The sequence below is a fragment of the Parabacteroides leei genome, assembly GCF_023369805.1.
GTDB lineage: Bacteria > Bacteroidota > Bacteroidia > Bacteroidales > Tannerellaceae > Parabacteroides > Parabacteroides leei.
The window spans coordinates 1-115,343 of sequence record NZ_JAMBQG010000017.1 but is presented as its reverse complement, the minus strand read 5'-3'; the positions used below and the strand labels follow the sequence as shown (position 1 = coordinate 115,343).

General features: G+C 44.0%; 88 protein-coding genes, 1 tRNA gene and 1 riboswitch. Of the genes, 36 read left to right on the top strand and 53 right to left on the bottom strand.

Going from position 1 to position 115,343, the window contains the following annotated elements; all coding sequences use genetic code 11:
- Nucleotides 1–354: 354 nt before the first annotated feature.
- Nucleotides 355–567 (bottom strand): hypothetical protein, encoded by a 213-nt coding sequence (locus M1P97_RS20475; protein ID WP_195373208.1) that lies wholly within the window; start codon nucleotides 565–567, stop codon nucleotides 355–357.
- A gap of 57 nt (nucleotides 568–624) precedes the next feature.
- Complete coding sequence (locus M1P97_RS20470; RefSeq protein ID WP_249390054.1) at nucleotides 625–2,391, bottom strand: T9SS type A sorting domain-containing protein; 1,767 nt, start codon at nucleotides 2,389–2,391, stop codon at nucleotides 625–627.
- A 70-nt stretch (nucleotides 2,392–2,461) separates the two neighbouring features.
- Between M1P97_RS20470 and hflX the strand changes: the two genes are divergently transcribed.
- Both hflX and M1P97_RS20460 read left to right on the top strand, forming a co-directional pair.
- On the top strand, nucleotides 2,462–3,676 hold the full coding sequence (hflX, locus tag M1P97_RS20465) for a GTPase HflX (RefSeq protein WP_195373206.1): 1,215 nt from the start codon (nucleotides 2,462–2,464) through the stop codon (nucleotides 3,674–3,676).
- 37 nt (nucleotides 3,677–3,713) lie between these two features.
- Nucleotides 3,714–5,714, top strand: a complete 2,001-nt coding sequence (locus M1P97_RS20460; RefSeq protein WP_195373205.1) for a DUF4954 family protein — start codon at nucleotides 3,714–3,716, stop codon at nucleotides 5,712–5,714.
- Between the two features lie 12 nt (nucleotides 5,715–5,726).
- Here M1P97_RS20460 and xerD read toward each other — a convergent pair whose 3' ends face one another.
- Nucleotides 5,727–6,632 (bottom strand): site-specific tyrosine recombinase XerD, encoded by a 906-nt coding sequence (xerD, locus tag M1P97_RS20455; RefSeq protein ID WP_195373204.1) that lies wholly within the window; start codon nucleotides 6,630–6,632, stop codon nucleotides 5,727–5,729.
- 100 nt (nucleotides 6,633–6,732) lie between these two features.
- On the opposite strand from xerD, the gene aroQ reads away from it, so the two are divergent.
- The 5 genes from aroQ (at nucleotide 6,733) to M1P97_RS20430 (ending at nucleotide 11,074) form a co-directional block, all read left to right on the top strand.
- A complete protein-coding gene (gene aroQ, locus M1P97_RS20450) occupies nucleotides 6,733–7,167 on the top strand; it encodes a type II 3-dehydroquinate dehydratase (protein WP_075559106.1) in 435 nt (144 codons plus the stop codon).
- A 161-nt stretch (nucleotides 7,168–7,328) separates the two neighbouring features.
- A complete protein-coding gene (pyk, locus tag M1P97_RS20445; RefSeq protein WP_195373203.1) occupies nucleotides 7,329–8,780 on the top strand; it encodes a pyruvate kinase in 1,452 nt (483 codons plus the stop codon).
- Nucleotides 8,781–8,863: 83 nt separating this feature from the next.
- Nucleotides 8,864–9,490: an O-methyltransferase gene (locus M1P97_RS20440; RefSeq protein ID WP_129731679.1), complete on the top strand. Its 627-nt coding sequence runs from the start codon at nucleotides 8,864–8,866 to the stop codon at nucleotides 9,488–9,490.
- 12 nt (nucleotides 9,491–9,502) lie between these two features.
- Nucleotides 9,503–9,838 carry a 30S ribosome-binding factor RbfA gene (gene rbfA / locus M1P97_RS20435; RefSeq protein ID WP_028726410.1) on the top strand — a complete coding sequence of 112 codons (336 nt, stop codon included), beginning with the start codon at nucleotides 9,503–9,505 and terminating at the stop codon, nucleotides 9,836–9,838.
- A 12-nt stretch (nucleotides 9,839–9,850) separates the two neighbouring features.
- The gene (locus M1P97_RS20430) at nucleotides 9,851–11,074 is read left to right on the top strand and encodes an FtsX-like permease family protein (protein ID WP_195373202.1); all 1,224 of its coding nucleotides are present in this window, start codon (nucleotides 9,851–9,853) and stop codon (nucleotides 11,072–11,074) included.
- Here M1P97_RS20430 and M1P97_RS20425 read toward each other — a convergent pair.
- Complete coding sequence (locus M1P97_RS20425) at nucleotides 11,067–12,149, bottom strand: mannose-1-phosphate guanylyltransferase (RefSeq protein WP_249390053.1); 1,083 nt, start codon at nucleotides 12,147–12,149, stop codon at nucleotides 11,067–11,069. The genes M1P97_RS20430 and M1P97_RS20425 overlap by 8 nt on opposite strands.
- Nucleotides 12,150–12,324: 175 nt before the next feature.
- Between M1P97_RS20425 and M1P97_RS20420 the strand changes: the two genes are divergently transcribed.
- Nucleotides 12,325–12,408, top strand: a tRNA-Leu gene (locus M1P97_RS20420).
- A 71-nt stretch (nucleotides 12,409–12,479) separates the two neighbouring features.
- Here the strand turns inward: M1P97_RS20420 and M1P97_RS20415 are convergent.
- On the bottom strand, nucleotides 12,480–14,831 hold the full coding sequence (locus M1P97_RS20415; protein ID WP_195373200.1) for an ABC transporter permease: 2,352 nt from the start codon (nucleotides 14,829–14,831) through the stop codon (nucleotides 12,480–12,482).
- Between the two features lie 201 nt (nucleotides 14,832–15,032).
- On the opposite strand from M1P97_RS20415, the gene M1P97_RS20410 reads away from it, so the two are divergent.
- Nucleotides 15,033–16,022 carry a sensor histidine kinase gene (locus M1P97_RS20410; RefSeq protein WP_249390052.1) on the top strand — a complete coding sequence of 330 codons (990 nt, stop codon included), beginning with the start codon at nucleotides 15,033–15,035 and terminating at the stop codon, nucleotides 16,020–16,022.
- Here M1P97_RS20410 and M1P97_RS20405 read toward each other — a convergent pair.
- The 5 genes from M1P97_RS20405 to M1P97_RS20385 form a co-directional block, all read right to left on the bottom strand.
- Nucleotides 16,017–16,799, bottom strand: coding sequence for a class I SAM-dependent methyltransferase (locus tag M1P97_RS20405; RefSeq protein ID WP_249390051.1), 783 nt, complete (start codon nucleotides 16,797–16,799; stop codon nucleotides 16,017–16,019). The two genes, M1P97_RS20410 and M1P97_RS20405, sit on opposite strands and share 6 nt — an antisense overlap.
- Before the next feature lie 84 nt (nucleotides 16,800–16,883).
- A complete protein-coding gene (locus M1P97_RS20400) occupies nucleotides 16,884–18,533 on the bottom strand; it encodes a sigma-70 family RNA polymerase sigma factor (RefSeq protein WP_249390050.1) in 1,650 nt (549 codons plus the stop codon).
- Between the two features lie 780 nt (nucleotides 18,534–19,313).
- Nucleotides 19,314–20,123 (bottom strand): MBL fold metallo-hydrolase, encoded by an 810-nt coding sequence (locus tag M1P97_RS20395; protein ID WP_249390049.1) that lies wholly within the window; start codon nucleotides 20,121–20,123, stop codon nucleotides 19,314–19,316.
- 43 nt (nucleotides 20,124–20,166) lie between these two features.
- Nucleotides 20,167–21,216 carry a winged helix DNA-binding domain-containing protein gene (locus tag M1P97_RS20390; protein ID WP_249390048.1) on the bottom strand — a complete coding sequence of 350 codons (1,050 nt, stop codon included), beginning with the start codon at nucleotides 21,214–21,216 and terminating at the stop codon, nucleotides 20,167–20,169.
- A 2-nt stretch (nucleotides 21,217–21,218) separates the two neighbouring features.
- Complete coding sequence (locus M1P97_RS20385; RefSeq protein ID WP_195373196.1) at nucleotides 21,219–21,407, bottom strand: hypothetical protein; 189 nt, start codon at nucleotides 21,405–21,407, stop codon at nucleotides 21,219–21,221.
- Between the two features lie 96 nt (nucleotides 21,408–21,503).
- Nucleotides 21,504–21,634: riboswitch (FMN riboswitch) on the top strand.
- Between the two features lie 120 nt (nucleotides 21,635–21,754).
- Between M1P97_RS20385 and ribB the strand changes: the two genes are divergently transcribed.
- The 3 genes from ribB to M1P97_RS20370 all read left to right on the top strand — a co-directional run bounded on the left by ribB (nucleotide 21,755) and on the right by M1P97_RS20370 (nucleotide 25,057).
- Entirely contained in the window at nucleotides 21,755–22,384 is a 630-nt protein-coding gene (ribB, locus tag M1P97_RS20380) for a 3,4-dihydroxy-2-butanone-4-phosphate synthase (protein WP_195373195.1), read from the top strand.
- A 143-nt stretch (nucleotides 22,385–22,527) separates the two neighbouring features.
- A complete protein-coding gene (locus M1P97_RS20375; RefSeq protein ID WP_195373194.1) occupies nucleotides 22,528–23,595 on the top strand; it encodes an asparaginase in 1,068 nt (355 codons plus the stop codon).
- 28 nt (nucleotides 23,596–23,623) lie between these two features.
- Nucleotides 23,624–25,057, top strand: a complete 1,434-nt coding sequence (locus tag M1P97_RS20370; RefSeq protein ID WP_195373193.1) for an aspartate ammonia-lyase — start codon at nucleotides 23,624–23,626, stop codon at nucleotides 25,055–25,057.
- Nucleotides 25,058–25,096: 39 nt separating this feature from the next.
- Here the strand turns inward: M1P97_RS20370 and M1P97_RS20365 are convergent, their stop codons facing one another.
- Together M1P97_RS20365 and M1P97_RS20360 are read right to left on the bottom strand one after the other, a co-directional pair.
- On the bottom strand, nucleotides 25,097–25,888 hold the full coding sequence (locus tag M1P97_RS20365) for a DUF5131 family protein (protein WP_195373192.1): 792 nt from the start codon (nucleotides 25,886–25,888) through the stop codon (nucleotides 25,097–25,099).
- A gap of 92 nt (nucleotides 25,889–25,980) precedes the next feature.
- Entirely contained in the window at nucleotides 25,981–26,214 is a 234-nt protein-coding gene (locus M1P97_RS20360) for a YecH family metal-binding protein (protein ID WP_195373191.1), read from the bottom strand.
- Between the two features lie 162 nt (nucleotides 26,215–26,376).
- Between M1P97_RS20360 and M1P97_RS20355 the strand changes: the two genes are divergently transcribed.
- The gene (locus M1P97_RS20355) at nucleotides 26,377–27,417 is read left to right on the top strand and encodes a linear amide C-N hydrolase (protein WP_229058532.1); all 1,041 of its coding nucleotides are present in this window, start codon (nucleotides 26,377–26,379) and stop codon (nucleotides 27,415–27,417) included.
- A 29-nt stretch (nucleotides 27,418–27,446) separates the two neighbouring features.
- Here M1P97_RS20355 and M1P97_RS20350 read toward each other — a convergent pair whose 3' ends face one another.
- The 10 genes from M1P97_RS20350 to M1P97_RS20305 form a co-directional block, all read right to left on the bottom strand.
- Nucleotides 27,447–27,950 carry an SRPBCC family protein gene (locus M1P97_RS20350; RefSeq protein WP_195373189.1) on the bottom strand — a complete coding sequence of 168 codons (504 nt, stop codon included), beginning with the start codon at nucleotides 27,948–27,950 and terminating at the stop codon, nucleotides 27,447–27,449.
- Between the two features lie 532 nt (nucleotides 27,951–28,482).
- Nucleotides 28,483–28,866, bottom strand: a complete 384-nt coding sequence (locus M1P97_RS20345) for a DUF3037 domain-containing protein (protein WP_195373188.1) — start codon at nucleotides 28,864–28,866, stop codon at nucleotides 28,483–28,485.
- Nucleotides 28,844–29,626: a HipA family kinase gene (locus tag M1P97_RS20340; RefSeq protein WP_249390047.1), complete on the bottom strand. Its 783-nt coding sequence runs from the start codon at nucleotides 29,624–29,626 to the stop codon at nucleotides 28,844–28,846. The genes M1P97_RS20345 and M1P97_RS20340 overlap by 23 nt, the downstream gene beginning before the upstream one ends.
- A gap of 79 nt (nucleotides 29,627–29,705) precedes the next feature.
- Nucleotides 29,706–30,818 (bottom strand): DNA-processing protein DprA, encoded by a 1,113-nt coding sequence (gene dprA, locus M1P97_RS20335; protein ID WP_249390046.1) that lies wholly within the window; start codon nucleotides 30,816–30,818, stop codon nucleotides 29,706–29,708.
- 8 nt (nucleotides 30,819–30,826) lie between these two features.
- On the bottom strand, nucleotides 30,827–31,237 hold the full coding sequence (locus M1P97_RS20330) for an acyl-CoA thioesterase (protein WP_249390045.1): 411 nt from the start codon (nucleotides 31,235–31,237) through the stop codon (nucleotides 30,827–30,829).
- Nucleotides 31,238–32,500: a peptidase U32 family protein gene (locus tag M1P97_RS20325; protein ID WP_075559179.1), complete on the bottom strand. Its 1,263-nt coding sequence runs from the start codon at nucleotides 32,498–32,500 to the stop codon at nucleotides 31,238–31,240.
- A 107-nt stretch (nucleotides 32,501–32,607) separates the two neighbouring features.
- On the bottom strand, nucleotides 32,608–33,804 hold the full coding sequence (locus M1P97_RS20320) for a 6-bladed beta-propeller (RefSeq protein WP_249390044.1): 1,197 nt from the start codon (nucleotides 33,802–33,804) through the stop codon (nucleotides 32,608–32,610).
- A gap of 65 nt (nucleotides 33,805–33,869) precedes the next feature.
- Nucleotides 33,870–35,102: a hypothetical protein gene (locus M1P97_RS20315; protein WP_249390043.1), complete on the bottom strand. Its 1,233-nt coding sequence runs from the start codon at nucleotides 35,100–35,102 to the stop codon at nucleotides 33,870–33,872.
- Nucleotides 35,103–35,431: 329 nt separating this feature from the next.
- Nucleotides 35,432–37,303, bottom strand: coding sequence for a M56 family metallopeptidase (locus M1P97_RS20310; protein ID WP_249390042.1), 1,872 nt, complete (start codon nucleotides 37,301–37,303; stop codon nucleotides 35,432–35,434).
- An 11-nt stretch (nucleotides 37,304–37,314) separates the two neighbouring features.
- Nucleotides 37,315–37,671, bottom strand: a complete 357-nt coding sequence (locus M1P97_RS20305; protein WP_075559183.1) for a BlaI/MecI/CopY family transcriptional regulator — start codon at nucleotides 37,669–37,671, stop codon at nucleotides 37,315–37,317.
- 168 nt (nucleotides 37,672–37,839) lie between these two features.
- Between M1P97_RS20305 and dusB the strand changes: the two genes are divergently transcribed.
- The 5 genes from dusB to M1P97_RS20280 all read left to right on the top strand — a co-directional run bounded on the left by dusB (nucleotide 37,840) and on the right by M1P97_RS20280 (nucleotide 42,638).
- On the top strand, nucleotides 37,840–38,829 hold the full coding sequence (gene dusB / locus M1P97_RS20300; RefSeq protein WP_249390041.1) for a tRNA dihydrouridine synthase DusB: 990 nt from the start codon (nucleotides 37,840–37,842) through the stop codon (nucleotides 38,827–38,829).
- Between the two features lie 315 nt (nucleotides 38,830–39,144).
- The gene (locus tag M1P97_RS20295; RefSeq protein ID WP_249390040.1) at nucleotides 39,145–39,957 is read left to right on the top strand and encodes a head GIN domain-containing protein; all 813 of its coding nucleotides are present in this window, start codon (nucleotides 39,145–39,147) and stop codon (nucleotides 39,955–39,957) included.
- Nucleotides 39,958–39,987: 30 nt separating this feature from the next.
- Nucleotides 39,988–40,812, top strand: a complete 825-nt coding sequence (locus M1P97_RS20290; RefSeq protein WP_249390039.1) for a head GIN domain-containing protein — start codon at nucleotides 39,988–39,990, stop codon at nucleotides 40,810–40,812.
- Between the two features lie 227 nt (nucleotides 40,813–41,039).
- On the top strand, nucleotides 41,040–41,825 hold the full coding sequence (locus tag M1P97_RS20285) for a head GIN domain-containing protein (RefSeq protein WP_249390038.1): 786 nt from the start codon (nucleotides 41,040–41,042) through the stop codon (nucleotides 41,823–41,825).
- Nucleotides 41,826–41,834: 9 nt separating this feature from the next.
- A complete protein-coding gene (locus tag M1P97_RS20280) occupies nucleotides 41,835–42,638 on the top strand; it encodes a GIN domain-containing protein (RefSeq protein WP_195373179.1) in 804 nt (267 codons plus the stop codon).
- A gap of 1 nt (nucleotide 42,639) precedes the next feature.
- Here the strand turns inward: M1P97_RS20280 and M1P97_RS20275 are convergent, their stop codons facing one another.
- From M1P97_RS20275 to M1P97_RS20260, 4 genes are read right to left on the bottom strand one after another with little or no spacing between them, the layout of a single operon-like run.
- A complete protein-coding gene (locus tag M1P97_RS20275; RefSeq protein ID WP_195373178.1) occupies nucleotides 42,640–43,647 on the bottom strand; it encodes an NAD-dependent epimerase/dehydratase family protein in 1,008 nt (335 codons plus the stop codon).
- Between the two features lie 3 nt (nucleotides 43,648–43,650).
- On the bottom strand, nucleotides 43,651–43,857 hold the full coding sequence (locus M1P97_RS20270) for a hypothetical protein (RefSeq protein WP_249390037.1): 207 nt from the start codon (nucleotides 43,855–43,857) through the stop codon (nucleotides 43,651–43,653).
- A gap of 12 nt (nucleotides 43,858–43,869) precedes the next feature.
- The gene (locus M1P97_RS20265) at nucleotides 43,870–44,628 is read right to left on the bottom strand and encodes a metal ABC transporter ATP-binding protein (RefSeq protein ID WP_195373176.1); all 759 of its coding nucleotides are present in this window, start codon (nucleotides 44,626–44,628) and stop codon (nucleotides 43,870–43,872) included.
- Entirely contained in the window at nucleotides 44,612–45,538 is a 927-nt protein-coding gene (locus M1P97_RS20260; RefSeq protein WP_249390036.1) for a metal ABC transporter solute-binding protein, Zn/Mn family, read from the bottom strand. The genes M1P97_RS20265 and M1P97_RS20260 overlap by 17 nt, the downstream gene beginning before the upstream one ends.
- A gap of 352 nt (nucleotides 45,539–45,890) precedes the next feature.
- Here M1P97_RS20260 and M1P97_RS20255 point away from each other — a divergent pair, with 352 nt between their 5' ends.
- From M1P97_RS20255 to sov, 8 genes are all read left to right on the top strand, one after another.
- On the top strand, nucleotides 45,891–46,235 hold the full coding sequence (locus M1P97_RS20255; RefSeq protein ID WP_195373174.1) for a hypothetical protein: 345 nt from the start codon (nucleotides 45,891–45,893) through the stop codon (nucleotides 46,233–46,235).
- Nucleotides 46,236–46,240: 5 nt separating this feature from the next.
- Complete coding sequence (locus M1P97_RS20250; RefSeq protein ID WP_195373173.1) at nucleotides 46,241–46,405, top strand: hypothetical protein; 165 nt, start codon at nucleotides 46,241–46,243, stop codon at nucleotides 46,403–46,405.
- Between the two features lie 51 nt (nucleotides 46,406–46,456).
- Nucleotides 46,457–48,361, top strand: a complete 1,905-nt coding sequence (gene dxs / locus M1P97_RS20245) for a 1-deoxy-D-xylulose-5-phosphate synthase (protein WP_249390035.1) — start codon at nucleotides 46,457–46,459, stop codon at nucleotides 48,359–48,361.
- Between the two features lie 11 nt (nucleotides 48,362–48,372).
- Nucleotides 48,373–49,710, top strand: coding sequence for a Trk system potassium transporter TrkA (gene trkA, locus M1P97_RS20240; RefSeq protein ID WP_195373171.1), 1,338 nt, complete (start codon nucleotides 48,373–48,375; stop codon nucleotides 49,708–49,710).
- A gap of 1 nt (nucleotide 49,711) precedes the next feature.
- A complete protein-coding gene (locus M1P97_RS20235; RefSeq protein ID WP_195373170.1) occupies nucleotides 49,712–51,169 on the top strand; it encodes a TrkH family potassium uptake protein in 1,458 nt (485 codons plus the stop codon).
- A gap of 11 nt (nucleotides 51,170–51,180) precedes the next feature.
- Nucleotides 51,181–52,068, top strand: coding sequence for an SMP-30/gluconolactonase/LRE family protein (locus tag M1P97_RS20230; protein WP_249390034.1), 888 nt, complete (start codon nucleotides 51,181–51,183; stop codon nucleotides 52,066–52,068).
- 94 nt (nucleotides 52,069–52,162) lie between these two features.
- A complete protein-coding gene (gene ruvA / locus M1P97_RS20225) occupies nucleotides 52,163–52,753 on the top strand; it encodes a Holliday junction branch migration protein RuvA (protein WP_249390033.1) in 591 nt (196 codons plus the stop codon).
- Nucleotides 52,754–52,790: 37 nt separating this feature from the next.
- On the top strand, nucleotides 52,791–60,284 hold the full coding sequence (gene sov, locus M1P97_RS20220) for a T9SS outer membrane translocon Sov/SprA (RefSeq protein WP_249390032.1): 7,494 nt from the start codon (nucleotides 52,791–52,793) through the stop codon (nucleotides 60,282–60,284).
- Nucleotides 60,285–60,457: 173 nt separating this feature from the next.
- Here sov and M1P97_RS20215 read toward each other — a convergent pair whose 3' ends face one another.
- Nucleotides 60,458–61,156, bottom strand: a complete 699-nt coding sequence (locus M1P97_RS20215; protein ID WP_249390031.1) for a M48 family metallopeptidase — start codon at nucleotides 61,154–61,156, stop codon at nucleotides 60,458–60,460.
- 111 nt (nucleotides 61,157–61,267) lie between these two features.
- Between M1P97_RS20215 and gpmI the strand changes: the two genes are divergently transcribed.
- Entirely contained in the window at nucleotides 61,268–62,791 is a 1,524-nt protein-coding gene (gene gpmI / locus M1P97_RS20210; RefSeq protein WP_195373165.1) for a 2,3-bisphosphoglycerate-independent phosphoglycerate mutase, read from the top strand.
- Between the two features lie 123 nt (nucleotides 62,792–62,914).
- Nucleotides 62,915–63,505, top strand: a complete 591-nt coding sequence (locus M1P97_RS20205; protein WP_195373164.1) for a DUF3109 family protein — start codon at nucleotides 62,915–62,917, stop codon at nucleotides 63,503–63,505.
- Between the two features lie 2 nt (nucleotides 63,506–63,507).
- Here the strand turns inward: M1P97_RS20205 and M1P97_RS20200 are convergent, their stop codons facing one another.
- Together M1P97_RS20200 and M1P97_RS20195 are read right to left on the bottom strand one after the other, a co-directional pair.
- The gene (locus M1P97_RS20200) at nucleotides 63,508–64,473 is read right to left on the bottom strand and encodes a GNAT family N-acetyltransferase (RefSeq protein ID WP_195373163.1); all 966 of its coding nucleotides are present in this window, start codon (nucleotides 64,471–64,473) and stop codon (nucleotides 63,508–63,510) included.
- Nucleotides 64,474–64,484: 11 nt separating this feature from the next.
- Entirely contained in the window at nucleotides 64,485–65,312 is an 828-nt protein-coding gene (locus M1P97_RS20195; protein WP_195373162.1) for a 1-acyl-sn-glycerol-3-phosphate acyltransferase, read from the bottom strand.
- A gap of 462 nt (nucleotides 65,313–65,774) precedes the next feature.
- On the opposite strand from M1P97_RS20195, the gene M1P97_RS20190 reads away from it, so the two are divergent.
- Entirely contained in the window at nucleotides 65,775–67,328 is a 1,554-nt protein-coding gene (locus M1P97_RS20190) for a sensor histidine kinase (RefSeq protein ID WP_195373161.1), read from the top strand.
- Nucleotides 67,329–67,330: 2 nt separating this feature from the next.
- Complete coding sequence (gene rprY / locus M1P97_RS20185; RefSeq protein ID WP_005861388.1) at nucleotides 67,331–68,062, top strand: response regulator transcription factor RprY; 732 nt, start codon at nucleotides 67,331–67,333, stop codon at nucleotides 68,060–68,062.
- Between the two features lie 17 nt (nucleotides 68,063–68,079).
- Here rprY and M1P97_RS20180 read toward each other — a convergent pair whose 3' ends face one another.
- The 22 genes from M1P97_RS20180 to M1P97_RS20075 all read right to left on the bottom strand — a co-directional run bounded on the left by M1P97_RS20180 (nucleotide 68,080) and on the right by M1P97_RS20075 (nucleotide 102,474).
- Nucleotides 68,080–69,498 carry a carbon starvation CstA family protein gene (locus tag M1P97_RS20180; RefSeq protein ID WP_249390030.1) on the bottom strand — a complete coding sequence of 473 codons (1,419 nt, stop codon included), beginning with the start codon at nucleotides 69,496–69,498 and terminating at the stop codon, nucleotides 68,080–68,082.
- 149 nt (nucleotides 69,499–69,647) lie between these two features.
- On the bottom strand, nucleotides 69,648–70,100 hold the full coding sequence (locus tag M1P97_RS20175; RefSeq protein WP_195373159.1) for a GatB/YqeY domain-containing protein: 453 nt from the start codon (nucleotides 70,098–70,100) through the stop codon (nucleotides 69,648–69,650).
- Between the two features lie 20 nt (nucleotides 70,101–70,120).
- A complete protein-coding gene (gene ftsZ / locus M1P97_RS20170) occupies nucleotides 70,121–71,485 on the bottom strand; it encodes a cell division protein FtsZ (protein WP_195373158.1) in 1,365 nt (454 codons plus the stop codon).
- 28 nt (nucleotides 71,486–71,513) lie between these two features.
- Nucleotides 71,514–72,857, bottom strand: coding sequence for a cell division protein FtsA (gene ftsA / locus M1P97_RS20165; RefSeq protein ID WP_195373157.1), 1,344 nt, complete (start codon nucleotides 72,855–72,857; stop codon nucleotides 71,514–71,516).
- Nucleotides 72,858–72,862: 5 nt separating this feature from the next.
- Nucleotides 72,863–73,591: a cell division protein FtsQ/DivIB gene (locus M1P97_RS20160; protein ID WP_195373156.1), complete on the bottom strand. Its 729-nt coding sequence runs from the start codon at nucleotides 73,589–73,591 to the stop codon at nucleotides 72,863–72,865.
- Complete coding sequence (gene murC / locus M1P97_RS20155; protein ID WP_195373155.1) at nucleotides 73,588–74,973, bottom strand: UDP-N-acetylmuramate--L-alanine ligase; 1,386 nt, start codon at nucleotides 74,971–74,973, stop codon at nucleotides 73,588–73,590. Before murC ends, M1P97_RS20160 begins: the two co-directional genes overlap by 4 nt.
- Nucleotide 74,974: 1 nt before the next feature.
- On the bottom strand, nucleotides 74,975–76,084 hold the full coding sequence (murG, locus tag M1P97_RS20150; protein WP_249390029.1) for an undecaprenyldiphospho-muramoylpentapeptide beta-N-acetylglucosaminyltransferase: 1,110 nt from the start codon (nucleotides 76,082–76,084) through the stop codon (nucleotides 74,975–74,977).
- 3 nt (nucleotides 76,085–76,087) lie between these two features.
- Nucleotides 76,088–77,383 carry an FtsW/RodA/SpoVE family cell cycle protein gene (locus M1P97_RS20145; protein WP_195373153.1) on the bottom strand — a complete coding sequence of 432 codons (1,296 nt, stop codon included), beginning with the start codon at nucleotides 77,381–77,383 and terminating at the stop codon, nucleotides 76,088–76,090.
- 11 nt (nucleotides 77,384–77,394) lie between these two features.
- Entirely contained in the window at nucleotides 77,395–78,729 is a 1,335-nt protein-coding gene (gene murD / locus M1P97_RS20140) for a UDP-N-acetylmuramoyl-L-alanine--D-glutamate ligase (RefSeq protein ID WP_195373152.1), read from the bottom strand.
- 15 nt (nucleotides 78,730–78,744) lie between these two features.
- Nucleotides 78,745–80,004: a phospho-N-acetylmuramoyl-pentapeptide-transferase gene (mraY, locus tag M1P97_RS20135; protein WP_249390028.1), complete on the bottom strand. Its 1,260-nt coding sequence runs from the start codon at nucleotides 80,002–80,004 to the stop codon at nucleotides 78,745–78,747.
- Nucleotides 80,005–80,010: 6 nt separating this feature from the next.
- Nucleotides 80,011–81,492 carry a UDP-N-acetylmuramoyl-L-alanyl-D-glutamate--2,6-diaminopimelate ligase gene (locus M1P97_RS20130; RefSeq protein ID WP_195373150.1) on the bottom strand — a complete coding sequence of 494 codons (1,482 nt, stop codon included), beginning with the start codon at nucleotides 81,490–81,492 and terminating at the stop codon, nucleotides 80,011–80,013.
- 1 nt (nucleotide 81,493) lies between these two features.
- Nucleotides 81,494–83,662, bottom strand: coding sequence for a penicillin-binding protein (locus M1P97_RS20125; protein WP_195373149.1), 2,169 nt, complete (start codon nucleotides 83,660–83,662; stop codon nucleotides 81,494–81,496).
- Nucleotides 83,663–83,664: 2 nt separating this feature from the next.
- Entirely contained in the window at nucleotides 83,665–84,018 is a 354-nt protein-coding gene (locus M1P97_RS20120) for an FtsL-like putative cell division protein (protein ID WP_028727182.1), read from the bottom strand.
- Nucleotides 84,019–84,113: 95 nt separating this feature from the next.
- On the bottom strand, nucleotides 84,114–85,031 hold the full coding sequence (gene rsmH, locus M1P97_RS20115; protein WP_195373148.1) for a 16S rRNA (cytosine(1402)-N(4))-methyltransferase RsmH: 918 nt from the start codon (nucleotides 85,029–85,031) through the stop codon (nucleotides 84,114–84,116).
- A 436-nt stretch (nucleotides 85,032–85,467) separates the two neighbouring features.
- Nucleotides 85,468–87,468 carry a glucosidase family protein gene (locus M1P97_RS20110; protein ID WP_249390027.1) on the bottom strand — a complete coding sequence of 667 codons (2,001 nt, stop codon included), beginning with the start codon at nucleotides 87,466–87,468 and terminating at the stop codon, nucleotides 85,468–85,470.
- 32 nt (nucleotides 87,469–87,500) lie between these two features.
- Complete coding sequence (locus tag M1P97_RS20105; RefSeq protein WP_249390026.1) at nucleotides 87,501–90,380, bottom strand: sugar-binding domain-containing protein; 2,880 nt, start codon at nucleotides 90,378–90,380, stop codon at nucleotides 87,501–87,503.
- Nucleotides 90,381–90,394: 14 nt separating this feature from the next.
- Complete coding sequence (locus M1P97_RS20100; protein WP_249390025.1) at nucleotides 90,395–91,846, bottom strand: trehalase family glycosidase; 1,452 nt, start codon at nucleotides 91,844–91,846, stop codon at nucleotides 90,395–90,397.
- 108 nt (nucleotides 91,847–91,954) lie between these two features.
- Entirely contained in the window at nucleotides 91,955–93,622 is a 1,668-nt protein-coding gene (locus M1P97_RS20095) for a RagB/SusD family nutrient uptake outer membrane protein (RefSeq protein ID WP_195373145.1), read from the bottom strand.
- Between the two features lie 18 nt (nucleotides 93,623–93,640).
- On the bottom strand, nucleotides 93,641–96,928 hold the full coding sequence (locus M1P97_RS20090) for a TonB-dependent receptor (RefSeq protein ID WP_229058524.1): 3,288 nt from the start codon (nucleotides 96,926–96,928) through the stop codon (nucleotides 93,641–93,643).
- A gap of 313 nt (nucleotides 96,929–97,241) precedes the next feature.
- A complete protein-coding gene (locus tag M1P97_RS20085) occupies nucleotides 97,242–98,276 on the bottom strand; it encodes a FecR domain-containing protein (RefSeq protein WP_249390024.1) in 1,035 nt (344 codons plus the stop codon).
- A gap of 62 nt (nucleotides 98,277–98,338) precedes the next feature.
- Nucleotides 98,339–98,917, bottom strand: coding sequence for an RNA polymerase sigma-70 factor (locus M1P97_RS20080; RefSeq protein WP_195373143.1), 579 nt, complete (start codon nucleotides 98,915–98,917; stop codon nucleotides 98,339–98,341).
- 278 nt (nucleotides 98,918–99,195) lie between these two features.
- Nucleotides 99,196–102,474, bottom strand: coding sequence for a DUF6383 domain-containing protein (locus tag M1P97_RS20075; protein ID WP_249390023.1), 3,279 nt, complete (start codon nucleotides 102,472–102,474; stop codon nucleotides 99,196–99,198).
- Between the two features lie 661 nt (nucleotides 102,475–103,135).
- On the opposite strand from M1P97_RS20075, the gene M1P97_RS20070 reads away from it, so the two are divergent.
- From M1P97_RS20070 to M1P97_RS20045, 6 genes are all read left to right on the top strand, one after another.
- A complete protein-coding gene (locus M1P97_RS20070; protein WP_195373141.1) occupies nucleotides 103,136–103,774 on the top strand; it encodes an HU family DNA-binding protein in 639 nt (212 codons plus the stop codon).
- 1 nt (nucleotide 103,775) lies between these two features.
- Nucleotides 103,776–104,762 (top strand): GSCFA domain-containing protein, encoded by a 987-nt coding sequence (locus M1P97_RS20065; RefSeq protein ID WP_249390022.1) that lies wholly within the window; start codon nucleotides 103,776–103,778, stop codon nucleotides 104,760–104,762.
- Between the two features lie 3 nt (nucleotides 104,763–104,765).
- Nucleotides 104,766–107,231 carry a bifunctional UDP-N-acetylmuramoyl-tripeptide:D-alanyl-D-alanine ligase/alanine racemase gene (locus tag M1P97_RS20060; RefSeq protein WP_195373139.1) on the top strand — a complete coding sequence of 822 codons (2,466 nt, stop codon included), beginning with the start codon at nucleotides 104,766–104,768 and terminating at the stop codon, nucleotides 107,229–107,231.
- A gap of 56 nt (nucleotides 107,232–107,287) precedes the next feature.
- The gene (locus M1P97_RS20055; RefSeq protein WP_028727194.1) at nucleotides 107,288–108,145 is read left to right on the top strand and encodes an enoyl-ACP reductase FabI; all 858 of its coding nucleotides are present in this window, start codon (nucleotides 107,288–107,290) and stop codon (nucleotides 108,143–108,145) included.
- A 114-nt stretch (nucleotides 108,146–108,259) separates the two neighbouring features.
- Entirely contained in the window at nucleotides 108,260–108,865 is a 606-nt protein-coding gene (locus M1P97_RS20050; protein ID WP_249390021.1) for an L-threonylcarbamoyladenylate synthase, read from the top strand.
- Between the two features lie 15 nt (nucleotides 108,866–108,880).
- Nucleotides 108,881–110,137, top strand: a complete 1,257-nt coding sequence (locus M1P97_RS20045; protein ID WP_195373138.1) for a hypothetical protein — start codon at nucleotides 108,881–108,883, stop codon at nucleotides 110,135–110,137.
- Between the two features lie 91 nt (nucleotides 110,138–110,228).
- Here M1P97_RS20045 and M1P97_RS20040 read toward each other — a convergent pair whose 3' ends face one another.
- Together M1P97_RS20040 and M1P97_RS20035 are read right to left on the bottom strand one after the other, a co-directional pair.
- The gene (locus M1P97_RS20040; RefSeq protein WP_249390020.1) at nucleotides 110,229–111,884 is read right to left on the bottom strand and encodes a SusD/RagB family nutrient-binding outer membrane lipoprotein; all 1,656 of its coding nucleotides are present in this window, start codon (nucleotides 111,882–111,884) and stop codon (nucleotides 110,229–110,231) included.
- 12 nt (nucleotides 111,885–111,896) lie between these two features.
- The gene (locus tag M1P97_RS20035; protein WP_195373458.1) at nucleotides 111,897–114,929 is read right to left on the bottom strand and encodes a SusC/RagA family TonB-linked outer membrane protein; all 3,033 of its coding nucleotides are present in this window, start codon (nucleotides 114,927–114,929) and stop codon (nucleotides 111,897–111,899) included.
- Nucleotides 114,930–115,343: the final 414 nt, after the last annotated feature.

Genomic DNA, 115,343 nt, shown 5'->3' with positions numbered 1-115,343 from the left:
TTTTCTTTTTATAACTTACAAAAGTTATTCACCACAAGTTATATCCTTCTGTTCATATTCTACTCATAAAATTGCTAATATATATAATTCCAGCAAATTAACCTGTTGATAACTTTGTTGAAAAGTCTAACAAATACACAGAGACAAAATCAACACAAAAGCCAAACTATTTACATGGGCCTTATGTATTCTACATTTCAACCTTCACTCCCATCGCGTCGTTCTGACAAACTCTGTCTAACTATAGGAGCGCCTATTAAATTTCGATAAGTTTTTTATGGACAAATGTTCCTTCCGGGAGAAAAAATAAATTCTCTCGGAAAAAATCCAAATTACATTCGGAAGAATTTGAAATCACTTTTTCTCATTTTCTTCCCGCCATTTGTCACGCATCTTCATCCGCTTGATCTGCAGAAAACGCAATAGGAGGATAACGAATACAGATACTCCCATCACAGAGAAATACTGTACCCAATCCGGATCAGGCTGCTTTCCGGGCCACCCCCATACACTCATCACAATCAGGTAGACCAGCAAAACACCGGTTGTAATATTAATCTTCTTCATAAGGATATTTCTTCTTTGTTATTTTCAACAGGCAAAGATACAAGATAGTTTTTGCTTTCATTGGGTCAGAACACACTTGTGTTGGGTGCGATAACCACCCGCATCAATAAGCAGGATATATAAACCGGGCCGTAAAGGTAATGATTGAACAGAGGAACCATACGGCACCGGACAAGAATAAACGAGACGTCCGGCAACATCGATCACTTTCAGCTTTCCTGCAGATGGTAGATCGTTCAGATAAAGTGTATTACCCTTCAATATACCTCCTCCAGTCTTCTTATTCACCTGAACCTGTTGAGTTTTAACATCTATCGGCTCCGATAAGTCGGAATACAAAGGAAAACCGGATTTCAGCAATACCGCATTTGTCGCAGACGATTCACTCGTAATAATCAGTTCTGTAGCGGAGGTCGCTTTAACGAAGAAAGCCGCAAGAGGAGGAAGTGCATAATCGCTCCCTATTGCATAAGGTTTATAATTCTTTCCATCATATACATAAATGTTTCCATCGAGAGAAGAGGTAGATTCTATTTGAGAGAGTTTCAACGGAGCAAGTAACGGGTTACCACAAAGATACCAACCGCTATTATCGTTGTTTACATCTGTGGATGAGACTATATTAACAGGAATAGAAGCGATCTTCCCGAAACCGACAGGAAGTTTTTTAGCCTCGACAGAAAAAGTCAATGTGTTATTAGAGGCGGCTACATCCAATGCGACCAGATAGCCTTTCCCTTTTTCAAAAATAAGAAGATTACCCGAAGAAGCAGAAAGAGAGAAGACTTCCCAATTTCCGGTTGGATTTTGAGTGGAGGCTCGTTTGTCACCATTATAAGTTTGTACATATAAGTAGTTGCCGCTACCGACAAAATGCTCATCCTTTAATTGAAAACGGCTATCAATACCTTTCTGGTAAATATCAAAGGGAAAAGAGAGAAAATACCATTTACCTTTTTCAGGAAAAGTATACTGAAGGGTTATATTCTCTTTCACAGACAGTTCGCCTTGTACCGCCAGTGAAAAATCAGAGGTTGTAAGTGGAATATCAATGCTTGTCGGTAAATTGCCAGTACTATGTAGAAAGAGAGTATCTACGATAAAATGGCCGTTTTTTACAATCCTTAGACTACCACCATCACCAAGGGATGCTGTTTGGCATTTTACAACAGAATTAATTGTTGCCATTCCGGAAATCAATGCACTCCGATGGCGTAAAGGCGGAAGATGCGACCAACAAGTCTTGTCATACCAGTCACCTTGACCGGAAAAATAAGAATATTGGGGAATCGTATCCCTAGCAAAAATACTATCAATAAGGAAATAACCATTCTTTGTTTTAGCAGCAGGCGCAGATGTTGAGAAATCCAGGCGATAAGGGTTATTTCCAAACCGAACGGACAATGCCGGTGGCTCTCCATTAGGATAGACCGTCCCTTCCCTTTTTCCACCCTTATTATCAAGTTCCACTAATAGTTTTTCACCGGAAACAATATCCTTAACAGTAAACGTAATAAAAGCAGATACTCTCTGGAAGCTTTCTAATGAATAAGGCTCAAAAGAGACACATCCTTTCAAGGGGATCTTTAACTTATTATTCACCACAGCAGTTCCACTCCCAACCGTATAATTCCAATTATCAATATCCGACCCCGAAAACGTCTGCATACGAAACGTATCGACAACCAACATATTCCCGCTTCCCTTCACAAAATCGGACCACGTAGACGGATTAGACACTTGTGCCCGGACAGGCACTAAAATTGCAAGAATTACAGTTCCGGCAAAGATGCGCCGAAACATACGTAAATGTTTCTCTTTCATAGCTAAACTATTTTGATCGTTATTCTGTTCGCAAATATAAAGAAATAATTGAAATGATTATCTTTGTCGCATGAAAGAATTTATCATATCAGAAGCGCTCACAGAAAAAGCGGTGCTCGTTGGTTTGATTACCCCCGAGCAAAACGAACAGAAGGTAAAAGAATATCTGGACGAATTGGCATTTCTTGCCGATACGGCCGGAGCCGAAGCCGTTAAACAGTTTTATCAGAAACTGGACTATCCGAACCCCGTTACTTTTGTCGGAACCGGAAAACTTCAGGAGATAAAAGAATACGTCATCGAAAACGAAATCGGATTGGTTATTTTCGACGACGAACTGTCTCCCAAACAGCTTCGTAACATAGAAAAGGAACTTCAGGTAAAAATACTCGATCGTACCAGCCTGATCCTCGATATATTTGCCCATCGTGCACAGACCGCCAATGCTAAAACACAGGTGGAACTGGCTCAGTACAAATACATGCTGCCCCGTCTAACACGTTTGTGGACTCACCTCGAACGTCAACGGGGTGGTGTCGGCATGCGCGGACCGGGTGAAACCCAGCTCGAAACCGACAAACGTATCATCCTGGATAAAATATCCAAGCTGAAGCGTGACTTGATAGAGATCGACAAACAGAAAAGTGTTCAACGGAAGAACCGCGGCAAGATGGTCCGCGTGGCATTGGTCGGATATACCAACGTAGGTAAATCCACATTGATGAATCAGTTGAGCAAGAGCGATGTATTTGCTGAAAACAAATTGTTCGCCACACTCGACACAACCGTCAGAAAGGTGATTGTCGAAAACCTTCCGTTCCTGTTGTCAGACACGGTCGGTTTTATCCGCAAACTACCAACCGAACTAGTCGAGTCGTTCAAATCGACCCTCGACGAAGTGCGTGAGGCCGATTTACTCATACATGTAGTGGATATCTCCCACCCGACTTTCGAAGAACAGATCGAAGTGGTAAACAAGACCTTGGCAGAGATCGACAAGACAGAGAAGCCGATGATCATGGTTTTCAACAAAGTAGATGCTTTCACATTTGTACCGAAAGACGAAGACGACCTCACCCCTCGGACACGCGAAAATATTGACCTGGACGAGTTGAAACGTACCTGGATGAACAAATTACAGGACAATTGTATCTTCATCTCCGCCAAGGAACGTACCAATATAGATGCTTTAAAAGCATTGTTATACGAACGGGTTAAACAAATACATATCACCCGTTTTCCGTACAATGACTTCCTCTTCCAACAATACGACGAAGAAGAGTAAAGTCATAAAACGAATAGAATCACAAACCAGTTGACCAATGGATAAAATAAGAAACCTGCGGCCGGAAGAGATTACAATCCTGCAATCTCAAGACTGCCGTGCAGAAAGCTGGGATCAGGTGTTTGTCCCGCTCACTTTTGATACGAAATACCTTTCCAACGTACGGTTTTCGGGAAGTGTCATATTGGGCCTCTTCGAAAAGGAATTTATATTGCCCGGCGGAGTCAGGAAGCATAGTGGGATCAGGAATGCAAGTTTGCATAACTGTTTTTTAGGCGACAATATCCTGATCGAGAATATACATAATTATATTGCCAACTACCGTATCAACGACGATTGCTTTATCGAGAACGTAAATGTAATGGTCGTAGACGGAACAACTTCTTTTGGTAACAATGTTGCCGTATCGGTTCTGAACGAAACCGGAGGCCGGGAAGTCCCGATCTACGACAGCCTTTCCGCTTCAATGGCTTATGTTATTGCCCTCTACCGCCATCGACCGGAACTGATCCGGCACTTACAGGAACTGATAGCCAATTATGCCGAAAGCATTACATCCGATTATGGCACGATCGGCAAACAGGTCAGGATTATCAATACGGGAACCATCCGCAATGTTCGGATCGGAGATCATACAACGATAGAAAACTGCACCCGCCTGGAAAACGGTTCGGTCAACAGCAACAAACAAGCCCCGGTATATATCGGCGACAGCGTGATCGCCCAGGATTTCATCCTCTCGTCAGGAGCGGTTATTGCCGACGCAGCCAAGATCATCCGCTGCTTCATCGGGCAAGCTTGCCATGTGACTCATAACTTCTCGGCTCACGACTCATTATTATTCAGTAACTGTGCTTTCGAAAATGGGGAAGCTTGCGCCATCTTTGCCGGTCCGTTCACTGTCTCCATGCACAAAAGCAGCCTATTGATAGCAGGGATGTATTCGTTCCTGAACGCCGGAAGCGGTTCGAACCAAAGCAATCATATGTATAAACTGGGACCTATCCACCAAGGGATTGTAGAAAGGGGATCGAAGACGACCAGCGACTCGTACATCCTGTGGCCGGCACGTATCGGTGCATTCTCCCTGGTCATGGGCCGCCACCACCATCATAGCGACACATCGGACATGCCTTTCTCCTACCTGATAGAGAAAGACGATGAGACTTATCTGGTTCCCGGTGTCAATCTCAGAAGCGTAGGTACGATCCGCGATGCCCAGAAATGGCCGAAACGTGATAAACGAACCGATCCGGAACGCCTGGATATGATCAACTACAACCTATTGAGTCCTTACACGATCCATAAAATGATAAAGGCGGTCGGTATTCTGAAAAACCTGCAGCAACTGGTGGGTGAAACATCTGAAATATATTATTTCCAAAATACCCGCATTAAAGGTTCGTCTCTACGAAATGCCCTGAATTTATACGGAATGGCAATCAACAAGTTTCTGGGCAACTCCTTGATCAAAAGACTGGAAGGCACAGAATTCCGCTCTATCGAAGAGGTCCGACAACAACTACAACCTACATCGGAGATAGGTTCTGGTGAATGGATCGACTTGTCAGGATTAATCCTTCCCAAAGAGGAACTGGATAACCTGATCGGTGAGATTGAAACGGGACAGACTCATTCATTGTCCACGATAGAAGCTTTTTTCCATTCGATGCACAGCCATTATTACGATATGGAATGGACATGGGCTTACGAAAAAATCGAAGCGTATTACAACATCAACCTAAAAACAATCACCGCTGCAGAGATCATCCGGTTGGTAGAGTTGTGGAAATCATCCGTAATCAGCCTGGACGAATTATTATATAAAGATGCACAAAAAGAATTCTCCCTCACCTCGATGACCGGTTTCGGCGTAGACGGCACCCGGAAAGAGAAAGAAGAAGACTTCGAAATTGTACGTGGCGCATTCGAACAAAACCCATTCGTTACAGCAGTCAAAGAACACATCAGCACAAAACGGACACTGGGCGATGAACTGATCGGTAGAATAAATCGTATTTCAGATTTTGAAAAATAATACTGGAAAGCATTATTCCCGGTGACGGCTCCGGGGATGATGTTCCAATATTTCTTTACGCAGGAATTCCCGGTCGATATGTGTATATATCTCCGTCGTTGTGATCTTTTCATGTCCCAGCATATCCTGTATAGCACGAAGATTGGCTCCTCCTTCCAATAAATGAGTCGCAAAAGAGTGGCGGAAAGTATGAGGGCTCACATTCTTTTGTATACCTGCCATCTCCGCTTGCTGTTTGATCACATGAAACACCATGATACGTGAAAGTCCCGTTCCACGACGGCTCAGGAATAGAATATCTTCATATCCTTTTTTAACAGCAACCAAATTACGATCCAATAAATAATTCTTTATCTCACGAATAGCCGTATCGGAAATCGGGACAAGACGCTGCTTGCTTCCCTTCCCTTCTACTTTGATAAACCCTTCATCAAAATATACATCCGAATAACGCAGGGAAGTAAGTTCGGAAACACGTAGCCCGCAGCTATACAATACCTCCAGCATAGCACGGTTACGCTGGCCTTCTGGCAAAGAAAGGTCGATAGAATCGAGTATATCATTTATCTCATTGACGGTCAGAACCTCCGGCAACTTTAATCCGATCTTGGGAGACTCCAACAATTCAGTCGGATCAACTGTTATATACTCGTCCAGTAACATGAAGCGGTAGAACGACTTAATACCCGAAATGATACGAGCCTGCGAACGGGGATGAATTCCAATATCGTGTAACTGGGCGACAAACTGCTGTAAATCCTGATAGGTAATGTCGGTATACCCTTTTCCTTCCGATTCGATGAAGCGGGTAAGTTTATCAAGGTCGGTCAGGTAAGCCTCTATCGAATTGGCAGATAATGACTTCTCCAGCCGGAGCCAGGTCTTATATTTGCTGATTATATCTTTTCCTTGCTGCATTGTAGACAGGTAATTATGTATGTGTCAAATAAAATCACTACCTTTGCCGGATATTTTCAGCCCGTACAAGGTGGTACAAAGGTAATAAAGTTACAGCAAAATGAAGAAGATTCAGATTATTAACGGTCCTAATCTTAACCTGTTGGGCAAACGAGAGCCGACAGTGTATGGTAGTGCTTCCTTCGAGAGTTACCTGGACGAACTACGCGCCCGATATCCTCAATGCGAAATTGCCTACTATCAAAGTAATGTGGAAGGCGAAATGATAAACAAAATCCACGAAGTGGGTTTCGAATACGATGGTATTATAATGAATGCGGGAGCATATACACATACTTCCATCGCATTGCATGACGCCATAAAAGCAGTAAATACTCCGGTAGTAGAAGTACACATTTCAAACGTACATGCACGCGAATCGTTCCGTCATGTTTCGATGATCTCTGCAGCCTGCAAAGGAGTGATCCTTGGATTCGGCCTGGATTCATACCGGCTGGCACTTGAAGCACTTATTCAGTTGACAGTTGACAAATAACAGTTGACAGTTAACGGAGAACTAAGACGAAACACAAAGAAAAGGTTATTAGAGCCTGACACCCGACGAGAAGCAGTTCAGATAGTTTTTTAACAATCGACTGTCACTTGCCAACTGTCAACTCTTAAAGAAATAATAGGTTATAATATTTATAAGGTTATATGTTAAAGCATACTAAGATTGTTGCTACGATTTCTGATCAACGTTGTGATGTGGAATTTATCCGCTCACTGTACAATGCAGGAATGAATGTTGTGCGCCTAAATACGGCCCACATGATGGAAGAAGGTTTGAACCGTGTTGTTACAAATGTCCGTTCCGTATCCGACCGCATCGGGATTCTGATGGATACGAAAGGCCCTGAGGTACGCACTACTATCTCCCAGGAGCCGATATCTTTCACAACCGGCGACCATGTAAAGATCGTAGGCGACCCGAACGGTGAAACCTCACGTGATTGCATCTATGTATCATACAAAAATTTTGTCGGCGACCTGGAAGTTGGAAGCGATGTCCTGATCGACGATGGCGACCTGGAATTGAAAGTGATCGAGAAACATGACGACTATCTGGTCTGTGAAGTAGAAAACGATGCCGTATTGGGTAGCCGCAAAAGCGTAAACGTACCGGGGGTACGCATCAACTTGCCTTCACTGACAGAGAAAGACCGTAAAAATATCGTTTGGGCTATCGAAAACGATCTCGATTTCATCGCCCACTCTTTTGTAAGAAATAAACAGGATGTACTGGATATCCAACATATCCTTGACGAACATAAAAGCCCGATCAAAATCATTGCCAAGATCGAAAACCAGGAAGGTGTAGACAACATCGACGAAATCCTGGAAGTGGCTTACGGTATCATGATTGCCCGCGGCGACCTGGGTATTGAAGTCCCTGCAGAAAAGATTCCGGGAATCCAACGCGTACTGATCCGCAAGTGTGTAGAAGTGAAGAAACCGGTAATCGTGGCGACCCAGATGCTTCACTCCATGATAAAGAACCCGCGTCCTACCCGCGCGGAGGTAACCGATATTGCCAATGCAATCTACTACCGTACGGACGCATTAATGTTGAGTGGCGAAACGGCATATGGTAAATATCCGCTCGAGGCCGTCCAGACAATGACAAAGGTTGCCCGTGAAGCCGAAAAGACAAAACTTGCAGCAAACGATATCCGCGTACCTATCGAAGGTAATGACCTGGACGTGACTTCATACCTGGCAAAACAGGCCGTAAAGTCATCCAACAAATTGCATGTGAAAGCGATTATCACCGACAGTTATACCGGACGTACCGCCCGTTATCTCGCTGCTTTCCGTGGCACATCTACGGTATTCGCCATCTGCTACAACCAACGTGTAACACGCATGCTTTCCCTGTCGTACGGTGTATGGGCTGTATACCAGCCGTGGGATGACAGCCGTCGTAACTACTTTTACAGTGCACTGAACGAACTGATCAAAAGCGGGCGTATCACACGCAACGACATGGTTGCCTATCTGAGCGGAAGCTTCGGTGAAGGTGGAGGAACAACGTTCCTCGAAATCAACAATGTTGGCAAAGTGTTGGATTCAGGAAACAATTATTCTCTCCCGACCTTTAAAGAATAATTAAAATAAAACCGAAAGTTCGCTTTTGCCTTTGTGTAAGAGCGAACTTTTGTATATTTGACGTATAAACATTCTTTATTTAAATGACATTAGACGAATACATTCTCTCTCACAGTGACGAAGAAGGAGACTTGCTATCCACATTGAACCGGGATGCCAACGTAAACCTACTGCGTCCGCGTATGCTGTCCGGGCATTTGCAGGGACGTATACTGAAAATGTTTTGTCGCATGCTACGTCCAAGGCGTGTACTGGAAATCGGAACTTACACCGGTTATGCCACACTCTGTCTGGCTGAAGGGACTGATGAAGATGCACTTATCCACACCCTTGAGATAAATGATGAAATGGAAGATTTTATCATGAAGTATCTTTCCCGCTCCCCTTATAAAGAGAAAATAAAACTGCATTTCGGAGATGCGATGGAGATCATCCCTCAACTTGACGAAGTATTCGACCTTGTGTTTATCGATGCAGACAAACGATTATACTCAGAATACTTCGATCTGGTATTTCCGAAGGTCCGCCCCGGCGGCTTGATCCTGGCCGATAATACGCTTTGGGATGGTAAAGTATTGGAAAAACCCCACCCGGCAGATAAACAAACCATCGGTATTCTTAGTTTTAATGATAAAATAAAAGCAGACCCACGAGTGGAGAAAGTGATCCTTCCACTTCGCGACGGCCTGACAATGATTTGGAAAAAATAAAATTATAACGATATGGAAAGTACAAGACTGAATAAGATTGGTCGTCTGATCCAGAAAGAATTAGGCGATATTTTCCAGAAACAGACCCAGGGAATGCCGGGTATACTGATTTCTGTAAGTGCAGTGCGCGTTAGCCCCGACCTGGGTGTAGCCAAAGCATACTTAAGTATCTTCCCTTCCGAAAAAGGTGAAGAATTGCTGGAGTCCATCCGTGCCAATACCAAAGCAATCCGTTTCGACCTAGGTAAACGTATCGGCAAACAGGTACGTATCATTCCGGAACTGAGCTTCTTTATCGACGACTCACTGGATTATATCGAGAACATTGATAAATTGCTTCAAAAATAAGGGAACAGAACTTTGAATCTTCCGTTTTATATAGCCCGGCGGTACCTCTTTTCGAAGAAATCCCATAATGCGATCAATATCATATCCATGATATGTGTTTGCGGAGTGGTGGTTGCTACCATTGCATTGGTTTGTGCACTGTCTGTCTATAACGGATTCAATGATCTGGTTGCAGGTATGTTCAGCAGTTTCGATCCGGAGCTAAAGATCACCCCCCGGACCGGAAAGGTATTCGATCCAACAACATCCGAAATACAGAAAGTAAGAGAGTTGAAGGATATAGCCTTTTTCAGTGAGACATTGCAGGACAATGCCCTGATACGCTATCACGACCGCCAGGATGTAGCTATCATTAAAGGAGTAGACGATGCATACCAGCATCTAACTTTAATGGATAGCGTACTGATAGACGGTAAATTCACGTTGAAAGATGAGGTAGCAGATTATGCGGTATTAGGAGTTGGCCTGGCATCGAAACTCGGAGCAAGACCCGGATTTGCTGCACCGTTGGAACTGTATGTTCCCAAACGGGACGAAAAAGTTAATACATCAAATCCGGCATCTTCTTTCAATACTGGATATCCCTATATCAATGGCGTATTCATGATCAATCAGCAAGTCTACGACGAAGGATATATGATCGTTCCTCTCTCTCTTGCCCGCGAACTGTTTCATTATGATAAAGAAGTCAGTGCCATAGAACTGAAATTAGTCGAAAAAGCAGATATCTCTTCCTTAAAAAAACAGATTAAAACCATTTTAGGAGATGACTTTATTGTTCAAGACCGCTTCGAACAGCAGGAAGCGTCTTTCAAGATGATGCAGATTGAGAAATGGATGACTTTCCTGATCCTTTGTTTTATTCTGGCAATCGCCTTATTCAATGTGGTAGGTTCGCTATCGATGCTGATGATCGAAAAGCAGGACGATGTCCGTACACTTCGCAATATGGGAGCAAGCGACAGTCTTATCCGACGCATATTTCTGTTTGAAGGCTGGATGATCTCCGGATTCGGAGCGTTAATAGGGATTGTGATAGGTTTGGTTCTTTGTCTTCTACAGCAATCGTTCGGCCTGATTAAACTGGGACAAACCGCAGGAGCCTTTATTATTGATGCCTACCCCGTACGTGTAATATTTACCGATATCCTGGTAGCGTTTATAACGGTAGCGGCCATTGGATTCATGGCCGCCTGGTATCCCGTACATTATCTGGGGAAGAAATGGTTTAGTTAAATTCCGCCCCGTATTTTATCTGTGCATCGGCAACAAACTGTTTGATGCGTTGTTCATCGTCCTTCTTGCAAATAAGGAGGACATTTCCTGATTCAGCGACAATACAATCATCCAATCCTTGTACGACAGTCAACCTTTTAGGATTTCCTACCGCAATGACATTTCCCGAACTTTCATACAATAAGGCATTGCTGTTCTTTAACACAGCATTGTTATTCTCGTCTTTCGGAGCCAGATCGAATAATGAGCCCCATGTACCCAGGTCGGCCCAACCGAAATCTGCACACAGCATATATACATTATCTGCTTTCTCCATAATACCGTAATCGATAGAGATCTTCAGGCAATAAGGGAAGTTTTCACGTATAAACTCACGCTCATGTTCTGTATTGAATTTATCTTTACCCAAGTCAAAACGCAAGGCGATATCCGGCAGATATTTACTGAACGCATCCAAAATGGCATCCACATTCCAGAGAAACAATCCGGAGTTCCAGAAAAATTCACCACTCTCATAAAAGACCTTTGCCAGTTCCAAATTCGGTTTTTCCGTAAAAGTCTTTACTTTGGTAAATTCTCCCAACATAGAGTCACTGCTTTGAATATAACCGTAACCGGTTTCCGGACGGCTGGGTTTGATGCCTAGCGTCACCAACGCCTTATTCTCTTTCACAAAATCCAATCCACGCTGAACGTCTTTCAGGAATACATCTTCTTTCAGTATCAGATGATCGGAAGGAGCAACAACAATATTGGCATTCGGATTACAGGCTTTGATATGATAAGCTGCGTATGCGATACAAGGGGCTGTATTCCTACGTGCAGGCTCCAGCAGGATCTGGTTTTCTTTTAATTCCGGTAATTGTTCTTTGATCAGATCAGCGTAAGCCTCATTCGTTACAATAAAAATATTCTCTGTTGGAATGATTTTGGAAAAGCGATCAAAAGTCATCTGTAGCAGAGAGCGTCCGGTTCCGAAAAAATCCAGAAATTGTTTTGGATAACTCTCTCTGCTAAAAGGCCAGAAGCGACTACCAATCCCCCCTCCCATGATAACGCAATAATTATCTTTCATGATACACAGGTTGTTTTATATTATACTCATACAAAGTTAACGAAATAATCCGGGATTTAGTCTCCCGATATAGTATTATTAGCCTTTCGTAATATATTATTTGAAAAAAAAGCGCCGAAAGCTTGCGTAAATAAAAAATATGCGTACCTTTGCAACGCATTAGAAAAAAACAAATGCCCAGATGGCGGAATTGGTAGACGCGCTGGTCTCAAACACCAGTGGATTCACTTCCATGCCGGTTCGATCCCGGCTCTGGGTACTGAAACGGAGAAGTTAGAAATAACCTCTCCGTTTTTATTTTTATCCTATTTCATACTCCATAGAAATACCTTATTCGTCCCTCAAAGCCTTTACCGGATTTCCGGATGCAGCTCTGAAACTATGCCAGCTTACGGTAAGTAATGTGATACCTACTACAATAAATAACGATAAAATATAAGTCCAAATACTAAAACCAGCACGATAAACAATGTTTTCCATCCATTTACTGATCATCCACCAAGTAACAGGAACAGCAATGACGAATGCTATTCCGATCCATATAATAAACTGGGTATTAAGCAGCTTCATAATCTGCCATGTGGTCGAACCATTTACTTTTCGGATTCCGATCTCCTTTGTACGCTGCTCAATAGCATACAATGCCATACCAAAAAGTCCAAAACAGGTTAGCAAAATACTGATAACAGAATACATCATTAACAGATCGGACAACTCAAAAAGTTTTTTATTATTACCCAACACTTTATTATACAGACTCTCATGTTCCAGATATTGTCCAGGATTAAGCTTATTCCATTCCCCATAGACTTGTTTAATAGCTGAAGTATTGTCGGGATCGATACGGACATGAAGTTTAACCCCATCTTTAGTGTAACTGATGATCCCCTTATCAATAGGTGTTTCAAGACTATTGGATATATTCAGTTTAAAATAATCTTCAACCACTCCTGCAATCACATAATCGTTACCGAAAGGAGGACGATCTTTCAACCTGGGTTCATATTCTTTTACAAGACCGCCAATAGGAATCTCTCCATTCGGGAACAAGCCTTGGGCCCAGGTTTGGTTCAGATAGACCGGATGCGGATATCGTTTTATAGCCTCTTTCCAGGGTAACCCTTGTAACAGTTTATACCCCATAACCTCCATCATTTCTTCTCCTCCATCTTCAGAAGTATAAGATTCATAGCTTCCATCCGGTCCAAACTCACTGATAGGCCATTCATACGTCTCATTGCTCAATGTCGCAGCCTGTACACCCGGAATAAGGGAAATATTTTCTTTTAACCGTAACAGGGAAGTTTTATTGTCAACCACCGAGAAAGTATAAATATCTTTATAGTTTTCAGCTTTACCATATAAAAGCGATATCTGTTGCCGTACGGAAAAGTTTCCGATTATCAGAATGAACGAGATAGCGAACTGGGCAACGGCCAGCGAAGTGATAATGCGTCGTCTTGCTTTTCCCCGATAAAAGTTGTTATACATAGAAATCGACATTTCCGGTAAACGCCTGCTCATATACAAAGCCGGAATACATGCCAGCAGAAGAATAAAGCCGAACGTAATCGGCAACATCTGGTTACTGTACAGAAAGTTAACCGGGACCTGGATAGACATGATGCGATTCATTAGTCCCAGCAGATCGAACTGTATCAATTGTGCAATCAGAAAACCGAAACCTACGGTCATAAATGTATCGGCAAACAATTGCATACTTAATTGTCCGCTTCCCGCTCCCATCAACTTTTGCACGTGCATAGAATATAATTGTTTAAAGACACGGGAAAAGCTCAGGTTTATATAATTAAAGCAGGCGATAGCTAATATCAGAATAGCTGAAAAAAGGGCGATGAACAGCAAAGTCGTATTAGGTTTCTTCAGAGAGGATGGGATTGAAACCGTATCAAAACAAGCCTGCCGGATAGTGAGGAATTCATTCTTAAAATCTCTGCCATCGTTTCTTTGAAGAATAAGGTTCTCTGTTTTAGCCTGCAGATCAGACACTGAGACATTATTTTTAAGCAGAAAAAAGTTTAATGCCGGAGAAGGGTCATCAAAAAACAAAACATCAAATCCAAAGGCAGACTGGCTATTATCTTTTACAACCGCGGAAACAGTAAAAGTTAATAGGCCTTTTTCATCACCGAAATCACTTGGTCCGAATAGGATCTGAACAGATTCTCCTATCGGATCACTTTCGCCGAATAAACGTTTAGAAGAAGATTCTGTCAGGACTATCCGATCCGGACCAAGCAGGGCATCGTTAAAACTCCCCCTTACTATTTCCTGAGGAAAGAACGAAAGAAAAGTACTGTCAGACTCTATTACTTTGATATCTTTGAAGAAGTTCTCCCCTACCTTACAATAACCAACCATAAAATAAGGATGAACGCGGCATCCCCTATCTAATTCCGGAACATGTTCAAGCAATTGAGAAGTAATATCCCGTGATACCATATTAAAAGCGGTCATTCCTGCCCCCGAAATGGTCTGCTTAACCACTACCATCCTATCCTTATTCGGATTATTCGGTTCTATATTGTACTCATGAATAACGAAAGCTGCCAATAAATTGGTACAAGCAATACCGACCGCCAGACTGAGGACAGAGATAATGGTAAATGTTTTATTACGCCACCAGCTTCGAAAGATGATTTTAAATGAAATGCTCTTCATGATGTTTTATTTTTTTTCAAAGCTAATCTGTCTTCATTTACTTGCCTACAAAAATAATGAACCTTTACAGCAACAAGGTGTAAATCGTCTAAATTTTAGACATTCTCACAAATCGACCATCTACAAATAGCATGTTCAGGCAAAACCTGATTCTTTTATATTTATCGTTCTGATTTATATTGTACCTTTGTAATAAAGGATATGCTGAATCGCAGATTACACCGGATCATCGTTGGCGGGATAACAGGAATTGTGTTATCCTCAGTTATAGGTGCGTGGCTTCTGGTCAGCCAGACTTCCCTTTTCTTTGCCTTTGTTTGCGTTTGCACAATCATAGCGCTGGCTATTATGCTGGTGAGGAAAATGGAGAAAACAAATCGCCAGTTGGAGAGTTTTTTCAGTGCGATCAATAACAACGATTTCAACGCTCATTTCGCGGAAAAGAAGGATGACAAATTCCTGAACGGATTGTTTCGTGAAATGAACCGGATTATAGCACAATTCGAAAATAACCATACCGAACTGGAAGAACGACGGTTTTATTACGAAAGTATTATCCGGGTATTGACACATGAGATCAGAAATTCTATTACCCCCATAGCATCTTTATCAGCCGACCTGATCAAATATAACGATGAATATGGAAAAGAAGGGATGATCGACGGACTACAAACTATTAACCAGCAGGTACAGCAACTGAATACTTTCTTAAATGCATATCACCGGTTAACACATCTGCCCGATCCGGTTAAGACAAAAGTTGAGATACATGCTTTATTCGACAAGCTTGACCGGTTGCTGAATTCGGAACAGGGTAGTGAGAACATCCGTTATATTTCACCGAAAAATGTGGAAATCCTACTTGATCCTAACTTAATCACCCTGGCATTGATCAATCTTATCCGCAACTCCCTGCAGGCTACCGCGCATAATCCGGAACCACTGATCCAGGTAGAAGCGGAAAAAAACGCAACATCTTTATTCATACAAGTAACCGATAACGGTGAAGGCATTCCACCGAACCGGCAGGAAGATATATTTACCCCATTTTACTCAACAAAGAAGGAAGGAAGCGGAATCGGACTTCCACTATCCCGCCGTATTATGCAACTTCATGGTGGGGAACTTAACGTAAACTCGGTTCCAGGCGAGAAAACGGTATTCCGCATGACGTTTCCTGAGCATTTATAGGTCGGCTTTCCGTAACATATAAAAACAACTCGTACTTAAGAAATTCCTCAGATACGGAACGGAAGAAACAACCTTCCCCAATCTCCGAGGCGACAATCCGAACTTGATCTCATAATGAGGATTTATAAAATACAATTGTTGGTCAACAATCTGATATCCCGTTTGCCGTACGAGATTCCGAAACATTTCAATAGTACATTTCGTTTCCTTGATACTCAATAAATCTTTTATTGTATCTTCTTTTTCTCCAAATACTTTTAGTATCCATTTATACAAAGTCCGGGGAAACAAATGTATAAATGGTAAATGTGAAATAAGTTTTCCCCGTGCAATTTGCTGATGCCCCCCAAATGGCATCTGCCAAGCAGGGAATGCAACAAAGACCACTCCATCAGGAGCCAAATAGCTTTTCATCCCGGATAGAAATTGAGACTTATCTCCTATATGTTCAATCACATCATGTATCAAAATAAGAGAAAAATATGTTTCCAAACCCTTTAACTGGAAAATGTCAGATGGAATAAAGACAGCTTCTTGATTTCTTTTAGTAAAGAAAGTCCGGGCCTGCTCAATTCGTAAAGTAGCAATATCCACTCCGACAATTTCACAACCCTGTTCAGCAAAAGGAAGCAGATTACCTCCTTCTCCACACCCTATTTCCAACACTTTATCCGGAAGTTCTCCTATTATCTTCTCTATATATGGAATATAATATTTTTTAGAAGTCCGTGCCTGTTCTTCAAAATAACGCTCACGGTTGATATGTCGTTCTTGCATCTTTCCTGTTTTATTATGTATTAATATGATAATGATTCAGGTGAAAGACTGCACGACTAAAACATTTTTTACTATAATATCCTTCTACCAACTAAAACGTAAGCCGACAGGAACAGTGAATGTCACCGGATGTTCCCTCCGGATAGTACGTAACCCGCTTCCGTCCGGAATATAATAATTAAGAGTCGGTTCTACATAGAAACTGATATGACGAGTAAAATGATATTGTACGCCTGCACTTGCATTGACCGACCATTGCATAGGCACAGCCAACGACTGGCGACTTATGTCGACAGGTACACTATCCGTTACGTGAAAAGTGCGAAGAGTTCCTTTTAACGGGATGTCGACCTGGACACCGGCTGTTGAGTAGAACGAGAACTTTCTGAAATTTCCCCAACGGTAAGAAACACGAAAAGGAAGACCAATGTAATGGAGTTTTTGCGTTTCTTGGATACGATATTCTTCACCTGTGATAAAATCCGATTTCAAGAAAATATATTGTAATCCCGTTTCAAAACTCCAACGATCGTCCAGTTTTTTGTTTACAGAAAGTCCAAGGGTAATAGGAGAATCATGATGCTGATATTCTACAATTTTACCCCGATTACCTCCAGCTATCTGCATCAGCGTAAGTGAATCACCTAAAGTTCCCTCCTGATAACGAGTCTGCAGATAGGTGTAATAATCTTCCCACGTGCTTACTTGCTGAGGAAGATCCGGATTCTCTTCACTGCCGGAATGAGGCGTAGCGATCAGTTTGTATAGATTCTGAGCCAGTTGTGGCCCCAATGATCCGGCCAACATAAACTTCCATTTATTTGATTTCCTGCTCTGCCGCATGGAGGTAAACTCTTTCAACGGATGCGAAATAAAAACAGTATTATTATGGGATAACTCGGAAACGAACAAGGGCTTGGTGACAGGTTGTACGTCCACAGCAATCTCTTTCGGGAGCAGCAGGGATGGCGTTTTTTCCGCATACACCAACGACGGGGCAACAAGCATCTCTGATTGTTGCGGACGCTCTGCCTTGCCTGAGAGAATAACCGGTTCGGTAGAATCGCTCTGTTCATTTTCCTTCTTTTGCACCGTTTCCATCTGTTGCAGCAAGTCTTTGGGTTGTTGCTTTTGCTGTCGTGGCCACCGACACACATATTTATAGAACAGCGGAACAAAGAGTATCAACAGCAGGACAAGAACCAAGCGATATTCCCCGATCATTTTTTTCAACAAAGACTTCGCACGATATAATTGTGAAGACGATGAGTGAGAAGCGATATTTAACAAATTACCGATCTCTTTATGAGGTAATCCCTCCAATACTGCAAGTTTGAACACCTTCGAATACCCCTCGGGCAGACTCTCCACTAACTCCATTATCTGGTCATACGACATGAAATCGGCCTCGAAAAAACTTCCCGTCGGTTCATCTTCTTCGGGTATTTCAGACAAGGGAATCATATTTGCGGCATTGTTCTGGTTAAGATAACGGAGAGAGATATTCTTCATTATGATTCCCATCCAACTTTCCAGTTTCTCAGGATTACGTAATGAATCAATAGAAGTAAAGATTACAATGAAGCCATCATGAAGCAGATCTTGTGCGATTTGTCTGTCGGACACATAATGGAGACATATCCTCATCATTTTCCCCGAGTAAGTTTTATAAAGTAAGTCCAAAGCTTGCTCATCCCCACTTTTACACAAATCCACTAATTCCTTCTTATCCATTTAATCACAACAATATAATAGTAATGATGCACAAGTATCGAAAAGACTGCGTGGCCCATATGTTTTTAACATTATAAATATTATTGCTTTCAGGAATGTGTAAAAACTCAATTTGTTGTTATATCTAGATGATTATCAATCATTAATATGTTCGATCGCGAAGCCTAACTGTCAATTGAGACTTGAAGGCTGGTATTAAGTGTTTTCAAAATAAACTATCATACTATCATTTTTTCAGTACACCATTTGAATATCAATAAACACATCAATGATAGTTACGCGTTTTAACTATCATTTAACCATCATAAACTATCATAAAACGGTCTGTTTGAGGTAATGCATCGCAAAAAAGGGATTAAAAACGATCTGATGCCTGCTGTCTTCCGATAGTACCCTACATCTTTAGCTCCAATATGGCTGTTATTTTCACGAAAACGACTTATTCTTCTCCTTGAGATCCCCTTTTCAGGCCCTTTTACACCCGGATTTGAACGATGCTAAGACCCGGGTCCCAGTACCCTTTACACCCGGGTCTCAGAAAAGAAAAGTCCCTACTTTGCTGAAAATAAACCATATACCCAGTCGGTTTTGTCAGGCTGTTTTATGATAGTATGATGGTTGAAAATGGAACTATCACACGAACTATCATAGCCTACAAACATTGGATTTCAATACTTAAAAAGTCAAAAATGATAGTATGATAGTTCTATTGAACAATAAAGAAGAAAAACGGCAGTTGGCTATGACTTTTTTTAAGTAAGAAAAGATGAAAGGTTGAGTTTATATTTCGATACATAAACCGACACCAACTTCATGTATCGGTATGCTTTTATGTATTTCGGCTTTGGCTGCAAAAGAAACACAATGACAGGGATATAGCTCTTTAATTTGATTCTTTCGGAAATAATCGACCGTTCCTCTTAATTGATCAGAAACTTCAAACAGATGGAAACCTCCGATCACCCCTACTATCCGGTCGTCCCCACATACCTGTTTGGCATATTCAATAATATTACATATTCCACTATGGGAACATCCCGTAATAATGAATAGGCCAGCCTCCTTTTTATAAACCAGAGCGGTATCATCCGCTACAAAGTCTTCACATTCCGTTTCGGTATCTTTCAATACACCAAAAGACTTTCGCTGTTCAAAATCATTCAATGAAGGTATTTCTCCAAGAAAAGTAATATGTTCACTTAGCCGGACAGGTGTTTTCGACAAGGTCAATTCATATTTATCTTTCAAACCGGCCTCCGACAAAGGTGAGCCAATCGATATATCTCCGGCCACCCGTTCTTTAAAAGTATCCGGATGTGCGACGATCCTAATCCTGGCAGAAGAATTCCGGTAGGGAAAATACTGAAGCCCCCTGGTATGATCATTATGACCATGGGAAAATGCAATGGTGGAAACCTGAGAAAGATCGATACCCAATGCGCCCGCATTACGGATATACACATCCGAATAGCCGGCATCCAACAGGATTTTCGTTTCACCGTCTTCTATATAATAGCAAACAGCAGGTTCTCCGAGGTAATATTGATCAATAAATGTGTTATTGTCTACTAAAACTGTCAGCTTCATCATCACCCGATTATTCGTTACTACTTTATTTTCAATCTTTCTATATTCAAAATATAAAACGTTTGTATCTGTCGGCTGCCTTTTCAATCTGCTCATTATCCGGCTTCCGGTATTCTTCGAAGAAAGAAGTTTCAATGAGGATATCTCCCCGCTTTACCATCTTTTTCCAGTTTCCGACAATTCTTCCATTGTGCAAGATGACCGGATAAAATATACCAAAGTTATTAAAAGCTTTAGGATGATGCTCCTTATCCATTGCTGCTGTACGATCCTTATAGCTGATCAGATATTCATCATAAGGCGGTAAGAAATGTAACACGTCACAGCTTCTCATCCTTTTTTTCCACTGTTGATGAACAAAAAAGCTTTGAGAAGCGAATTTATCCTCAACCAATTCCGAGTCGATCAATGCCACAGCCTGGCGGGCTTCAGTGAGCGACAATCCGGACCACCACACAAAATCATCCTGAGTAGCAGGCGAATGGCTCCTGAAATATTTCCTGGCTAATAAAGCCAGCGCTTCCTCCCGCGGTAACTCTTTTGCCATAGGTGCACGTTCTTCCAATAATGCATGGGTAAATTTGCCCTCTTTGTCATTACCACTGCAAATAATCCCTTCCTGCTCGGCCCTCGTTATCAGATAGCCCACCGCGGCAGGATCGGGAATAATACCGGCCTTTACCATTTCATCTCCCAATTCCTGTTTGGTAAGATGGTTATTTCCTTCCAGTATCTTACAGAAATGGTCATTAGCCTTTGTATACAGGCTTTCCGGTATGTCTATTCCGTTACTTCTAGCAAATGAGTTACATGCAGTTATAATCCGTTGCGACGACAGTTTCAACATCCATCGGATATCCTCAGAAGTCACAAAATGCCATGTCGGACGCATCACATGAGTACGAAGGATATCCCCTCGCCGGATAGCCTCGTCTACCACCCGGATCGTAGCAGATTTCAACCTGACACCAAGTGCCCATTTCGCTCGCGGATAATCCTGTGCCTGCATGCCTCCCATCCACGACACAAGATCCCTCGGGTCTTTGAACTCAGGTTTCAACAACTGCTGACTTCGCAAACGGATATCAGTAATCATATTCACCAAAGGTATTTCTTGAAACTATATTTATCACGTAAAAACTGCTGCTCTTCGAGACTTAATGAAGTGAAATAGGCTTTCCAGCCCGGGCAGAAATTAATATGCCAACGCCAGAATTTTCCTATCAGTGACTGGGGAGCCCGGTCATATTTCGCCCGCAAAGGGCATTTTACACATTGGTGTTTCATAAATTTGATTTTACGGATATGTACAAATGTAGTAAAAAACCTTATTTAGCCAGTTCTTTTCCATTTGTTTTACTAATTCTTTCTATTTTTGTACTCAGTATTCTTCGGGGCAGGGTGAGACTCCCTACCGGCGGTGACAGTCCGCGACTCCTCTGGATATATTACAGGGGACTGATCTGGTGAAATTCCGGAACCGACAGTTAAAGTCTGGATGAGAGAAGAAGACAGTATGACTTATATGACATTTCTACCAACATATTATATATATGTAGGAGAAGTGTTACATATACTCCCCTTAGCCCTGTTGTATACTTTACTTTATAAAAAACTAATAACAGGGTTTGAAAATGAAAACAATTAAAGATTTCGGAGTTGACTACAAGGAACGTGTAGAAAAAGCAATCAGTTATTTACAGGCAGGAAAAGGCATTTTACTTGTCGATGATGAGAACAGGGAAAATGAAGGTGATATTATTTACTCCGCAGAAAAGATGACGGTTAAAGATATGGCCCTGATGATTCGTGAATGCAGTGGAATCGTCTGCCTTTGCCTTACCCCCGAGAAATGCCGGTCACTCGGTCTGCCTCAGATGGTAGAAGAAAACTCCAGTAAAAACCAGACAGCCTTCACGATCTCGATAGAAGCCAAAGAAGGTGTCACCACCGGTGTTTCGGCAGTCGACAGAATACAGACAATAAAAACAGCAATCGCCCGGGAAGCAAAACCTGAAGATTTATCCCATCCGGGCCATGTATTCCCCTTACAAGCTAGAGAAAAAGGAGTCTTGGAAAGAAGAGGGCATACAGAAGGAAGTGTAGATCTCGTAAAACTTGCCGGCCTGGGAGATACAGCCGTTCTTTGTGAACTGACAAACGAAGACGGAACAATGGCTCGCCTTCCCGAAATTATCCGTTTCGCCATACAACATGACATGACCGTTGTCTCCGTTGACGATATATGCAAATACAGAGAATGAAATATCATTTTAACACCAATAAAAAGAATATTCCCCACATAAAACAAAAAGATTGACATATTTTAAATACATCAAAACATTTTTTGATTTCAAAATGACATTTCATATCTTTGTTGCGTAAACAAAAGGCGACAGCATCGAACATGAATATACGCAAAGAAGATAAACCGTCCATTCTGCTAATATATACAGGAGGAACCATTGGGATGATCAAAAATCCCGAAACAGGAACGCTGGAAGCTTTCAACTTCCAGCATCTCCTGGAACATATTCCGGAATTACAAGGTGTGAAGTGCTCCATTTCTTCTATCCAGTTTGACCCGCCTATGGACTCTTCTGCGATGGGTCCGGAGTCCTGGCAAAAAATTGTACGGATAATAGCTGAGAATTATTCTACATACGATGGCTTTGTCGTTCTACATGGCACAGATACCATGGCCTTCACAGCCTCCGCCCTAAGTTTCATGCTCGAGAACCTGAACAAACCGGTTATCCTTACCGGTTCCCAGGTTCCAATAGGCATGTTGCGAACCGATGGCAAGGAAAACCTGATCACAGCTATCGAGATAGCAGCTGCCAAAGAAAATGATATACCGGTTGTTCCCGAAGTCTGTATTTTCTTCGAAAACGACTTATTGCGAGGAAACCGCTCCAGCAAGATAAACGCAGACTATTTCAATGCTTTCCAATCCTATAATTATCCGGCACTGGCCCATGCCGGTATCTCCATTAATTACGATATGGCACAAATCTATCGTCCGGTTTCCAGAAAGCCGTTGAAACCCCATTATAAACTCGATTGCCATATCGCCATCCTCAAACTCTTTCCGGGAATATCACCGCAAGTAGTAGAGAGTATTTTAAATATCCCTGATCTGAAAGGAGTGGTTATGGAAACCTTCGGCAGCGGTAACGCTCCCTCCGAAGAATGGTTCCTGAACATGCTAAAGGAAGCCGTAGACCGGGGACTCGTAATCGTAAACGTTACCCAGTGCCATGCCGGAAGTGTAGAGATGCACCGGTACGAAACAGGATATAAACTTTTGGAAGCCGGTGTGGTAAGCGGGTTCGACAGTACGACAGAATGCGCCGTCACCAAACTTATGTTTCTCTTCGGACAAGGACTGACACCCGAAGAAGTAAAGGAACATATACATTGTTCGCTGATCGGCGAAGTAACCGTCCCGGAAAATTTCTATACAGGCAATTAATATAAACATTATAAAACAACGTATTAATATGAATACTGAATTTACAGGAAAAACCCGCACTGAGAGTGATCTGATCGGTGCCCGGGAAATACCGGCCGAAGCATTATACGGCGTACAGACACTCAGAGGGATCGAGAATTTCTGCATCAGCAAATTCCACCTCAACGAATATCCATTATTCATCAACGGACTAGCAATCACTAAATTGGCAGCAGCCGAAGCTAACTACGCTCTGGAACTGCTAACAGACGAACAATACCGCGCCATCACACAGGCTTGCCGCGAAATATTGGACGGACAGCACCACGAACAATTCCCGGTCGACATGATCCAGGGAGGTGCCGGTACGACCACCAACATGAACGCCAACGAAGTCATAGCCAACCGTGCCCTTGAAATCATGGGACATCAGCGGGGAGAATACACCTACTGCTCACCCAACGATCATGTGAACCGTTCGCAATCGACCAACGACGCCTATCCGACAGCCATCCACCTGGGTATGTATGCCACACATCTCCGGTTGCTCCCTTATCTGGAAGCGCTGATCGCTTCTTTCCGCAAAAAAGGAGAAGAATTTGCCCATATCATCAAAATGGGACGTACTCAACTGGAAGATGCTGTCCCAATGACCCTGGGGCAAACATTCAATGGCTTTGCCAGTATCCTGCAGGATGAAATTGCTCATCTGGATCATGCTGCAAATGATTTCCTGACTGTCAATATGGGAGCAACAGCTATCGGTACAGGCATTTGCGCAGAACCGGGATATGCAGAAAAATGTATCGAAGCCCTGCGCGAAATTACCGGATGGGATATCAAACTGTCTGCCGACCTGGTTGGTGCGACTTCCGACACATCCTGCCTGGTAGGTTATGCCGCAGCCATGAAGCGGGTAGCCGTCAAAATAAATAAGATATGCAACGACCTTCGCCTGTTGGCAAGCGGCCCGCGCTGCGGATTAGGCGAGTTCAATCTGCCGGCTATGCAACCGGGCTCTTCCATTATGCCGGGAAAAGTAAATCCGGTTATCCCGGAAGTGATGAACCAGATCGCCTATAAGGTGATCGGCAACGAGCTTTGTGTGACAATGGCCGGCGAAGCTGCACAAATGGAACTGAATGCAATGGAGCCGGTTATGGCACAATGCTGTTTCGAGTCTGCCGAATTGCTTATGAACGGCTTTGAAACACTGCGTACCCTTTGTGTAGAAGGAATAGTTGCCAACGCCGAACATTGCATCGAAGAAGTACATCACAGTATTGGAGTGGTGACTGCCTTAAACCCGGTTATCGGTTATAAAAATTCCACGAAAATAGCCAAAGAGGCACTGGAAACAGGTAAAAGCGTGTATCAACTGGTATTGGATCATGGCATCCTGACAAAGGAACAACTGGATACGATCTTAAGTCCGGAGAATATGATCCATCCAGTGAAGCTGGATATTCATCCTGCCAAATAGACAACCGTATCGATTTACTATAATCTAAAAAGAGGTGTATCAGGATATATCCTGGTACACCTCTTTCAGTTCTTCCTGTATCGGCTTTTCAGGAATATTTATATCAGCTTTACGGGCTTGCGAATGCTGGAACTGCCGCTTAATTGCATACAATACGCCATCTTTGATAAATTTCGCACCGGTCTGTTTGAACCAGAAAGAAACTCCATTCTCCATACAGACATCGTGTAAGGCCATCACCCAATCGAAATCACATGGACGGGCTTCAATGCCGGACTCGCCGCCCACAACCACCTGCTCAACCCATCCGCCGATATGATAGGGACGTAGATCTATCGCTCCCAGTAAAGGCTCACAAATAATGATTTTATGCTTGATCGGAGCCGCTTTATAAATAGGCAGGCGGTAATCGGCACATTCCTGGTTCTCGATCGTACAACAGATCGTGACGTTGGCATATCCGTCTCCCCAATCGTCGGGCATACAGGTAGAAAAACGGTCGATCCGCTTGGTAATCATCATAAATTCGAGATCACTCCGTTCCCGCATCATTTTCCATGCCTCAGCGCGCCAACCGTCGGCATCCTCGACAAAGAAATCGGAGGTAAAACAGGTGTATACATACGTTCCCGAAGGAATCTTGTATTCGCCGTTACGCTTTTTTTGTATGGGTAAATCGAAACTTTTCGTTTGCGTCACCACCGAACTGTCTATGTTTCTTTTGGCATCACCCCGGTAAACATAGCAATGCTTACATCCTTGGCTTAACTTATGGCAGCCGTGCCACAAGTTCCACATCTTCGATTTTTTTATTATAGCATTCGTCGGCATCCGAAAAAGTATTTGTACGCAAAGGTAACACAAAAGGACAGATACCGGCAAAAAGATACCGGACGATTACGCATCCGGCTAATTATCTGTTTTCAATGATTGCAAACTTTCGTTATATCAACCGTAAAACCATCATTCAACGGCATAAACTTCCCTTTTTCCTTCAGAAACTCTATCAGGTCATCGACACTCATATATTCTGCCGAGCAGGCATAAAAACGCCGGGTCTCACCGAACCGGTCAATGATAGCCGCTCTTAAAGAGGCCTCCGAGTAACTGTTGCCTTCCATCATATGAAGGACTTCATGAGCATGTAACTGTTCCATAGTCTGATTATTTAATTATTTGAAGCAAAGATACAGGATATATATATCTTAAAATGTAACATATGTGACAGTCGCGGATTCCGCCTTACTTTTTAAACAATCCGATACACAAATCGCTTATATAATCATAGAAACATATTTATAATTAAGATTATGAGAGAGATGAAAAAATGGGGAATAGCATTGCTGGCAATTACTGCAAGTGCAGGATTCAATCCTTCGGATGCCTGTACGAGAGTAGTTTACCAGGGAAAAGACAATACAGTGCTGACAGGCCGCACGATGGACTGGAAAGAAGACAGCCAGAGCAACCTTTGGATATTTCCGCGGGGTATGAAACGCAACGGGGAAATAGGTAAAAATCCACTTGAATGGACTTCTAAATACGGAAGCGTGGTGACTTCCGCCTATGATATCTGCAGCACGGACGGGATGAACGAAAAAGGATTAGTGGCCAACCTGCTCTGGCTGGCTGAGTCGGAATACCCGAAATGGGACGGCAAAAAACCGGGACTTTCCATTGCCGCCTGGGTGCAGTACATGCTGGATAATTTTGCAACGGTAGACGAAGCTGTCGCTTTTGTTGAAAAAGGGACGTTCGAAGTAGTCTCGGACATGATGCCCGACGGTACGCGTATGGCCACGTTACATCTGTCGATCTCCGATACGGAGGGAGACAATGCCATCTTCGAATACGTAAATGGGAAACTGAATATCCACCACAACAAATCGTACCAGGTAATGACCAATTCGCCGGTGTTCGACCAGCAACTGGCCCTCGATGATTATTGGAAAAATATCGGGGGAACGACTTTCCTGCCGGGAACAAATCGGGCAGCCGATCGTTTCGTAAGGGCATCGTTCTATATCAATGCCATCCCGAAGGTAGACGACACACGCATGGCGGTAGCCAGTGTATTCAGCGTAATCCGCAACACATCCGTCCCACTAGGTATCACGACACCCGATCAACCGAATATATCATCCACGCGATGGAGAACTGTTTCCGATCAGAAAAACAAGGTCTATTACTTTGAGTCGACTACTTATCCGAATATCTTCTGGGTAGATTTCAAAGATGTGGATTTCTCAGCAAACGCACCGGTCAAAAAACTCGACCTGCTGCATGGTAAAACATATGCCGGTAACACGGCCGATCAGTTTGTGGCCACTCAGCCTTTCAAATTCTTAGGAGCTCATTAAGAGCTCCTTTTTTTATACATACTCTGGAGTTATGCCGAGCAAAGCTTTGTACGCAAATCATTTTGATAGGCATCCATAAACTTCTCCAGATCGAAAAAGAGGTAAGAGAGTACTTTCAGGAAGGGATTTTTCATCCGGATGGTTTCGGTCGATGTGAAATGAGTACCGCCTGTACTTGTTTCCTCCAGTTCTCCTTTCCAATGTCCGGTAAATCCATTCGCCTTGATAATATCGAATTCATAAAGTGAGAAAGGTTCTTTGCGGGTAGTTTTGAAACGAATGACGGAGCCATTTTTGGCGACCTCGTCCCAGACTTCTATTCCATCCTGACTTTCAAGGATAATTACTTCTTCCAGATCGCTACGGTAACCATAATCGACATTGTTGATAAGCACGTTATAGACTTTTTCGGGTGACGCATTGTAAAAGCATTGCCGGGAGCCGACTCTTTCGCCCGGCAGCAGAAGACCGGTTATAAGTACTAATACAATAATCCCCACAACAACAATAAGAAAGTAAATCAACATAGCCATCTTTTTATATTTTATTCTTCGCATAAAGTAAAATACACAAATTGTTTCTTTTTCAGGTTCACCGCTTCGATTTCAAGCGGTCTCAAACAAATCATAATCACCTGAATATCTGATTGTTTACAAAAGTAACCAATTTAAATCAATAAAGAAAAATTATATCCTTAAAACAGCCTTCCCATCCGACAGCAAACAAAGAACACGTTGCCGATCATATAAATTTAAAAGGAAGCAGGAACGGTAAAATGAGAAAGAAGTGAGAGGGAATGTATATAAAAAATTAAAGCCTGTCTCACGACAAGCCCTAACCAACTTTGTTAACCTTAAATCTAATACTATTATGAAAAAACCACAGTACAAAGATACTGTTGCAAAGAGGTTTTGTCAAGCTTTTTCAGGCCAATATTTGTTAAGTTTGAAGAGCTGTATCGCCAAAAAGTGTTAGTGAAGATAAAACTTTATACAATACAAGCAAAAACTGCTAATTTTAACAATTAAAGAGCGCTTTTTCCAGCAAAAAAGAATACCCTCCCGACTAAAGTACCAACTCCGAGAACAACTTTTCGAACGTAGCCTCCAGATCTTCCGAAAAACCCGGATGCGGACGTGAAGTTTGTATCGAAGAACTGCGTACGGCTGTCAGCCAACGGAACCGTTCGGGAATATCCATCGCGGCGATCGGACCGCCCTCTTTTGCTCCGGAACAGATATGGTCGAATACTTTCAGGCTGGTGTATAACGATTCCATATCCAACTCGGATGAGAACAGGCGGATCTTCCTTTCGTCCACCTGATAACGTGCTTTTATATACTTAGCCCGTTTAGAGAACAGGATAATGCCCACGTTGATAAACTCCTCACGTTCCACCCGGGGAACAAAGCGGATTACGGCGTATTCATATAAGTGCTTTCCTTGCATGTTGCGCTTCTTTTATAAATGTGTCTGAATGGGCGATCCTTTCGTTTAAAAACTCCATGTATATTTCCTTTATCTCCTGCGGCGTGCCGGGACTGTCGTTCCATTGCAACCAGTCATCGGGAATCAGTTCGACGATCTCCTGTATTTTTTGCGGTGTCAACAAACGTTTAAATTCAGCATCGGCCTCTTCCAGTAGGGAAGCTTCAGGCAATAACGCATGATCTTTAACCTGGACAAACGGGCTTAAGGCATGCTTGTGCCAGTTCGACCATGAATAATGAAAATAGAGCGAGGCACCGTGGTCGATCAGCCATAACTCCTTATGCCACATCAACATATTGGTATTACGCGTGGTACGATCTACGTTAGTCAGCAAGGCATCGAGCCAGACGATTTGCGAGGCTGTTTTCGCTCCGGCTTTATTCACGACGGGATCGTAGGTCAGTGCACCCGACAGGAAATGGAGCCCGAGGTTCAGTCCGCGGCTGGCCTGCAAAAGATCTTGTATCTCCTCATCCCCCTCGGTACGGCCGAAAGCCTCGTCGAGGTTCAAAAAGACCAGTTCGGGCACACGGAAACCCAACGCACGTGCTATTTCGCCACCGACCAATTCGGCAATCAGGGCTTTCGTTCCATGACCGGCTCCCCTGAACTTAACGACATATTTATATCCGTCGTCAGCCTCCGCCAGCGCAGGCAACGAACCGCCTTCGCGTAAAGGCATGATATATCTGACTACATTCGCTGTTCGCAATTCCATATTCAAAATGCTTTTGACAAAGATAGAGATAGTTCCCGTTTACACAAAAAGAAATTGCACTCCCGTATCTAACGACAACTCAAACTATTTTATAGATATTCCCCGGCAGCGTCCTGATCCGTCCGTTCATCTCCAACTCAAACAGAAGGGGAAACAGTTCCCGGACAGGCTGGTTCAGAAGCAAAGCCAGACGGTCGATGTGTATTTCGCCTTTCTCGCGGAGAAGGGCCAGGATCGCTTCAGTCCGGTCGCTTGCTTCAAAAAACAATTCAGCCTGGACAGGGACAGGTGCAGCTTTCTTCTCCACATCCCAGCAAAGGGCAGAGATCAGATCGGTGGCAGAAGTGATTAACCCGGCTTTATTCTGACGGATCAAGGCATTACAACCTTTGGAGTGAAGATCGCTTACCCGGCCGGGAAAGGCATAGACATCGCGGCCATAAGAAAAAGCGATATCAGCCGTAATCAGTGAACCACCTTTCTCGGCAGATTCGATCACGATCGTAGCATCTGCCAGCCCGGCAACAATCCTGTTGCGTTTGACAAAGTTCGGTTTATCGGGTTCCGTACCACTGGGAAAGTCGGACAACAATCCGCCACCCCGTTGTAACATCTCTACAGCTGTAGAACGATGGGCCGGAGGATAAATACGGTCGAGTCCGTGAGCCAATACACCGACAGTCGGCAACCCGTTTCTGAGTGCACTGCGATGAGCACAAACATCGATGCCATAGGCAAGCCCGCTTACAATCAGAAGGTCAGGAAAGGATAACGACAGGGTTTGTACCAGTTCTTCCGTTACAATCCTGCCATATTCGGTTGCGTGGCGCGTCCCGACAATGCTGATAATACGGGCAGCATCAAGGTCGGCCGTTCCTTTATAGTAAAAAAGTATAGGGGCATCGGGGCATTCTTTTAAACGTTTAGGATAGGTTTCATCTGCCAAATAGTAACAGGTGATCTGGTTCTTTTCAATAAAGGCTAACTCTCTTTCTGCCTGCAGAAGAACCTCCGGGCGTTTGATCTCGGCAGCCGTAAGGCTCCCGATGCCCGGTATCTTCTCCAGATTCTGCTTTTTTTCCGTAAAGACTACCTCTGCATCGCCCAAGGCCTGCAGAAGCTGACGGGCCAGGATATCTCCCACCCCGTTGATCATAGTTAAGCCAATTTGGTAAATCTGTTTGTCGGTCATGATCTATATCATAGTTTATCTTGTATTCTTTTAAGCATTTCATCGAAGTATTCGCCCCGGGTCAGTTTTCCATCCTGTACAACGACTGATTCCACTTTTCCTTTCGTTGCCAGTACACCGTCGGAGGCCCGGTAAATATCCTGTTCAAAAACCAGTTTCACCCCTTTCTTATAAACATTCAGGCAGGAAATATAACTGTCGCCACTCTTTAAGGAAGTCTTGAAGTCGATATCCACATGGGAGACAAATCCATCGACACCTTTGTCGTGCATCGCACCGAAGTTTTCTCCCAGCGATTCAAGGAACTCATGACGGGTATGTTCCATATAATGCTGATAGTTGGCATTATTCACCACGCCTTGCAGGTCGCATTCATAGTCGCGCACCTTATCGGTCAGTTTAAAGATATACTCTTTCATTTATTTCAGTTCTTTGTTGTTATTATTTTCGGACACCATTTTATAGAGTCGGTCGGAAGGACGTACCTTCTCCGATACCTTGAAGGAGAAACGTTCGCCTTTGACTGTTTCCTCTACAGCTTGCAGGTCTACACGTATTTCGTCGATCGTCTGCATCACAGCTCCTGTTGTCGGACCGGTGATCAGGATCTCATCGCCTACCTTCAGCGTGCCCGATTCCATTTCGAATTCTGCCACGCCGATGCCGCTGAAATATTTAATACCTTTTGCCACATATACCTTTTTCTTTGTCGAACCGGAACCGTATTTGCTACTCCATTCGCCCAGGCGTTGTCCGAGGTAATAGCCATCCCAGAAACCGCGGTTGAAGACACTCTTCAGACGTTCGTCCCAAGCGGCGATCTTCTCTTCATCGTACGTCCCGCTACAATAAGCCTTAACGGCTTCCTTATAACATTCGGTGACGATGCGCACGTATTCGGGACCGCGGGCACGGCCTTCGATCTTGAATACACGAACGCCTGCATCCATCATCTTATTCATGAAATGGATCGTCTTCAGGTCTTTGGGCGACATGATGTACTGGTTCTCGATATCCAGTTCGATATTGCTGTCCTTATCCTTCACAGTATAACCACGACGGCAGATCTGCATGCAAGCCCCCCGGTTGGCAGAAGCATTCATTTCATGTAAACTTAAATAGCATTTGCCGGATACGGCCATGCACAGAGCACCGTGCGCAAACATTTCGATACGGATCAGTTCACCCCGTGGCCCGACGATCTGCTGTTCGACAATCTGCCGGTAGATTTCGGAAACCTGTGTAAGATTCAGTTCTCGGGCCAATACAACGACATCGGCAAACTGGGCGTAAAACTTCAGTGCCTCTACATTCGATATATTCAACTGGGTGGAAAGATGCACTTCCTGTCCGATCCGGTTCGCATAACTCATAGCAGCCACATCCGCAGCGATGATGGCAGAGACTTCAGCCGCCTTTGCAGCATCGATAATCTCACGCATTAATGCCAGGTCTTCCCCATAAATAACGGTATTGACGGTCAGATAACTTTTGATACCGTGTTCTTTACAAATGGAAACGATCTTACGCAAGTCGTCGGTGGTGAAATTGTTGGAAGAGCGCGAACGCATATTCAGTCCTTCAATACCGAAATAGATGGAGTCGGCTCCTCCCTGGATAGCTGCCATCAACGACTCGTACGAGCCGACCGGAGCCATTATTTCAAATTCTTTTTCGTTCAAAGCTGTTTGGTTTTAAATTAGAAACCACAAAGATACGGCTTTCTTCGCATACTTCTAAGATAAAAGGGATTAACTTTTAACTCGTTGCCGGATACATTTCTACCGGATCAACGCAGATGATAGATCGTAACCAACGGATTTGAATCTTCCGTTACCTCTTGCAACACCGGGTGTTTCTTCAAGTCCGGATATTTCTCTTTCAGATATTCAATCTCCACAGCCGTATTAAACTGTATCATCAGCTTTTTAGCCGGATAAGAGAAATAAGGCCAGACGGGAAGACCGCCATCCGTTTCATTACGGATACCAATACCGGTCAATGCCCTGTTATATTTGAATAGTTCCATGCCGTCGATAGTAGATGCTTCACGGCTCAACGCACCGGTCGCCTTATCCAGACTGTATAAAAAGAATTTAGATTGGTCGGAGCTTTGGAAGCATTTAACAAAATAAGAGCGGGGTGTTTCGAAGATATTGAAGATGCCGTATGTACCGTCGACAGACGCATTTCCGGTTTTAGACGAACGCATCTCTTTTTCCTCCGAAGCAGAATAACCGTTGTCGATAAGGAAAGCCGGCGAGATAGTCTTCGCATTCACGTTCCAAACAGTATCCGTCCCTTCCGAATAGCAAAACCAGCCATCCATACTTCCATTATATATCCATGCTTTCAGGCTCGTTTCTTCCAACGACATTAAATTCATATTTCCGATCGTCGGACGAAGCACGATCGTATCGTCCGTAGCCCAGTTAAAGATTCCCAGACTGAACATCCCCGGAACATTCAACGGGATATACATTCGTCCTAATTCAGCCATCGTGTTCGGACCAACGGAAAGTTGATAAGAATAAGGACGCAGGTTGGTTACTTTCTTGATAAACTCTCCATAAAAAGAGTAGAAAGAGGTGGAAAAGTATTCGCTGACACAGAAAAGGCGGTTCTCCTCGTCGATGGTAAGCGATATGATCTGCCCCGTCTCTCCCAGGCCGTTTCCGGTCTTTGCCACAGTACGAAGGTAATGCCCTTTGCGGTCGAACTGCAAAATACCATCCTGCCGGGTGGAATAGATAAATATGTATTCATCGGAAACACACATATCCAATATATTGGCGATCAAAGACTCGTCGGTCAGTTCCAGGGGAACGTATTCGATCAATTCTATTTCGTCTACTATTTCCACCTGCCCGGAAGCAAAACTTTTTGCCGTCAGATCGATCTGAAGTAATTCGCCGGAAGACTGTTTCGATCCGCATCCGGTAAAAATAAGAGTGGCTATTATAAGCCCGAACAATACCTTTTTCATACGCTTTTTTCAGACAAAAGTAGGAGAATGCCTCTTTTCACGGTTTCACATCAGTTCACATCTACTTAAAAATCACGAATAAAGGCATCGCAAAGCTCCGGTGTCCCCTTTTCTCCCGTCATTTTCTGGTAGAGTCGGACACGGCGCATCGAAATAGCCTGATTCGTACAACAAAGCAACATGGCTATTACTGAAGGGGGAACATCCATTTTGATCAGGCAACACATGCGCCACTCCTGTTCACTCAACTTCGGTATCTTCCTTTTCAGCCGTTCACGAAATTCGGGATAGGCACTGTTCACTGCCTGCAATAACTCTTCCCAATCTTTGGGGGCGGGTTTCCATTCTTCTTTTCTGTGGAAACGCTGATACACTTCGGATGATTGGAATTCGGCTTCAGACAATGCAACGATGGTCTTCCTCTTCCAGTAACGGAAATATCCCCAGATCCCGATACCGCAAAAGATCAACAGGGTGATCCAAAGGTAAATATATCCTTTTTGTGTTTTTTGGGCATTCGATAAACGGTTCTCCCACGTTCTCTGTTCCGAAGTAAAAAGGAGCTGGGCTATCTGGTTCTGCTCCTTTTCCTGTCGCAGGGTGGATAAATAATGGTAATAGTTTTTGCGATAGAAGTCTGCCTGCAAACTATCTCCACGACTTTCGGCAATTCGGGACAGAGAAATATATAAATGTGGATGGGAGGAAGGCACATGACTCAAATTGTTCCCGGCTTCTTCCAATCGGCCAAGAGAAATCTGCAGATCAGCCAGAGCCAGATAGAGTTCTGCTTTCACCTCTTCGGAGACTCCTTGTCCGAGTTCTGCTTTCAATAATATTTCGGCCTCTTCACTATTTCCTCTCTGTTGTAAAATCTTTGCCTGTCCGATCCGGTAACCGCCCATCTGATAGTAATAAAAGGCACTGTCTGCTTCTCCCGACAGCCTATAAACGTCACCCATATCCCGGTAAATCGCCATTCGTAACGAGTCACCGGTTATTTGTCCTGCGTAACACAAAGCTCTTTTCCCGCTTTGCAACGCCTCTTGTTTTAAAGATTGATTCCGGAAAATTCCTCCCATCCCCCGGTAAGCGAAAGAGAGAGCCACACTGTCTTCCTCCCTTTCAGCCAGACTGATTGCCTGCCGATATGTATCCAATGCCGGTAGGAATTGCAATCTGTCTCCATAGAAAGCAGCCTGCCGGAGAAGTTCCCGGGTAGTGACTACTTCTTTCCGTCCGCCGGAAGAGCAGGCTACAAGAAGATAAATGAAAAAGATTATTCCTGTTTTATACATTATCTATTGGTTCAAAATCTTTTTCGCTCAATACTGTTTGATTTTCAGATTAGAAGTAACAAAGATAAAACTTTCTTCTTATTCCCGGCATTCGGTATGATTACTTTTCATCCCTGCCTGTGTCCCCGCAATTTCCTCGGCAGGAAACTCCAGTTTCCCAGGAAGGGAACGCGCGTTTCTTCCACAGGAAATTCCAGTTCCCTGCGGAGGGAACTGTAGTTTCCAAAGCATGGAACTACGAGGAAACTGTAATCAATTGATAATAAAACGCTTAAGATAAAAAGAGGATATCCCTTAAAAGATATCCTCTCATACTATCCTTACTAAAATTACTTTCCAGCCCGATCCAGCACCTCCGGCACGATCATACTATCATAACCTTTTGTTGCCAAATGAGACTTTACGACAGCGAGATAACTCACCGGGACATTTTTTTGAGCCGGCTGAATTACAATATCCCTCACATGTTTTCCTATTTTCCCCAGAGCTTCATCAATCATTCCCAAACCTATGACCACCATATAATTCCTCTTATTCTTTTCAGAAGTATCATAGGACAACAAAGGCTTCCTTTCATTAAAGTAGGAAATCGAAAAAGCATAAGCCGTGTTGCCTTCTTCAGAGGATAACTCATAATAGAAAGGAGGTGAAGGGATGATTTCGCCATCCGTATTTTTATAATAGGTGAATAATTCCACTACTTCGCCTTTTGCATCTGCCAGATCCGCTTTACGCACGGCACCACGGACAGCACGGTTTCTCAACTTTACGTATTCGTCAAAGAATATCTTCTTTCCGTTTACAGTATAATAAGCAACGATCATCGACTGCTCTCTCAAGTCTCTTTTAAAGTTTTTAGGGTCGCCAATGTAGAAAAGGATAGGAACGTTTTCTACCCCCGCCTTTGCCTGTTGCTGCATGAAACCGTCTTTCACCACTTTCAGGATATTAGCCGCTGCTATCGGAGGAGCTCCTGCATCAATGTAAGAATAGAATGCTATCGGCTTATCTTTCGCAGAAGCAAATATATTCGTCAATTTCTCCGGCAGATTATCGACAGTAGCATACTTATTATTCAGAAGTATCTGCCCCAATGAGTTAACAAACAGATCCTGCCTGTCTGTCTTTTCATTCAGGAAACGAGACATGTACTCCTGCGAAGGGTTCTGTACATTCTCTTTTTCACTTATGTACTTATCCAGCTCTGTCCGGAAGAATTCCCTCACATCCTGCTGTTCGTTCGGAGGAGTTTCCTTATCTTTGCTTTGGATAAGCGTTTCCAACTGCCGGTTCACTTCCGGACGGGCAAAAGCATTGAGGACGATAAGTCCCACAGGGACCAGGAGCAATAGCTTCAAGCGGGCCCAATTCTTTGATTTACCTTTTAACATCATAGTAATACGTTTTTTAATTTTACTGTGATTGAAGCTGTTGGCAAGAGTGTAGAGGCTGGAGCCGACAGCTTTTTTCACGAGCAATAGTTGATATTTAGTTGCATCGATGCCTTGATTAAGCACGCCTTTATCGGCCTGATATTCGTGTATTTCCTTCAATTCCCTTTTCAGCAACCAGACAGCCGGATTAAACCAGTGAAGCAAAAGAATGATCTCCATAAAGATCAAGTCGATGGAATGACGATATTGAAGATGCATCTTCTCATGTGTCAGGATTTCATCCGGATACTTCATATAATCTTCTTCAGAAAGAATAATATATCTCCCCCAACTGAACGGGGAAACAGGAGATGAAAGCAAGATCAGTGTGTAGTTTCCACATTTCGTTTTATCTCCCTGACGGGTAATTTCCAGCATCTTACGGAAAGAGACCAGGGTTATCAACAGGCAGACGGCACAACCCAGAAGATAAGAAAGACCGATCAACTGTCCCCAGTCTATTGTATAAACCGGTTCCTCAGTAGAAATAACGCGTTCTTCACCATAGCCTTCAGGGAAAAATGTTTCGACCAGCGGAGCATTTCCGGCGATGATCTTTTCCAATCCGATAATCGGTTGCTGGATAAACAGAGGCTTTGATGTTTCGAGCTTTACAAAAGGCAACAACATACAGACCACTATCCCACCCAACAACACCCACCGGTTGAAACGGAAAAAGGTGTCATTACTGAGCAAAGCCTTGAACCCAAGGTAAAACAAGGTCAGGCAGATAGTAGATTTCAATATGTACAGAAGTAAAGCTCCCATAGTAAACGTTTTTACTTGTTCTTGATCTGTTGTATCAACTCCTGCAATTCATCGAGCGTCAAAGCTTCTTCCTCTATCAATGTAGAGACCACACGAGTATAAGAGTTGTCGAAATATTTATCGACCACCTGCTTCAGTGTCTTTTTCCTGTATTCGTCTTCCGAGACCAAAGCATAATACTGATGGGTATTTCCAAAGGCCTTGTAACCGATATATCCTTTCTCCTCCAAAGTACGGACAATAGTCGAAAGGGTATTGTAATGTGGCTTGGGCTCTTCCTGTAAGTCGAGCAATTCACGGACAAACAAAGGTCCTTTCGCCCAAAAGTAACCTAATATTTCTTCTTCTTTTGCAGTTAACCGTATCATAATCTGTCGTTTTAATAAAGGAATGCCCAAATATAACTATATTTTCCAGTAATACAACTACAATGCATAGTTAATCTACTATAATTCGTAGTAGACAGGAGATTGGACACCATTCTTTCATGAAACTTAATAGAAAAGCTGTACTTTTGTGGTCAATAATAAGAAGGTATGAAGATAGGCTCAATAGATTTAGGTGAACATCCGGTATTCCTGGCACCGATGGAAGATGTGACGGACATCTCTTTCCGTTTGATGTGTAAACGTTTCGGTGCAGACATGGTATATACGGAATTTGTATCGAGCGATGCACTGATCCGCAGCGTGAACAAGACACAGGAGAAACTGACCGTTGCCGAGGACGAACGACCGGTAGCTATACAGATATATGGTAAAGAAGTGGAAGCGATGGTGGAAGCAGCAAAGATATGCGAAGCCGCCCGCCCCGACATTCTCGATATCAACTTCGGCTGCCCGGTAAAGAAAGTGGCAGGCAAAGGAGCCGGAGCAGGTATGTTGCGGAATATTCCACTGATGCTGGAAATAACGCGCGAAGTGGTAAAAGCCGTCAACATCCCCGTAACAGTAAAAACCCGCCTGGGATGGGATGCCGATAATAAAATCATTGTCGACCTGGCCGAACAATTACAGGATTGCGGGATTGCCGCTCTCTCTATCCACGGACGCACCCGCGCACAGATGTACACCGGTGAAGCCGACTGGACACTGATCGGCGAGGTAAAAAACAATCCGCGCATGCATATCCCTATCATCGGGAATGGCGACGTAACTTCTGCCGAGGCCTGCAAACAGCGTTTCGACCAATACGGAGTGGATGGCGTCATGATCGGACGCGGTAGTATCGGCCGCCCCTGGATATTCCGCGAAGTAAAACATTACCTGACGAACGGAACGGCATTGCCCGACGAGAAATTCACCTGGTATCTGGATATCCTGAAACAACAGGTCATGCAAAGTGTGGAACGTCTCGACGAACGTCGTGGTATTTTACATATCCGACGTCATCTGGCAGCCACTCCTCTTTTCAAAGGAATTGCCGACTTTAAGCCGACACGCGTTGCCATGCTTCGCGCTGAAACAGTAGCCGAACTATTCAATATTATGGATTCCATTCCGGAAAAGTTTGGGATTATAGAATAAATCGGTCAAAAAATATAACTTTTGAATCATAAAGTGACAAATTTACAATAAATTGATACAATAGTATATTGCATATAATATATTTCCTCTTATATTTGCATTGAGTTTTTTTCATAGTATTTTAGATCTAAGGTTAACAAGTCTTTGCAAAGGAGGAATCGTGAGATTGCTTCGTTGGGAAGCAAAGAGACCGCATCCGTTGTAAATACGGGTTGCGGTTTTCTTTTTTATTTTTTTCTAAAAAAAGTTCTTCAGATATGCAACCGAAACCGGATTACGTTCGTCTTATAAAGAAAGAACTAAAAATAAAGACAGATGAAAACAAAAGTACTTCTTCTTATCGCCTGCCTCCTGACCACACTGGCGGGATCTGCCGTCACTGAAAAAACAGTAGATGGAAACGGGAATGTAATTACAAAAACGGTTTCAATCGACGATTATAACGAGATATCGACAGTAGGTGTCATGGAGTTTGTCTACGAACAATCGGATGCCGCTCCTTATCTGGAAGTCATGATCGATGAAAATCTCTATGAATTACTGGAGATAAAGGTTGATGGCAAAGAACTAAAAGTCAGTCCCAAAAGAATAAATAAAAACAGCCGCAACGGTAATACTTACAACCTGAATCCGACGACGTTCAAGGTGGTAACCAATTCGCGTGAAATAAAGGAACTGAACGTTGTTTCCTCCGGTAATTTCATTATATCCAGTCCGCTCAATATAAGCAAACTGGAAATCAATATGGCAGGCAGTGGAAACATTCTCCTGAAAAAGAAAGTGACAGGAAACAAAATGGAAATCAACCTGGCCAGTTCAGGCAGCATCGTCGCATCCGACATCAACCTGAATGGAGTTGAATGTAGCCTGGCAGGCAGTGGCTTCATTCAGATAGGAGGAAAGACCGAACAGGCAGAATACAATCTTGCCGCAAGCGGAAACATTAAAGCCTACGATTGCCAGTCAGGCAAAGTAGAGTGTAATATTGCCGGTAGTGGTAATATCCAGGCTTATGCTAAAAAACGACTGGAAGCCAATATCGTAGGCAGCGGAAACGTATATTACAAAGGTGATCCGACCACCAGTAAAAGTATCATCGGATCAGGCAAACTGAAAAAAGCGAACTAAAAGATAAACAAACTTAAAAGTATAAATATTATGAAAGCAATAGCATTAGCACTCATAGGATTAATGACTTTCGGCACCATAGCTTGTCATGCGAAGAAGGTAAAAGGAAACGGAAATATCATCACCAAGGAAATCCAGGTATCCGATTATAACGAGATCAAAGTAGGTCAAGGCATCGAAAGTGGCAACATGTCTTTCACAAAGAAAAACAAATCGCCCCGTTTCAACTACACCCAGCAATCGGGAAGTGCAAGTTTAAATATCACAATAGATGAAAACCTGCTTCCACTACTGAATATCAAGTCCGACGGAAACGTCCTGACTATTGGTACAGGAATGGGGACTCAAATCAATCCGACACAGTTGGAAATTAACAGCCACTCCAAAGAATTAAGAAAACTGGGTATTTCCGGAGGCATGGATTTCTTCCTGCAAAGCAAACTGACGGGAGATAACCTGGAAATAAATGCATCCGGGGCAAGCGACGTATACCTGGAAAACCCGGTTCGCATATCCAACCTGTGCAAGATAAGCCTGAGTGGAGCAAGCGACGTCAAAGCCAGTAACCTTGAATGCGACAAGATAGAATGCCGTTCTTCCGGATCGAGCGATATCAAAATGTCCGGAAAAGCCAACGACGGCGAATATCATTGCAGTGGCAGCAGCGATATCAAATCGTACGATTTCGTTGTGAAACGCCTGAAATGTTCTGCCAGCGGCAGTTCCGATATACTGACGAACGTGACCGAAAAACTGAATGCTTCCGCATCCGGCAGCAGCGACATCAAATACAAAGGCAATCCTGAAGTGAAAAAGAGCTCAAGCGGCTCAAGTGATATCGATCATGTGAACTAATACAATATAGGGAGAGTTGTAGTAGACCCGGAATTTCTTTTCATACAGGTATTTGTAGAAAAGAAATCTTCGGGTCGTTTTTATTGCTATAAAGACTATCTTACCATTTATTTCCTGAGAAAAGTCAATAAATGTAAGAATTATAAATTAAATTACCCCTATTTTTGTAACCGACCTCATTCAGGTCGCGTCTATATTAAGGAAAGGCAATACTAAACAATTAAATTATGAGAACAAAAGGGTTATTATCTATCATCATGTTATTGGGACTGTTATTTACAGTCCAGGCAGCCGATCATGTAAAAGGGAACGGTACTCTTACCACTAAGAAAATAAAGATCGACGATTACAATGCGATCAAAATTGATGGCGTTATCGACTTTAACTACGAACAATCGAATGCAGAGCCTTACATCGAGGTAACAGTCGATGAGAACCTGCATGAATTTGTAAACATAGATATAAAAGACCGGGAACTCTCCGTTGGTTTCAAAGGAGTCAAAGTAGACCATTATACCAAATTCATTATTAAGACCAACTCGAAATGGCTGAAAGAGGTAAAAGCGGCTGGAAATGCAAACTTTATGATCAATAGCACACTTACAGGGGATGAACTGAAAATCAAGGCGAACTCGAACTGCCTGGTTCAGTTGAAGGAGCTGGTTAAAATGGGTAAACTCGAACTGAATGTATCCGGAAGCGCCAATATGGTAGTCAACAACCTGCAAGCCGACAAATTGGAATGCAGCATCAACGGCTCCGGTACTATCAACCTGAAAAAAGGGACAGCCAAAGAAGGCGAATACAGCATCACCAGCAGTGGCGAGATCATGGCCTTTGGTGTAGATGTACCCGAACTGAGCTGTAAAATGACCGGTAACGGAACAATGGAAGTTCACCCGACCAACAATCTGAAAGCCAATATTGTCGGTAAGGGGAATATCCGTTACAAAGGCCCGACTGCCGTCCAGCAGAAAGTAATTGGAAAAGGTAGCGTAGAAGAAGTCAAATAATATAACGATATGAAAACAACACTCTATTTATCTGTACTGTCCGTCATCCTGTTATTCACTTCGGGATGTATCTTCATGCCGTCTGTCAAAGGCAACGGAAACGTAATTACCCAGACAATCGATATCACCGATTACGATGCGATTGAGGTACAAGGCACTTCAATCATATTCAATTATTCACAGCAGGAATCTGCTCCCGCTCTGACGGTAACGGTCGATCAAAATATTTACGATTTGTTTGAGTTCGGAACAAAAGACAACAAACTGGTTATCCGTCCAAAAGACCGTAGCCAAAAGTCGATCAGACTCCGTTCGACAGAGTTTACCATCACCACCAACTCTTCTTCATTGAAAAAAGCGGATATGGCCGGAATCGAAGTGTTTAATCTGAACGGCAAATTTGCGTCAAACGAGAAAGTGAAATTCAGAACGGCAGGCAATACGAAAATAGAGTTAAGAGATACAGTGACAGTCGACCAAATGGAGGTAAGTGTAGCCGGTAAAAGTACGCTAAACGCAGATGCCCTGTATGCAAGAGTGTTTAAAGGGGAGATAGCCGGAAAAGGCACATTCAACCTGAAAGGCGCAGGCGAAAAGGCCGAATTCGAGATTGCCGGCATGGGCAAAGTGCATGCCTTCGATTACGAACTCTCGACTTTATCGTGCGAGATAGCCGGAAAAGGCACGATCGAAACTTTTGCAAAGGACCAGCTCAACGTCGAGATTGCCGGCATGGGCACGGTAAAATATAAAGGGAACCCTTCCATCAGAGAGGATAGGGCAGGGTTAGGTTCCGTAAAGAAAGTAGATTAACCTACAACCACCCTTCTTTCCGGTACCATTCGATACTTTCCTCCAATCCTTTACGTAAAGGATACTCAGGAGTAAAACCAAGTTCATCCTGAAGCGGCGTAACATCACAAATCCAGTTGCGTTGCTTCAGGATGATATATTTATCGGTGTTAAGTGTCATACTCTTGTTCAGCAACTTACCGATCCATTCGGAACAATGGCAGGCCACATTGACCAGTCCCAACGGTATACGGGCATGTAACACCCGTTTCTTTCCGAGTATATCTTGTATCATCCGTGCAAACGATTCGTCGGTATATACATCCCCATCGGCCACAAAGTAATGGCGGTTACGAACGGCTTCATTCTCCAAAGCAAGGAAAGCCACAGTTGCCAGATCTTTAACATAAATAAAGGTGATACGCTGGGGAATAAAGCCTACGGCAAAATCAAAGCCTGACTTTACACTTTTGATCTCCATAAAATAATCTTTCTCACCGGGACCATATACACCGGTCGGACGCAGGATCACATAAGGGAAATGCGACTGGCTGCGCACATAGTTCTCCGCCACCAATTTACTCTTCCCATAAGCCGTATCGGGTTGCTGCGGATCATCCAGACAGATCGGGCGGAAAGTTGTTTCGTCTCCCTGTCCATAGCTACTCAGGCTGCTCATCAAAAGAAACTTTTTCGGCTTACACCCGGCAGCGGCCAGAGCTTCTATGAAGTGATGCGTATTTTCAGCGTTAATATGGAAGAAGTTCTTCTTATCCAACGTCTTGGTCAGGCCGGCATTATGGATCACATAATCCCAGGCACCCTGTTCGCGGACAAAATCCGTCAATTGGGCAGTCAACGCCTCCTGATTATTATATTTCAGGTCGATAAAACGTATCCGTTCATCCTGCAGGTTTTCACGGCTGCTTGTTGCACGTACACCCGCCCAGGTTTCATAGCCTCTGCGCAACGCTTCCTTCACCAGAAAACCTCCGATGAAACCGCTTGCTCCTGTAATCAATATCTTCATATATCAGTCTTTATTCTTCATATAATAAGTATAGTAGTACCACAACAAGCCGATCCAGTTGAGTACGACAATAATCAATATCCAGACAACCTTCTGTCCCCGGCTGATAAAAGGGTTCTGTGAAACCGCCTTACAACCAAACAGAATTACTGCGATGCCAACGATAACGCCGATTTCCGGCAATGAGATTAAACAAAGTGGGTGTAACATGGAAAAAGAAAATTAATGTTCGTGTGTTTTCAATACCCGGTGCGGCAGGTTACCGTGTCCGATCAGTTCAATCGGGCAGGCATATTTCTCACCCAACCACTCTTCGGTGACATCTACGCCGGAATGATAATGCGATGTTTCGTTTACGCAAGCTATATTCTTTACCATTGCCAGAACCGTACCGATATCGTGCGAAACAAGAATGATCGCACTCTCCTTGTTGATCTCCTCCAACAGTTTGTAGAAACGCGACTCAAATCGTTTGTCGACATACGAATTAGGTTCGTCCAAGATTAATAACTGGGGACGGGAAACAATGGAACGCCCCAACAGAACGCGTTGCAGCTGTCCACCGGACAATTCACCGATCGATCGGGTGTAAAGCTCTTCGAGCCCCATTTGCCGGATCACCTCGTCGATACGTAATTTCTGGGCTCCCGTGTACGAACGGAAACGGGGCTTTTCGGCGGCTAGTCCGGAAGCGACCACCTCCCATACCGAGATCGGAAATTTCCGGTCGATATTATTCAACTGGGGAAGATAACCGATACGCAGAGAAGATACAGCTACACCATCCTGATAAAAACGGATAGAACCGGATACCGGCTGAAGCAATCCGAGGATCACCTTCAATAGTGTTGTCTTTCCACCGCCGTTCGGTCCGATAATCCCGAGAAAGTCGTCCTTCCATACGGTCAGGGAGACATCCTTCAAGACGACCTTGCTGCCGTAGGCGGCTGTTATTTTGTCTATTTCAATGAGTTTGTCCATCTGCCAATGCTTTTGCAATATGAATCATTTCTTTCGACCAGTCATAAGCCAACGGATTAATCACAGTCAGTTTACATCCGGTCTCCTTGGCTATCAGTTCCGCATTCTTCTGATCGAATTCCTGCTGGATAAAGACTACACGGGCGTTGTTCTCGCGGGCTGTTTCCACCAACATCTTCAGTTGGGCGGGCGAAGGCTCTTTGCCATCCATTTCGATACACAACTGTATCAGGTTGAATTCGTCGGCAAAATAGGTCAAGGCCGGATGATAGATGATAAAAGTACGGTCGGTCAGCGGATCGAGCAGTTGCTTGATCTCCGTTTCCGTTTTATCTATTTCATCCACTAATTCATTATAATTCTTCCAGAAGTATTCCGTATTATCGGGATCTAATGCGATAAAAGCATTCAGCGTGTTCCAGGCTACGACTTTAGCACCGACGATGGAACTCCAGATATGCGGGTCCACTCCACCATGATGATGGTGGTGATGGGCGTCCTCTGCGGCATGGGCATCGTGGTCGTGACCGGCATGATCATGCGCATGGGCATCTTCTTCCGTATCGGTCAGCAACTTCATTCCTTCGGAAGTATCGAATATCTCCAGCTTCGGATTATTCTCACGGATCTTATCCATCCAGGCCTGTTCGAAACCGATAGGGCCGATACGCAGGTAAGCGATACTTTTCCCGACCTGTATCATTTGCTGGGGAGTGGGATCGTATGTTTCCGGACTTTGCCCGGCAGGAACCACACAGTTTATCTTGAATTTATCCCCGGCAATCTTCTCGGCAAAATAGCGTTGGGGTTCGATCGTTACGGTTACTATATTCCCTTCCGTCGGCTTATTTACACAGGCTGTCAACAGGAGAATAGAGAGAAAAGTGATTATTATACTCGTTTGTTTCATACTGATTATCACTGCAATTATATATCGGAATCGTTTATTTATCCCAAGTTCACAAAGGTAGTAATTTTTTTAACACAGCTACTGGAGTGCAAAAAGATAAACAATCAGAGAAGGAGGATGGTTTACGGGGTATTTGTGGAATTCCCCGGAAGGATAGGGAATATTTCCCCATATCTTCCACCGGGTTTGTTTTTCATCTTGCGGACAGAATGGGATATCAGACGGATAAGCAACAAGTTTACAGCACATTACTTTTCCACGCATCCTCACACTTGCATTTTGGCACGGATATTGCGTAATATAGGGCAATAGGTAAATTTAGGTTTTAGGTTTTTAAGGTAAAAAAGAAAGTATGAAAAAGATTATTTTAATGGCAATGATTGCCGTAAGCGCCGTATGCACATCACAGATCCAGGCTCAGAACACACCGGGTAACGATGCACAAACAGAGAATACAGATAAGTTTTATGAAATCGACATCACAGAAATCCCCCAGATCTTACAGGAGGGAGTGAACAAAGCGTATCAGGATTGCCTGATCAAGTCGGTTTATGTTTCAAACAACAGTACATTCGTAAAATACAAGGTAGTATTGATGACCCGTGAACAGAAAGAAATGAAAGTTTATTTCGACGACAAAGGGAATGTCGTGAAGGAACACGGTTATTTCGAAAGTTCTTCTTCCTTGAACAAATAATGAAAATGACTGCCGCAGTTACTAAAAATGGCTGCGGCAACTACCAGGAAATAGCCGCAACACCCACCGGAAATGACTCGGACAGCCACACCAAACAACTGCAGCACCCACAGATAAAGACACTACAGCCCTCCCGTTTTAACCATTATGCTAAAGAAATGCCCCGTTAAAACTATTTTATGTGCCGTTAATTCTTTACATTTGCCACAAAATTAGCAGATATGACAGAGAGCAAGGATGAACACATATTGAACGTCATTAACTATCCGGAGGATTTACGAGAGTTGCCCCAGGAAAAGTTGGGGGAAGTATGTGCAGAGTTGCGTCAATACATAATAGATATACTTTCTGAAAATCCCGGACACCTGGGTGCAAGCCTGGGAACGGTGGAACTGACCGTTGCCCTTCACTACGTATTCAACACCCCATACGACCGGATTGTCTGGGACGTAGGCCATCAGGCATACGGACATAAAATTCTGACCGGACGCAGGGAGGCATTCCATACACTTCGTAAATTTAAAGGCATCAGCGGCTTCCCAAACCCGGAAGAAAGTCCCTATGACGCATTTATTGCAGGCCATGCCTCCAACTCGATCTCGGCAGCCATGGGTATGTCGGTCGCCTCAGCGCTGAAAGAAGAAAAGAACCGCCACGTAATCGCTGTAATAGGCGACGGAGCCATGACGGGAGGACTCGCTTTCGAAGGGCTGAACAATGCCTCGGCTAACCCCAACAACCTGCTGATCATCCTCAACGACAACGATATGGCTATCGACAACTGTGTGGGAGGACTAAGCCAGTATCTGGTAGATATCACAACCAGCCAGGCATACAACAAAATGCGTTACGACGTGTATCGCGGCCTGAAAAAGATGAAGCTGATAAACAACGACCGCCGGGGGAATATCATCCGCTTCAATAATAGCCTGAAGGCATTGCTTACACAGCAACACAACCTGTTTGAGGGTTTCAGTATCCGTTACTTCGGTCCGGTGGACGGACATGACGTAAACTACATGATCAAGTTGCTGAACGATATAAAAGACCTGCAAGGTCCTAAGTTATTACATATTAAAACAAAGAAAGGCAAAGGTTTCAAACCTGCGGAAGAGTCGGCCACCGAATGGCATGCTCCCGGCAAGTTTAACAAGGAAACCGGAGAACGCATCATTATACACAATCTGGATGAACCGCAACTGTATCAGGATGTATTCGGACATACGCTGGTAGAACTGGCCGAACAAGACGAACGGATCGTGGGAATTACCCCCGCCATGCCGACAGGCAGTTCGATGATCCATATGATGAAAGCATTCCCCAAACGCGCATTCGACGTCGGGATTGCGGAAGGACATTCAGTGACCTTCTCCGCCGGACTGGCCAAAGAAGGGATGATCCCTTTCTGTAATGTATACTCGTCGTTTATGCAACGTGCATACGACAACCTGATCCATGATGTGGCACTGCAAAAGCTGCATATGGTGATCTGCCTCGACCGCGCCGGACTGGTAGGTGAAGACGGAGCCACACATCACGGAATGTTCGACCTCGCTTACCTCCGCCCCATCCCGAACCTGACCATCGCCTCCCCTCTCAATGAACTGGATCTGAGAAACCTGATGTACACCGGATATAAAGAAGCTCCGGGAACATTTGTGATCCGTTATCCGCGAGGTAAGGGAGAAATGAGGGATTGGCGAAATAAGATGCAGGTACTGCCCATCGGCAAAGGAAAAAAATTGAACGAAGGAGACGACATAGCTATTCTGACCTTGGGTCCGATCGGAAACGAAGTTATAAAAGCCATCAGTGAAATGAAGGGTGAAGGCATATCGGTTGCCCACTACGACATGATTTATCTGAAGCCGATCGACGAAGAGTTATTACATGAAGTAGGCAAAAAGTTCAAACGCATCATCACCGTAGAAAACGGAGTGGTGAAAGGCGGTTTTGGCACTGCCGTACTTGAATTCATGGCAGATAACGGATATACTCCGCGGGTGAAACGCATCGGTATACCCGACTCATTCATTGAACACGGATCAATCCCCGAATTATACAAGCTATGCGGCCTGAATGCCGGCAGTATCGCGGAAGAGATCAGAAAGATGATGAACGATTAATTAGTAACAACATGAAAATTATTATTGCCGGGGCAGGCGAAGTGGGTACGCATCTCGCAAAGATGTTATCGCAGGAACAACAGGATATCATCCTGATGGACCCGAGTGAGGAGCGATTGAATTTCACGAACTCCAACATGGAGATCCTCCCGATGGTAGGGAACCCTACTTCAATCCGTGATCTGGAAGAAGCCGGAATAAAAAAGACAGATCTGTTCGTCAGCGTTACACCTGAAGAGACAACGAATATCGCAGCCAGCATCCTCGCCTCCAAGCTCGGAGCACGCAAAACACTGGCCCGCATCAATAATTACGAATATCTTTTGCCCAAGAATAAAGAACTGTTCGAAAAGCTGGGTATCCATTCGATGATCTATCCGGAGATGCTTGCAGCCAAGGAAATTGTAAATGCCGTACGCCGTCCGTGGACACGCCAGTATTGGGAACTGTTTGGAGGAGCTCTGATCCTGATCGGAGTAAAGGTTCGTGAAAACTCACGGCTGGTAAACAGGCAACTGGCCGAGTTGCTGAACGAACAGAAGCTCTACCATATCGTTGCCATCAAACGGCAATACGAGACGATCATCCCGCGGGGTACCGACTATGTCTTACCGGGAGATATCGTATTCTTTACCACAACGAAAGAGCATATCAAAGACGTGCAGATACATGCCGGCAAAAAGGACCCGGAAGTAAAGAAGATATTTATCATGGGAGGAAGCCGCATCGCTATCCGTACCAGCCAGTATCTGCCGAATAATATACGTGTCAAAATACTGGAAACCAACAAAGAGAAAAGTCACCGCATAGCGGAAGTAGTACCCAGCAACGTATTGATAATTAACGGCGATGGACGCGACACGGAACTGCTTATCCAAGAAGGTATCAAAGATGCACAGGCCTTTGTCGCTCTGACAGACAACTCGAGCACGAACATACTGGCCTGTCTGGCAGCAAAGCGTTTCGGTGTATTCAAAACGGTCGCCAAAATCGAAAATATCGACTATATCCCACTGGCGGAAAATATGGATATCGGTTCGGTTATCAATAAGAAACTGATAGCAGCCAGCCATATCTACCAGTTCCTATTGGATGCCGACGTGTCGAACGTGAAGTTCCTGACATTCGCCAACGCCGATGTGGCAGAGTTGGTGGCACGTCCAGACTCGAAAATCACGCGTAAACAGGTAAAAGACCTGCGTCTGCCGAAAGACCTGACACTGGGAGGACTGATACGAGACGGAGAACCGATGATGATCAAAGGTGATACTCAAATACAAGCTTACGACCACGTAGTTGTTTTCTGCCTGGAAACAGCCATGCGTAAACTGGAAGATTATTTTAATTAGTATGTTACTGAATGTACGTTTCATAATAAAAATGCTGGGGATGATGTGCATCCTCGAGACACTGTTCATGCTGATGGCGGCAGTCGTTGCATTCCTCTACAAAGGGAACGACCTGTATCCTTTATTGCTTTCCTGTGGAATCCTGTTCGGGACGGGTGTAACACTCTATGCAATCGGTTTCCGTGCCAACGAATATTCTGCCGGACGACGGGAGGGGATGCTTACCGTAACATTCACCTGGATACTTTTCTCTTTATTCGGCATGCTTCCTTTCTATCTGGGAGGATATATAGACAATGTGACGGATGCATTTTTTGAAACGATGTCGGGGTTTACCACCACCGGTTCTACCATACTGACTGATATAGAAGCGTTACCGAAAGGTGTCCTGTTCTGGCGAAGTCTTACGCAGTGGCAGGGAGGTATCGGTATGATCGTATTTACAGTAGCCCTGATGCCTATTCTGGGCGGAGGAGCGACCCAGCTGTTCAATGCGGAAACCCCTGGAATAACACACGAGCGGTTCCGTCCGCGTGTTACCCAGGTAGCCAAACGGCTCTGGGGTGTTTATTTATTCCTTACTCTCCTATTGATCGGCCTGTTATGGATAGGCCCCATGGATTTATACGATGCAGTGAACCATGCCTTGACTGCAATCTCTACCGGGGGATATTCAACCAAAAACAGCAGTATCGCTTACTGGGATTCGGCTTACATAGAATATGTCATCTCCATATTCATGTTTATCGGAGCAACCAATATGACATTGATCTATTTTTGCTTCAACGGAAATGTGAAAAAACTGTTCCACGATGAAGAGTTTCGCTGGTTTTTCTGGTTTGTAGCAATTATGATCGCTGTTTCTACAGCCTGGGTAATGTACCAGGGGTTTGCTACCGACTTTTTATCGGCGTTCAGGAAAGCCTCGTTCCAGGTAGTGACCTTAGTCTCCACCTGTGGATTTGCTACAGAGAACTACATTCCCTGGGGACCGTTCTTCTGGATGATAGCCTTGATCCTGATGTTTATATGCGGTTGTGCCGGTTCTACCTGTGGGGGATTAAAAATAGGGCGGTTCGCCATCCTTTCCAAAAACCTCTTCAATGAGTTCAAGAAACAAACTCATCCCCATGCCATTATTCCGGTGCGGATGGATACACATATCGTATCCGGTGAAGTGGTACACCGTGTACTGGCTTTTGCCGTTGCCTATATGCTCCTTATTGTGGTAAGTTGTATCGTCCTGATGCTTGACGGACTGGGGTTTGAGGAGTCGATCGGAGCTGCCGTTTCAGCCATAAGCAACGTGGGACCGGGACTCGGAAAGCTGGGGCCGGTCGATAACTTCTCTGAAGTCCCTGTCGTATCCAAGTGGTTCCTTTCATTCCTGATGATGACAGGCCGTCTGGAAATATTTACCGTATTGACTTTACTCGTTCCCGGATTCTGGAAACAATAAAATAACAGATCATGAAAACACCTGTAATATTCCTCTATATTATTAGTTGCCTGTGCAGCACACTGATAGCCACCTCACAAGTAACCTCCCAACGGGAGACGACCGACCTGTTGCCCGAAGGCACTTTCACGAACGGGATAGAAGGCCCAGCCACCGACAAAGCCGGAAACCTCTATGCCGTGAATTACGCTAAAGAAGGGACGATCGGCATTGTGTATCCGGACGGATCGCACGAATGCTTCGTGACACTACCGGAAGGTTCCACAGGCAACGGTATCCGATTCAATAAAGAAGGGAATATGCTGGTTGCCGATTATACCGGGCACAATATCCTGAAGGTAGATATGAAAACCAAAGAAATCAGCGTATATGCCCATGAATCGAAGATGAACCAACCCAACGACATCACCCTGGCCCCCAACGGAAATTTGTACGCCAGCGATCCGGACTGGCCCAACAAAAAAGGACAGCTCTGGTTGATCACACCCGATGGAAAAGTGAGTCTTTTGGAAGATAATATGGGAACGACCAACGGCATCGACGTAAGCCCCGACGGAAAGAAGCTATATGTCAACGAGTCTGCTCAGCTGAAGGTCTGGGCCTATGATATCAAACCGGACGGGACGCTCAAAAATAAAAAGCTTTTCCACACCTTTGAAGACTTCGGGATGGACGGTATCCGCTGTGATGTGAAAGGGAACTTATACCTCTGCCGTTATGATAAAGGGACCGTTGCCATCATCAACCCGAAAGGCAAATTGATTCGTGAAATACAACTAAAAGGCAAAAAACCTTCGAACATAACCTTCGGAGGTTCGGATAATCGACGCTGCTACATCACTCTTCAGGATCGCGGTTGTTTCGAAACCTTCACTGCAGAATACCCCGGAAGAGAATAATTATTCACGTTATTGAAGATTTCTTTAGGTCTGATATACGCTTTTGCTTAATTTTGCGTTATAATAGGTACGAATTACTAAGATGTAACACAAAATGATAGAATATATTAAGGGGGATATCGTAGAGCTGACTCCTACACAAATGATAATTGAGTGTGCCGGGATTGGCTATCAACTTAACATATCTCTGACTACATACAGCGCATTCAACGGGAAACCTTCCGGGAAAATTTACGTATATGAGGTTATACGTGAAGATGCCCACCTATTATTCGGATTTGCCCTGAAAGCAGAACGTGAGTTGTTCTTGCTGTTGACTTCCGTATCCGGAGTCGGTCCAAATACAGCCCGCATGATCTTATCATCACTTCCCCCTTCCGAACTGATACAGGTGATCGCCACCAAAAATGAAACGGCACTCACCTCGGTGAAAGGTATCGGACAAAAAACAGCCCAACGCATCCTGGTCGACCTGAAAAACAAGGTAAAAGTCGGAGATATGGTCGTTGGTGAAACAGCTGCTCCGGTGCCTGGTCATGGTGCAGTCGCAGAAGAAGCGGTTGCCGCCCTGGTTATGTTGGGATTCCAAAAGGCAGCTTCACAAAAGGCTGTAAGCTCGATACTGAAAAGTTCGCCTATGTTGGCAGTGGAACAAGTGATTAAAAGCGCGCTCAGAATGCTTTGATAGTTGACAGTTGAGAAGTGGCAGTTGACAGTTTAAAATGAAAAAGAAAACTCTAAAATATCTTATCTGGGTAACAGTACTACTATTCGGGGCCGGCATGATCTCGCTGAATGCCGATTACCTGACATATACGGCTACACTACCGGATATCCAGCTACTGGAAGGACAGGACATGCCCGACGGAAAAGACACCGTTCCGGCAACCCGTTATCCGGTATCCAAAACCGTACCGCAGGATTATGAAGACCTGACAAAGAAATCCCCGATGGACTTACGGGATCCTGAAAACGTAAAGACAGCCGTCGAATATGACATTAAGACCGGAACTTATGTGGTTCGTACGCGATTGGGAGACAAGGACCTGACCACTCCTATCAGCCTGACTCCCGAAGAATACCAGGATTATAGTATGCAACAGTCGCTCCGCTCTTACTACCGTCAGAAAAATGAGGAAGAGTTTCAGAAAGAAGCAGATAAAAAATTCAATCTGGCCGATATGCAGTTCGGTATCGGTGCAGCGGAAAGAGTATTCGGCCCGGGTGGTGTACGCGTAAGAACACAAGGGTCTGCCGAAATTACAATGGGTCTGAAAAGTAACAGCACCAAGGACCCTTCACTTCCCGAGCGTGCCCGTAGCCGTACATTCTTCAACTTCGACGAGAGTGTGCAGCTCAATGTACAAGCCAGCGTCGGTTCGAAGGTAAACTTCGATATGAACTACAATACGGAGACTTCATTCGACTTCGACTCTAAAAAGCTCAAACTGGCTTACACCGGAGAAGAAGACGAGATCATCAAGTCGCTGGAAGCCGGTAACGTATCGATGACGACCAACAACTCCCTGATAAACGGGGGGGCCGCCCTGTTCGGCATGAAAGCAGACCTTCAGTTCGGAAAGCTGAGGGTAAACGCATTATTTGCACAGCAGGAATCGGAATCAAAAACGGTAAACTCGAAAGGTGGCGTACAAACCAAACCGTTCGAACTGACCATCGACAAGTATGATGAAAACAGGCACTTCTTTCTATCACACTATTTCCGCAACAGATACGATGAAGCTGTCAAGGCATTGCCTACCATCAATTCAAAGATAACGATCAAACGAATCCAAGTATGGGTTACCAACAAAAGAGGTAACTACGACCAGGCACGTAACATTGTTGCTTTTACAGACATAGGTGAGAACGACAGAAATTACATGGTGAATCCCATTGCTTTCCCGATAAACGGAAACCCTGAGTTCCCGGCTAACGATGCGAACAGTTTATATAACGAAATGATCACCACCTATGCCGGAGCACGCGACTACACGGCCGTCAATCAGACTCTTTCCGCTTTCGTTGGTGGATCGGAGTACGAAAAGGTCGATAATGCACGCTTACTGGATGCTTCCGAATATACATACGATAGCCAGTTGGGATATATTTCACTAAAAACAAGCATGCAGCCCGGTGAAGTATTAGCTGTAGCCTACGAATATCAATATGACAATAACGGCACGCCTAAGACAGTAAAAGTCGGTGAGTTCTCAGACAATAATCCTGAAAATCCGAGTGGATGTATCTACACCAAGCTGTTAAAAGGTACAGAGATGTCACCTGCCATGAAGTATTGGGATCTGATGATGAAAAACATCTATTCACTGGGAGCTTATTCCGTACAGAAAGAAAAGTTCCGTCTGGATGTGATGTATCAGAGCGATACGACAGGTACTTACCTGAACTATTTGCCGGAATCGACAGACAAAAAACAGATCTGGATCCGGATCATGGGTGCCGACCGTTTGAATTCGCAGAACGAACCCCATGCCGATGGTTTCTTCGACTTCGTAGAAGGCTACACGATCCAGGCAGATATGGGTAGAGTGATCTTCCCGAGCGTCGAACCGTTCGGTTCCAGCCTGAAGAAAAAGATGATAGAGCAGAATATATCTGCGGCTGTCGCCGACAAATATGTATTCCAGGAATTGTACGACTCTACGCAAACAGTTGCCCGGCAGATAGCCGAAAAGAACAAATTCAAGATGACGGGAGAATACAAAGCCTCTTCCGCCGCCGAAATACAGCTGGGAGCCAGCAACGTAGCGCGCGGATCAGTACGCGTAACTGCCGCCGGAGCCACACTGACCGAAAATGTAGACTATACAGTCGATTATACATCAGGAACAGTTACAATCCTGAATGAAAGTATCATCTCTGCAGGAACACCTGTCAGCGTATCACTGGAAAACCAGACAGCTTACAGCATGCAACGTAAAACGATGATGGGGCTGGACCTGAATTACCAGTTCACACCTAATTTCTCGTTGGGAGCTACCATCATGCACATGTCGGAAATGCCTCTGACTACAAAAACGGTCATCGGTGAAGAATCTATCAAGAATACACTATGGGGATTAAATACAGCCTATAAAGGGGAAAGCCAGTGGCTGACCAATATGTTTGACAAGCTACCGCTACTTACGCTGACCAAACCCAGCCAGATCTCATTCAACGCCGAGTTTGCCCACTTGATTGCCGGACATTACGAAAGCAAAGAAAACGGAGGCTATTCTTATATAGATGATTTCGAGTCGACACAAAGCGGTTTCGACCTGTTGAGCCCTTATCCCTGGAAACTGGCCAGTACACCGTATGACGATAACAAGGCAAGCGCTTTGTTCCCCGAAGCTTCACTGGTAAACGATATAGAATATGGTAAAAACCGTGCCTTGCTGGCCTGGTATTATGTGGACGGTTTGTTCACCCGTAGAAACTCCAGCCAGGCACCATCCTATATCAAGAATGATAAAGAACAGTTATCCAATCATTATGTCCGTGAAATTCAGGTTTCCGAATTGTTTCCAGACAAAGATCAGGGATATAATGAAACCAGTACGATCAATGCATTGAACCTTGCCTTCTACCCGAATGAACGTGGCCCGTATAACCTGGATGCCGATTTGGTGAATTCCGACGGTACATTACAAAATCCGGAAAAGCGCTGGGGTGGAATAATGCGCAAAATCGATCAGAGTGACTTTGAAACAGCCAATATCGAATACATCGAATTTTGGATGCTCGACCCGTTCCTTGAAGATGAGAATGGCACCAATAACGGTGGAGACTTATACTTCAACCTTGGCGAAATATCCGAAGACGTACTGAAAGACGAAAGGAAGTTCTTTGAAAATGGCTTACCCGTTGATGGAGACAGAAGCAAAGTAGATTCCACGGTATGGGGACTTGTTCCTAAACAGCAAAGTACTGTATACGCTTTCGACAATACTGCCGGAGCACGTTCCAAGCAGGATGTCGGGCTGAATGGCCTGTCCGCAGATGAAGAGCGGGAGTTTCCTACTTATGCGGAATTCATAGAGAAACTGAAGACGAAACTGAACCCTGATATCATCTCAGAGATGGAGAGTGACGAATTCTCTCCCCTCAGAAACCCTGGTACCGATAAATACCATTATTACCGTGGTTCAGACCTCGACGCCAACCAGGTAGGCATTCTCGACCGTTACAAACGCTACAACGGAACTGAAGGAAACTCCGCCGAAACCGGCACTAGTGGAGAAAGATATGACACCTCCGCTTCAAAGAATCCGGATGTAGAAGATCTGAACCAGGATAATACCATGAACGAAAATGAAAAATACTTCGAATACAAAATTCCCATTCGTCGTAATGAACTGACAGTAGGTTCGAACTATATTGTAGGCACAAAAGAAACTTATCCAGTCTTGCCGGATGGTACCAATGCCAATAATAGTAAGGAGGAAAGGGTTACCTGGTATCAGTTCAAAATACCTATCAAGAAATACAATCGTCGTGTCGGAAGTATCAACGACTTCAAGACCATTCGTTTCATGCGTCTATACATGACGAATTTCAAACAGCCGACCATCCTTCGTTTCGCTACGTTCGAACTGGTTCGCGGCGACTGGCGTTCTTACGAACAAGATTTGTCCGATCCCAAAGTGCCGGTTAAGTCTAATGCCACACTGGAAGTATCTTCGGTGAACATCGAAGAGAACAGTTCGCGTGAACCCGTCAACTACGTAACACCTCCAGGAGTGAGCCGTGAACTTATGACCGGACAGCCTCAGCTAGCACGTCAGAACGAACAGGCTTTGTCGATGAAAGTAACTGAACTATCACCGTTTGATGCACGTGCGGTATATAAAAACACCTCTTACGATCTGCGCCAATACAAACAGATGCAGATGTTCATCCACGGAGAAAAGATAAGCGACCTCGATCCTTATGCTCCAGCAAATGGCGACCTGACCGTCTTCATTCGTCTGGGATCCGATTATAAGAACAACTACTACGAATACGAAGTCCCCTTGACGCTAACTCCTTATACCGGTAATGGTTCCGGAGATGGAATACGTTTTACCGCAGATCAAGTTTGGAATCCTACGACAAACACGATGAACATCGTCTTTGAAGCACTGACCAACCTCAAGTTGGAGCGTAATGCTGCCAAGCGGAGAGGAGATAGCGGAGTCAATTACCAGACCGTTTATTCGATGCCTGATCCGAACAACATGCTCAATACGATCAGTATCGTCGGTAACCCGAGTCTAGCGGAAGTGAAGACCATCATGATCGGTGTTCGTAACAAATCGAATACAGTGAAGAGTGCCGAAGTTTGGGTGAACGAATTACGCCTGAGCGACTTCAACGAGTCAGGCGGATGGGCTGCCAATGCCAACCTCAATGTGGCCGTATCCGACCTGGGGACAGTCAACGTGGGTGGACGCATCGAAACGGCCGGCTTCGGGGCACTCGACCAGTCATTATCCGAACGTCGTATCGACGACTTCTCACAATATAACATAGCAACCAATATCGAATGGGGTAAATTCTTCCCGGAAAAAGCAAAAGTCAGCATCCCGATGTACTATGCCTACTCGAAAGAAATGACCAAGCCTCAGTATAACCCGCTCGATCAGGATATCAAATTAAACGATGCCCTCGATGCTGTAGAAACAAAAGCCGAAAAAGACTCTATCAAGAACTTCTCGGTAGACAAAACCGTGATCAAAAGTATCTCGTTCAACAACGTGAAAGCGGATATCCGCAGTAAGAACCCGATGCCTTACGACCCGGCCAACTTCTCGGTCGGCTACTCTTTCAGCCAGACTAAAACGCAGAATCCGGAAACCGAATATGAAACGACGAAGGATTACCGTGGAAACTTATCGTATAGTTACACACCGTACGTAAAACCGTTCCGTCCGTTCCAGAAGATAAAGAAGAATAACGGATATACCCGTTATGCTAAACAGTTCAGCCTGAACTATGTTCCGTCGAACATCAGTTTCCAGACAGCCATGATGCGTAACTATTACGAATTGCAGTTGCGCGACCTGGAAGACACAGGCAGTAAGCCGGAAGCGTCCTTCAGCTCAAACTTCTACTGGGACCGTGCTTTCAGCTTGCGTTGGGACTTCACCAACAATCTGAATATGACATTCACTTCCGGTACGAATGCCCGTATCGAAGAACCGTATCAACAGGTTAACAAGGAGTTGAACCCGAACGGATATCAAATATGGAAAGATTCTGTAAAACAAAGTATCGCCGATCTGGGTACACCGCTGAAGTACGACCAGACATTCAATGTTACCTGGAACCTGCCTTTGCAGTATATTCCCGTACTCGATTGGGTAAACAGCTCGTTGACCTACAACGCGCAGTACAACTGGGACCGTGGGGCCGTTGTCGAATCCGATTACGAGATCGGTAACACTATCAAAAACAACCGACAGTTCGATTTACAGAACAGCTTGAACATGCTATCGCTCTATAACAAGAACAAATTCCTGAAAAAGGTAAACCAAAAGTTCTCTGCCACCCGTACGGCTACCAAAAAGAAAGAGCAGAAAGAGATCAAACTGGAAAAAGACATACAATTGAATATGGATAGCGGAACAGTCGTTCAACACGGCATGTTCACCAAAAAGGTACGTATCACTGCACGCGGAGCCGATGGGAAGGTGTACTCAATCAAGTACAAACCGATCAACTACGCACAGGTAATGATCCTCAATCAGGATACTGCCCATCTGAAGCTAACCATCAAACCCGGCCCCAAAGCGACCGAAGACTTCTTGTATAAGGCAGCCGAACATGCTTCACGCTTCCTGATGATGGTACGTCGTATCAACATCCAATATCAGACAACCGATGGTATGATGGTTCCCGGATTCCGTCCGATGATCGGTGACATTTTCGGTCAGGGACGTTCTCCGTTCGGCCTGACGCCTGGTCTGGGCTTTGCCTTTGGTGCCGTAAATCGTCAGTTCCTGGAAGATGCCAACGAACGAGAATGGCTGGTCTACAACCCCACCAACATAACGCCTGCCGTAATGAGCAGTGCAAAAAACCTAAACATACGGGCAAATCTCGAACCTATCACCGGTTTGAAGATCGACCTGAATGCCAACCGGGTAGATACCCGCAGTACCGATATACAATATATGTATCCAGGCATGCCGGAACAAACCGGCGGTAACTTCCTTATGACAACCATCGGTCTTAGAGGTTTCTTTAAAGGTAGCGGTAATATCGACAACGGATATGCGTCGGAAACATTCAACAAGTTTATCGAAAACCGTGAGATCATAGCCAACCGTCTTGAAAGCCAGTATAGCGGCACAAACTATCCTTCGGGCGGCTTCCTGACAGAAAACGGACAAGCAGGACAACCTTATACACCAGGCGGTGTCAACAAAAACTCGGCCGACGTGCTGATACCGGCATTCCTGTCAGCCTATACCGGAAAAGATCCGAACAAGATTTCGTCGTCTCCTTTCCCGGCCCTGCGCAGCCTGCTGCCGAACTGGCGTATCACATACGACGGATTGGTTCGTATTCCGGCCGTGAAGAAATACTTCAAGACCGTAATGCTAAGTCACCAGTACGTTTGTACCTATAATGTCGGAGCCTACAATTCCTATTCTACCTGGGTAGACGCAGGATTGGGTGGCAACATGGGCTTTACACAAGGTTCGGATAACCTGGCTATACCGTCTTCCCCATACGAAATATCCAGTGTCAGCCTCAACGAAAGCTTCAATCCGCTATTGGGTGTCGATGCTACCATGCTGAACAATATTACGATCCGTATGGATTATGCAACGAGCCGTAATCTGAACCTGAACATATCCTCCTACCAGATCGTAGAAGCACTTTCAAACAAGTATACGATCGGATTAGGGTATAAGTTCGCCGAGTTCAACAAGATATTGAAGATGAAGAAAACACGCGACTTCAGCAATGACCTGACCGTGCGCCTGGACTTCTCTTACAATAAAATGCAGTCGCTGATCCGTAAGATAGAGGATAGCTTTACACAAGCTACCAGCGGTAACATAGCCAAGACGATCCAGTTCTCAGCCGATTACGGATTGAGCCGCGCCTTGACAGTGCGTGCCTTCTACGATTTGCAGATCAACGAACCGCTAATATCTAACGCAGCCTATCCGACAAGTAACTCGAATTACGGTGTTGCCCTCCGGTTCTCGCTGGCACAGTAAGCATCAACAGAGCTTTGCCATCATTATGACACAACCTTGCCACGACGATGACAAAGTTTTGCCACGCTGATGGCACAACTTTGCCAAGGGCATGGCAAAACTCTGCCATCAGCGTGGCAAAACATTTTGTCCGGTAACTAAAGATTAGCAATAGAGTAGGCTTACACGACAGATCAAAGCATGTGATAACCTTTCAACTCCTTCCGCAAGGCGAGCGCCTTATTGTCGGTTACACCATTCAGAAGTTTCCAAAAGCGGTCGCTATGGTTCATCTCCACCGTATGGCAGAGTTCATGAAGCAAGACATAATCGATCAGATGCCAGGGGAGCAACATTAAGGACAGAGAGAGATTGATCGTTTTACGTGTACTGCAACTACCCCACCGGGTCTTACTGTTCATGATCCGTACACCTGTACAAGTGAAGCGATACCGGTCGGCCAATGCCATCAACCGGTCGGGAAGTAGTCGTTTAGCCTCGTGGCGGAGTGCTTTCTCCAACAAATCCTTCAAGATTTCCTGCACTTTGTCGGATTCGAAACGGGTTGCCGCCGGACAAGCAATACGAAGTATCCCGTCCTTCAAGGTCATATAATAGTTGTTACGGTCTGTACGGAATATTTCTACACGGAAAGTAGTCGCCTGCAACTGCGTCGTCTCGTCCAGCAACGGGCGTGCCGGATGCTTTTTCAAAGCCGTGAGAAGCTTCTGCCTGTTCTCTTCGATAAAAGACAGCATCCGTCCTTCATCCCCGCCTTCCGGCATAGTGGCGGTGATCATTCCCTTTGATATTTTCAGCGTATAACGGGTTGCTCGCGGGGTAGTACGGAGAAGGATGGTTCCCAGATCGTTGTAGTATATCTTCTTTTCCATATTTACCACAAAAGTAATACTTTAAAGGGAAATAATATTACGGTAGAAATGCTTATCTTTGCGCCCGGTATTAGATATTTAATAAGTATAAACTATATAAATAAGGCAATCATGAGCAAGAAAGCACTTTTATTGATCTGCGATGGCTGGGGAATCGGCGACCGTGGTAAAGATGATGTAATCTACAACACTCCCACTCCGTACTGGGATTATCTGTTGAAAACATACCCTAACTCTCAGTTGCAGGCTTCCGGCGAAAACGTAGGTTTACCCGACGGACAGATGGGTAACTCGGAAGTAGGTCACCTGAACATCGGTGCAGGCCGTATCGTTTACCAGGACTTGGTGAAGATCAATATCGCTTGTCGTCAGAATACAATCCTCGACAATCCCGAAATCAAACGTGCTTACAGCTACGCCAAAGAAAACGGCAAACAGATCCATTTCATGGGACTGGTTTCCGACGGTGGTGTGCACAGCTCATTGGAACACCTGTTCAAACTGGCTGATATCGCGAAAGAATACGGAGTGGACAAAGCATACGTTCATTGCTTCATGGACGGTCGCGACACAGACCCGAAAAGCGGTAAAGGCTTCATCGAACAACTGGAAAACCATCTGAAAACAACAGGCGGTAAGATCGCTTCCATCATCGGCCGTTACTATGCAATGGACCGTGACAAACGTTGGGAACGCGTGAAAGAAGCGTACGACCTGATCGTGAACGGAACAGGCAAACCTGCTGAAGACATGGTAAAAGCTATGGAAGAATCATACGCAGAGGGCGTAACGGATGAATTCATCAAACCGATCGTACACGTAGAAAACGGTAAGCCGGTAGCTACTATCGAAGAAGGCGACGTAGTTATCTTCTTCAACTACCGCAACGACCGTGCCAAAGAACTGACAGTCGTTCTGACTCAGCAGGATATGCCGGAAGCAGGAATGAAGACTATTCCTAACCTGCAGTATTTCTGCATGACTCCGTACGATGCAAGCTTCAAGGGTGTTCACATCCTGTTCGACAAAGACAACGTAGAAAATACACTGGGCGAATTCCTGGCATCAGTTGGCAAAACACAGTTGCACATTGCCGAAACAGAGAAATATGCTCATGTTACTTTCTTCTTCAACGGCGGACGCGAAACTCCGTTCGATGGTGAAGACCGTATCCTGGTTCCGTCTCCGAAAGTAGCTACTTACGACCTGAAACCGGAAATGAGTGCATTCGAAGTGAAAGACAAACTGGTAGAAGCCATCAATACAAAGAAATACGACTACATCGTTTGTAACTATGCAAACGGCGACATGGTAGGCCACACCGGTATCTATTCAGCCATCGAAAAAGCAGTCGTAACCATCGACGCTTGTCTGAACGACACTGTTGAAGCTGCTAAGGCTAACGACTACGAAGTGATCATCATCGCCGACCACGGTAATGCCGACCACGCTCTGAACGAAGACGGCACACCGAACACGGCTCACTCGCTGAACCCTGTTCCTTTCGTTTACGTAACAGAAAACAAAGATGCCAAAGTAGAAGACGGTATCCTGGCAGACGTTGCTCCTTCTATCCTTCACATCATGGGATTGAAGCAGCCGAAAGAAATGACAGGCAAATCTTTAATTAAATAACAACTTTTATTAGTTGACAGTTGATAAGTGACAGTTGACAGTTATTACTCCACAAAGAGGAGGGAATAATTGTTAACTGTCATTTCTTATCTGTCAACTATCACTTCTCAACTCTCAACTGAAATGATCCAAATAGAAGACACCCTGGTTAGTCTCGACCTGATTGAAGCCAAGTTTCTCTGCGACCTCAGCCAATGCAAAGGTATTTGCTGCGTAGAAGGCGACTCAGGAGCCCCATTAGACAAAAAAGAAATAGCGGAACTGGAGAAAGTACTCCCGGTTATCTGGGACGACCTGGCCCCGGAAGCGCAGGAAATCATAAAGAAACAAGGTGTTGCCTTCATCGATTGTGAAGGCGATATCGTCACGTCCATCGTCAACGGTAAAGACTGTGTATTCACCTGTTATGACAATGACGGTACCTGCAAATGTGCCATCGAAAAGGCCTATCGCGAAGGAAAAATATCTTTCTACAAGCCGGTATCCTGCCACCTTTATCCGGTGCGCGTCACACAATACAGAGACTTCCGTGCTGTCAACTACGATCGCTGGAAGATTTGTAAAGCCGCAGAGATACTGGGGCGAAAGGAAAATCTGCCTCTATACAAATTCCTCAAAGAACCTCTCACCCGCAAATTCGGGCAGAAATGGTACGAGTCGCTTGTAGAAGTGGCCGAAGAGTGGATCAAACAAAAGGAACAGGAAGAAGAATAGTATTATTCTATCTTCCTTATCAAATCAGCCGTCTGTCCCTCTTCCTTCAGGTAAGTTTCGATATGACGTTTCTTCTTATCTTCGAGGATTTCATTGATGGCTATAAGTATGCCGGTCTCCTCTACATCCCCGAACTCATGGTTGATAGCCGTTCCGAATACGCGCATCTTAGGTGAAAGACTCATATAGGCGTTTACAAGGGGCGGCACATTGATACCGAACTTACGCACTTCCTGGTTCAACACCTTATAATTGTCCTTGAAGTTATCGTAATGGAACAAATCCTTCATCCTCTCCATATCCATATCGGTTTGCAGCGGGTAGACAGGCGTCACCAGCTTGTCTGCATCCGGGAAATGCATGCCGAGAAAGTAAAGGATCATATTACGAGCCTCTGTATTATATGTATTGTACATCGTTACCTTTCCGAAATAATACTGCAAGCTCGGATCAACAACCGACAAGGCTCCCAATCCGTCCCACAAATTATCCAGTACAAATAAACCCTTTGCCCCGGCACGTGTAGATTGATATTCTAAAGTTACGAAAGAACGGCCCAGTTCGACCGTATAAGGAAGGAATTCTTTATTAAACTTGTCAGAGAAGTTAAACAAGTGAGAAGTGGCTAACATCGGCTTGCCGTTCTCATCAAATTTCACATCCGATCCACATAAGAAACGATAACCACCCAGGATTTGTTCATCTTCCGGACTCCATACGATCAACTGACGGTAAGCGTCTTCCATCGTATCGAATTCATCTATATCCACCGGAAAACCTGTACCTCCGCCATAAAAGCGGAAAGCAATCTCCCGCAGACGCCCGATCTCCTGCATTACATTGGGAGAGTCATGGGCTGTTACAATATATATTTCATTGTTTGATTTATTCGTGCTGCGGAGCTTTTTCTCTTTTGTCAGTTCCGCCTTAAGTACTGCACGGTCAATCGGTTTAATAATGTCTTGCATATAAATTGAGTCTATGTTTTCTTGAGATTATAAGCCTGCGTCCTTACCCATTCGGCCCATTCGCCCGGCTTCTTACTACCGTCGAACGTCTGCCACGGGATAGGTTTCCCGAAATGGATACGGAATGTTTTATGCTTGCACCGGAACATCTCGTCCGGCAGATAAAGCATTTCATAATTCATCTTAATCCCCAACGCTTTACGCAGATTAGCCAGCCGGTAGAAGAAATTGGAATTCCTTCCCTCGAAATAGACCGGAACGATATCCCGTTTATGTTCGACCGCCTTCTGAATGAACGATTTCTTCCATTCAGGATCTTGTATCTTTCCGTCTATCTTACGGGAACAAAGACCTGCCGGGAAAGTTACGATCTGATTATCCGAAGCATAAGCCTCATCGATCAGCCGGGCATTCCTCTTACCCTGCGCACCGTGTTTATTGATAGGGACAAAAATGGACCTCAGATTCGACAAGTAGAGCAACAGATCGTTCACCAGATAACGGATCTTCCCGCCGTAATGTTTCCCGATCACAGCCGACAAACAGATACCGTCCAACCCTCCCAGCGGATGATTGGATGCAAAGATATAGCGTCCTTCAGCAGGAATATTTTCTTCGTTCACCAGTTCCAGGGTCAGGTCGAAGTAACCGATCAACTCCTGCATAAAATCAACCCCATCCTTATCATGATAACGGGTGAGGATATCATTCAATTCATCCTGGTGAATGGTACGAATCAGATAATTGACTACAAAACCGGGGATTTTGCCAGCCACCGAGGGGGCCTTTTGCTGTAATACCTGTTTTACATCAATTTGCGTAATACCTTCTTGTGCCATACTACATAACTCTTGTCACTTGTCAGGAGACAAAGATATAGCTAATAATTAAATCTGAACGCATTCGGCAAAAGTTTTTAAGAAGTTTCAATTTCTTATGTTACCGTTCGTTAGCACTCAAATAAAATAAATCGGCAGTTGCATCCGTTATACATATATATTATACTACTCCGTATGCCTGAATATGAAGCTGAAACTATTCCCGGCAAATTCATATTTTTTGCATAAGTTGAAACAAAATAATCAATAATTATGTTTTTATACACAAGAACAATACTCTAAGTATTCCTCTTGAAAGGTAAATGGTGGCATAAGACTCTGTTTTCAAGACTAATAGGTTATTTAGCACCCGACAAGCTAAACCATTTTTAATAAAACCAACCTATGTTTTTTACCTTTTTTGTGTGAATATTAAACTAAAATGAGCGTTATTTGTTCTGTTAAAAAGAGAAAGTATTTGGAATGAGGAAATCTACTATTTGGTTACTCGCTGTTGTAATGGCATTTGCATTTGCCGGTTTGCTTTTCCTTCAGGTTAAGTACGTGAGTATCATACTCAAAAAAAGTAGCGAGCAATTCAATGAAACAGTAAAAAGAAGCCTGCACCAAGTATCAAAAAACCTGGAGCTAGACGAAACACGCAGATATCTGGAAGAAGATATTAAGCGTGATGAGAATAATTATCTGCAAAACAGTCAGGATCCGCAAGAGGTTGCCCAGGCAATCACCCAACAGAAGTTGCAGATACAGGATGCAAATGGAAACATATTGCATATAGAACAATTACGCAGTTTCAGCCAGAAGTTCGAACCCCTGTCGTCGCTCGACAAGAAACAATCGGGTAACAACATTGTCAGTACATCACAGGATTTGCAGAAAACATTGAAGCGCCGCATGCAATATCAGAACGCTTTGATGCAGGAAGTTGTGTATAGCATGGTAACTACTGCAAACCTTAAACCTATTCAGGAGCGGGTAGATTTTAAGAAACTGAATAATTACTTAAAATCAGAATTTATTAACAACGGTTTGAACCTGCCGTTCATATTTTTTGTTATTAACAAAGATGGCAAAAAAGTGTACCAAAGTGGAGAAATAAAAAAGGAACCTATTGCGTCTGATATAATTACGTATGTATTGTTCCCGAACGATCCTCCCTCAAAACAGAATTATATGAAGGTATATTTCCCGACAAAGGGTGATTACATTTCAAGTTCTGTAACATTTATTGTACCATCCGTACTCTTTTCGCTGATACTTTTGGTAACATTTATCTTTACCATATATATAGTATTCCGCCAGAAGAGACTGTCAGAAATGAAGAACGACTTTATCAACAATATGACGCACGAGTTAAAAACACCGGTATCAACAATATCTCTTGCGGCACAGATGTTGAAAGATTCGGATATAACCAAGAGCCCCGATGTGTTTAAACACATCTCAGGAGTTATCAATGATGAAACGAAACGACTGGGCTTTCTGGTAGAAAAAGTGCTTCAGATGTCGCTGTTCGAACGACAGAAAGCAGCACTTAAGCTGAAAGAAATAGATGCAAACGACCTGGTGATCAGCGTAGCTAACACCTTCGTCCTGAAAGTAGAAAAATATGATGGATCACTCGACATTGACTTACAGGCTACAGACTCGTCCATCTATGTAGATGAAATGCACATCACCAATGTATTGTTCAATCTGATGGACAACGCGGTGAAATACCGCCGTCCGGAAGTACCGCTTACATTGATGGTAAGAACCTGGAACGACAACAACGGGAAACTGTTGATTGCTGTTGAAGACAACGGTATCGGGATCAAGAAAGAATATCTTAAGAAAGTATTCGACCGCTTCTTCCGGGTACCCACTGGAAATGTACACGACGTAAAAGGTTTCGGTTTGGGACTTGCTTACGTCCGTAAAATCATCGAGGACCATAAAGGTACGATCCGTGCCGAGATCGGTCCCGGAAATGTAGGAACAAAATTTATTATTACTTTACCTCTTATAAAAAGTTAGTTATGGAAGAAAAACTGAAAATCTTCTTTTGTGAAGACGACGAAAACCTGGGTATGCTATTAAGAGAATACTTACAGGCAAAAGGTTATGTAACTGATCTCTTCTCTGATGGAGAAGCTGGTTACAAAGGTTTCACCAAAGGCAAATATGATCTTTGCGTATTAGACGTAATGATGCCGAAAAAAGACGGTTTTACCCTGGCACAGGAAATCCGTTCAATAAATCCTGATATTCCAATCATTTTCCTTACTGCAAAGACAATGAAGGAAGATATCCTGGAAGGATTCAAAATCGGAGCTGACGATTATCTGACAAAACCGTTCAGCATGGAAGAGTTGTTGCTTCGTATCGAAGCTATCCTGCGCCGTGTGAAAGGAAAAAAGATGAAAGACATTCCTTTCTACAAGCTGGGGAATTTCTTGTTCGATACACAGAAACAGACACTGGCCATTGGCGACAAAGTAACAAAGCTGACTACAAAAGAATGCGAGTTGCTGAGCCTATTGTGTGCACACGCTAATGAAATTCTGGAACGTAACTATGCACTGAAAACTATCTGGGTAGACGATAACTACTTCAATGCCCGTAGTATGGACGTGTATATCACCAAACTTCGTAAACTGTTGAAAGATGATCCAGGTATCGAAATCATCAACATCCACGGTAAGGGGTACAAACTGATCACTCCTTCAGGAGAAGAACAGGCCCGCGAAGAAGGTATCCAGGTACTTTAAGGAACATATCCCGGAGATCAAACGACTCCGGGATTTTTTCTTTTCCAGAAAAGGAATACAACCAGTGTTACTGCTGTAATGCTACAGCCGATTATCTGTGAGACCGCAACGTCCATGCCTAATCCTTCAGGGGCGACAAAGATATAGGTGGAACAAACGGCTGTCATAAACAGGGCTGGGATCAGGGTTACGATATACAGCTTCTTCGAACGGGCAAGAAAGACCGTCAATGCCCAAAGCGTAAAGACTGCCAACGTCTGATTTGTCCAGGCAAAATAACGCCAGATCATATCGAAACCATCCTTATCTTTTAAACTGTAAAGTAATATCCCGATCGCTACTATAAACAGCGGGATACAAATCACAAGACGGCTTATTATGCTTTTCTGTTCCTTATGGAGAAAATCTGCTATGATCAAACGAGCCGAACGGAATGCGGTATCCCCCGAAGTAATCGGAGCAGCAATAACGCCCAATACAGCTAATACTCCGCCGACCGTCCCCAGCCATTCTTTAGTGATGCTGTCTACAATCACGGCTGCATTACTTTCGCCCATACCATTATTATGATAGAAGTAAGTAGCAGCTGCAGCCCAGATCAAAGCCACGATACCTTCTGTGATCATCGCTCCGAAAAAGACAGGGCGTCCGTATTTTTCATTCTTGATACAACGGGCCATCAGCGGACTTTGAGTAGCATGGAAACCGGAAATGGCTCCGCAAGCAATACTCACAAACATAATCGGGAAGATAGGAAGATTTTCCGGATGCGTATTCGTCAGGCCATCTGTCAGCTCCGGAAGTGGCGGATGGTTCACTAACAACATCACAAGAATACCTACTGCCATAAAAAGCAAGGCGGCAGCAAACAAAGGATATATCTTACCTATGATCTTATCGACCGGCAACAAAGTGGCCAGGATATAATAGATAAATACCACAAATATCCAGAAAGTGGCATCGAGGTATTCCGGAGTCAACTTTGCCAGCAACCCGGCTGGACCGGCAACAAAGACAGCTCCGACAAGGATCATCAGGATAACGGTAAATCCACGCATGAACTGCTTGAAATTGTTTCCGAGATAACGTCCGATAATTTCAGGCAGACTCTCGCCATGATGGCGCAGGGAAAGCATTCCGGCCAGATAATCGTGAACAGCCCCGGCAAAGATCGTGCCCAACACGATCCACAGGAAAGAAGCCACACCAAACTTGGCTCCCATTATGGCACCGAATATCGGACCGAGACCGGCAATGTTCAGAAACTGGATCATAAAAACTTTCCAGGAAGACATCGGAATATAATCTACCCCATCCTGATGAGTGAAAGCCGGAGTTTTACGGGAAGGATCAACCCCGAAGATACGTTCTATAAAAGAACCGTAGATGAAATAGCCTGCAATAAGGACTGCAAGACAACAGATAAAGGTTATCATCGTTTAAAGTTATTAAAATTCGGTCTAGTTCTAAAAGAATGAGTCTAAAAGAAAGCTTACAATACAAGCATTTTCATATATCAGATAGTGACTGGTTATAACTTATCCCCTCTTGAGAGGAGATAAGTTATTTTCAAAACTATATTATATTAGCTATTCAGCAGACGTTTCACCGCTTCCGAAATAGCACGTCCTTCCGCTTTACCCGCAAGCGCTTTGGAGGCCGTTCCCATTACTTTACCCATATCCTGAGGGCCGGTAGCACCAACCTGGGCGATAATCGCTTTCAATGCTGTTTCAAGTTCTTCGGCAGTCATCTGCTTCGGAAGATAAGTTTCCAACACTTTTACCTGTGCAAGTTCACCCTCTGCCAGGTCTGCACGACCTTGCTGGGTGTAGATTTCAGCAGAGTCTTTTCCTTGTTTTACCAGCTTCTGGATAATTTTGGTGGCATCGGCATCCGTCAAAGTATCGTTGGCTCCCGGAGCTGTCTTTGCTTCGAGGAAGAATTTCTTCACATTTCTCAATGTTTCGAGGGCAACTTTATCTTTTGCCTTCATTGCGTTTTTAATGTCTTCGCTGACTTTTTCAAACAAATCCATATTTTATTTCTTATTTAAAATTATCGGAAACTTATCACCTGCTTGCCTCCTGTATCCGGTTTCTTTCCTTCGGAGCGGGAAGCAGAAGTATTGACTGCTGTCGATGATACCGAAACATCTTCACCACCGACCTTCGAACGGGCACGAGCTATTACTTTCGGATCACGGTTATAAGTAGGATTATCCTCAATCAGGGCGATCAAAGCATCATCGTCCAGTTCATCCTGTGTCAATACAACAGCTTTAGCACGGGCTGCAACACGGCGCATACGCTGGCCGGAAGCTCCGTAATATTTGTCGATCAGGTCTTTTTCGGCACGTTCCTTATTCAGGCGTTCTTCTTCCAGACGGAGTTCCTCCTCGGTCATACGTCCCTGTTCGATCTGACGTTTTTCGGCAATCTGAGGAATGTCTTCCATACCGAAACCGGTTGCCAGGATCGTCATCTTCACTTTCGAACCGAGAGTGCTGTCGATAGCCGTACCCCAGATCACTTCGATATCGCGTCCGAAGCGTGACATGAAATCGTGAACATCGTTCATTTCCTCCATGCGTAGTTCGGCTTCCTCGCCGAATGAAACGTTGAATAATATCTTTTTGGCATTGAACACATCGTTGTTGTTCAACAGCGGAGAGTTCAGTGCATCTTCGATTGCCTGGCGTACACGTCCTTCACCTTCACCGAAACCGTTACTCATCAAGGCAACCCCACCATCTTTCATCGTGGTATTGACATCGGCAAAGTCGAGGTTGATTATACCCGGTAGGGTGATGATCTCGGCAATGCTTTTGGCAGCAATGGTAAGGGTATCATCGGCTTTTCCAAAGGCATTCGTCATGGTCAGGTCGGAATAGATCTCACGCAGACGTTCATTATTGATAACCAGCAGCGCATCCACGTTCTTACTGATATCTTCAACACCGTTCAAGGCCTGAATGATTTTGCGTTCGCCTTCGAATACGAATGGAATAGTAACGATACCGACAGTCAGGATACCCATATCTTTGGCAAAGCGGGCAATTACCGGAGCTGCTCCTGTACCTGTACCACCACCCATTCCGGCAGTGATAAAGACCATTTTAGTACCGTCGCTAAGCATCTTGCGGATATCTTCCATACTTTCTTCGGCAGCCATCATGGCACGTTCAGGTTTGTTACCGGCTCCCAGTCCCTGGGTGATGTTACGTCCCAACGGTACTTTTACAGGCACGTCGGAACGGTTCAACGCCTGGTTATCGGTGTTACACAAAACGAATGTAACATCATGTATACCTTCCTTGTACATGTGGGTAACAGCGTTACCTCCACCGCCTCCTACACCAATTACTTTGATGATTTTAGGAGTATCTGTCGGATAATTGAAATTTAATATTGTATCGTCCATTGTCTTCCGGTTTTATTACATTCGCTGATTACTTTGTATCGTCTTCGTCATCAAACAATCCCTTGCCAAACGTGTCTATACTTTTGGTTATGCGTCCGAACAGGCCAGGGCCTTTCTTCTTCTCTGGTTTCTTCTTCGGGGGTTCAGGAGCCGCTTTCACTTCTTCCTTCACCTCTACCTCCGGTTCCTCCACCTTCACCTCCGCTTTAGGCGGAATATAAAGGGCACAGTTCTCAGTCCCTTTTGCCAACAAGCCGACAGCCACAGCATATTCGGGGTTGTTAGCTATCATTTCCCCACTCTCCACGATACCTTTACGGACAGCCGAGTAGCGTACATCCATGTTCAACCGTTCGCGGATGACTTCCGGAAGGTTTTTCAGGGCGGCACCTCCACCTGTTATTATGATACCTGCTCCCAAACCGTTCATCAGTCCGGTAGCTTCAAGACGGGCATATACGTTTTCCAGAATTTCTTTCATACGGGCTTCAACCACATTATTGAGGTCGGCCAATTTGATCTCACGGAGTCCCATTCCGTCGGCAGAACTTACCTGGATGCTCAGGTCGTTGTCTTTCTCCATCTGTGCACTACCGTAGGTCAGTTTCACCCGTTCGGCTTCCGTTTCCACCAGATGCAGGCTGGTAATGTCGCGGGTGATCAGATGACCTCCGAAAGGAATGACCGAGAGGTTGACCAACTGTCCGGCTTTATAAACCGTCAGCGTGGTTACTCCGGCACCGAAACCGATCAAGGCACATCCTAAATCCTTCTCGTTGTCAGTCAGCACTACATCGGCCAAAGCCAGGGGAGAGACAACGATATCGGCTATTTCTATCTTAGCACGGTCGGCAATACTGTTGAGCACATAACGCTTCAACGAAGGCCGTCCTACAATCAACTTGTAACGGGCTTCGATCCGGGTACAAGGAATACCTACCGGATTGGGTTCGGGTTTGTCATCTAAAAAATAGGTAGGCGAAACCGCAGCCAGCACATCCAGCATATCCGGATGATAATTACGGCATTCTTCGTAGAGACCATCAATAATCTCTTCGGTCACTACGCCGTCGGTACCCAGAATACGTGGAACCGTATGGTCGATAGAACGCAGCGACTGACCACCGATGCCGACATATACTTTCGCGACCTTCGCGCCGTTCAGTTTATTTTCAAGCTTCAGTATAAGACGCTTTATCTTATTCGCCGTTTCTTCCACATTATATACACATCCTCTTCGTATACAGGTAGCGGAGTTCTCAACTTCGTAGGCAATAATCGAGAGTGCCCCGGTCGGGCCCTTCGTTCCTACCATACCGACCATGTGAGAAGAGCCAAGGTCGATGGCTGCTATAAAGTCTGTGTATGCCATATCATCTATCTTTTAGTACAAACAATCTGATCTCTGTATTTTAAATTAATTATACTGTATTTCTCCCATCCGACTTTCGGAACGACCTCGTCGTAGAAGAGCCGCAGATTATCCAGCTTTTCTTCGAAGTTATCGAAAGAACCCAGTACGATCCGGTGGTTTCCCACCCGGGGAATCAGTTCCACTTCGTTGTCAGGATGAACATAAATCTGTTCTATCTGACTATTCCAGAACTCATTCTCCTGCAAAAATAATGCAAATTTGTATAAGTCGGTTACCGCCAGCTCTTTTTCGACGTATCCACTTACCAAAGGGACGTCAGTTACATACCGATGACTGACCGGCATCGTGCTTCCGAGGTTATCCACATAGAAGTTTCCCCTTGAACTGATCACACGTAAAACAGGTATTTTCTGCTCCACTTCGAGCTTGACTATTCCCGACGGCGTTTTATACGCTTCAATACGGGCAATCATCTCGTTCTTCTTCAGTTCATTCTCTATCTTATCCGTATTGATCGCGTCCATAGGCTTTTTGATCGGGTTAAGATCCGCCTTTTTGAGGATCGCCACCAGGTCGCTTTCACTTACGAAATGTTTATCGAGGCTGTCTTTCACCACGACCTGAAGGTCCTGGCATACCTTATCCTGCCTCATATCCCGGAAGAAGAAGGTGACAAACACGATGTAACAAGACAACAGTGTAGCTACTATTATGGATACTATACGAATCACGATTTCTTATCCAATATTTGTTTAACCGGTTCGATCAACCGGTCGATATCGCCGGCGCCAACCATCAATACTACTTCAAATGTATCCGCTTCCTTTTCCACCAGGCCGAGCAATTCTCCTTTACGGATCAGCTTTTTGACCGGAGCGGTCACAGCGTCAAATATAATCTCCGAAGTCACTCCCGGTATCGGTTCCTCGCGTGCCGGATAAATATCCAGCAGGATCAATTCATCCAACAGCGACAAGCTGGCAGCAAAATCAGGCGCAAAGTCACGTGTGCGGGTATACAGGTGAGGTTGAAAAATACCTGTCACCTTACGTCCGGCATACAGTTCCTTAACAGATTGGATACTGGCTTTCAGTTCGGCCGGATGATGAGCGTAATCGTCTATCAACACGATATTATCCTTTTTCAGATGAAAGTCGAAACGACGTTTCGGGCCTGCAAACGAAGCCATGCCTTTCTTTATTTCTTCAGATGTCACCCCGTTCAGCCATGCCAGGGCAATAGCGGCAACACCATTCTCGATATTTACTTTAACAGGTACTCCCAGTTGGATATCCGCTATCCGGATATCGGGGCCCACAAAATCGAAAAAGATCTCACCGTTTCCGATACGGATATTTTCCGCATGGAAATCTCCTCCTTCAGAGGCCGAATAAGTATATAACTTCACTCCTTCTTTCAGGCGAGGCGTTACAGCAATACCTTTCCGCATGATCAGGCAACCGTCGGGACGGATCAGCGAAGTGAAATGCTCGAAACTTTCACGATACGCTTCAGCTGTGCCATAGATATCCAGATGATCGGGATCAGCAGCCGTGATGACAGCCATATAAGGTGTCAACCAATGGAAAGAGCGATCGAACTCGTCGGCCTCGATCACGGTCAAATCACTTTTGTCCGAAAGCATCAGGTTACTATCGTAATTTTTCAGGATGCCGCCCAGGAACGCATTACAATCCACATGCGATTGTTTCAGCAGATGGGCTACCATCGAAGAGGTAGTTGTCTTTCCATGCGTTCCGGCAACACAAAGGCCTCGTGAACAGTTGGTGATCTCCCCCAGGACACGGGCACGCTTCATCACCTCAAATCCGTTCTGACGGAAATACGTCAACTCGGCATGCGACTCAGGAACAGCCGGCGTATAAACGACTAATGTCTGAGCCGGATCTTTAAAGGCATCCGGAATCAGGGATACATTATCTTCATAATGAATAACGGCACCTTCACGGTTAAGCTGCGCAGTCAGGTCAGACGGAGTTTTATCATATCCTCCCACCTGTTTCCCTTTCGACAAGAAATAGCGGATCAAGGCACTCATTCCTATACCACCCGCGCCGACAAAATAGACAGCCGTTATCGTATTTATATTCATATTATTGCTTTTTCTCTACTATCTTAACTATTTCATCTACTATCTGATCTGCACTGTGATGATGAGCCAGCTTTTCAATATTACGGCTCATCCCGGCCAGTCGTTCGTCGTCATGAACAACTTCGAGCGCCTTGGCGACAAGCTGTTGCTCTGCCTCTCTATCTGCAACCATTATCGCAGCGTCTTTGTTTACCAAAGCCAGTGCATTCTTGGTCTGATGGTCTTCCGCCACATTCGGGGAAGGAACCAGGATAACCGGTTTCTTCAACAGACAAAGTTCGGAAATCGAACTGGCCCCCGCACGGGAGATGACAAGATCGGCGGCCGCATAGGCATAATCCATCCGCGTAATAAAGTCGGAACACCAGATAGGCATACCGCGATAAGCTTTCAGGTGCTTGGTCGCCTCGCTATAATAATAACGTCCGGTCTGCCAGATCACCTGCACATCGGAGGCGAACAGTTTATCCAGATCCCCCTGAATGCTGCGATTGATCGTCCGGGCTCCCAAGCTACCGCCGACCACCAGGATCGTCTTCTTTTCGGGAGAAAGACCAAAGAATGCCAATGCTTCCTCTTTCCTGTTAGTCGCCTCTTCCAGGTCTTGACGCACCGGATTACCGGTTATCACGATCCTGTCTGCCGGGAAAAACTTTTCCATACCGTCATAAGCGACACAGATCTTCGAAGCCTTTTTCGCCAACAACTTGTTGGTAACTCCGGCATACGAATTCTGCTCCTGTATCAGAGTCGGAATACCTTGTGAAGCAGCCATCCATAAAGTCGGGCCGCTGGCATAACCTCCAACGCCCACGGCGATATCGGGACGGAAATCACAAATTGTCTTCTTTGCCAACCGGAGACTCTTACGCAAGCGATTGAGCACTTTTATATTATTAAATAGGTGAGCACGGTCGAAACCGCTCACCGGTAAACCTACTATCTGATAGCCGGCGGCCGGAACCTTTTCCATTTCCATCCGGTCTTCCGCACCTACAAATAAGATTTCCGCATCAGGAAAACGTTTCCTGACGGTGTTGGCTATGGAGATGGCCGGGAAGATGTGTCCCCCTGTTCCACCGCCACTTATTATTATCCGGTACTGTTTCATTTTCTATTTTGTTTCTGTTGCAAACTGTTCTTCCGTTTCGGGTTGCGTATCGGGTACCCAGTTTGATATTTCTTCTTCTGTAATAGCCGGAGCTGCACCAGCACCTTCGGTTTCATCTTCCGGATCTTCATCTTCCTCATTACCCATATTGGCACCGAACCGGCTCACACTCAGGATAATTCCGAAATAGATACAGGAAATCACCGTCGAGGTTCCTCCACGACTGACCAATGGCATCGGCTGACCGGTTACCGGGATCAGGTTCACAGCCACCGCCATATTAGCCAGTGCTTGTACGACAACCAGCAATCCGCACCCCAACACAAGGTATTTCGGGAAAGCTTTATCGCATTTCCGGGCAATCATCCCGACGCGTACCAACAACATGATATACAACATCAGGACGAATACACCGCCTACAACTCCCAGTTCTTCAATAATGATTGCATAGATAAAGTCGGAATAAGCCTGCGGAAGGAAATCCCTCTGCTGCCCGTGACCCGGCAATTGTCCGAACACTCCCCCACGTGCAATAGCGATCTTGGCATGGGAGACCTGATAATTATCATCGGTTATTTTATAAACACCATTTGCGTCGATGTCCGACTCATGAGGCTCGAAGAAACGTTCCAAACGTCCCTGCCAGGTACTGAAACGGTCGGGCAGATACCGGGTCACTCCAGCGGGCGTGAAGCGAAGCAGCACGATAAACACGGTCAGGCACAGGATCAGGATACCGGCCAGTTTTCCGAGCTTCTTCAGTGGCAACTGTCCAATAAACATCATTAGGAAGCAGACACCAAACAACATAAAGGCGGTCGAGAAGTTTTCGGGAAGGATCAGGACGCATGTGATCCCCACCCCGATCAATATATACTTGAATATCTGGTCGTCCGTAAATTTACTCCGTTTGCTGAGCAGGAAGGCGATAAACACGATCGAAGCCAGCTTGGCAAACTCCGAAGGCTGAAACTGTATACCGAATATCTCCAACCAACGATGCGCATCATTGGCATTAATTCCCACAAAGGGCGTGACGATCAACATCAATACCGAAACAGGAAGCAGAAGTATAAACACCGGGAAAAACCGGCACGGGACATTGTGTAACAGCAAAACCAATACAAACCCGCCCAACAGGAAAGTGGCATGACGAACGATCGGTGCCCAATGATTCGCGTTCTTGTAGGCGATCGTACTCGTGGCACTGAACACCTCAACAACCGAAATCAGGCACAGGAACATAAAGATGATCCATATCACCCGGTCGCCCTTAAATAATTTACTTGCCAGATCCATTCTAATTCATTTTACAAGTTACGTACGCAAACTTTAAACTGATCACCGCGGTCTTCGTAACTCTTAAAGAGGTCGAAGCTGGCGCAGCAGGGCGATAACAATACGGTGTCGCCTTTTTCTGCCAGTTCATAAGCCTTGCTTACCGCTTCTTCCATCGAGTGCGCATCTTCAATCTGCGCCACCTTTCCGTCGAAGAAAGCATGCAGTTTGCTATTGTCGACACCCAAGAAGATCAAGGCACGTACTTTTTGTTTTACAAGTTCTTCAATCTCGGAATAGTCGTTACCCTTGTCCGTTCCGCCCAGTATCAGTACCAGTTTGGTCGTCATACTTTGCAAGGCATACCAGCAAGAGTTTACATTCGTCGCTTTCGAGTCGTTAATATAATCTACTCCGCGTACACGGGCCACTTTCTCCAGGCGATGTTCCACCCCGGTAAAGTCACTCAGTGAAGCCCGTATATTTTCATCGTGGATATCGACCACCTTAGATGCGATGCCCGATGCCAGCGAATTGTACAGGTTATGTGTACCCGTTAATGCTAATAAGTCCTGATCCATTGTAAATGTTCCGTTTGAGGTTTCAATTACTATTTGCTTATTATCCGTATATCCCTTCACGCCGTCTTCATGCGTTTCGGCGAATGGGTAAAGAGTTGCCGCAGGATGGCGTTTAGCGATCTCGCGGGCTATGATCGGGTCGTCGTTCCAGAAGATGAACGCATCTTCCGACGTTTGGTTCTGGATTATACGGAACTTGGCGTTCACATAATTCTGCATCTCGTAGTTATAACGGTCCAGATGATCGGGCGTTATATTCAGCAAGATAGCTATATCCGCTTTGAAGTCGTACATGTTGTCCAACTGAAAACTGCTCAGTTCGATCACGTAGACTGCATGCGGGTCTTCGGCAACCTGCAATGCCAGGCTGTTCCCTACGTTCCCAGCCAGACCGACATCCACTCCGGCTTCTTTCAGGATGTGGTATGTAAGCATGGTCGTCGTCGTCTTACCATTACTTCCGGTGATACAGATCATTTTCGAGTCGGTGTATCGTCCGGCAAATTCTATTTCGGAGATGATATGCGTCCCCTGCGCTTTCAGTTTCTGGATCATCGGAGCCTTGTCGGGTATTCCGGGGCTTTTGATGATCTCGTCGGCATTCAGAATGTCGGCTTCGGTATGCTGTCCTTCTTCCCAACGGATTCCGTGGGCGTCGAGCATATCCTTATACTTGGGTTTGATAGACGAAAAGTCGGAAACGAACACGTCAAATCCTTTTGCCTTCGCCAACACGGCTGCACCTGCACCGCTTTCTCCTCCCCCTAATACAACAATTCTTTCCACGTTTATATATATTTATTATCTCATCTTCAATGTGACGATCGTTATAACCGCCAGAATAATACCGATCAACCAGAAGCGCACCACGATCTTCGATTCAGGCACCACGTTGAACGGTTTTTGCAGCAATGCTTGTATTCCTGCATTCCCCGCCTTCTGGAAATGATGGTGCAATGGCGTCATCTTAAATATACGACGACCTTCACCATACTTCTTTTTTGTATATTTGAAGTAGGCAACCTGCGCCATAACCGAAATACTTTCAGCGAGAAAAATACCACAAAGAATTGGTATTAGCAACTCTTTACGTATAATTATAGCAAATACGGCGATTATACCACCCAGGGTCAGACTTCCCGTATCACCCATAAAGACCTGCGCAGGGTATGAGTTATACCAAAGGAAACCGACTGTCGCCCCGATAAAGGCGGCGGCAAACACCACCAACTCTTCCGCTCCGGGGATAAACATGATATTCAGGAAGGAGGCGAACTCGAAGTGGGCGGACATATAAGCTAAAATACCTAATGCAACCCCTATGATAGCAGAGGTTCCGGCAGCCAAGCCGTCCAGGCCGTCCGTCAGGTTTGCCCCGTTCGATACAGCTGTCACCACAAATATGGTCATTAAAACAAAGACCAGCCACGCCGCTTCTTCTTTATAATTGCCTGCCCAGCTAACCAGTTGGGCATAATCGAAATTGTTATTCTTCATGAACGGGATGGTCGTTTTGGTAGACTTCGTTTCTACCGTATGATAGTGAACTTCTTCGATCACATTATCATGCCGTACCTCCATATTCTCCTTAATCACGACATCCGGGCTCATAAACAACACCAAACCGACAATCAACCCCAGGCCAACCTGTCCGATGATTTTGAATTTACCGTGCATCCCTTCTTTATTCTTACGGAACACCTTGATATAGTCGTCGGCAAAACCTAGAGCGCCCAGCCAAACGGTGGTGACCATCATCAGGATCACATAAATATTATTCAGCTTCGCACAAAGTAAAGTCGGGATCAGGATGGCAATGATGATAATGATACCTCCCATTGTCGGTGTACCTTTCTTACTCATCTGCCCTTCCAGTCCGAGGTTACGTACCGTCTCGCCGATCTGCAACATCTGCAAACGGTCGATAATACGGCGGCCGATAGCTGTCGAGATGAACAGGGAAAGGATCAGTGCCAACCCGGAACGGAATGATACGTATTTAAACATCCCCGCTCCAGGTAAATCCAATTGATCCAGATAATTAAAAAGATAATAAAGCATGTCGTTTTATTGTTGTTGTGTTGCAAATATTTCCCGTAACTTCTCACGGTCGTCAAAATGATGTTTCACGCCTTTCACATCCTGGTAATCTTCATGGCCTTTACCGGCCACAAGGATCACATCGCCTTTCTTTGCCAGCATAGTGGCTGTCTTGATAGCCTGTGTACGATCGGTGATACAAAGCGTACGTTCCATATCCGAATGATTCAGCCCGGCTACCATATCCTGAATGATCTCGTCCGGCTCTTCAAAACGGGGATTGTCGGAAGTCAGGATTACCTGGTCGCTCAGCTTCGCCGCCTCCTTCGCCATCAACGGGCGTTTCCCCTTATCGCGGTTTCCGCCGGCACCCACAACGGTGATGATTCGGCCTCTTCCGTCGAGCACTTCTTCAATACCATTCAGCACGTTTGTCAAAGCATCCGGCGTATGGGCATAATCGACAATGGCCGTATATCCCAACGGTGACTGTATCGTTTCGAAACGACCGGATACCGAATGCAGCGTGCTCAACACGATCAGCGTCTCTTCCGGATCTTTCCCCAGTGAAACAGCCGCACCGTAAACAGCCAGCAGGTTGTAAGCATTGAAGCGTCCCACAAAATGAACGACTACTTCACGACCGTTAATGATCATTTCTGTTCCTTCAAAATGCGACTCCAGGATCTTTCCTTTGAAATCGGCCAGGGTACGGAGTGAATAGGTCAGCTTCTTTGCCGCTGTATTCTGGAGCATGACCAGACCTGATTTATCATCGGCATTGGTCAGCGCAAAAGCATCCGCAGGCAGGTCGTCAAAGAATTTCTTCTTTGCTTTCAGGTAGTTCTCTACCGTTTTATGATAATCCAGATGGTCGCGTGTCAGATTGGTAAAGATACCACCGTCGAACGACAAGCCACTGATACGTTTCTGATCGATTGAATGGGAACTGACTTCCATAAAGGCATATTCGCATCCGGCTTCCACCATCCGGGCCATCAGGCCGTGAAGGGTGATCGGGTCGGGCGTTGTATGCTCTGTCGGGATCGCTTCACCGTCGATATAATTGCATACAGTGGAGATCAAGCCAACCTTATGTCCCATCTTACGGAACATTTCATACAATAAAGTAGCGATGGTTGTTTTCCCATTCGTCCCGGTAACGCCCACCAGCGTCAATTTATCCGAAGGATTGTCATACCAGGCCGATACTAATTTACCCAATGCGTCCGCCGAATCTTTCACCCGGATGAAACATAGTTTTCTTTCGGTAGAAACTACCTTTTCTTCCGAAAGAAACGGCAGTTCCTCGCAGACGATCGCAACAGCACCTTTTGCTATGGCACCGTCGATATAGGCATGTCCATCGACCGCCGTACCTCTTACCGCCACGAACAAGAAGCCGTCTTCCACCTTGCGGGAATCAGACTGGATGCCTGTAATCTTTACATGATCCGCTCCGACTGTTTCCAGTACATCCAACGTATGAATCAAATTCTTCAGTTCCATATTATTTTAATGTTAATCTTATGGTTTGTCCTTTGGCAATCCGCGTACCCGGTCCCATCGATTGAGCAGAAACGCGTCCCAAGCCATCCAGGGCAACACGTAAACCAGCACTCTCGAGTAGGTAAACCGCATCTTTGGCTCCCATACCGATCACACTCGGCACTAATCCTTCACGGAGCGTCAAATCACGCAGATGGAGTTCTTCGTCTCCTTCTTCACGTTTGGCAACTACCCATTTTGTTTCCAGACTATCTGTATTCGCATCGATGTCCAGTTTTCCCAGCACATTTTCAAGCGCATCCAGGTTACCATTCTTCGCCGCCGGCATTAATACAGCTAATGAGTCGCGCTCCATATCCCGCATATCGAACGACATATGACTGGCATATACTTTTTCTGCTATTGCCTTCACTACGCCTCCCGACATCGTACCACCGGACGGATAACCGATACGCGGACGACGGATCACCACGATACAGGAATATTTAGGTTCATCGGCCGGAAAATATCCACAGAAAGCCACCTGGTGCCCGCTTGTACGGTAGACACCGCCTGTTGCGATCTGTGCCGTACCTGTTTTACCGGCTATACGGATGATATCCGAATGAACGGCTTTACCCGTACCCTGTTCAACAACGCCCAACAACATTTCTTTAATGATATCAAGCGTTTTATCCGAACAGATGGATGACTTCAACACCTCCGTCGAAAAGCTTCGCACCGTTTTTCCATTGTGCATGATCTCTTTCGTAAACATCGGGCGAACCATCTTTCCACCATTTGCGATGGCGTTGAAAAAGGTCAGCGTATAGATCGGCGGGATCTGTGTTTCATATCCGAAAGACATCCAGGGTAACGTAGTCTTCGACCAATATAAAGTCGTGTCGTTCGGCATACGTATCTTGGCACGTCCGGCTCCCGGTATCTCCAGGTTCAACGGGATAGTCAGTCCCAGCTTATAAAGTCCTTCCACATATTTGGTCGGATTCTTTTCGTATCCTTTCAGAATGATCTTGGCAACCCCGATATTGGATGAATACCAGATAGCCTGTTCTGCAGAGATACGTCCGTATCCTCCTTTATTCATATTGTGGTCGGTCATACGGGCACCTTTATACATATATACACCTTTACCTACGTCCACAGTATCACTGGGTTGACAGACACCATCTTCCAGGGCGACCATCATAGAGGCCACCTTGAAGGTCGAACCCGGTTCTATCTCATCGGCAACAGCATGGTTCTTAGTCTCGGCATAAGCTCCTTCACGGATACGTCCCATGTTGGTAATGGCTTTTATCTCGCCAGTCGAAACTTCCATGACAACGGCAGTACCCGACTCGGCATCGATCTTCTTCAACATATCCACCAGGGACTTCTCGGTGATATCCTGGATATTGATATCAATCGTCGTGCGGATATCCATACCGTCCACAGGTTCGACCTCTACCACGTTTGTCCAGCCTCCACCCACACGGCGGACAGAACTTAATCCGGCTTCACCGCGAAGCAGCGAGTCATATTGCAACTCTAACCCGTTCTTTCCCTTGGTTACACCTGCGGCTTCTATTTCTCCGTAAATGTCCCCGATCGTACGGGAAGCAAGTGTCCCGAACGGCTTCTGGCGTTGTACCATTTCTTTCGTATAAAATCCACTCTTATAGCGGCTCAATCGCAGGAATGGGTATTTCCGCATTTCCTTCAAATCCGTATACGAGGCACGACCTTCGTACACCGGATACTGACGACTTTTGCTTTTCAATCCACGCAAAAGGTGTGCTTTATATCCGGCCGGAGTGCGGTTCTTGAATTTACGGGACAGATAAACCGAAAGCGAGTCTACCCCGTTCACCTTCGAACTCAGGAACGTATCGACGGAAAAGCCGTCGGCACGAAAGTCGATATAGGTATAATAGCGAGGCACACTGGTGGCCATCAGCTTACCATCGGAAGAGTAGATATTTCCACGTCCGGGTAATATCAGTCGGTTCGGGCGTTTCTGGCTTTCGGCCACTTTCTCCCATTTTTCCTTTTCCACGAAAGCTGTATCAAACGTCCGCAGGAGTATGCCTACTGCGATAAGCCCCAACAATAACACAACGAGAAAGTAACAGAATAATATCCGGTTACTTTTCGGTGCAGTTTCATTTGGTTCAATTTCTTCAGCCATACTTATTTATGTAATTCATACGGCGGAGTTTTGGCTCCTTCCAGTTCAATACCCTGTTCTTCAATCAATAATTCTACTTGCGACTGACGGCTGTTGCCTGTCAGTTCCGATGAGATAGACAAAGCTTCGAAGCGCACGTCACGCAAACGTTGTTGCAGACGGTCTATCTCACGCAGTTTTTGCATACAGGTGTAGCGGTTTCCGATAAAGAAGAATATCATTATCACAACAAGCACGATCATCCGTGTGTGTTTAACGATAAAATCCTCATTCAGGATACCACCGCCCAGCACATACAAAAGAGAAAGACGTTTCTCTTTTTTCTTTGACTTTTTACGTTGTTGTTTTTCCTCCACCATGACAGCTTTGCTAATTAATAATTAACAATGAATAATTAATAACGAGAGAAACGCGAAACCCATTATTAATTATTAATTGTTCATTGTTCCGTTCATTTTTTCTCTGCTATCCTAAGCTTGGCACTTCGCGAGCGGGGATTTCTTTCAATCTCCTCGTCGGAAGGCACGATTACTTTATTGTTTACCATACGAAATGGCGTTTGCACATTTCCGAAAAAGTCTTGTTCGCTTTTCCCTTCAAAGTTTCCTGTTTTCAGGAAATTCTTTACCAACCTGTCTTCCAACGAGTGATAAGTGATCACAACCAAACGCCCACCGGGTTTTAACACCTGCAGGGTTTGTTGCAGCATTTCTTTCAAAGCACGCATTTCATCGTTCACCTCGATACGAAGTGCCTGAAAGGCCTGTGCCAGAAACTTCTTCTCTTTGTCCTTTCCGGTGAAGGGTTTAACCAACTCCAAGAAGTCACCGATCGTTTCTATCTTTTTGTTTTCACGTGTTCTGACGATCAGTGAGGCCAGTTTACGTGCCACCTTCAGTTCACCGTACAGATAGAATACATCTGCCAATGCTTCTTCGGCATAGGTATTCAGTATATCGGCTGCGGTCTGTCCTGCACGAGTGTTCATCCGCATATCCAGCGCACCGTCAAAACGGAAAGAGAAACCGCGGTCCCTATCGTCGAAGTGATGGGAAGAGACTCCCAGGTCGGCCAACAGGCCGTCAACCTCTCCGGCAACGCCATGATAACGCATAAAATTATACAAATACCGGAAATTACTCCTGACAAACACAAAACGGGGATCGGCTGGGATATTATGTTCTGCATCAGCATCCTGATCAAATCCATAAAGTTCTCCTTCGCTATCGAGTTGTTTCAGTATTTCACGTGAGTGTCCTCCTCCGCCAAAGGTTACATCTACATAAGTCCCCCCTTGTTGAATATTCAGACCTTTCAGGCTTTCTTCGAGCATTACCGGTACGTGATAGCAGCTATTTTTCTCTTCCATTCTTGTGTTCCACGTTAAACTTTCCCTTAAACAAAAGCAACCTACTTCGTTGGCAACGGGCACGTTACTCTATTTCTGGGTAAAATTAAACATTTATCAAATTACCTTCCAAGAAATATAGAAGAAAAGTACAAAAAAGTTATCAACAGGTTGGGATCTTACTTTTGGCCCGAGCCAAAAGTAAGCAAAAAATCAAGGCTGCACCGGCTTCGCTGAGGCCTTTCTAAAACACTGCGCGTTTTGTTGGAGAGAGGTGAAAGGTAAGTTGGAATTTTTTCAGGCTGGTCGGTGAAGAGTATCATATATTATGATACTGCATTCCCACAATATATGACATTATATTCTCATAATATGTGACATTCTTGTCTCATAATATACGATGCTGCTGTTCATCAGCCAGGAATTCTTTTAGGTTCCTGGCTGATGATTTGGTGGATCAGGGAAGTTTAACGGAAATTACTTCTCCTGCTTTAAATGTTTTATGCAAAAGGGTTTTACCACCGGTTTTGACTGCAACTGATTGCTTGCCGTTCTTGCTGGTTACTTCGATGTCGAATGTGGAATTGAACGCTTTTATTTTACGCAGGTTCATCTGGTCCCACTCCGCTGGTAAACGGGGAGTGAAGGTGAAGGATTTCAGGCCAGTCGGACGGATACCGAACAATCCTTCGGTGATGATGCGGCAATATAATCCGCTTTCTGCAGAAAGGTGGCGCTGGCTTCCTTCGGGCCATGCTTCGATGGCATAAGGGACATGGTCACCCAGCAAACGTTGGTTGGAATAGAACTTCAGGTATTCAGTTGCTTTTTCCGTTGCGCCACAGGCATATACACCACGCAGAGCATACAGGGTGGAACGATCCCAGAAAGTTTCACTGCCGGCTTGAGTCAAAAGGCCGTTCTTTGTCCATAAACGGGGAGAGAACAGGGCGTTGATTGTTCCGTCTGTACGATCATTGATACCGACTGTCAGCGGGATACAAATCCAGGAACGAAGGATATCGTTTCCTTCATAATATTGATAGGTATCGAAACCTTCAACTTTTGCACCGAAATAGTCTTCTATATTTTTACGAAGGTCCTTCGCTTGTTTCTCGTAGTCGGCCAGTTCAGAAAAAGGTTTCTGCAGGTCTTTTCCGAGATAGGAAGCTGAACGTAAAGCATCGTAATATAATGAAGAGGTACAGAGGTTGGCTTTCCCTGCCGGGAAACGTCCTTCCAGTTCGTCGGAGTCGGAGGCTACAACGCCTTTGTCGTTCAGGTTTCGACGACAGTACTCCAGGCACCATTCGATAAGCGGCCATAATTCTTCAGCTTCTCCTTTGTCTCCTCTTGCCAAAGCGTAACGGGCTGCTCCGTAAGCGACCATTGCGGCATCACCACGGTCACCGGCTCCTCCCCAAACGTCCAGTCCTTCTGCAATGATGGAACTGGGTATCTTTTCGTATTCAGGGTTCATGAAACGGGCAAAATGCTTGAATGAGTTAAGGGCGGAACCGTTTCCGACTTCGTATCCCAGATAAGGGAAGAAGGGATTGATATATTCTGCCTGGTCGTTAGCCCAGATTGCGGCATAATAAGACTCGCCACCGGGACCATGCATTAAACCACCTTTAGTGTCGTAGATACTTTCTGCTCCACGTATCTTGGCAAAAGCAAACATAGTATTTACAACGGGATCGGGTGTTTCCAGTATCAGGTTATTCCAAAAGCCAGCGATCAGGTCTTTTCTAGCCTGCAGTTCTTTTTCGATATCCATCTTTTGTTCTGTCTCGCCCTGCTTATAACCGCTGATTGAGGCATAAAAGACAAGTTCTTCTTTCGGTTGAAGCTGTTTGCTTGTCGATCCTATAATCTCGGAAACCAGCCTATAACTACCATCCACCCCAATAGCCGGATCGGTGTCTATAACTGAACGGGAAACAGGTATTTCCACATTCACAGCCGACTCTCCCGTATTCCGGAGAATATATTTCTCACATATGGCAGGATTGGACACAGAAGGGAAAACAATACGGGTCATAGTGACTTGCGCCTTACGCGGCAAAGCGACCGTACTTTCTACCGTCATTGTACCATCCAGTGTGATTTTACCTACCTTTTCACCGGAAAGCGATTGCCCGTTAACCGATACCATATCCGAAGCATTCCAAGCGAACCGGCGCATCAAACTGGCATGTGTGTTATTCGGTATCGTCCGGAGCATCGGCCAGATCATACTCTTATTCAACTCGAAAGAGCCGTCGGCATTCACCCCGTAACGCAAAACAGCAGATACTTTCAAACCGCTCATTTCGATATGATCGTAATGAGGAATACGCCCCTTCACCTCCCATGAGATACTCCCGTTGGGATTGATGGACCAACGGTTCTGAGCATTGATCGGAACAACACATAAACCAATCAATAATAATAGACTAAAGAATAACTTATTCATAGCTTACTTACAATTAAATGATGATACATATTTCATTCATAGGATATATTCCCTAATTTCTCAATTTTACCACTTTGTACTTTTGAAGAAAAGAATTCTTTCAATGCTTCAGCCGTCAGGTGAAAAGAAGGACTAAAGTCCGGAGAATCCATATATTGCAATATACTATTATAGAACTGACGGGCTTCCGGTTTATCCCATACAGCTTTCACATCAGACATACAAACCAGTAATTTACCTTTTTCCACTTCAAACTCAAATAAAAGTCCCAGCTTATGATTTCGTTCGATATTATCGATAACTTGTACTATCGGACGGTATTCATTCGGCAAACGATCCAATATCATTGGATAGCTTTGCTTTATAATGGAAAACCACTGCCAGTTTGTATGAAAGTCTGTCGGAAAGCCAGCGAATACGGCATGTTCCGGATCAGTCAAAATACCGAGTGTTCCCGGAGAGACCGGACGATGGATATTCTCACAAATAGATTTAAACATCCGGTAATTCCAGTAATCTGTTTGGAAAAGGCCACCTACAGTTTGTTCCCGATGCTTTTCTTTGGACGGAAACAAAAGAACTTTACCACCTGCCTTTAAAGCATTAAACATATCGGAATCCAGATCTGTAGCCACAAGAATATTCTTTGCCGGTATCGATTGATTATCGGTCGGATAAATCCATAATGGATAACTATTCTTATAAGGAGTTCCGTCGACAGATAGAGTCAAGTTTACTTTTTCCGCCTTATGAACAGCAGAGACAGAAGGTTTTATGGTTCCTACTTTAACCAATTCACCTTGTTTGACCTGTAAAGGCACCACACCTTCATCCAGTACCTGTTTTTTACTATCCGTAAGTGTCCATGAAAGCTGTCTTCCGTCCAGGTCATCAGCCGAATAGTTTGCTATCTCAATTTCACCTGATACTGTTTCATTGTTCGCCCAGCAAAACCTTTCCGTACAGAACAAAGGAACGACTTCACAGCAAAAGCCTCGCCATTCTTCTGGTGTTATAAGCCCCTTACTATCCATAAATGCATCCAGAATACCCACATAAGCAGAGCCTTGACCCGGATAATCCTGTAGATCCAGCAACTGGAAACCGCCCCAATGAGGTGTCCGCAAATTCATCTCAATATCCGCCCGGTACAATAAGGCAGACCATCTACCGGAAGCTTGCATAAAGTCCTGAGCCTGGTTTCCCATACCGGCTTCCTCCAAACGTTTTTTAAAGACTTCAAAATTACGAGGCTTCAACACTCCTGTATATTTACTTATCTCGTCGAAGCTCGGATAAACCTGAAACTGTCCCGTTTCATGTCCGATAACAGGAACATCACAAAGTTCCTCAGCCGAGGAGAAGTTCATCACCGAATTAGGATAAGTATGATTCAGGTAACCACCATCTTCTGCATCTGCAAAAGAGAAAGAGGCTCGTGCATGCGTATTAAATGTACCTTCCTTTTCACGTCCTACCCGGCAAGTGGTAAAATACTGTTCGTCGGCCTGTTTTCCTTCCATCCCCAGATAGTTATTGGAGCCGGAAGCATACAAATGTCTGTCATCTGCTTGTTTGAATGTTTGTACCAGCATGGCCAAAGCCTTTTTTCCTGTCATTTCATTACCTAAAGCAAACATCACAAAAGAAGCGTGATTACTATATGCCTTATGCAAATTTAATCCTTCTTTCTTCAGGTAATCACATAACACGGTATCTTCTATATCGACATTCCCCCAAACAGGCAACTCCGGCTGTAAATAAATCCCCTCTATATCTGCTGCTTCAAAACAAGCTTCCGGCGGACACCAGGAATGGAAACGATAATGATTGATACCATACTCTTTCGCAATTTGAAAATAACGCCGCCAAGAATCGACGTCCATCGCTGTATGAGCTGTCAGGGGAAACACACAAGCATCATGTTTACCACGTAGGAAAGTCACTTTATCATTGATCGTAAACTGCTTGCCTTTTACAGAGAAATTACGCAGACCGAAAGATACCTGTCGAACATCCGTATAGCCATCCGCTTTAAATGCAACAGACAAGCGGTATAAAGCCGGAGAAAATTCACTCCAACATAGTGCATTATCCCCCAAAGGTAATTCATATATCTGCTCAGGGACAGAACAATCTATGCCGATCGTTGCCACCGGAGTCTTATGCTTTTTATCGGTATTCCACGCCTCGGCATAAAAAGACAATTCACCCTGTTGTGTCTTGATATCCCTATTACGAAGTGTAACCCTTACTATTACCGACTTTTTGATAGCATCAGGATAAACCTGTATATCTTCTATTCCACATAAAGGGGCACTTTCCAGATAGAACTCACCGATAATTCCGTTCCAGTTTGTCTGTGTCGAGCCCGAATAGGCATGAGAAGAATGAAAAACCTTATCCGGAACAGCCTTCAAACCATTATCAACCTGAATGGCAATCGTATGAGTGCCGGGAGTGAGAAATTCTGACAGTTCATATTGTTGTGCTGTCGAAATATTATCATTCGTACCCACTTCCTTTCCATCTATCCAGATTGTAGTCGGCTTAGTCCGCTCCATAAAAAGACGGACAGATGAATCCTTCCAGTTCTCTGGTATTTCAACAACCTTTGTATATAAAGCTTTTCCTTCAAATATGAATTCACGGGAAAGAGCATTCGTCTGAGCCATATCCGGGTTATATTTACCCTTCTTTCCTATGTCTGTTGTTCCCGGTAAAAACAAAGAGTCCATACCGGTGTTTGACAATTGCGCTATGTTAAATCCGACATCAGCGGTATCAAGCAACAATCCCCATTGCCCTTCCAACGAGATACGGTTACGCATATCCGGGGGCAACACTCTGCTACAGGAGGCACACATCCCGACAATCAGCAAACAAGCGATCAGTTTTATTGAGTTTTTCATGATAGTCAGTTTTTTTATCTGTATTGAACTTCTGCAGTCACTGTTTCACCCGGTCGACAAACGAGATCGATAAAACTAAAATTATTACCTAAAGCGTCAGTACCATATTCAGCTGGCTTTTCATTTATCTTTTTTACTTTTCCTGGAAACATCGCTCTCCAAACAAATTCCTTATCGAGTTTATTCACTAAAGAACTCTTTTCTCCCGAGTGGTGCAAGATAGATATTTTTCCGGAGAATACGGGTATATTTTCAACTGAAAACCAACCTGTTGATGAAGTAAAACGGGGAAGCGTAGATATCCTGTTAGCCGCTGCATCAGCATTAACACCGGCAATTCCACATACAATACCCTCGATTACTCCACTTGCCACTTCGGGATAATCGCGCCGTTCATTCGAATATAATTCATTCAGATAATGATAAGCAATATCTTCTTTACCGTATCTGTAGAATATCATCGGATAATATGACATACTTTCAACATTTGTTTCTTTTTCAGCCATCATTTCCAATAGATGGTCAACCCTTCCGGAATTATCTATAATTTCAAACCAAAGAGGGAAAACATTATTGCCTCCTTCTTGCAGGATTTCATCTTCCAGCTTATAGGCATAGTAATTCTGTGTTTGTTCATTCCACCAGACAGAGTTGTAAAGCCGGGCATATTCCGACGCTTTGGTTTCATACAAACGGCAGGAATCTTCATTACCTCTGATTTTCCATATCTGAGCATACGACTTCAATCCTTTGTAAACAGAAGCAATCAAATCTCCGGTAACAGTCAACCCACGTACAGACTCTTCATAAGAAGGCAAGCCGCGAAATGTTTTAAACTTTGGATCGATAAGCGTATCATCCTCGTGCATAACACCGGGACGCTGCATAATTTTATCCGCCTGCAACTGCCAGTGATTTATATACTCGTTCGCACTCAGGCGAAAGAATGTTTCAAAACGAGGGTCATTGATGTATGTTTCATCACCAGTCCACAGATATAACCGATAACAGGCATTCAGCACATCAAAATTAGCATTCAGATTATACCAGAAATCTTTATCAGAAACATAGTCGGCCGGTGCAGGTAAATTATCCTTATTAATCTCCCAATACGAACAATAATCTTTGGAGACAGATATATTTTCCACAAACCGGGTCAACATATTCAGATTTTGCCTACCATGTCCGTTTAACTCTTCTCCCATACATTGATGAGACACATCCCTCATACAAAAAGCTTCTCTATCAGGAAGAGCCGCCTCATACCAGGGACCAACCGGATCACTATCATCACCCACATATTTATCGGAGTTACCGACGGCCCAATTGAATATTTTTACAAGCATCGTATCATTTGATGATACGCAAAATGTATTACGGGCAGTATCCTCAATATCAGGATACATTCCTTGAGATTGACTATAAACACTGCTAGTCAATAATGCACATAAATAAACCAATTTCATAAATCAATACGTTTTCGGAAATGTCAATACTTTAGGAAAAAGAAGGTGTTAAAAGAGATTTTGCCAACCACACTTTTAACACCTTCATCTATTATTCAGGACAAGTTGTTATTTCCAACCTTCGTTCTGTGTGATACGTTTCATGTTCAAGTCGATTTCAGCCTGCGGTATAGGCCACCAGAAATCTCTTGCACTAAATGCATCCCTTTCTGCCGGGATAAGAACTTTACGTGAAGGTGTCCCACCTGAGAAATCCCGATATACAATACCTTCTATCGGTTTGTTCATAACATCAAGTACAATATCCCAGCGACGGATATCAAAGAAGCGAAGACCTTCCTGAGCCAGTTCAATCCGTCTCTCGTTACGAATCAGGTTCAGCAAACTGCCATTATATCGTTCGGTAATCATTTTATCAATATCGTTCGTATTACCGGCCCGGTCACGGATGACTTTAATTAATGTTTTGGCTTCTTCCGCATTACCTCCGGTCTCAACCAATGCTTCCGCTCTCAACAGATAAGCTTCTGCATAACGGAAAACGATAAACGAGTTGTAAGTAGTCCAAGTTTCCGGTTCCTGATAATATTTCTTCCAGGCAAAACCGGTAGGAGTTTTATTCCATTCTCCACCACCGCCTTCGGCCAACACATCACCAACACTGATTTCCTTATCCTGTAAAGAGCCGTAATCTTTAGCCGGATCAAAATAAGTTTTTCCATCTCTTTCCACTACATTATTGGGTATCGTATTGAAGTACTTACCACGAAACTCCATACCCGGAGCATAAATCGTTTCGTAAAAACGCGGATCTTTATTTATATATGGTCGGTTTTCGTTCACTTCACCAATATATTCAAAGGCATCGACAAGCGACTTTACAGGAGTAGTAACGCAATACCCTCCAATAGATTGGTTGTACCAGTCGCCCCAGCCATTTTTAGCGTCCATTGAATATCTTCTCACCAGGATCACTTCTTCCTGATCTTCACATCCACTCACAAACAATTTATCAAAATCGGCCAATTGCGGAGCAGAAGCAATCAGATGGGATGTTTCATCCAAAGTAATCTGAAAATAAGATTTATCCTTCAGATAACCGGCTGCAAAAGCGGCAGCACGGGCACGAAGCAAACGAGCAGCTGGTTTTCCCACCTTTGACTTATTAGCTGATTTTTCCGGTAAACCGGTTATCGCCTTATTTAAATCGTCAAGAATAAAATCGAACACCTCTTTCGGATCCTCTATTTGCTTCACAGTTTCACTCTCTGCTACAGTAGCCGGATTTTCGGTATAAAACATGATACGACCGAAAATAGATACCAAATCCAGATAATAATAGGCACGTAGTGTAAGCGCTTCTCCCAATACCCGATTACGGTCGGTATCCGCCTCTCCTCCAGGCCACTGGTATTTATCGATATTGTTGATTATATTATTTGCACGCTGAATAGAAATATAGCCGTTCGTCCACTTCTCATTCGGAAAAGAAGAAGAAGTATTCCCCAGACCACGTCCCATGTCATATCCCTTATTCCAGCTATGAGTTACCAAACCGTTATCTGTTACTGCATCCAGCCACAAATCATAATTATTAACGTTCAGTCTTTCATAAAGGGCATTCAGTGCCTTTTCATAATCTTCTGCCGATTTAAAATATCCGTCTGCTGTAATAATACCTTCGGGATCCAGATTTATATTGCTGTCGCAACCGCCCGCCATACACAGAGTCAATGACAGTACACCGTACAACAACGATTTCTTATATATTTTCATACTGTTTATTTTATTAGATTAAAAGATAATATTCACACCAAAATTAATGATCCGCAACGGAGGGAATGTCTTAAGTCTGTCACTCTTGTCTTCAGGATCAAGTCCTTTATCCATGCTGCTGACAGTAAACAGATTCGAACCTGACACATATAATCTTAGTTTCGTGATTCTCAGTTTATCTATAATATTAGTAGGGAATGTATATCCCAATTGAACATTCTTTAGACGCAGGTAATTTACTTTCTGCAAGAAAAAGGAGTTGTAAGTAGATGCATTCCGGTTATTGGCTGCTTCCAAACGTGGCATTGATGCGTTACCATTCTGATTATCTTCCGTCCATCTGTCGCGGAAATGAACGCCGGTAAATGCTTCATAGCTCGGCCCTTCAATCCATTCGCCATACATCATACGATTAGCACCACTTGATCCCTGGAACAAAAGGCTTAAGTCAAACCCTTTATAGTCTGCACCGATATTCCATCCATAAGTGAATTTAGGTATATTGGATGTAAATATCTGACGGTCATCCGGATCGATTGTTCCGTCACCATTCGTATCAACCAGTTTCACATCACCGGCATGCAGATCAGACATACCTCGCGGATCAGATTTGTATTTAGCTTTATATTCTTCCAGTTCTTTTTCATTTGCGATCAGACCATCAGCCTGATAGATATAGAACGAGTTCAAAGCAGAACCGATATGCTGTATTTTATAGCCATCTATATTTTTATCATCGCCACCGCGGTCTATCCACTCATTCTTATTATAAGCCAGGTTCACAGATGTATTAAAGGACACATCTCCGAATGTCTTACGGAAACCGATCATTGCTTCCACACCTGAATTACGAACAACACCGGCATTCTGTTCCGGAGCATCTAATCCGATAAATTTAGGAATGCCTAAAGCCAACAAAATATCCTTTGTATCCTTAGTATACCAATCGAGTTCACCATAAATCGAGTTATTAAGAATACTGAAATCCAAACCTATATTCGTTTGCTCCACTGTTTCCCAAGTCACATCCGGATTCGCCATCTTCTTCTGATAAACAGCAGAAACAAGACTACCATTCATTACAATTGGAGATTCATCATCTTTGGAGATATTATACTGAGGCAGATACATAAATGCGTCGATACGTTCATTACCAGTCTGTCCCCAGGAAGCTCTCAACTTCAAATTGTCGACAAAGCCCAAATTTTTCATAAATGCTTCTTCCGAAATACGCCATGCGGCAGAGAAGGAAGGGAATACACCCCATTTATGCCCTTTAGCGAAACGGGAAGAACCGTCTGCACGAATATTTGCTTCAAACAGATACTTGTCTTTAAAGCCATAATTTATACGACCAAAATAAGAATTAATCCCCCATTTAGTAGGTTTCCCTTCTGCAAACTGGCTACCCGCCGAACCCAAAGAAATGTCAGGCAACTCATCCGATATTAAATCTTTACGCTGAGCCATCGAATAATATTTACGATAAGAGATCTGTTCCATACCATATAAAAATGACAAATCATGGTCGTCTCCCAGACGTTTTTTATAATTAGCCAGAAAGCGCATTGTCATCTGGTAATCGTTATTTCGTTCATCTTTAACACTATTCGGATTATTCCGCTGGGTAATCAGCTCACCAGCCTCGTTATAATATTTATGATTCTTATAGTGTATCTTTCTTCTATCCCAATTACCATTGATAGAAACCATACCGGTAAATATAAGATCTTTTATCGGTTCAAAATCAGCTTTTACCTGTCCGTAAACGGCATCCAGATTATAACGATCTTCACCCACTACATTCAAATCGGTATACGACATAACACTTCTGTTTTGTTTGTCTAATACATAATCACCATTCTCATATTTATTCGGTGTAGTAGGTTGCATACTCCAAGCATTATACTGTGCATCTTCCAAACCTTCCGGCCACAAACGGTCGATATGACGGTAAGTAACGTCACTGCTCACTTTCAGCATTTTGCCGATATTCAGGTCTGTATTTACCCGGTAACTGTAACGTTTATATTCTGTATTTTCGGTCAAGCCCGGTTGATCCAGATAGTCAAATGAAACCAGATAACGTCCAACTTCACTACCGCCTGTCAGATTCAGCGTATGTTGTGTTATATAATTACTTTTATAAACCTCGTTCGGCCAGTTTGTAAAAGAGTGTTTGTATGGATCAGAACCATTTTCAGTTGCCAGAATATCCTCTTCCGAATATTTGCTTGATCCACCGGCATTGATCAATGCTTCATTTACCATCGTCATATATTCACGGGCAGATACCTGTTCCGCCTTCACTGCTCTGTCCTGGAAACCGACCGAGCCGTCATACGACAACTTCACTTTCCCTTCTTTACCACGTTTGGTAGTAACCAATATTACCCCGTGAGCTGCACGAGAACCATAAATAGAAGCAGATGCAGCATCTTTCAATACAGATATATTTTCGATCTCTGCAGATGGAATCTGGCTCAATGACATTTCTATTCCATCTACCAATACCAAAGGATTCGCATTACCTGTTGTACCGACACCACGTAAATAAATTTCAGGATCATCACTACCGGGAGCCCCACCGCGGTCAACAATTGTGATACCCGGACTTAAACCTTGCAGCGCTTTTGTTACATTAACTACTGTCATTTTATTCAGGTCGTCGCCCTCCAACTTCGTTACAGCACCGGTCGTCGTTACCTTACGCTGAATGCCATACCCGACAACGACCACTTCATTTAAAGCTTGTGTATCTTCCGACAGTTTTACCGTGAGGAAAGATTGGTCTTTTACGATGATTTCACGGGTTATATAACCTATATAGGAAACTTGCAAAACAGCTCCTGGATTTACGTTTATAGTAAACTTACCGTCCAGGTCAGATATAATACCATTCGTGGTTCCTTTCTCAATAACATTAGCTCCAATAATCGGGTCGCCATTGGCATCGGTAACAATACCTGTTACCTGATTGGATTGTTGTACAGATTTAAAAGCATCTTTTTTATTTAAAACGATTTGTCGGTCGCTGATAGTATAAGAGATTCCTGCATCTTTAAACAGATGATCCAGAACATCGGTAATCTTTCCGTTCTTAGTAGAAACATTTACTTTGTGTTCTACATCAACAATCTTCTTATTATACAGAAAACGAAATTCGGTTTGTTCCTCGATTCTGTTTAGTACATCCTCTATCGTTGTATCATTCATTCGTAATGTCAATGACGCTGATTGAGAATAGAGAGCAGAACCAAAAGCCTGTGTTATACTCACGATTAAAAATAACAGGTAAAATCTCATAACATGAAGAATTTTTATGGCAGTACTATGCCTTTCGATTTTTTTATCCGAAATGGAATTCATACATTTGTTTGTTTAGTTAGAAAATAAGGTTGACTAAAAAAAACTTTTTTACAGCTAAACTTTGGAAAGGGAAGGTCTCGCACACCTTTCCTTTTTTATTTTAGCAGACATTGATCCAGATTTACAACTCACTTCATAGGCATCAGAATTTAATGATTAACAATATATTTCATCTCAATACATAACTAAGACGTTTCAGCTGTTTTTTACCACATCCGAAAAAGCACTTTTCTTGAAATAATTTTGAGAATTATTTCTTCACTCTATAAACTTCTATTTTTTGCTTGCTATAAGCGCTGTTAGTATTAACAGTCCTTTTGGTGTGTTTAAACTTTATAGGCGCACTCATTTCCAATAATCGCAGTATTTCATCCAACGATTCATATTCAAACGTAGCACGGTATGGAGCATTAGCAAGGCTTGAGTCTTTTAATTCCAGGTCGACATTAAAAGTTAGTCCTAAACGTTTAAAGACATACGCTAACGGATCATCACGGAAGATCATCAGACCATCTTTCCAGGCACACCATTTATAAGGGTCTGTCCGGGTTATAAGACATTGCCTGGTCAGGTTATTAAAAGAGGCACGTTCTCCGGGCACCATCGCAACAGGGGAAGAATTACCGAATGCTACATCGATCCGGCCATCTGCCATTGTTACAGAGGTCATGGAGTCGGTGTTGTAAGCTTCAATATTAAAAGCAGTACCGGTCGCTCGAAGTGTTATCAGTTCTGTCTTCACAATAAACGGATTCTCTTTATCCGAATGAACTTCAAAATATCCTTCTCCGCTAAGGAATACATTTCGTTCGCCTTTTCGGAATGTCAAAGGATATTTCAATGAACTTCCGCCATTCAACCAGACATTAGTTCCATCGGGTAGACGAACTTCAGAGAATGTTCCATGTGGAGACTTCACTTCCTGATATTCGGTAGTATCGTACAAATCGTTATCTCTATTCAGGAACAAATAAGTACTGATTATCAACAAAGGAATAACAAGAATGGCCGCTATACGCTGCCAGTAAACCAGTGCAATATGGGTAATATTCCTCTTTGTAGTTACGATATTTGTAAAAATATTTTTCTCGGCTGCATATACATCAATCTCAGAGGGGTTAAAAGGCGGATTCATTACCTGCCAGATATTGCGCATTTCCTGAAAATGGCGATCGTTCTCAGGAGATTGCTTTACCCAGTCTTCTAATAAACGACGCTCTTCCGCTGTAGCTTTACCGGATAGATAGGCGGTGATTATATATTGTATTTGATCTTTATCTGTCATTTTTCTTCTTTTATAGTATTAAGACGTACGGGAAGAATTCTTCCACATGCTTATAACGTTTTTTAGGGAATACCGATCAATAGTAAGAGCATGAAAAAATCTTTCAGTTGTTTTCGCAAAATCTCAAGGGCTTTGCTGACACGCACTTCCACAGTCCTTTCCGACACATTTAGTTTCAGAGCAATCTCTCTGTATTTCAACCCTTCAAAGCGATTCATTACAAAAGCTTCCCGGTATTGTTCAGGGACTTGTTCAAGAGCATAGCGAAGATGATCATACAAATCGGAATACAACACATAATTCTCCGTATCATAACAGTCAAGTACGGGATTTTCATAATCCGACTCATATTGACGGACTATCTCAAGATGACGAAATTCATCAAAACAACTGTTACGTACAGATTTCAACAGATAAGACTTCAGGGATGTTTCTATTTGTATACTCTTTCTGTCGTTCCATAGTTTCAGGAAGATCGATTGCACGATATCTTCACAAGCACTCTTGTCCTTTATGAAGTTACCGCAAAACAACACCAAGTCTGTATAATAGGTTCGAAACAATAATGAGAAAGCCTCCTGACTATCTTGTTTCAAAGCAGACAAAACAAAGTATTCTTGTTGTATATCAGGTTTTCTCATATTCATTTAGGCATAATCAATCACATCCCAAGCAGCTAAAGTAGCTACATTTTTTCATATAACAAAGCCCCCACGATACAAGATCGCAGAGGCTGTTTTTTTCTGTATTCCTTCCTCACGGAAGTAATTACAGTAAGAACTTTATTTTATTACTTAATATTAATAACCACTTTTTCGCCTGTCGCAGGGTAATTGATGGGATAGTAGAGACGTTAGTTACAACGTCTCTACACCACCACGTGGAAATTTTAGAATTTATTTTTGATTAAAATCTATTCTTATTTTACGATTGCTTTAACAGCTGCTTCACCTTCGATAGCAACTACAACTACACCAGCAGGAGCAGCGATTGTAGCATCATCAGAAGAAAGAACTGTGTTAGCAATTGTCTGACCAAGAACATTGCTAAGAGTAACAGTCTTACCCTGAGCACCCTTGATTGTTACTTCACCGTTACCAGCAACTACAGAAACTGTAGAAGTTGTGATAACATCGTTATCTGTTGCTATTTCGTCATTAGCCACATGTTTAACATTGAATACTAATGCATCATCACCACCTGTCTGAAGTTCATTGAAGTTTGAATCATAGTTAGACATTACCAAGCAACCATTCTGGTTCTTTAACCAAGAAGCTCTAACAGGAGCAATATCCAAATCATTTACATTCTTCATTGATTCAACTAAGAATGATCTGTCTGTCTCAACTTCATTGGCAGCTACTTCAGGATTCATGAAACGCATTGACCAAGTCACAAATTTATGTTTGTCATTATCCAGTCTGTGGATATATGATATACCCTTCTTTGATACAGCGATAGAGTCAGCTTTCTTGATTGCAGCGATATTGATCTTATCGTTAGGCAAGTTCTTGAACTCATCTCTCAAGATATACAATGTATCAACTACACGGATAGCTTCTACGAAACCTACACGGTCATAACCTTTCCATTTGTAAACATTCTGAGGAGCATCAACATTTGCTGCAGCAGAATCAGCGAAGTTCACAAGATATTTTCCTCTCTGGAATCCAGGAGTTCCTAAAGTTCCATGAACGCATTGTGTAGCATCATCTGTCAAATTACCGTTAATGTCAACGTGAGGACCAGCTTCTTTACAAGGTTCACCAACTTTACCCGGTTGGTCATTACGTTCGATAGAAATCAAGTACTGAGGTTTGATATAACCTAAGCCACGGTTAACCCAAGCTGTATCAACAATAAATGATAATCCAGAAGGAGCTTTATCCGTTGTATAGATACCTAACATATCAATTCCAGGAACTTTAAATGTCGGGTTGCCTTCAATCTGAAGAACTTCACCACGATAAGCTTCAACAAATCTCAATGTATCAGCAGCATCACCTGCATTTCCTTCAAGAGCTTCTGAATCGAAACGTCTGTAAAGAGGAGCATCAAGAGGTTCTACAGTAAAGGCAGAAGTTCTTGTTTCTTCTAATTTCTGAACCTTCAAAATAGCAGACATACCATCATCAGCTACACCGGCTTTCTTTGCATTATCATCAATCTTGTTATCACCTCTCTTAGCCTGTACGATTGCATAATAATCCTTACCACCGAAGAAGTTATTTGCTTTGAAGTAGAAGCTGTCGATGGCTGCAGTACCAACGTTACCCATTGTATACTGATCTTTTGCATTACCAACAAGAGTATCATTATTCATAACAATAACATACTGCATTCTATGCAATTGAGCCAAGCCTGGAACATAATCCTTAACAGTTGCAGGATCAATACCATATGTTGCATAATTACCTTCTTTCAGGTTAAATGCACCCATATCATCTTTAACATACAGAGCTGAATCCTTGCTATCTTTGCTTAAACCGATATATTTTTCCTGAGAATACGGATGCAGATAGTTGAATTTATATTTAGTGATATCCAAATCTACCGGTTTTACATACTTGTAACCAAGAACTGTATCCTTAATAATCGTAGAGTCAGTAATCTGAGTCAATGTAAATTCGTCCATTGAAAGACCATTGAATAATACACCTGAAGCAACAGTTTTACCTTCATCATTTTTCTTCAACTGAAGAGTATCTGTCAAAGCCAAACCATATTCACGGTTGATAAAACGAATAGGAGAAGTTTCCTTCAAAGCAGCAGCAGACTGTGTTTTAGCAACAACCCACTGGTAAGCAGGCATATGAGTCGGTTCCTGAGTATCCAGAGTTACCCATTCAACTGCATCACGATTTGTTCCATTTCTGTGTATAGGAGCAGCCAATACCTGACCTTTTTTATTCTTAATGATATACAAGCCATTATCAACCGAGATATTATCAGTTACCACAGCACCACAACCACTATAATTCAAAGAAATATGAGTATTTTGAGCCAGAGAATCAACTGTCAGAATACGAATTTCGTCAGCTTTTACTAAATCCTGAATAGAAACATGTGCGTTAGCATAAACATTTATATCAGACGGATTTGACCAGCTTTTACCTGTCGGAGTCTGGAAAATTGCACTGTGTACATAAATACTCACACTGTCAACAGACGGCTTGTAAGTGAACAGGAACTGAGATTGAGCTTTTAAAGCTGAATTTTTCAACGAGTCCTGAGCAGTGGCATGACCTTTACGACTCTTAACATCCAGTTTTGACCAGCCATATGCCAAGAACTTAGTTCCGGTTGTATTGGCCAAAGCTGTATCTACCTTCAAATAAGAAGAGTCTGACTTCAATACATAAACGTAGTTAACAGAGTCTCCAGCTGATGTAGAAACCTGTTCTGCAATAAATTTAGCATCTTTGTTTGCAAACGGATTCTTCTGACTAACTTTGTTTACATCCGGTTTGAAAGTTAAGGCTACACCTTTATCAGCATCTTGCTGGCCGAATAATGTATTGATTTGTTTTGCATTCAATACAATTTCTGCAGCCTTCTTCAAAGTAAACTTAGTAAGGTTAGTACTAGCATCTTGTCTCATAGCTTCTGCTGCACCAGTTTTAACAGCAAAAACACCTTCCGGATTACCCTTAGCTGTACCCATAGCCAAACCGACTACAGAGTCTTTGCTAAAATAAGAATAAAGGTAATTGTCTTGTGTTAATTCCTTTTCGTAAGCAGGAGCAAATGCCCAACCTGCGATTTCACCACCAACAGTAACAGTGTCTGTATTCAAAGTATTTTTAGCAAGCCCTTCAAGCCCCTGCATGGTTATATCCAAACGCTGGCCAGTACCTTTGTTAAAGAAATCATAAGCATAACTTTGACCCTGATTAGAAGAAGCCGTAATAGTTACGCACCACAGTGTGTTAGCAAGGCTATCTGCCGATTGAGGAGCCGGAACCATCTTCAATTTACCATCTGCTGCCATATAAAGCACACTATCTGCATTAGATGATGATCCGTTCTGGTTAGATAATTGATACAAACCTTTGTCATCAGCCTTCAATTTCTCCACTGCTGAAGATTTTTGAAGTTTACCGAACAAAGTTGCATAATTATCTCCCTGTGCATTAACAGACACAGCACCAATTAAAAGCGCAGCACCTGCCAAAAGAGTAGAAAACTTTTTGTTCATAATAAATAATTTAATATTAATACTAAAGTGTAATAAGTTCAATTCACAATCGGAACGGCTCGCATTTCCAATATATGACGAGATTAATCGTTCCTTTTTTCTAGTCATTGTTTTTTGGGGAAGGCTGTTCGTTTGCGAAAAACACCTTTTCGTACTTACTTTGCTATTCGATTGATAAGAAAGCATATAGGCTGATGAAAAAAATATTAAAAAGGATAGTTGGTATCAAACTAATTCTTACTTTTGTAGACTAGAAAAAAGGAACGATTAATCTCGTCACGTCCTTTTTCCGAAAATCACACTCTCTATCAACCCTTTACACCCCATATTCGACCGATTTTCCACTTACATAAATAATGTACGCACGTACATCTTATATATGCAGCTATATCCCTTTTCTTTCAAGCCTTTGTAGCAACCTCCAACAAATACTGTAGAACTAAGAAAAAAGGCCTGAATAATTAATTCTTTTTCTCAGGACATTTATTACCTTTGGTACGGACTTTTGAATTTGAAAGGTATACCTTACTAAAAAGTAAGGCAAGCCTTACATATTTGTAGAGCAAGCCTTAAATTTATGAAAGGCATACCTTACATTTTCGATATTAAGGAGGAAAATCCTTAATTGTTATGATGTTGCACCTTAAATATCAGGAAGAATATGAGTATTGAATACGACTTATTTGCCAATCCTCCGAGACCGGGGGAGACGAAGCCTACCTTGCATGCCAGGGCTATCAACATCCAGACCGTCGATACCAACGAATTGGCGCGCATGATCGAGGGGATGAGCACCTTTACCTCTGCCGATATCAAAGGAGCGATCAAGGCTATCAGCGAACGGTTGTTCTACTGCCTCAGCAACAGTCAAAGCGTACATCTAGACGGGATCGGAACATTTTCTGTCACGCTGAAATGCAGGCCGGTGGAAAATAAAAAGGACATACGGGCAGCTTCCATTGCATTTAAGAACGTGGAGTTTCGCGCTGATCCGGAACTGAAAAAGCGTTTCCGGGGAGCCAGGATAGAACGACGGGAAGGGACTACCGAAAGGAAAGCATACAATGAAGATATACGGCAGAAGCGTATCCTCTGGTATATCAAAAACTACGGTACAATCAATCAGACCGTTGCCGCCGATCTGAACCAGTGCACACGCCAGAAAGCCAAAAAGGATCTGGAACAGCTGATCGAAGACAATCAGATACAAAAGAACTGGTGCGGGCGACGAGCCTTCTACATCCGACGGTCGAACGATCAGAAACCACCCGAAGCACCGTCTAACGAAGCAATAGAGTAATATGGAATTATATACCTATATCCATATTCCCAGAGCCCCCTTCCACTTCTCTTGTACGGAACGCATGCTGCTACTCGGCTCCTGTTTTGCGGAAAATATCGGAACAAGGCTGGCCGGGAATAAATTTAATGTAGATATAAATCCGTTCGGTACGCTGTATAATCCCGCATCGATTGCAGCGGCACTGCGCAGGTTGCTACACCCGGAGCGGTTCACTGCCGACGATTTGTTACAACATGAAGGCGTATACCATAGCTTCTCGCATCACAGCCGTTTCTCTTCGACTTCGGAAACGGAGTGTCTGCGAAATATAAACGACAGGTTGGAGGCCTCAGCAAACGGGTTCCGCAAGACAACTTACCTGGTGGTAACGTTGGGAACAGCTTACGTGTACCGGTTGAAGAGCTCGGGTGAAGTAGTTGCCAACTGCCATAAACTTCCGGAGAAGATGTTCGACCGCTCGATGCTGACAGTCGGGGAGATCATTGCGGAATGGAAGGAACTGTTGCTTTCATTATGGGAACAAAATCCGGATTTGAAGATACTGTTTACCGTCAGCCCCATACGCCACTGGAAAGACGGGGCACATGGTAATCAACTCAGCAAGGCGACCTTACTTCTGTCCGTAGACGAGCTTCAGGCAGCATACCCTGAACGGATCGCCTACTTCCCGGCTTACGAGATCATGATGGATGAACTACGCGACTACCGCTTCTATGCGACCGATATGTTGCATCCGTCGGAGCTTGCCATTGATTATATTTGGCAACGTTTTACAGAAAATTTCTTATCGGATGAAACCAAAGGGATCCTTAAAGAATGGGCAGAGATACAAAAGGCTATTAATCATCGCCCGTTTCAGCCCGAAAGTGATGCCTATAAACGGTTTATCTCGCAAACTTTGTTAAAGATGGAACGAATTAACGAGAAATTTCCTTCCTTTGATCTTACAAAAGAGATGGAAATAATAAAGTCTAAACTAATGTAAAGAATGGAATACTCAATAAAAGAAATCGTCGGAATTATTGGCGCCAAAGCAAACAACCTGCAAGATAGCACCATCAGCATATTGCTGACCGACAGTCGCCGGCTCTCTTTTCCGGAACAAAGTCTCTTCTTTGCCCTTAAGACAAAGACTAACGATGGACACAGATATATAAAAGAACTCTACAAACTGCGCGTACGCAATTTTGTTGTAAGCGATATGCTTCCTGAGTTCGAAGCGCTTCAGGATGCCAACTTCCTGGTGGTGAAGGATACGCTGAAAGCGCTTCAGAAACTGGCCACCTATCATCGCAAACGGTTTAATATACCCGTAATCGGTATTACCGGAAGTAACGGAAAAACGATTGTAAAGGAGTTCCTTTACCAGTTGCTGCATAAGGAGTTCAACATCGTACGTTCTCCCCGCAGCTACAACTCACAACTGGGTGTGCCGCTATCGGTCTGGCAAATGAGCGAAAAGAATACACTGGGTATTTTCGAGGCAGGTATTTCTCAACCGGACGAGATGGAAAACCTTCGCCCGATCATTGCCCCGACCATCGGTATCATTACTAATATAGGTGAAGCACATCAGGAAAACTTTATCTCCACGACACAGAAATGCCTGGAGAAACTCACTTTGTTCAACGACTGTGAAGCGATCATTTACGACGGCGATGATGTATTTATCTCCAACTGTATAGAATCTGCCTGCCTTTCCCATAAAGCGATTGCCTGGAGCCGTACGGACTCGGAAGCCCCGCTTTATATCGAATCGATCGAAAAGAAAGAGAATGAAACGGTGATTCGTTGTACGTTACTGGGATTGACTCAAAAGTATGTAATCCCTTTCACCGACGATGCATCCATCGAGAATGTGATCCACTGCATGGCAGTAATACTTTTCCTGAAGCCAACCAGTGTAAACGATACGAAAAAGTTCTCTCAGTTAGAACCTGTTGCCATGCGTCTCGACGTAAAACAGGGTATCAACAACTGTATGTTGATAAACGACACATACAATTCGGATATCAACTCGCTGGATATCGCCCTCGACTTCCAGCAGAGCCGTCACGTGGACAAGAAGCTGAAATGTACGCTGATCCTCTCCGATATCCTGCAATCCGGCACATTACCGAAGTCCCTCTATAAGAAGGTAGCCGACCTGGTTCGCCGTAAAAAGATAGACCGCATTATCGGCATCGGCCGCGACCTGAAAGAGTATGGCACAGCATTCGACATGGAAAAGGAATTCTATAACACAACAGACGAGTTCCTTAAATCGCCGACATTCAAACAGTTTAAAGATGAACTGATCCTGCTTAAAGGTTCACGCCATTTCCACTTCGAACGTATCTCCGAACTATTGGAAAAGAAGGTACATGAAACAATTCTGGAAGTAAACCTCGATGCAGTGGTGCATAACTTCAACTATTACCGTTCGAAGTTGAAACCGGAAACAAAGATGGTCTGTATGGTGAAAGCCTTCGGATACGGAGCCGGTTCATACGAACTTGCCAAGACATTGCAGGAACATCGTTGCGATTACCTGGCCGTTGCTGTTGCCGACGAAGGAGCGGAACTTCGCAAAGAGGGTATCTCTATTCCAATCATTGTAATGAATCCGGAATTCAGCAGTTTCAACGTCCTGTTCGAAAACAACCTGGAGCCGGAGATATACAGCTTCCGTCTATTGGATGCCATGATAAAAGAGACGGAACGTAGAGGTATCACTTCCTACCCGATCCATATCAAGATCGATACGGGAATGCACCGCCTGGGTTTCCAGCCAAGTGATGTCCCGGCCATCTGTGAACGGTTGAAAGAGCAAAGCGGCGTTACGGCACGCTCCATCTTCTCCCATCTGGTTGGCAGCGACTCTTCCATCTTCGATGATTTTACAAAGAAACAACTGGACACATTCAGTGCAGCAGCAGCCGAACTGGAAAGTCTTCTGGAATACAAAGTGATCAAACATATTCTGAACTCTGCGGGGATCGAACGCTTCACGGACTACCAGATGGATATGGTTCGTTTAGGCATTGGGCTATACGGAGTAAGCGCTTCCGGCATAAAAGGGTTGCGCAACGTCAGTACCCTGCGCACTACCATCCTTCAGATACAGCATGTCCCGGCAGGTGACTCGATCGGTTACAGCCGGAAAACATACGTCGACCGCGACTCACGCATCGCCATCATCCCGATCGGCTATGCCGATGGCCTCGACCGCCACTTCAGTAACCGGGGAGGTGAAGTTTCCATCGCCGGAAAACGTTGTCCTATAGTCGGCAATATTTGTATGGATGCCTGCATGATCGATGTCACCGACACCAATGCGCAGGAGGGCGATCCGGTTATCGTCTTTGGCGAAGAACTGCCGGTAAGCGAGCTGTCCGACAAACTCAAAACAATCCCTTATGAGATACTGACATCGGTTTCTCCAAGGGTGAAGAGAGTATATTACAGGGAATAATTGCTCATCTTGCACATTTTATGTACTTTTGTGCTGTAAATAAATTAAATAAAGGTATGAGTCATAATTTATTGAAAGGAAAGAGAGGCATTATCTTCGGTGCGCTGAATGAAATGTCAATCGCCTGGAAGGTGGCAGAAAGAGCAGTAGAGGAAGGTGCAATCATTACGCTAAGTAATACACCGGTTGCCGTTCGTATGGGCGAAGTAGATGCCCTGGCAAAGAAACTGAATGCAGAAGTACTGCCGGCGGACGCTACAAGCGTTGAAGACCTGGAAATGGTATTCTCAAAATCAGTAGAAATACTGGGAGGTAAAATAGATTTCGTATTACATTCTATCGGTATGAGTCCAAACGTACGTAAGAAACGTACCTACGATGATCTGGATTACGGAATGCTTGAAAAGACGTTGGATATCTCTGCAGTTTCTTTTCATAAGATGTTGCAGGTAGCTAAAAAACAGGATGCTATTGCACAGGGAGGCTCCGTGCTGGCCCTGTCGTATGTGGCAGCACAACGTACATTCTTCGGTTACAACGATATGGCCGATGCCAAGAGCCTGTTGGAATCGATTGCACGCAGCTTCGGATATATCTATGGACGCGAAAAAGGGGTTCGTATCAATACGATCTCTCAGTCGCCGACAATGACTACAGCCGGTAGCGGTGTGAAAGGAATGGAACACCTGTTGGATTTCTCCGACAAGATGAGCCCGCTGGGTAACGCTACTGCCGACGAATGTGCAGACTATTGCGTCATGATGTTCTCCGACCTCACTCGTAAGGTAACGATGCAGAATCTTTACCACGACGGAGGCTTCTCAAGTATGGGCATGAGCCTTCGTGCCATGAACCAATACAGCAAAGGATTAGAAGAGTTTACCGACGAAAACGGTAATATCATTTACGGTTAAGCCGTAAAAGTAGACAGTTGACAGATGACAGTTGACAGATATCCGGCTTTCAGCCGATTGATTTTCTCGTTTTAACTGTCATTTATCAACTGTCTACTGTCAACTGAAAAAGCTATGCTAATAAAGATCTACCCGGAAAATCCCAACCCAAGGGAAATAGACAAAGTTATCGAAGTTCTCCGCGACGGAGGTCTGGTAATTTATCCGACCGACACAGTCTATGCGATCGGTTGTGATGCATTAAATGTCCGCGCTGTCGAAAAGATCTGTCAAATGAAAGGTATCAATCCTCAAAAGAGTAACCTGGCCATCATTTGTTACGACCTTTCAAATTTAAGTGAATATGCCAAGGTTAATAATGCTGCATTCAAGTTGATGAAAAAGAACCTGCCGGGTCCTTTCACCTTCATTCTGCCAACAAGCAGCGAATTACCTAAGATATATAAGAACAGAAAAGAAGTCGGTATCCGCGTGCCTGATAATAACATTATCCGTACACTGGTAAAAGAACTGGGAAACCCGATCCTGACCATGTCGGTACACGATGACGACGATATGATCGAATACACTACCGACCCGGAACTTATACACGAAAAGTATGAAGACCTGGTAGACCTTGTAATCGACGGAGGCTATGGAGGTTTCGAAGCATCGACGGTCATAGATTGTACGACAGATGATTTTGAGATCATACGTCAGGGAAAAGGTATACTGGAATAAACAACCGGAAAGTAGATGAAACAAATCTGCAAATATATTATTTTATTAGCCTTATTCCCCCTTTGCATGAGTGCACAGGATAAGGCCTATCATTTTGACCGGAATGGAATAGACCGTGAAGTTTTAGAAAACTATCTGGACCGATCTATCACGCTCTCCTGCGTACTGGCTCCGGGAGAAAAAAACAAAGACATTTACACGGATGATATCCGTATGATCAAAAATATCGGGGCCAAACTCATCGGCCGTGCAATCTTCCGGTGGGAAAATGAACGCATCCTCAACAATCCGGAATTCTGGTCTAAAGCCCAATCCATCATTCAAGAATTGCATGCCTATGATCCGGACATTATCTTTCAGGGATGTCTGTTCGAAGCAATCTCGGATGAGGTTAATACAATACCTGTTCCCGAATGGGTCTTCCGGTCATACGGAATAAAACCGGAAAAGAGGAACTTCTCTTACAAAGATATGCTAAGCAAAGAAGGCAAATATGTGGATCATTGGCATAAAGGAGGGAGTGTACCTGATATCAGCCGTACGGAAACACAGCTATGGTTTCATTTCTTGGCTTGTTCCTATATTAATATCGGTTGCGAAGCCTTTCATTTAGGCCAGATCGAGTTGATCGGCATGCATGATCCCCACCGGGAATATTGGGCAAAGGTTATCGATCATATCCGTGCCTATGCAGCTAAACATGCCCGTCGTCACTGGGTATTGCTGGATGCCCATACGCCTAAAGGCGGCATGCTAAAAGACGGCAAAAGCCTGATCGACTTCAATTCTTTCCCGATGCGTATCCGTGCCATACCGGGAGATATTAAAGCCGGTGAAGCTCAACAAGCAGAGTTACGTGTCGATCATTTAGATGGTATTTATGGGAAAAGTCTGGGATGTACCACACCTAGCGGATGGACATGTAAGTCGCTTCCTTATCTGGTAGAAATAGACAACTACGGAAAAGAAGAGCCCGTCAACGTAGCCGATACTACTTCCTATTTTCCATGGGGTTGGGATGAAATATCATGGTATGCCAAACAACCTGAAACTTATAGGAACGAATGGCTTTGGTATGCATGGAACTGGATCAAGCAGACAGATCCGAACGGGCACATCGAAATGCCCGGCTTACGTGGTATTTGCAGCCCTAATGAAACACAAAATACCTATCGGGCCAATATCCGAAGCAAAGCTTGCCCTCTGGGATATAACCAGGAAGAGACAATCAAAGCGATATGGTCTTCCGACACTCCGCATCCGCTTAAATAGCAGATAACAATAGTACATAAACAAAAAGGCTTCCTGCAATCAAAGCAGGAAGCCTTTCTTATATTCTCGTAATTACAGAACTTCTTTAAAATTAGAAGTTTCCTACATTTGCTTTATCCCACCAAACACGAGTACCACCGATATCGCCGGTAAACTTCGAGCTTGAATTTTCCTGATTAAGCACCTGGATACCTTTCTGCAACTCATCATTGTTCGTATTGATTTCCACTTCCGAATAGATCAGGCGACGGATCTGTTCGTCTGTATCGATCGTACCGTCGCTGCTATTTACGCGGTTCGGGAATAGCTTAGGATAACCCGTACGACGATATTCAGCCCATGCTTCCGTTGACAATGGGAAGTTAGCAATCCATTTCTGGGTAATGATGCGTTGTAACTTTTGTTCGTTGTTAGCACCTTCATCCCATTTCACAGGAACGGTATTCATAGCCTTGATACTATTTTGAGCATCCACCGGATCTACAAAATCAGCGGGGAGAGTCGTTCCGTTAATATAAGCATCGATTTCTTCGTCGGAAATAGAAGTCACACCTGCATAAACACCTTTATACTTCAATTCGTTCTTAATAGAAAGACGGATACCTTCTTCATACAAATCCTTAGCGCTACCACCCATATTCCAGCCACGCAAAGCACCTTCTGCACGCAGGAAGTAAGATTCGGCAGCCTTCATTACCGGCATCGGAGTTGAATAGGTACACACTATATTGGAGAAGTTACCCCACTGGTTCGGTTTATTCGGCAGATTACAGCCACCACGAATACCCAGATACTTAGAGTCTTTAGCGACAACTACATTGTCACCTACTTTGACATCATTTGTATTCTTCGTAATATAAAGAGCAATACGCGGGTCGTTATAACCTTCCAGGATTGTCACCAGGTTTGCATTCACGCCACAGTCACCCCATTCGAACATACGGGTCAATTCGTTGCTCAGACCTTGGTCGATCAGGATATCCTTATCGGCAGAAGTTAATACACCTCCGGAAACAGCTTCTTCAGCTTTCTGTTTAGCCAGGCCCGGATTAGCTTTTACAATACGCATTGCCAAACGTAATTTGAATTGATTGGCTACTTTCACCCACAACTCACGATTTCCCTGACACCAGTAATCAAACTGCTGCATATTGGCTACATCAGACGTTCCATTCTTAAAGCCGGTTATAGCTTCATCCAGTAACGCAAACATCGCATTATAAATGCTTTCCTGCGAGTCATAATAGAAAGATACATCGTTTCCATCCAGTACAGACTGATAAGCGACCGGTCCGTAAGTATCTGTCATTGTAGACAAGGCATACACCTGAACCACACGCATGATCGCTGCATAATCAACAAGACCTTTCTCATCGCACGTCTTGATCAAACGACGTGTATTATTGAATATATGCAGGTTGAAGTTTTCATACATACCACCGCAAAAGCCACGGTTCAGTTTATAGTCGACGTTACCGTTACCGCCAAAGTTATGCGGAGTCATGAAATAACCACTGAACAAGTCTGTGCTCAGGTTAGTCCAGAACTGGAACATATTCTGCTGAGGAGCATAGACGTAAGTGATCGGCTCTACAAACTGAGACTCAAACGGCAAATTGTCAGGGTCTACTTCATATTTATTCGTATTCAGTTCTCCAAAATTATCGGTACAGCCTGTCATCATAGAACCAGCAGCCAATGTAAGAGCTGAAGCGACAGTATATGTCAAAAATTTATTTATCTTCATAGGAACTAAGATTTAGAAATTAAGTTTTAAATTAAGACCAAAACTACGGGATGTAGGCAATGAGAACATATCGAATCCCTGCCATCCATTATTGGTAGAAGCAGAAACTTCCGGATCCATCGGAGCATCTTTATAGAAGAAGAACAAGTTGCGTCCGATCAGGGAAGCATTCAGGTTCTTACCAGCACCAAACAAGTTACGGAATGTATAACCGAATGACAATTCACGTAAACGAACATTGGTTGCATCATAAATATACAAACCATTTGCATACTGTGAGTTGAAGTTTGTTGCACCGGTAGTAGAATAGAACTTCTGCGGATCAAAAGTTACACCTTCAAATACAACCTGTCCTGCATCACGAGCAGCAGCCGAACGTTCTGAAACACCCCAGCCGTCTAATGTAGCTTCCGTCATCGACATTACCTTACCACCTACTTTTGCATCGATCAGGAATGATAAAGTGAAATCTTTATAATGGAATGTATTTGTCCAACCCATGTTTACCTTCGCATTCATATCGCCTGCATATTCCAGATCGGCAATACCGTCGCCGCCTAATTGGGGTGCGCCATTGTCAACAACCGGCTTACCGCTATCGTCTCTTTTGACCTGACGAACATACAAGTCACCGTAATGTCCGCCTTCTTTCAGGATCACTTTAGCACCACCATAGTTTGCCAATGACAAACCGTCGGGCAATTCGTCGATCAGCTTCTTGATCTTATTCGTATTGTAAGAGAAATTGAAGTTTGTAGTCCAGCTGAAATTGTCAGTAAACTGGTTATACCAACCTAAAACAGCTTCAAAACCTGCGTTCTGAACGTCACCGGCATTTACATAACGTTGTCTCAAACCTGTTTCCCAGGGAGCATCGATAGCAAAGAACTGGTTCTTTGTGTTCGTTTTATAATAGGTCAAGTTCACATTCAAACGATTACGGAAGAATGTACCGTCGAAACCAACTTCCAGAGAGTTTGTTTTTTCAGGTTTCAAAGTCTTGAACGGGGCCTTTTCCGGAGGAGTGATAGAACCCTGGTCTTTCAATGTATAGCGTAGATTAGTCATAAATACCGGAACGTCGTTACCCACAATTGAATAAGAAGCACGGAGTTTGAACATATCCACATTCTTACCGAAATCGACAAACTTGTCTAACAAAGCACTTGCACCGACAGACGGATAGAAGAATGAAACCCCATCGGTAAATGCCAAAGCAGAAGACCAGTCATTACGAGCCGTTACATCCAGGAACAAACCTTCCTTGTAACCAAACTGAGCCGTAGCAAAAACAGAATTCAAACGCTTTTCTGATAAAGTTTCAGAAGTTCTGGTCTTATAATAGTTTGCCGGTGAGAAAATATTCGGATAATAAGTGTTACCTGTCGGTTTACCATCGACTACAGAGAACTTAGAACCATCACCGATGATTTCAATACTGGATGAATTAGTCTTTGTGAAACTGCTACCTGCCGTTACTGACAATGAATAATCTTCATCCCATATTTTATTATAACTTACCAATACGTCACCATACATCTGTTCACTGAACACACGGTTATCTTTTATTTGCCCCATTGAGTTACGGCCACCGGTACTGGAAGCATATTCATTCTGGATAAACTTATCCTCACCGCGTTCATAACGTAAACGCCCTGCAACGGAAAGACCAGCTATAATATCATATTTCACGCTACCACCGAATTCATAACGGTTACGATCAGAAACAGGAGTTTGTCTGTTCAGCATCCAATACGGGTTAGAGAACTGTTCCTGTCCCAGGTTTGTCCAGTTCTGGACGTTTGTATTCAATGACGGATCATACACTTCAAAGTTATTCTTGTAACCATTCCAATCTTCACCTCTCGGGAACAGATAAGCACCGGTGATCGGGTTACCCAGGAAACCGGCCATAGCCTGGTTCTCGATATGCTGGTTATTGTAGCGAGCGCTTACATCGACTTTCACTTTCTTCCACAAGTTAAAACCGACTTTAGCCAACAGGTTGTGACTCATATAATCGTTCTTCGGCATAATACCGTTGGAAGCCACGTTTGCATAAGAGAAATAAGACGAGATATTGTCGTTACCACCAGCCAGGGAGATAGAGTTGTTGGTAGTGAAACCCGGTCTATAAAATTCTTTTGCATAATTCGGAGCTTTAGAAGACAACTTGTTACCCCAGCTAAAAGTACCTTCATCACTCACACCATACGAGTTTTGGAACTTAGGCAGAGACATCGCCGTTTCAACTGTCGTATTGCTCGATACATTGATAGACACCTTACCTGCCTGAGCAGATTTGGTTGTAATCATAATAGCACCATTGGCAGCAACAGCACCATACAATGCAGCAGCAGAAGCACCTTTCAGCAAAGTGATCTGAGCAATATCGTCCGGGTTGATCGTCGACATAGCATCGCCACCATCACGCTGGCTACCATATACCATATCTACCTGAGAGGTCGATACATTCATCATCAAAGGCACGCCATCCACAACAACCAACGGCTGGTTGCTACCGCTAATAGATTTATTACCACGGAACAAAATCTTTGAAGCACCTCCTGCACCAGTCGAGTTCGGAGTGATCTGCAAACCTGCACTCTTACCTTGCAAAGAGTTGATCATGTTTACATTCTTGATTTCATTCAGTTCCTTTCCTCCTACTGTTTGGGCAGCATAAGTCAAAGTCTTGGACTCACGTTTGATACCTAATGCAGTTACAACGACTTCGCCCAGCTGTTCAGAGTCGGAAACCATGTTTACATTAATAGTAGAACGGCCATTGACCGGTTCTTCTATTGTTTTCATACTCAAATAAGAAAAAACCAAAACAGCATTACTGCTAACATCCAACGAATATTTACCATCCATATCCGTTACGGTACCCACAGTTGTCCCTTTTTGCAGAACATTCACCCCGGCGAGAGGTTCATTGAGTTCTTTGTCCATTACAACGCCGCTTACTTTACTTTGCGCCCATAGCACATTTGTACATATTCCTATACAGAATAGTATCAACATTACAAAGCTTTTCCTCATAAAGTCAGATTGTTTAGATGAGTTAATAATAAAAAATTTCATAATACTTCTTCTTAGGTTTAGCAAACACTTTAACATTTAATTAGATCTAAGCAGGTAAAAGAACTGAGTTCTATCAGAACTTAAACCATATTTTATCCATTTGTTTACAAAGCTATGAATTTATCTCAGACTCACATGCTATTTTAACTAGTAAAGTCTTTAAATTCGTTTACATTAACATAAATATGGTATGTTTTCCGACACACAGAAATGTTACTTAACGTAAATTTAACTTGGAACAGCATAGTTCTGATAGAACTACGTAATTAATTATTATTTGAAGCCTTTATTCTCCGATTCTCCCCCAAAATGTCTATCTTTGTAAAAAGACATTTATCATAAAACTATGAACTGGACCCAATTACTGTCAGG

Bases quoted from the DNA above. Each gene is read 5' to 3' on its own strand.
- M1P97_RS20475 (WP_195373208.1), bottom strand. From the start codon at position 567: ATGAAGAAGATTAATATTACAACCGGTGTTTTGCTGGTCTACCTGATT.
- M1P97_RS20470 (WP_249390054.1), bottom strand. From the start codon at position 2,391: ATGAAAGAGAAACATTTACGTATGTTTCGGCGCATCTTTGCCGGAACT.
- hflX (WP_195373206.1), top strand. From the start codon at position 2,462: ATGAAAGAATTTATCATATCAGAAGCGCTCACAGAAAAAGCGGTGCTC.
- M1P97_RS20460 (WP_195373205.1), top strand. From the start codon at position 3,714: ATGGATAAAATAAGAAACCTGCGGCCGGAAGAGATTACAATCCTGCAA.
- xerD (WP_195373204.1), bottom strand. From the start codon at position 6,632: ATGCAGCAAGGAAAAGATATAATCAGCAAATATAAGACCTGGCTCCGG.
- aroQ (WP_075559106.1), top strand. From the start codon at position 6,733: ATGAAGAAGATTCAGATTATTAACGGTCCTAATCTTAACCTGTTGGGC.
- pyk (WP_195373203.1), top strand. From the start codon at position 7,329: ATGTTAAAGCATACTAAGATTGTTGCTACGATTTCTGATCAACGTTGT.
- M1P97_RS20440 (WP_129731679.1), top strand. From the start codon at position 8,864: ATGACATTAGACGAATACATTCTCTCTCACAGTGACGAAGAAGGAGAC.
- rbfA (WP_028726410.1), top strand. From the start codon at position 9,503: ATGGAAAGTACAAGACTGAATAAGATTGGTCGTCTGATCCAGAAAGAA.
- M1P97_RS20425 (WP_249390053.1), bottom strand. From the start codon at position 12,149: ATGAAAGATAATTATTGCGTTATCATGGGAGGGGGGATTGGTAGTCGC.
- M1P97_RS20415 (WP_195373200.1), bottom strand. From the start codon at position 14,831: ATGAAGAGCATTTCATTTAAAATCATCTTTCGAAGCTGGTGGCGTAAT.
- M1P97_RS20410 (WP_249390052.1), top strand. From the start codon at position 15,033: ATGCTGAATCGCAGATTACACCGGATCATCGTTGGCGGGATAACAGGA.
- M1P97_RS20405 (WP_249390051.1), bottom strand. From the start codon at position 16,799: ATGCAAGAACGACATATCAACCGTGAGCGTTATTTTGAAGAACAGGCA.
- M1P97_RS20400 (WP_249390050.1), bottom strand. From the start codon at position 18,533: ATGGATAAGAAGGAATTAGTGGATTTGTGTAAAAGTGGGGATGAGCAA.
- M1P97_RS20395 (WP_249390049.1), bottom strand. From the start codon at position 20,123: ATGATGAAGCTGACAGTTTTAGTAGACAATAACACATTTATTGATCAA.
- M1P97_RS20390 (WP_249390048.1), bottom strand. From the start codon at position 21,216: ATGATTACTGATATCCGTTTGCGAAGTCAGCAGTTGTTGAAACCTGAG.
- M1P97_RS20385 (WP_195373196.1), bottom strand. From the start codon at position 21,407: ATGAAACACCAATGTGTAAAATGCCCTTTGCGGGCGAAATATGACCGG.
- ribB (WP_195373195.1), top strand. From the start codon at position 21,755: ATGAAAACAATTAAAGATTTCGGAGTTGACTACAAGGAACGTGTAGAA.
- M1P97_RS20375 (WP_195373194.1), top strand. From the start codon at position 22,528: ATGAATATACGCAAAGAAGATAAACCGTCCATTCTGCTAATATATACA.
- M1P97_RS20370 (WP_195373193.1), top strand. From the start codon at position 23,624: ATGAATACTGAATTTACAGGAAAAACCCGCACTGAGAGTGATCTGATC.
- M1P97_RS20365 (WP_195373192.1), bottom strand. From the start codon at position 25,888: ATGCCGACGAATGCTATAATAAAAAAATCGAAGATGTGGAACTTGTGG.
- M1P97_RS20360 (WP_195373191.1), bottom strand. From the start codon at position 26,214: ATGGAACAGTTACATGCTCATGAAGTCCTTCATATGATGGAAGGCAAC.
- M1P97_RS20355 (WP_229058532.1), top strand. From the start codon at position 26,377: ATGAAAAAATGGGGAATAGCATTGCTGGCAATTACTGCAAGTGCAGGA.
- M1P97_RS20350 (WP_195373189.1), bottom strand. From the start codon at position 27,950: ATGGCTATGTTGATTTACTTTCTTATTGTTGTTGTGGGGATTATTGTA.
- M1P97_RS20345 (WP_195373188.1), bottom strand. From the start codon at position 28,866: ATGCAAGGAAAGCACTTATATGAATACGCCGTAATCCGCTTTGTTCCC.
- M1P97_RS20340 (WP_249390047.1), bottom strand. From the start codon at position 29,626: ATGGAATTGCGAACAGCGAATGTAGTCAGATATATCATGCCTTTACGC.
- dprA (WP_249390046.1), bottom strand. From the start codon at position 30,818: ATGACCGACAAACAGATTTACCAAATTGGCTTAACTATGATCAACGGG.
- M1P97_RS20330 (WP_249390045.1), bottom strand. From the start codon at position 31,237: ATGAAAGAGTATATCTTTAAACTGACCGATAAGGTGCGCGACTATGAA.
- M1P97_RS20320 (WP_249390044.1), bottom strand. From the start codon at position 33,804: ATGAAAAAGGTATTGTTCGGGCTTATAATAGCCACTCTTATTTTTACC.
- M1P97_RS20315 (WP_249390043.1), bottom strand. From the start codon at position 35,102: ATGTATAAAACAGGAATAATCTTTTTCATTTATCTTCTTGTAGCCTGC.
- M1P97_RS20310 (WP_249390042.1), bottom strand. From the start codon at position 37,303: ATGGGAGCTTTACTTCTGTACATATTGAAATCTACTATCTGCCTGACC.
- M1P97_RS20305 (WP_075559183.1), bottom strand. From the start codon at position 37,671: ATGATACGGTTAACTGCAAAAGAAGAAGAAATATTAGGTTACTTTTGG.
- dusB (WP_249390041.1), top strand. From the start codon at position 37,840: ATGAAGATAGGCTCAATAGATTTAGGTGAACATCCGGTATTCCTGGCA.
- M1P97_RS20295 (WP_249390040.1), top strand. From the start codon at position 39,145: ATGAAAACAAAAGTACTTCTTCTTATCGCCTGCCTCCTGACCACACTG.
- M1P97_RS20290 (WP_249390039.1), top strand. From the start codon at position 39,988: ATGAAAGCAATAGCATTAGCACTCATAGGATTAATGACTTTCGGCACC.
- M1P97_RS20285 (WP_249390038.1), top strand. From the start codon at position 41,040: ATGAGAACAAAAGGGTTATTATCTATCATCATGTTATTGGGACTGTTA.
- M1P97_RS20280 (WP_195373179.1), top strand. From the start codon at position 41,835: ATGAAAACAACACTCTATTTATCTGTACTGTCCGTCATCCTGTTATTC.
- M1P97_RS20275 (WP_195373178.1), bottom strand. From the start codon at position 43,647: ATGAAGATATTGATTACAGGAGCAAGCGGTTTCATCGGAGGTTTTCTG.
- M1P97_RS20270 (WP_249390037.1), bottom strand. From the start codon at position 43,857: ATGTTACACCCACTTTGTTTAATCTCATTGCCGGAAATCGGCGTTATC.
- M1P97_RS20265 (WP_195373176.1), bottom strand. From the start codon at position 44,628: ATGGACAAACTCATTGAAATAGACAAAATAACAGCCGCCTACGGCAGC.
- M1P97_RS20260 (WP_249390036.1), bottom strand. From the start codon at position 45,538: ATGAAACAAACGAGTATAATAATCACTTTTCTCTCTATTCTCCTGTTG.
- M1P97_RS20255 (WP_195373174.1), top strand. From the start codon at position 45,891: ATGAAAAAGATTATTTTAATGGCAATGATTGCCGTAAGCGCCGTATGC.
- M1P97_RS20250 (WP_195373173.1), top strand. From the start codon at position 46,241: ATGACTGCCGCAGTTACTAAAAATGGCTGCGGCAACTACCAGGAAATA.
- dxs (WP_249390035.1), top strand. From the start codon at position 46,457: ATGACAGAGAGCAAGGATGAACACATATTGAACGTCATTAACTATCCG.
- trkA (WP_195373171.1), top strand. From the start codon at position 48,373: ATGAAAATTATTATTGCCGGGGCAGGCGAAGTGGGTACGCATCTCGCA.
- M1P97_RS20235 (WP_195373170.1), top strand. From the start codon at position 49,712: ATGTTACTGAATGTACGTTTCATAATAAAAATGCTGGGGATGATGTGC.
- M1P97_RS20230 (WP_249390034.1), top strand. From the start codon at position 51,181: ATGAAAACACCTGTAATATTCCTCTATATTATTAGTTGCCTGTGCAGC.
- ruvA (WP_249390033.1), top strand. From the start codon at position 52,163: ATGATAGAATATATTAAGGGGGATATCGTAGAGCTGACTCCTACACAA.
- sov (WP_249390032.1), top strand. From the start codon at position 52,791: ATGAAAAAGAAAACTCTAAAATATCTTATCTGGGTAACAGTACTACTA.
- M1P97_RS20215 (WP_249390031.1), bottom strand. From the start codon at position 61,156: ATGGAAAAGAAGATATACTACAACGATCTGGGAACCATCCTTCTCCGT.
- gpmI (WP_195373165.1), top strand. From the start codon at position 61,268: ATGAGCAAGAAAGCACTTTTATTGATCTGCGATGGCTGGGGAATCGGC.
- M1P97_RS20205 (WP_195373164.1), top strand. From the start codon at position 62,915: ATGATCCAAATAGAAGACACCCTGGTTAGTCTCGACCTGATTGAAGCC.
- M1P97_RS20200 (WP_195373163.1), bottom strand. From the start codon at position 64,473: ATGCAAGACATTATTAAACCGATTGACCGTGCAGTACTTAAGGCGGAA.
- M1P97_RS20195 (WP_195373162.1), bottom strand. From the start codon at position 65,312: ATGGCACAAGAAGGTATTACGCAAATTGATGTAAAACAGGTATTACAG.
- M1P97_RS20190 (WP_195373161.1), top strand. From the start codon at position 65,775: ATGAGGAAATCTACTATTTGGTTACTCGCTGTTGTAATGGCATTTGCA.
- rprY (WP_005861388.1), top strand. From the start codon at position 67,331: ATGGAAGAAAAACTGAAAATCTTCTTTTGTGAAGACGACGAAAACCTG.
- M1P97_RS20180 (WP_249390030.1), bottom strand. From the start codon at position 69,498: ATGATAACCTTTATCTGTTGTCTTGCAGTCCTTATTGCAGGCTATTTC.
- M1P97_RS20175 (WP_195373159.1), bottom strand. From the start codon at position 70,100: ATGGATTTGTTTGAAAAAGTCAGCGAAGACATTAAAAACGCAATGAAG.
- ftsZ (WP_195373158.1), bottom strand. From the start codon at position 71,485: ATGGACGATACAATATTAAATTTCAATTATCCGACAGATACTCCTAAA.
- ftsA (WP_195373157.1), bottom strand. From the start codon at position 72,857: ATGGCATACACAGACTTTATAGCAGCCATCGACCTTGGCTCTTCTCAC.
- murC (WP_195373155.1), bottom strand. From the start codon at position 74,973: ATGAATATAAATACGATAACGGCTGTCTATTTTGTCGGCGCGGGTGGT.
- murG (WP_249390029.1), bottom strand. From the start codon at position 76,084: ATGAAACAGTACCGGATAATAATAAGTGGCGGTGGAACAGGGGGACAC.
- M1P97_RS20145 (WP_195373153.1), bottom strand. From the start codon at position 77,383: ATGGATCTGGCAAGTAAATTATTTAAGGGCGACCGGGTGATATGGATC.
- mraY (WP_249390028.1), bottom strand. From the start codon at position 80,004: ATGCTTTATTATCTTTTTAATTATCTGGATCAATTGGATTTACCTGGA.
- M1P97_RS20130 (WP_195373150.1), bottom strand. From the start codon at position 81,492: ATGGAACTGAAGAATTTGATTCATACGTTGGATGTACTGGAAACAGTC.
- M1P97_RS20125 (WP_195373149.1), bottom strand. From the start codon at position 83,662: ATGGCTGAAGAAATTGAACCAAATGAAACTGCACCGAAAAGTAACCGG.
- rsmH (WP_195373148.1), bottom strand. From the start codon at position 85,031: ATGGAAGAGAAAAATAGCTGCTATCACGTACCGGTAATGCTCGAAGAA.
- M1P97_RS20110 (WP_249390027.1), bottom strand. From the start codon at position 87,468: ATGAATAAGTTATTCTTTAGTCTATTATTATTGATTGGTTTATGTGTT.
- M1P97_RS20105 (WP_249390026.1), bottom strand. From the start codon at position 90,380: ATGAAAAACTCAATAAAACTGATCGCTTGTTTGCTGATTGTCGGGATG.
- M1P97_RS20100 (WP_249390025.1), bottom strand. From the start codon at position 91,846: ATGAAATTGGTTTATTTATGTGCATTATTGACTAGCAGTGTTTATAGT.
- M1P97_RS20095 (WP_195373145.1), bottom strand. From the start codon at position 93,622: ATGAAAATATATAAGAAATCGTTGTTGTACGGTGTACTGTCATTGACT.
- M1P97_RS20090 (WP_229058524.1), bottom strand. From the start codon at position 96,928: ATGAGATTTTACCTGTTATTTTTAATCGTGAGTATAACACAGGCTTTT.
- M1P97_RS20085 (WP_249390024.1), bottom strand. From the start codon at position 98,276: ATGACAGATAAAGATCAAATACAATATATAATCACCGCCTATCTATCC.
- M1P97_RS20080 (WP_195373143.1), bottom strand. From the start codon at position 98,917: ATGAGAAAACCTGATATACAACAAGAATACTTTGTTTTGTCTGCTTTG.
- M1P97_RS20075 (WP_249390023.1), bottom strand. From the start codon at position 102,474: ATGAACAAAAAGTTTTCTACTCTTTTGGCAGGTGCTGCGCTTTTAATT.
- M1P97_RS20070 (WP_195373141.1), top strand. From the start codon at position 103,136: ATGAGTATTGAATACGACTTATTTGCCAATCCTCCGAGACCGGGGGAG.
- M1P97_RS20065 (WP_249390022.1), top strand. From the start codon at position 103,776: ATGGAATTATATACCTATATCCATATTCCCAGAGCCCCCTTCCACTTC.
- M1P97_RS20060 (WP_195373139.1), top strand. From the start codon at position 104,766: ATGGAATACTCAATAAAAGAAATCGTCGGAATTATTGGCGCCAAAGCA.
- M1P97_RS20055 (WP_028727194.1), top strand. From the start codon at position 107,288: ATGAGTCATAATTTATTGAAAGGAAAGAGAGGCATTATCTTCGGTGCG.
- M1P97_RS20050 (WP_249390021.1), top strand. From the start codon at position 108,260: ATGCTAATAAAGATCTACCCGGAAAATCCCAACCCAAGGGAAATAGAC.
- M1P97_RS20045 (WP_195373138.1), top strand. From the start codon at position 108,881: ATGAAACAAATCTGCAAATATATTATTTTATTAGCCTTATTCCCCCTT.
- M1P97_RS20040 (WP_249390020.1), bottom strand. From the start codon at position 111,884: ATGAAGATAAATAAATTTTTGACATATACTGTCGCTTCAGCTCTTACA.
- M1P97_RS20035 (WP_195373458.1), bottom strand. From the start codon at position 114,929: ATGAGGAAAAGCTTTGTAATGTTGATACTATTCTGTATAGGAATATGT.